Origin of the sequence: Listeria farberi (genome assembly GCF_014229295.1) — a bacterium.
Classification (GTDB): Bacteria; Bacillota; Bacilli; order Lactobacillales; family Listeriaceae; genus Listeria; species Listeria farberi.
In genome coordinates, this window is record NZ_JAARZL010000005.1 from 1 (window position 1) to 115,343 (window position 115,343).

A 115,343-nucleotide genomic window follows, 5' to 3' on the forward strand; every position below is an offset into this window, starting at 1 on the left:
CAATATTGTCTGGTAGTTATGGCGAGAAGGTCACACCCGTTCCCATCCCGAACACGGTAGTTAAGCTTCTCTGCGCCAATGGTAGTTGGGGGCTTCCCCCTGCGAGAGTAGGTCGCTGCCGGGCAATGTATTATTCCACAGTAGCTCAGTTGGTAGAGCAATCGGCTGTTAACCGATCGGTCGCAGGTTCGAGTCCTGCCTGTGGAGCCATTTTTTTATTTGAAAGGCTTTTGCTGCCGCTTTAGCTCAGTTGGTAGAGCACTTCCATGGTAAGGAAGGGGTCGTCGGTTCAAATCCGACAAGTGGCTTAAATATAATATCTTCACAAATCGAATGTTTCGCTAGTATGCGAGGCTTTTTTTATTTGTTTTATTACTATTATGTTGAGGGGAATGTGCGTTCTTCTACATAATTAATGAAGGTTTTATTACATATCTTGAATAGAGCGTATAAATATATTATACTAGGGGTATAAATACGAGGCGGATGGGGTGTTTTTTTGAAAGAAAAGAAGCGGCGGATTATTAAGTCAGCTAAAGAGGTATTTCAAAAGCAAGGTTATTTGAAAACGTCTGTACAAGATATGGTGGATGCGGCTGGTATTTCTAAGGGGACTTTCTATAATTATTTTACTTCGAAAGAGGAGCTCGCTATTGTTATTTTTAAGCAGGAATATTCTGTTTTGCATCAGCGTTTGGAGTATACAATGGCACTGGATGGAACGAAGAAGGATAACTTTACGGAATGCTTGAAAATTATTATTCATTTTTATACGGAAAACGGAGAGATATTAAATATTACTTTCTCGCAAACGATGATTGATGATGATTTTAATTCGTTCTTGCAGAATGTGCGGCTTAAGAATATGGAATGGGTTAAAAATCAGCTGTTAGAGGTTTATGGCATGGAAACGGAACCTTATATTAACGATATTACGATGCTCCTAAGTGGGATGGCGGCGATGTATGTTTTTGCGAGTGGGAGTAAGAATGTGGACTCGGGGTTAATTGAACGGGCTATTCCATATGTTGTAAGAAGGCTAGATGCGCTTGTGAAAGATATATTGGAGAGCGGAGAAATTATTTTTACTGAAGCTGATACAGAGAACTTGGTGCCAGATCAAACAATAATCCGTAAGAAGCGCCTTGCTAAATTAAGAGAAGCACTTGAGGAATTGAATGTAGGGATAGAAAAGGAAGATATTGCTGATTCTGATAAATGGCAGTATAAAGAATCGATGAATGCTCTTGTCGGTGAGATTAATAATAACGAAGCACCAAGAGATTTCATGGTTCAAGGAACATTGTTGTATCTTAAGCAACATGTGCCGGCAAGTTTAACCAAAGAAGTGAATAAATTAGAAGCATGTGTGAACGGACTTTTATAAATTTTAGACCGATTAGTCATTTTTATTGACTTGTTGGTCTTTTTTTATTATACTACTGTTATTCATCTGGAAATTTCCACATGGGAAGGGGTATTAATTTTGAATAGTACAGCAGTAGAAAGACCCGTTGATGTTAATGGGAAATCTTATAGTAGAAGTTTATTAGTAGTAACAATGATTATTGGGGCATTTGTAGCAATTTTAAATCAGACGTTATTAGCGACAGCGCTGCCAATGATTATGGATGATTTGCATATTACAGCAGCAACTGGGCAATGGTTAACAACAGCTTTCTTGCTGACCAATGGAATTATGATTCCGATTACAGCACTTTTAATTGAAAAAATTAGTTCGAAAACGTTATTTATTACGGCAATGACTGTATTTACAATTGGTACAATTATTTCATCTGTAGCGGGTTCATTCCCTATATTACTTACTGGTCGTATTGTTCAAGCGGCTGGTGCTGGTATTATGATGCCTCTACTTCAAACGATATTCTTGCTGATTTTCCCTCGTGAAAAACGTGGGGCAGCCATGGGGTTGATGGGACTCGTTATTGCGTTTGCTCCAGCAATTGGGCCAACTTTATCAGGTTGGATCGTGGATTCTTATGATTGGCGCGTATTATTTCTTATTCTAATTCCGATTGCGGTTATTGATATTATTTTAGCTTTCTTCGGAATGAAAAAAGTAGTGAAGTTAACCGATACAAAAATTGATTTTCTTTCTATTGTGATGTCTTCAATTGGTTTTGGGGCGTTGCTTTACGGATTTAGTTCAGCTGGTAATGATGGTTGGGGGGACGCGATTGTTATTACAACATTAATCATTGGTGTTGTCGTTATTGCGTTATTTGTTTGGCGCCAACTAGTAATTGAAAATCCAATGCTTGAGCTTCATGTATTTAAATATCCAGTATTTTCATTATCGGTTATTCTTGGCTCAATAGTAACGATGGCGATGATTGGCGCGGAGATTGTGTTGCCTCTTTATATTCAAACAATTCGTGGTGAGACTGCGCTTCAATCCGGTCTATTATTACTCCCAGGTGCGATTATTATGGGAATAATGAGTCCGATTACCGGGATTATTTTCGATAAAATTGGAGCAAAATGGTTAACGATTACTGGTATTACAATTTTAACTATCGGTACAATTCCATTTATGTTTTTAACGATAGATACGCCGCTTTGGTATATTGTTGTTTTTTATGCAGTTAGGTTCTTCGGGATTTCGATGGCGATGATGCCAGTTTCGACAGCGGGAATGAATGCACTTCCTAACCACTTGATTAACCATGGTTCGGCGGTGAATAATACAATTCGTCAAATTGCTGGTTCAATCGGGACTGCGGTACTCATCACTGTACTAACAAATGTGACGAAAGATAATATGCCTGGTAAAGCGCTTATGGCGACTGATCCAGCTGGTTTTGCTCAAAAAGCACAAGATGCTAGTTTGGACGGAATGCGAGCTGCGTTTATGGTTGCAGCAATTTTCGCGGCTTTAGGGATGATTTTAAGTTTGTTCCTTAAAAACAAAAAACAAGAACCAATCGTCAAAGAATATACGAAATAATATAGAAACAGGGTCAAGAATCCAATTTTGGATAATTGACCCTGTTTTTTATACTTTTTTAAGAGAGACTTTCCAGCTGGTGCCTGTACCTACCGAATATGCATCTACGAAGGACCCTTGATTAATACCGAGTCCAAGATTATCAAGTGAATTGACATAGATGAGTGCTTCACCAATCCGTAAGTCTGCGAATGAGCGGCTGTAGGTAACGAAATTTTTATAAACTACGCGGTCGTGGTGTTTGATTAGAACTTCAATGGAATCCCCGTATTTTGCGCCTAATTGCAGAAAATCAGTCCGGCGAATATTTGTCCAAAGGTTGCCAAATGGGCGGTCGATTATATCAATTGTTCCATAAGCCTGTTCTTCTTCTAAATAAGAGTCACTTAGACTTAACGAAACAATGGATTCAGGTGTGGCTTCAGGACCAATATCTTCAAAACTAATCACGCCAGCAGCAAGTCTCGCAGCAGTATAGGCAAAAATATCGCGACCATGGAATGTATGAGAAGCGCCTGACCGTGGGAGGCGATTTTTCTCTTCATCAATAAGGCGAACTTCTTTAATCGTTCCGTAGTGGGCAATATGCGTTAAAGTTCCATTGTCTGGTGTAATTATATAATGACCGTCTTCTGTTAAAATGGCTACACTCCGCCTTTTTGAACCAACTCCAGGATCAACAATAGATACAAAAATCGTAGCTTCAGGCCAGTAAGGAACAGTTTGTAAAAGACGATAAGAGCCTTCCCAAATATTAAATTGAGGAATTTGATGCGTTAAATCGTATATTTGTAAATCACTACTAACACTATTAATCACACCATACATAGCACTAACTGCACCATCACTAATACCAAAATCAGATTGTAAAACAAGTAGCTGTTTTGTCATTTGAAATCCTCCATTTCGAGCAATTTAGGGCAAAATAAAAACTCGCCCTCGTCCAAAAAACTCTTGGAATAAGGGCGAGAAAAATTTCACGCGGTACCACCTTAATTTATTTTCAGCTTACACTGAAAACCTCAAATAAGCATTTATGTAAAATACTTACGGCGTTTGATAACGGACGCCAAATCCGTTGTGGCTTACTTATTTTCAGCGACAAAGCTCAGAGGCCATTTTCGGACATTGTTTTTTGTTCCTTTTCAGCAGTGGGAACTCTCTTTTTGAAAAAACGGATGTCGTACTTTTCTCGTCATAGCTTTGTTATAAAGAATACAGAAAAGTTGGATAAGTGTCAATGAATATAGCATGATTTGTGAGGGGAATCGCATAGTAGTGCTATTTGAGAACGATTATCAACTGTCTTTTTACTGTGATTTTCAAGTAAGAACTGTTATAATATAAGCGGAAATTGTAAACGCTTTCTCTATTTAGGAGGTAATGTGATGGGCGCAAAAGTATCAGTGCGAATTAATGGTGAGGCGCGGGATGTGGTCGAAGGAACGCGAATACTGGACTATTTAAATGCAGAAGGAATACAGCATCCGCATATTTGTTATAGTGAGCAAATTGGGCCAATTCAATCTTGTGACACGTGTATGTGTGAGGTTGACGGGGAGCTTATGCGGGCGTGCAGCACGAATCTTACAGATGGGATGGAAATTAAAACAAATTCAGAACTAGCTAAAGATGCGCAATTAGAAGCAATGGACCGGATTTTGGAAAATCATTTACTGTATTGTACAGTTTGTGATAATAATAATGGCAACTGCAAAGTACATAATACAACAGAACTGCTTGGTGTGGAAAAACAAGACCGCCCATACCGGGAAAAGGGTTACTTAAATGATTTTTCGCATCCGTTTTATCGGTATGATCCGGATCAATGCATTCTTTGTGGACGTTGTGTGGAGGCTTGTCAACAAGTGCAAGTGAATGAGACGCTTTCGATTGATTGGGAAAGAAGTCAGCCGAGGGTTATTTGGGATGATGATCGTCCAGCGAATTTATCGTCTTGTGTTTCGTGTGGACTTTGTGCGACAGTATGTCCATGTAACGCTTTAATGGAAAAATCAATGCTTGGTCAAGCTGGCTTTATGACGGGACTTGATGAAGACATGCTAGAACCGATGATTGATATGGTGAAAAAAGTCGAGCCGAATTATCAAACCGTTTTTGCAGTGTCGGAAATGGAAGCGGCGATGCGGGAAACGCGGACGAAGAAAACGAAGACAGTTTGTACTTTCTGCGGGGTTGGTTGTGCGTTTGAAGTATGGACGAAAGACCGTAAAATATTGAAAGTCGAGCCAACTGGGGAAGGTCCTGTAAACAAATTTGCTACGTGTGTGAAAGGGAAATTTGGTTGGGATTTTGTTAATAGTGAAAAACGGATTACGACACCACTCATTCGCGAAGGAAATGAATTTGTGCCGGCGAGTTGGGAGGATGCTATTCACCTAGTTGCAACCAAACTACGCGAAATCCAAGCCAAATATGGAAATGATTCACTTGGATTTATTAGCTCCTCTAAAACGACCAACGAAGAAAACTATTTGATGCAAAAACTAGCGCGTCAAGTCTTTGAAACGAATAATATTGATAATTGCTCGCGGTATTGCCAGGCGCCTGCTTCGGATGGACTTACTCGTACAGTTGGGATTGGCGCGGATTCAGGGACTGTAGAAGATATTGAAAGTGCGGGACTCGTGATTATTGTTGGCGCATCTCCAGCAGATGGTCATCCGGTGCTTGCTAGCAGAATCAAACGAGCTCAGAAGACACGTGGCCAAAAGCTGATTGTTTCCGATTTGCGAAAACACGAAATGGCGGAGCGCTCAGATTTATTTATTCATCCAAAACAAGGGACTGACTTTGTTTGGTTGACAGCGGTTGCGAAATATATGATTGATCAGGGATGGCATGATGAAGTCTTTATGAATAACCGTATTAGTAATGTGGCAGATTACTTAACATTTTTAGAACCATTTACACTGGAATACGCCGAAAAAGAAACGGGACTACCGGTGGAGACCCTCAAATTAGTGGCGGAAATGATTCATGAAGCGGACGGGACAGCGGTTTGTTGGGGAATGGGAGTTACGCAAAATATTGCGGGATCACATACATCGTCGGCTATTGCTAACTTGCTTCTTGTAACTGGAAACTTCGGAAGACACGGTGCAGGAGCTTATCCGCTTAGAGGACATAATAATGTGCAAGGCGCTTGTGATATGGGGTCATTACCAAATGTTTTACCAGGAATTCAGCCACTTGGAAACGATGAAGTACGCGCTCGTTTTGAAGAAGCTTATGGGGTATCTATTTCGCCAGAGCCTGGTCTGAAAAATAATGAAATGCTTGATGCGATTGAAGCTGGAACACTTCATTCTATGTATGTGATTGGTGAGGAAATGGCTTGGGTGGACTCTAACTCGAATCATGTGCAAGAAATCCTTTCAAGCCTTGATTTCTTTGTTGTTCAAGATGTGTTTTTATCAAAAACAGCTCAATTTGCTGATGTTGTTTTCCCAGCTGCTCCATCACTTGAAAAAGAAGGGACGTTTACGAATACAGAGCGTCGCGTACAACGGCTTTATGAAGTGTTAGAGCCGCTTGGAGATTCGAAGCCGGACTGGTGGATTATTCAAGAAGTAGCAAGAGCATGTGGTAGAACAGACTGGAATTATAATCATCCGAGCGAAATTATGGATGAAATTGCTAGCTTAGCGCCTTTTTTTGCAGGTGTTCGTTATGATCGAATGCAAGGATTTAATAGTCTTGTGTGGCCAGTTAGTGTGGACGGGAAGGATATGCCACTACTTTATGAAGAACGATTCAATTTCCCTGATGGTAAAGCACAGTTCTCGACATTACCGTATATTGCCCCGATTACTTTCCCGGAAGAATTTAATTTAACGCTTAATAATGGTCGTTTATTGGAACAATTCCATGAGGGTAATTTGACGGATAAATCAAAAGGATTGGATTATAAGTTACCAGAAGTATTCGTGGAGGTTTCTCATGAATTAGCTAAAGAACGCGATATTGAAAGTGGTTCGCTTGTTCGTTTAAGTTCGCCGTATGGGCGTATCAAGCTTCGTGCGGTTGTTACTGAGCGAATGAAAGGCAATGAAGTCTATGTGCCGATGCATTCAGTAAGTAGCGAAACGGCAGTCAATTTGCTGACTTCAAGTGCGGGGGACGTTCGAACGAAAACGCCTGCATATAAACAAACCAAGGTAAATCTAACTGTACTTGAAAAAATTGGGAAAAATCCACTTCCAGATCATAATCCGCGTAACCGTAAAAGATTCCCGCAAAACGGGGCTGAGGTGGAGCGCAAGTGGTCAAGAGAAGATTATCAACCGATTTCTAAAGTGAACTGCGCCTGTGGTGGCAACTGCGGATGCGAGGGGAAAGGGAGGAATCATTGATGGCAGAACCAATTTCAACGATTCGTGATACAAAGAAGACACCTGAAGAATTAGAGAAAGAACGTTTAGCGCAAATGAAAGCTGACATTGCAGAACAAGATTCTGGTTTTATCGAAATAGTAGAAACGGTGAAATTACTACAAGAGTCGGGTGCGCTTGACGCTCTAAATAGCGCGATAAAGGCGCGGGGGGATATTACGAAAACATTTTTAAATGAATGGCGTAAAGAACCAATGACAAATGCGATAAATAATATGATGATTTCAAGTAAACTGCTAACCGATACAAAACCAGAGCAGACCGAGGAAATGATTTCAAATTTGAAGGATGCAGCGAAAAAAGCAGAAGAAAGTGCAAAAAACGATGAAATCATGGGTATGTTAGCGATTATGAAGGTACTGAAAGATCCGGATATTAACCGGGCGCTCCGTTACGGCATGACCTTTTTGAAAGAAGTAGGGAAGACATTAAAATAATTATCTGAAACAGCGAGACTTCCTAGTATCGCTGTTTCGGCTTAGAAAGGAGTGGGTTTTGATGGATATTGTATCGCGTCAAAAAATTCGCCGTTTTGAAGCTGGCACTTTTCAAGAAATCGAATCAAGTGTTGCGACCGAGTATCCGCTAACTATCTACGTTAACGACCAAGAACTCGTGACCATCGTCTGCACGCCAGAGTATTTGGAAGATTTAGTCGTGGGCTTTCTAACATCGGAAGGCATTGTTCGCGGTCCGGGAGACATTGATTCCGTGGATATTATTGAAGCGACTGGTCATGCCAAAGTTAACGCCAACTTTGTTAACAAATTCAATGCCAAGTACCGCGGCAAACGCTACATCACCTCATGTTGCGGCAAGTCACGGGAAAACTTCTACTTCCAATCAGACGCCTCGCTCGTCAACGTGAAGCAAAATTCAAGTCTGAAACTCACAACAGACATGATTTTCCGCTTAATGGAAAAATTTGAGCAAAATTCCGCAACATTTCATCAAACCGGCGGGGTTCATAATGCGGCGCTATGCAGTTCGGCGGAAATTATTTATAGTCGGATGGACATTGGACGTCATAATGCGCTTGATAAAATATATGGTCGTGCTTTAAAAGATGGGACAGCTACAGATGATAAAGCGATTATTTTTAGTGGGCGAATCTCCTCAGAAATCCTCGTTAAGACAGCTAAATTAGGATGCGGAATTATTTTATCTCGCTCTGCACCTACCGAACTGGCGATTAACATGGCGGAAGAATTGCACATTACAACAGTTGGTTTTATCCGAGGAGATAGGTTAAACGTCTATTCTGGATTTGAACGAATCACATAAGTTTGATATGATGCAGTAAAATAGGACGGTAAGGTGAATAGAAAAAATGAAACAAATATTAGTAGTAGACGATGACCGGCACATCCTTAAACTTGTAGGACACTATCTCCGTGCAGAAGGTTTTCATGTTTTAGAAGCAATTGATGGCGTAGAAGGAGAGAAAATAGTCGAAACGGAGCAAGTTCATTTGGCGGTAATTGATGTGATGATGCCAAACATGGATGGCTTTGAACTGTGCAAAAAGATGCGCATAAGCTATCCTGATATTCCCATTATTATGTTGACAGCCAAAGATGCACTTGCGGATAAATCGCGTGGTTTTGAAGTTGGTACGGATGATTATGTCACTAAACCCTTTGAACCAGAAGAGTTAATCTTTCGGATAAGGGCTTTACTCAGACGTTCCAATCAGGCTAGTGAAGCGAAAATTACTATCGGAAATATCACCATCGACCAAAAAAGTTACGGCATAAAAATTGGCAATCAAGAACGAATGATTCCTGTAAAAGAATTTGAACTGTTATATCAATTAGCGAGCTACCCCGGACGGATTTTTACTCGAGAAGAATTAATTGAGCGGATTTGGCAACGAGATTATGACGGTAGTGACCGGACAGTAGATGTACATATTAAACGTTTGCGCGACCATTTTGATGAGGAAAAGGACGGTATTCGGATTGTCACGGTTCGCGGTGTTGGCTATAAATTGGAGGAAACAACATGAAGTCATTATATAGTCGAATAGTTGTGACGATGCTAGTTGTCATTCTTTCCAGTAGCCTGCTCGGTTTTTTCTTTGCGAACATTTATTACCAGATAAAATTAAAGCCTTTTAATGATGAAAAAACAGCTAAGATAGCGCAGGAAGTCCAACAATTTTATCAATCGAATGCGTCGATTTCTCTAAAAGAGTATTTGGAAAATGTAGGTGAACTTGGCTATGAACTGTATCTGACGGATGGCAAAGATCAATCGGTTTATTTCGGTGGTGCGTTTCGAAAAAAAGATTTACCTAACAAAACAGTTCAACAAGTGTTAGCGGGTGAGACGTATCACGGAATTGATACGTTTGATACGGGCATTTTTATTACTGGATTTTTTGATAATGATGTTAGAAATACAATTGGAGTTCCAGTCAAGGTGGACGGGAAACAACTGGCGCTATTTATACGTCAAGATCCGGAACAACAATTCGGTGAACTTAGGATCTTTTTCGCGATGATACTTATTTTCACGTCTATTATTAGTACTTTATTTGTGCTTATTAGTGGCAGATACATAGTAAAACCAGTTGTGAAGCTTACTACTGCTACGAAAAAAATCCGGAGAGGAAATTATGATGTGGCGCTCGAAGTCCGGCGTAAAGACGAGATTGGTCAGCTGGCGGACTCGTTTGCCAAAATGGCGAGCGAACTCGAAAAATCTGAAGCCGCCCGCCAAGAATTTGTCGCAAATGTTTCTCATGAACTGCAATCACCACTTACATCGATGCAAGGTTTTGCAAGACTTTTAGGTTCAGGAACACTAACCGAAAAAGAACAAAAAGAATATTTAACTGTTTTATCAGAGGAGACGACACGCCTTTCTTCTTTAACGAAACAGTTACTTACACTTGCTTCACTTGACCAAGAATCTGAGTTACGGAAAAAAGAACCAGTGCAATTAGCAGAACAGTGGCGCCAACTAATCCAAATGACCGAATGGAGTTGGCGAGAGAAAGAGCTAACAATAAATTTAGAGTTGGCTGATATAAACTATTCTGGTGATGACGAATTGCTTTATCAAGTGTGGTCTAATTTATTCAACAATGCAATTAAATATACACCACAAGGCGGGGATATTCAGGTGCGCCTTTATGAAGAAACGACCAATGTTTTTGTTGAAGTCTGGAATAGTGGCGCCTGCATCAGTAAAGAAGATATGGCGAAGATTTTCGAACGTTTTTATAAAGCAAGTCAAAGCCGTACCCGAGAAGAAGGTTCAAGCGGCTTAGGCTTATCCATTTGCAAAAAAATAATTATGTTACATCACGGTGAAATCACTGTTGAAAGTAATACTGAAAAAGGAACAACATTCAAAGTCAAACTACCAAAAAACTAAATTTGTAAAATCCGATTCACATTCCGTTTACAAAACTTCTTTAAACTAAGTGTAAGATCTTAGAAGGAGTTGAACGGAATGTTTTTGGCATTAAGAGAATTAAAACACGCAAAACTACGCTATATTTTAATTGGATTAATTATGGTGTTAATCGCCTGGCTCGTTTTGTTCGTTACAGGACTAGCGAATGGGCTCGCAAATGATAACGGAGCAGCCATTTCATCAAATAAAGCAACTTATTATGTACTACAAAAAGACTCAGACAATCGCTTAACGAGGTCCAATTTAACTGCAGCTGAAACAGAAAGTGTAGCAAAGCAACTTAAAAAATCTGAAAGCACCAACTTAGGTGTACAAATGGGTACAATCACACCACCAAACAAAGACAAAAAAACAGACATTACTTTTTTCGGAATAGATAAAACAGGCTTTATGAAACCAGCCATTTCAGAAGGTAAAGAGCCGCAACAAACTAAAGAAGTTATAGCAGATATTTCTTTGAAAGAATCCGGCTATAAACTAGGTAGTAAAATCAAAGACAGTGCAACAGGAGAAACGTTCACTATTACTGCCTTTACGAAAAACAATACATTTAGCCATTCCCCGGTTATTTTCGTTGGTTGGGACGCTTGGAAATTAGTTCACCAAACAAATCAAGCCGCAGAAGGAGAATATAATGCTGTAGCACTGGATGTCTCTGAAAATACTGCTAAAAATCTATCAATTGGTTCGATGGAACTTTCCTCTAGTAAAGAAGTGCTTCAAGGCATTCCGGGTTATTCAGAAGAACAAGGTTCGCTACTGATGATGATTGCCTTTTTATTCGTTATTGCTGCATTTGTTCTAGCTGCTTTCTTTTATGTCATTACGATTCAAAAAATCAATCAATTTGGTATATTAAAAGCAGTCGGCGCAAGAACAGCATATTTAGCGCGAAGCATCGTTACCCAAGTTGTTTTCTTATCAGTCGTCAGCTTATTGATTGGAAATGGGCTAACATTTGGACTCGCGGCAATTTTACCAGCTAGCATGCCGTTTACACTTAGTCCAATACTTGCAATCGGTTGTTCCGCATTATTCCTAGTTGTAGCAGTCATCGGATCAATGTTATCACTCTACCGTGTAGCCAAAGTAGACGCGTTAGAAGCAATTGGGAGGGCAAACTAATGACTTTAATGATGAAAAATATTTCTAAAAATTATCAAGATGGCGAGCAAGTCATCGAAGTATTAAAAAATGTTTCTTTAGAAGTAGCGCAAGGAGAATTCGTTGCAATCGTCGGCCCATCTGGTGCGGGGAAAAGTACATTTTTATCCATTGCAGGAGCTTTATTATCACCGACAGAAGGCGAAATTGCTATTGGCGGAAGAACATTAAATGACCTTACAAGCAAAGAATTAACAAAAGTGCGGCTCGAGAAAGTTGGTTTTATCTTCCAAGGAGCAAACTTAATTCCGTATTTAAGTGTGCGGGATCAATTACTCGTAATTGCAGAACTATCCGGTGAAAAAGGTCGAGCTGCAAAAGAAAAAGCAGATAAACTTCTTCAAGAATTAGGCTTAACCGCGCGCGAAAATAATTATCCAGAAAGCTTATCCGGCGGTGAAAAACAACGCGTTGCTATTGCTAGAGCGCTAATGAACGATCCCGATATTATTTTAGCAGACGAACCAACCGCAAGCTTAGATGCAAATCGTGGCCATAAAGTAGTCCAAATGATTGCAGATGAAGTAAAGCGAAAAAACAAAGCAGCAATCATGGTGACGCACGATGAGCGGGTGTTAGACTTAGTTGACCGTGTAATTCGGATTGAAGATGGATATTTGAAGAATTAAAAAAGTTTTGGCTCTGTCCGGCGCCTCTAAAGTTAGACCGAAGAATCTAACTTTAGAGGCGTATTTTAATTGGCTAAAATTTAAGAGAAAACTATAAAAAAAGTATTATCCGGAGCATTCCCCTAAAGGAACACAATCAGATAATACTTTGCCTTAAACTTGAAATGCGCTTGATTCACAATGAAGCTTTACCGTTCTAATTGGCGGAGTAAATCTACTTCAATTGGTGCTGCTAAAAAAGCAGGAATATTTTTCTTGAAAAGTTTATAATGCGCAGTCTCATTATGAAACTGAATTGCGGCTTCATCAGCCCACTTTTCTAAAAGGTAAAAAGTGTTTTCCTGCTTTACGGAGCGAACTAATTCGTAGCCGTGGTTTCCAGCTTCCAAAAGCGAACCTTGGATGACTAAATTCACTTCTGTCAAAAAAGCATCTACTAAATCTGGTTTTACTTGGATTTTTGCTTGAATGTGCAACATTTGTGGCCCTCCTATTTGTAATCTAGCTCAATTACTGTTTCGTCTGTAGAGAATTTTTCTAAAAACCAATATGTTTTTTCGATGCTCTTAGATGTTTCGTGTAATGTTTGGTGAACCGCGTCTTCTCCAACTTGAATATCTTCTATATAAGCTTTGGCATTTCCTGGCATAAAGAGTCTGGTTGCGAGCGAACTAATCGTTGGGACAATCCCGTCTGTTGGGTTATCTTCGCTTAATTCACCTGCAATTGCAAGCACTTCTAAATCAGGACTGACCTCTGTTTGATTTTTAATAAAATAATCCATTTGAGGAGTACTATTTGGCAACTTTTTAAAGGATAAATCCATTCCATTATCGTCTGGGTCTAAATCATTAAATGGGGAACCAATTGCTACTAACTTACGCAAAGTGGGTACAGTTTTATCTTTCGAGTAATCTTCTGCGTAATAAGTTAGTGCCAAACCTCCATTGGAATGCCCTACGCCGTCCATTTGTGTAAAGCCATATCGTGATTTTAAATCTTCCATCGCGATTTTTAACCATTTGGACCAATCGTCGGGGGTTGCTTGATTTTGATCGAAGCCGAATTTTATAATGGGACGTTTGGCATCTTTTGTAAGCTTACCTTCGAACTTGATTTTTCCTTCTGAATTAACAGTCATAGTCAATGTTTCATTAGAACTTTTATATTCGTTCATTAGTTGGTCTGCCATTTTATCAAGAGAACTCGCATTACCACCGCTCCCGTGAATTAAAATAATTGGTATTTGATCTTTCAAATCTACTTTAGGAGGTTCGTAATTATTAGGCTCTTCACTATTTTGGCATGCAGCAAGAATTAGCGTACCAAAAAGTAAAATCATGATTGTAATAAAATATTTCTTCACTAAGTATCTTCCTCCATTCCAAATTATTATACCAAAAATCGACGTGACAATCATGTGAAACTCGTCTATAATCGAAATACATACTAACGGAATTATAGAAAGGTGCGAAAACTAGTGACAAATGTAGCGATTGATACAGTTATTACAGACATGGACGGAACATTACTTGTAAAAAAAGGAGATCAAATTCATCCCCTAAATAAAGAAGTTTTAATAAACTGGCAAGCAGACGGAAAAAACCTTTTCCTAGCAACAGGTCGACTAGACTTAGCTATTTTGCCATTTATCCATGAACTCAATATTAAAACACCAGTTATTTCTTGTAATGGTGGCTTAGTACGTGACTTTACTACTGGAGAAATTTTATATAAAAGTAATATTGAGTTAGACTTGGTACATACAGTACTAGAAACGCTTGAACCATTAGGCGTTAACTACCATATTTATACAACAGAACGAATTATTGGACCAACAAATACTGGCAAAATCGCTTTTTTTAATGAGCTAAATAAAACTTTACCAGAAAATGAGCAAGTTCCAATTACTTTAACAACAGATCCTTTCAGCGTGCTCCGTGAAGGTGAATTCCCACTAAAAGTGCTCGTAATTGAGTCTGACTTAGAAAAACGAGCAGAAATCAAAGCAGCTCTGCAAGGTTTACCGCTATCTGTCCTAGCTTCTGCGTCTAATTTAATTGATATTATGAATGAAGGTATTGATAAAGCAAAAGGCCTTACATACCTAGCAGATAATGGTTACATTAATTTAAATTCAACTATTGCTTTTGGTGATAATGAAAATGATGTTGGGATGATTGAACTTGCAGAAATTGGCGTAGCTATGGAAAACGGTATTCCACTTGCTTTAGAAAAAGCTGATAAAATTGCAAAACATCACAATATTGGCGGATTAGGCCTATTTATACAAGAAGAGATTTTATAAAATATGTGTGAAACTTCTACTTAAATCACGAGTAGAAGTTTTTTTCTTTAAAGAAAGCTTGCACTAAAAATGTATATATGCTAACATGTGCATATAAAGAAAATAGGTCTTTACAGAGGGGAAGTAATCATATGGCACATAATCACGATCATGCACATGGTCACAACCACAACCATACGCATAATGCCAATAAAAAATCATTATTTATTAGTTTTATCCTAATCGCTACTTTTATGATAGTTGAAGTTATTGGTGGAATTATGACCAATAGTTTAGCACTGCTTTCTGATGCTGGACATATGCTTTCTGACGCTGTGGCATTAGGTTTAAGTTTGGCTGCATTTAAGTTCGGCGAAAAAGCTGCAAGTTCTGATAAAACGTATGGCTATAAACGCTTTGAAATTTTAGCAGCATTTTTAAATGGGTTAACGCTCATTGGGATTTCAGTTTTTATTTTCTATGAAGCAATTGGTCGTTTCTTTGATCCACCACAAGTAATTGGAGCAGGGATGATGACTATTTCTGTTATTGGGTTACTTGTTAATATTTTAGTAGCTTGGATTTTAATGAGAGGTGATACAAGTGGAAATTTGAACATGCGCAGTGCTTTCTTGCATGTGCTAGGTGATTTGCTTGGATCTGTTGGTGCTATTACTGCGGCTCTGCTCATTATTTTCTTCGGCTGGAATATCGCCGATCCAATCGCCAGTGTTATTGTGGCAGCGCTAATTTTAATTAGTGGCTGGCGCGTATTAAAGGATGCGATTCATATTTTGATGGAAGGAAAACCAGCTAACGTAGATACAGAAGCAATCAAAACTTTCTTCCAAGAACAAGATGGCGTGACTGAAGTGCATGATTTACATGTATGGGCGATTACTTCTGATTTTAATGCTCTTACAGCTCATTTAACCGTAAGCGAAAACGCTGACCGGGACAAAATTTTGGCAGATATTGAGCAGTATTTACAAGAAAATTTCTCTTTAGAACATAGTACAATTCAACTTGAAGGAAATCACGCTCACCATCATCACTGCAATTAATGCCGCTTCATGATATAGTTAACGTATCAATTAGAGGAGTTGGTTTAGATGGAAGAACAAGTTGATTTAGGTCATTTTTTGAAAAAAACTTTTATCGCTGTAGTTGCCGTAACATTAGTATTTATCGGGGTTCTAGCAATGTTCACAATCATCGGTGTTATTATCGCTATTCCGCTACTAAAAAAAGCTGGCAAAATGCTTCTTGCTAAAACTGAAGATAGCAACCATACTCATTCACACGGCGGCAAATTAAAAATAAAATGCCCAGCGTGTAATGCAAAAATGAAATTCAAAGATAGCGAAATACTCGACGAAAAATAACTTTTAAAGCCTTCTCAGTGAAAATGAGAAGGCTTTTTTATCTAAATGTGCATTATTTTAAGAAATTCGGGAAAAGGAAACGAGAGGTGTTGTCAAATGAAAGTGGTAGGATTAACAAAGGCATCAACTGATTTCGTGGATATGGAAATCAAACAACCAGTGCCAGAAAATCATGATTTATTAGTAAAAATTAAAGCGATTTCCATCAATCCAGTAGACACTAAACAACGCGAAGCAACCAAACTAACAGGAGATGAAGTTAGGATTTTAGGTTGGGATGCAGTTGGTGAAGTAGTGGAGATTGGTTCAGAAGTGACTTTATTTAAAACGGGACAAGAAGTATATTTTGCTGGCGATGTTACAAGACCTGGTGCATATGCCGAATTCACGTTAATTGATGAACGACTAGTCGGTTTGAAACCCAAACATTTAAGTTTAGAAGAAGCCGCTGCAATGCCACTGACAACTATTACTGCATGGGAAGCTCTTTTTGACCGTTTGGGAATTGTTGAGGCCGATAAAGGAAAATCCATTTTAATCATTAATGGAGCTGGTGGAGTGGGTTCGATTGCGACTCAACTAGCTGCAAACATTGGACTTAATGTCATCGCTACAGCATCACGTGAAGAAACAATAGAATGGACGAAGAAACACGGTGCAAATCACATCATTAATCACCGAGAAAATTTAACAAAACAATTGAAAGAACTTGGTTTTGAACAAGGTGTCGACTTTATTTTGTGTTTGCATAATACAAATGCTCACTGGGATGATATGCAAGAAGCAATTCGACCACAAGGCAAAATTTGTTCAATCGTGGAACTTGCAAAACCAGTGAAGATGTCTCTTTTAAAAGACAAGAGTGCTACTTTCAGCTATGAATTTATGTTTACTCGTTCGAAATACAATACAGAAGATAAAATCAAACAGCATGAAATCCTTACAGAAGCAGCGAACATGCTAGATAAAGGAGACTTAACATCAACATTAAATAAAGTGTTATCTCCTCTAAATGCAAAAACGGTAGAAGAAGCTCACAAAATTATCTCATCCGGAAAAATGATTGGAAAATTAGTAGTGAAAGGATTTGAGTGATTATGAGTGAAAAACAAGTTGCGCTATATATCGCAGTGAGTTTGGACGGCTACATTGCGGATGAAACTGGCAGCGTAGAATGGCTAGAATCTGTTGATAGCGAAGGTGATGCGGGTTATGAGGCCTTCTTTGATAACGTGGATACGGTCGTAATGGGACGGACTACGTATCAACAAATTTTCTCGCTCACTGATACATTCCCATACAGCAAAAAAGATGTCTATGTTTTTTCCAACACGAAAGCTGGGACAAAAGATGAATACGCTGACTTTGTTGCCGGCACAGTAGACACTTGGTTAAATAACATTGACGGTGAAAAAATTTGGCTTGTAGGTGGTGCGAAATTAGTAAAGCAATTTTTAAAAGAGAGAGCAATTGATCGGTTTGTCATAACGATTGCACCTATTATTCTAGGAAAAGGAATTCCGCTTTTTGAAGAGGACCAGGAACATGCGCTAGAACTAGAAGAAGTAACGCGTTTCGGCCAGTTCGCGCAACTAACGTATAAAAACTTGGAGGAAAATTAAATGAAAATTGCAGCTTTTGATATTGATGCGCAAAAAGGATTCACGCCGCTTTGTCCCGATGAATTACCAGTTTCGGGCGGTGACGAAATTGTGCCGGAACTTAATTTTATGGCAAGTCTTGCTTCTATTCGAATTGGTAGTAAAGACGCGCATCCGCAAAATGCCGTATGGGTAGTTGATTCCAAAGACGAAATGTTGGCTGAACTCGAATATCCAAATGCGGACCGAACTTGGGTTAGACACTGTGAACCAGGTACAAAAGGTTTTGAATTATTAGATGGTTTGCCAGTTGTTACTGATTATGATTACTTTATTTGGAAAGGCATGGAGCCAGACATTCATCCGTACGGCGCTTGTTATCACGATATTGTTGAACAGCTTTCAACAGGTGTACTAGAATATTTACGGGAACAACAGGTCGATTTAGTTCTTGTTGGAGGTTTAGCTTTTGATTTTTGTGTGAAAACTACGGTTATACAGTTAAGTAGGGCAGGCTTTTCTGTATTAGTTTATTTACCAGCGACACGTGCATTATCTGAACAAGGTTTTGATGAAACAAAAGAGCAATTAGCAAATACCGAGAAAGTGCAGCTTATCGAAACAAGGGAGGAACTTGTCGCCTACTGCCAGTGATTATATTGGAAGAGGTGAGGGGAATGAGGAAAGTTGGTATATTTCCTAGTATGATAATTCTTTTCACAGTAGGAATTTCTGCTGTGTTATATCCGCTATTACCTTCTGAAGTGGCGGTACATTTCGGCACGGACTTCTCCCCAGATATGTTTATGCAAAAGTGGCTCGGTTTAATTCTGATTCCTTTTTTAATGATTATGTTCACAGGAACAGAATATTATGGGAAAGAAAAAGTGAACCAAGAGAGTTTGCTTGAATTTGAATATTGTTTTAGACTGTTGTTAGTACTCCTAACGATTATTCAAATGAGTATTATTGTATACGCACTAGGTTACGATATCCCAACTGGTAGATTTTCTTTAGTCACAGTAGGAGCATTCATGTTTGTTGTTGCAGCTTACATTCAATACTCAAAAAAACTCTTTAAATTTTTAACGATGATTGGTTTTAAAAAGATTGATGCATGGTCAAGAAATCTACTTAGAAAAATCACAACTGTTACACTTAATATAGCTGGTACAATCTGTTTTATCCTTGCTTTGTTTATGCGTAATGATCCCAGTTACTTAATGTTAGCAATGTTGATGGCGATGTGTATTATTGTAGTTGGTTCAGGAGTTTACCTTAATAAGAAATAAAAATATAACAGTTTTTATTTACAAGTGATACAGTTCCGGTTTATAATGGTGGCGGAAGTTCTGCGCGAATTTGGCAGGAAGTCCGTCATTTTTTTTGCGTAATCAAAAAGCGCTTACAAAAGAGGAGGAGAAATATTGCATAAAACAGCCAGAAAAATAGTAGTGGCACTCAGCTTGTTATGTTTACTAGTACTTACAGCATGTCAGTCTGGCGAAAAAGGGGAAAGTGAAAAAGTAACATCAGAAAAGAAAGCAAAAGTTGTTAACATCATGGAAACGAGTGGAATTCCAAATGCAAGTCCGACACTCGCAGACAATAGTGTAAGTTTTCGAGTAATCAATCAAATTTTTGAAGGATTATATCGATTAGATAAAAATGGGAAACCGGCGCTAGCGCTAGCTGCCAGTGAACCAGAAGAAAAAGATGGCGGGAAAACACTTGTTTTTAAAATTCGCGAAGATGCCAATTGGTCAAACGGCGACCCAGTGACGGCTCAAGATTTTGAATACGCTTGGAAAAAAGTGGTAGACCCAAAAACTGCCGCTGCATACGGACCACAAATGGAAGAAATCGTCAAAAATGCCACCCAAATTTTGAAAGGTGAAATGTCACCAAATGAACTTGGAATCAAAGCGTTAGATGACAAAACATTACAAATCGAACTAGAAAATCCAGTGCCGATTTTCAAAGAGCTCCTAACGACCGGTACGTTCTTCCCACAAAATCAAGCATTTGTAGAAAAACAAGGTGACCGTTACGGAACAAAAAGCGACACGTTGATTTCCAACGGCCCGTACAAATTAGAAAATTGGAATGGCACAAATATGACATGGGATTATGTTAAAAATCCGACTTACTGGGATAAAAAGAACGTCCCAACTGAAAAAATCCATGTAACAGTCGTAAAAGATACTAATGCCGCTTTAAATTTATACAATACAAACAAATTGGACCGAGTGGAACTTGACGGCGAATTTGTTAAACAATATAAAGATGATAAAAATTTCCATAAAGAAGCAACTGGACGCTCTGTCTATATGAAGATGAATCAAGGTAAAGATGGCGTGAAAACGGATTTAGCCAACTTGAATTTACGTCGTGCTTTAGCAATGTCTATTGATAAAACGGGCATGGTTAACACACTTCTTGCTAATGGTTCCAAAGCATTAAATGGAGATGTTCCTGCTGACATTATGTTTGACCCAGAAACAAAAGAAGATTTCCGTAAACAAAACGGGGATTTACTCAAATTTGATCAACAAGAAGCAATAAGCGCTTGGAAACAAGGCTTAAAAGAAATTGGGGAATCAGAATTAACACTGACTTTAACAAGTGGCGATACATCTCTACAACGCAAACAAACAGAATTTATCCAAAATCAATTGGAAGAAAACCTTCCTGGACTAACTATCAAACTAAAAAATGTTACGAACCAAGCTAGTTTCCAAGCGGACGTTACACAAGACTTTGAACTACTACTAGGGGGTTGGGGAGGCGATTATCAAGACCCACTAACATATCTCAACCTATTCCTCACAAACAGCCCAGGGAACCATACAGGCTTCTCAGACGCGAAATACGATGAACTAGTCCTTGGCGCGAAAGGTAAACTCTCAGCAGACCCGGAAAAAAGATGGCAAGCCTTACTAGAAGCTGAACAAATCTTGCTGAAAGATAACGCCGTACTCATTCCGCTATATCAAGGCGGCCGAGCATACTTGCAAAAAAGCAATCTGAAAAACTATACAACTTATCCAATTGGGTCAGAAAACTATAAATGGATTGAAAAAAATTAATTTAAAATGAGTCTAGTTAACTATACTAGACTCGTTTTTTTATACCCGAATGAAAATAAGACTTAGGATGTACCAATTTTCAGCCTAGAGCCGTTCGTTCCTTTTTTAGATGTCCTCTATAATTAACCTATCAACAAAAAAGGACGGTAAAAACAATGAAAAAGGGACTTTTCGGTTTACTGGCTGCAATTTTTGTATTAACAATGGTTGTAATTGAATTTTCAGCACCAGTTGGATCAGCAGCAAATACATATTACGTTACAATCAAAAACGATGGAAAAGAAGTTACCAAGTCAAAGTTCAAAGGGTATTCTTTCCGCGAATCGTGTCTAGATAATCAAGGAAACAGTCACCAAGTTAACTTCATGTCAACTACACAACTTAAAAAGAACAAACAGTATAAAATCGTCGTTCAAGACAACGAACTACTCGTTCAAGCCAAAGAAATAAACAGTGTTCCACTTGCAAGTAGCAAATAAAATTAGAAAAGAGGAAAAAATCATGAACAGTTTTTGGAAAATATTTTTTACAGTTATTTTAGGATTTATTGCACTTAATATCGTACTGGATATTGTTGGAATTACACTTCACTTCTTATTCCCAGTCCTTGTACTAGGTGGAATTGGATATTTACTTTATCGCATGTGGGGGAATTCTCCGAAACATACAAGTCAACGCGACAAGAAAGACCGTTACGATTGGTAAAATTTTGCTAACTAAGCTCCCTAGGCTTTTAGATATACAGAACCTAATTTCTTTTACAGAAGTTAGGTTTTTTTGTATGGTAAGTTTGTTATAATAAGGTAAAGGAAATGAGGCGATGAAAATGAAAAAAGATATAATTACCAAATCTATTGTTATATCAATCATTACAGTCTTAGTTTTCAACATTAAACGTAAAAAAGTAAAATAAGCATCAAAAATCTAAAAATAACGATTAAATGGCTATTTTAAGCCGTTTGTAACTAAAGTGGCAACATATATGCTATAATAGCAAAAAGAAAATCACGGAGGACATAGAGATGGACATTGAAAACACATTATTAAAGCAAGAATCATGGCGTTTCATTGATAATACAACAATCAACCCAGCTTTTGATGCTATTCAATCATTTGCCACAGATGATACGTTATGTCGTTCAGTTGGAGCGAGAATGGTGCCGCCCACTGTTCGAGGTTGGGTTCATGAAAAAACAGTTTCCCTTGGAATACAAGATTCTAAGTTACCAGATATAGATAAGGGGATTGCTTTTTTACAGGAACAAGGTTATAGAGTAGTAGTTCGAAACTCCGGTGGTTTAGCAGTTGTACTTGATGCAGGTGTGCTTAATCTCTCCATGGTACTTCCAGACGCTGAACGTGGAATTGCGATTGAACGGGGTTATGAAACTATGTTTACCTTGATTAAGGATATGTTTGTAGATTGTAATGAAGTAATTGAAGCGAAGGAAATCGTGAATTCTTATTGTCCTGGAAGCTATGATCTTAGCATACAAGGACAGAAATTTGCTGGGATTTCACAACGTAGAATGGCGAAAGGTGTCGCTGTTCAAATTTATTTAGCTGTTGATGGCAATCAAGACGCTCGCTCAGAACTAATTCGCAATTTTTATGCAATCAGTGGGAAAGACAAGCAAACCAAATATAGTTTTCCAGATGTGGATCCAGAAGTTATGGGTACGCTAGCTGATTTAATGAAAGAAAATATTACTGTTAATGGATGTTTAGTTCGATTATTTAATAGTTTGCGTCATTATGCAGGTGAACTTGAATCAGGCACTCTGACTTCAGAAGAACTCGATTTATTTCCAGCCTACTATGAACGTTTAATTGCCCGAAATGATAAAGTGCTTTCTTAAATTACATAAAAGGAGAGGGTAGCGTGAGTTATTTAACGGAAAAGTTAATTGAAGAAAAAGTGTTCAAAGATCCAGTTCATGGTTATGTCCATGTTTCTGATAAGTTAATTTGGGATTTAATTGCAACCAAAGAATTTCAGCGATTGCGACGAATACACCAATTAGGCACGACTTCGCTTACGTTCCATGGAGCCGAACATAGTCGTTTCAATCATTCTTTAGGTGTGTATGAGATTGTTCGCCAAATTATTGATGTGACTTTTGCAAAAGAACCACAATTAGATCCTCTAGAACGAATGGTGGCTTTATGTGCCGCGCTTTTACACGATTTAGGTCATGGCCCATTTTCCCATGCATTTGAGAAGGTTTTTGGCACGGATCATGAGGAGTATACGCAAGCAATTATTATTGGCAATACAGAAGTTAGCGAAGTGCTTTCACGAGTTAGCGATGATTTTCCGCTCAAGGTGGCCTCGATTATTAAGAAAAACTACCCTAATCAAACGCTAGTTAAGTTGATTTCGAGCCAAATTGACGCTGACCGAATGGACTACTTATTACGTGATGCGTATTATACAGGGGTTAGTTATGGGAAGTTTGATTTAGAACGGATATTACGAGTGCTTCGACCTAGCCCTGATGGTAATGGGGTTATTGTGAAGTACTCCGGAATGCATGCTGTGGAAGATTATATTATGAGCCGTTACCAAATGTATCAGCAAGTGTATTTTCATCCAGTGAGCCGGAGTGGGGAAGTATTGTTATGGAAAATCCTCGAACGAGCGAAGAAGTTGTATTGCGCGGGTTATGATTTTCAAGTCTCTCCAATACAGGTGTTACCGTTTTTTGTAAATGAAGTGAATTTGAAAGACTATATTGTGCTTGATGATATTGTTTTAATGTATTATTTCTCGATTTGGCAAGAGGAAACGGATCCGATTTTGAGTGATTTATGTAGCCGCTTTTTAAATAGAAGATTGCTCAGGTATCTTAATTATAATCCGAAAGAAGATGCTGAACTATACACTGAATTAAAAGGATTGTTAGAAAAAGCTGATATCGATCCTTCGTACTATTTAGTAGTTGATTCTTCTAGTGACCTGCCGTATGATTATTATCTTCCAGGCGTTGGTAGCGGAAAAGAACCTATAAAACTGCTTATGGGCAATGGCGAACTGCGTGAACTGTCGACTGAATCACCAGTTGTTGAAGCAATCGGGCGGGAACGTCGAACAGATATCAAACTATATTATCCACTTGACTTCATTGAGAGCGGCCGAGTTGAGCAGGAGATAGCTGAAAGAATGATTTCATTAATTCATGCGCATTCATTAAAAGAAAAATAAAAGAAGCAAGGCGGTTAAACCTTGCTTCAAATAATGCTTAAATATCAGATTTTCTTACGCCGCCAACACCGTAATCAGTTTTTTTCATTTCTTCTAAAATTACGTGAATATTTTCTTTTGGCGCCTTTAGGTTTTTAGAAACTACGTCAGTTACTTCGCTGACTAAAGCTTTCTTTTGGTCATCACTGCGACCTTCTAAGAATTGAATGGTAACAAATGGCATTTTCTCACCTCGATAAAAGTTTTTTTCATTATAGCACATAAAAATTACTCTATAAAAGATAAAGGAGGCGCTTATGCCTAGTTTTCTCGCTTATCCCCTTGAAATGATACCTTATGTTGTAATTACACTTTTAATTGCCTTTACGATTCACGAATGGGCGCATGCATTAGTAGCGCTAGCGTTTGGTGATGATACCGCAAAAAATCAAGGTCGTTTATCCTTAAATCCACTTGTACATATTGATTTGTTTGGCTTATTAATGATTTTAATTGCTGGGTTTGGTTGGGCTAAACCGACCCCGGTCAACCGTTTTAAATTAAAGAAAAGACGTCTTGGCAGTATTCTTGTCACCCTCGCCGGCCCGGTAAGCAACTTACTATTAGCAATTTTGGGCGTTGGTTTGTACGCACTTTTTCTAAACTATGCATTTTTTACCTATGGTTCAGTGACAGAAACATTTTTAATGATTTTTGTGCAATTAAACCTTGTTTTATTTGTATTTAATTTAATTCCAATTCCGCCATTAGATGGGTACCAAATATTAGTAGAATTCTTACCGATGTCAGCTAGAGCTAAACTCGAGCCAGTGGAACGCTATGCAATGCTTATTTTCTTAGTTATAGCTTTAACACCAATTTCCAATTTTACCATTCAACCAATTTTCGACACAGTTATTCCGTTTGTTTTTGATATAATATTGATGATTTTCGGACTATCATCATTTTAACTTGTTGCTTTTCATGCTGTTTTTCACTATAATATAATGCGTCTATTCTTCTGGCCGGAAAGGGGTAAATAAGCGATATGACAGCCAATCAAATGGAGCGAAAAAATGTAACTATTCATATCACCAATGTCATCCGTCAGATGGATGCAGAAGAGAAATCCGATATGTCTGTTTCGGGTGTTTTCTACCGCGATAAAGGCAATCGTTATCTGCATTATGAGGAAAAACAATTAGCTGGAACGATTCGCACGGTTCTTAAAATTGCTGATAACGAGCTGCTTTTAATGAGAAGTGGTGCTGTAAATATGAGAATGCACTTTTTCCGAGATAATAGGAGAAGTACTGCTTCTGTTGATTCAGGGGCGGGTAAATTACAATTAGAATCAGAATTAGTATCAATGGAAGAACTATATGAAAATAAGCCAGATGTGCTTAGTGAAGTTGCATTTCAATATGATTTACTTAGCCACGGCGAATACATCGGCTCATATACTGTTTTAATGAAAATAGAGGAGGACGCAGAATGAATGTCATGCAAGAGAACCAAATCAAACTAATTGAACATATCAAACAAGCAGTTGTTCAAGCGGTTGGTTTAGAAGAAACAGAAGTACCAGAAATTTTACTCGAAGTACCAAAAGACAAGAAGCATGGAGATTATTCGACTAATATTGCGATGCAGCTTGCTAGAGTTGCTAAGAAAGCACCTCGTCAAATTGCCGAAAGTATCGTTCCTGAACTTAAAAAAGATACCAAACTAATTAAAGAAGTAGAAATTGCTGGACCTGGTTTTATTAATTTTTATTTAGATAATGCTTATTTAACCGATTTAGTGCCAGTTATTCTAACGGAAGATAAAAAGTACGGAGAATCAGACTTTGGTAAAGGTGAAAAATTCCAAATTGAGTTCGTGTCGGCTAATCCAACTGGTGACTTGCATCTTGGACATGCTCGTGGCGCTGCAATTGGGGATTCTCTTGCAAACATTATGAAAACAGCGGGATTTGATGTTTCCAGAGAATATTATATTAATGATGCGGGAAATCAAATTAATAATTTAGTCCTTTCAGCAGAAGCGCGTTATTTTGAAGCATTAGGCTTAGAAGCTGAATTTCCAGAAGATGGTTACCGTGGTTCAGATATTATCTTACTTGGGAAAGATTTAGCTGCTAAATATGGCGATAAATATGTGAACGTAAGTGAAGAAGAGCGCCGTTCTGTTTTTCGCGTGGATGCACTTGCATTTGAAACAGGGAAATTACGGACGGATTTAGAGGAATTTCGTGTTTCTTTTGATGAGTGGTTTTCAGAAACATCCTTATATGAAGAAAATAAAGTATTGCCAGCATTAGAACGTTTGCGCGAAAATGGTTATATTTATGAACTAGACGGAGCTACTTGGTTAAGAACAACGGATTTTGAAGATGACAAAGACCGCGTATTGATTAAGTCAGACGGTAGTTATACGTATTTCTTACCAGATATCGCTTACCATCTAAACAAATTAGAGCGTGGTTTTGATGTATTAATTGATATATGGGGAGCGGATCATCATGGCTATATTCCTCGGATGCGTGCTGCGATTGAAGCGCTTGGTTACTCACCGAATCAACTAGAAGTAGAAATCATTCAACTAGTTCATTTATTCGAAGACGGCGTGCAAGTGAAAATGAGTAAACGTACTGGTAAATCTGTTACAATGCGCGACTTAATTGAAGAAGTTGGCCTAGATGCGACAAGATATTTCTTTGCAATGCGTAGTTCTGATACACATATGAACTTTGATATGAGCTTGGCAAAATCTACATCTAATGATAACCCAGTTTATTATGTGCAATATGCGCATGCCAGAATTTCAAGTATTTTACGTTCTGGTAAAGAGCAAGGCTTAGAAGCTACAAAAGAGGCTAACATGAGTCTTTTACAAACTGAAGCAGAATATGATTTGTTAAAAGTGTTAGGTGAATTTGCAGATGTTGTTACTGAAGCGGCAGTGAAAAGAGCTCCACACCGCATCGTTCGTTATTTAAATGATTTAGCGACTGCATTCCACCGTTTTTACAATAGTAATAAAGTACTTGATATGGACAACCTAGAAGTTACGAAAGCAAGATTAGCACTGATTAAAACAGCACAAATTACCCTTAGAAATGGTTTGACACTTCTCGGTGTATCTGCACCAGAAAAAATGTGATATCCTATAAATATAGGTTACTCGTTGACGTCATAACCAAAATGTACTAAAGTTAATAGAAACATAGGTAACTGAAAAAACGGGGAGAGCATATGATGAAGCGATTAATAATATTGGCGCTGCTTTTCGTGTTTCTGTGCGTCGCAATCTATATTCTCTACGACTTTCAACTTGGATCAATCCCAATTCTTTTAATGGCCATCCTATTCTTTTACATCGGATATAAAATAGTCAAGAAGAATTGATGTAATTAGGAAAATTTAGGTTGTACTTGCCAGGAATAACATGTAAAATAGTGAAGTTGGGCTGAACGAAAAAATAACAGCTAAATAAATTGGAATTACGATAGAAAGGGCGTGCCAGTTTTGGATTTAAAGAACTTAACGCAAGAAGAACGTAGTGAATTATCTTTAATTGATGTTGCACATTTTATTTTGGAACAGCGGAAAGAAACGATTCTTTTCCCTGAATTAGTGAAAGAGATTCAAGCGTTCCTAGGTTTGAAAGATGCAGAAATAAGGGAGCGTCTTGTTCAATTTTATACAGATATGAATATTGATGGTAACTTCATTTCGCTTGGAAACAATACGTGGGGACTTCGTGCATGGTATCCAATGGATGCAATTGATGAAGAAGTACAAACGCAAACAACTCCGAAGAAAAAACGTAAATCAGATGATGACGATGAAGATGAAGAAATCCTGGACGATGACGTGGACTACGATGATGAAGAAATCGTGGAAGAGCTTGGTGAAGAAGAAATCTCTCTTGCGGATGTCTTGCTTGATGAAGACGAAGATGACGATGATCATTTGCCAGACGGTATCGAAGGTGATTTAGCAACCGTAGAAGATGATTACACTGATGGGGATTACACAGAAGACCCAGAAGATAAATAATAACTGAATTTTAATCAGATAGATACACCCATTTTAGCGGGAAAGTATCTGTCTGATTTTTTTAGCCTACTTAATGGATTGATGGCGGTTTCATAAAATAAAGACTTGACTTCTATCGTTATCATTAGTAGTATTTTATTTGGGCTCCCTTTTATAGGGACGGATATTTATGAGAATCAGCGCTCCCTTACTTTTATGAAGTAGGCGGAGTGTTTTTTATTTTGGTTTACAAAATACTTGAAATTGTGATTAGTACGCGAGATAGATAATCACAATATTGTTTTATCTGGCAATTTCCCACCCCAGCAGGAAAATCGTCAGACCCTGCAAGTTTTTCATTTCAGGAAGGAGTAGATTTTTTTAACATGACAAAGTATATTTTCGTTACAGGTGGCGTAGTTTCGTCAATTGGAAAAGGAATCACAGCAGCATCACTCGGACGTTTGCTGAAAAATCGTGGACTTAGTGTTACCATTCAAAAATTTGATCCATACATCAACGTGGATCCTGGAACAATGAGCCCATACCAACACGGGGAAGTTTATGTGACAGATGATGGCGCAGAAACGGACTTAGACCTTGGCCATTACGAACGTTTTATCGATATCAACCTAAATAAATACAGCAATGTAACAACTGGTAAAGTTTACTCAGAAGTTATTAAAAAAGAACGCCGCGGGGATTACTTAGGTGGAACAGTGCAAGTTATTCCACACATTACAAACGAATTAAAAGATCGCGTTTTCCGTGCAGCACGTATGACCAATTCAGACATTATCATCACTGAAATTGGTGGAACAGTTGGGGATATCGAATCTTTACCTTTCTTAGAAGCAATTCGTCAAATTAAAGGGGATGTTGGTGCGGAAAACGTACTTTATATTCACACAACTTTAATTCCTTACATCAAAGCAGCTGGCGAAATGAAGACTAAACCAACGCAACATAGTGTTAAAGAACTCCGCAGCCTAGGAATTCAACCAAACATTATCGTTGTTCGCACAGAGCAACCTGTTTCACAAGAAATGAAAGACAAGATTGCGCTATTCTGTGATATTAAAGCTTCAGAAGTGATTGAATCTCGTGATGAAGAAACACTTTATAATGTACCACTTTCTTTACAAAAACAAAAAATGGATGATATTGTTCTAGAACACTTGCAATTAGAAGCGCCACAAGCGGAAATGACTGATTGGAAAAACTTAGTACACCGCGTGAAAAATCTATCCAAAAAAGTTCGTATCGGCCTAGTTGGTAAATATGTTTCCTTGCAAGATGCGTATCTTTCTGTAGCAGAAGCACTTCGTCATGCAGGATATGACCATGATGCAGAAATCGAAATCGACTGGATTGATTCCGAAAAAGTAACAAAAGAAAATGTTGCTGAAATCATGAAAGACGTTGATGGTATCTTAGTTCCTGGTGGTTTCGGTGATCGTGCCATTGAAGGTAAAATTGCTGCTATCGAGTATGCACGCGTAAATAAAGTACCTTATTTCGGTATTTGTTTAGGTATGCAACTAGCAACAGTCGAATTTGCTCGTAACGTACTTGGTCTTGAAGGAGCACACTCAGCAGAAATCGAACCAGAAACAAAACATAACATCATTGATTTATTACCAGAACAAAAAAATATCGAAAACATGGGTGGAACACTTCGTCTAGGACTTTATCCAGCACGTATTAAGCAAGGCACTAAAGCTGAAGCTGCTTATGGTACGACCCTTGTAGAAGAGCGTCACCGTCATCGTTATGAGTTTAATAACGAATATAGAGAACAAATGGAAGAAGCTGGCATGATTGTTTCTGCAACAAGCCCGGACGGACGCTTAGTTGAAGTAGTTGAGTTAGCTAATCATCCTTGGTTTGTCGCGTGTCAATATCATCCAGAATTCATTTCTCGTCCAAACCGCCCACAAAGCTTATTTAAAGATTTTGTTGGTGCAGCACTTAACAATAAATAATATATTTTTAATTAGACGGCTTATTTCTGGATGTGACAGAAATAAGCCGTTTTTTATTTTGAGTCAAACAAGTTGACAGTACCCAGTTAAAATAGGAAACTAAAAACATCTAAAGGAAAGAGGGAGCGGCAATTTGCAGAAGAAAGCGATGATTATATATAATCCAGCAGCTGGGAAAAATAAGTTTCGGAAATTACTTCCAGATGCAGAAAGAATTTTAACAGAAGCTGATTTAGAGGTAATGCTAGTTCCGTCAACACCAGAGCCAAAAAGTACAATGAAAATCGCTCGACAAGCGGCTGAATCAGGATATGATATGGTGATTGCTGCGGGAGGCGACGGAACGGTCAATGAAGTTGTTAATGGTTTAATGCAAGTTGAAAAAAGACCAAAACTAGGAATCTTACCAGTAGGAACAACGAATGATTATGCAAGAGCACTGAACATGGCTAAAGATCCATTAGAAGCGCTTCGCATTATTGCCAAACAAGAAACCATTCACGTAGATATTGGAAAAGCTAATGAAACCGAATTTTTTATTAATAACGCAGCAGGAGGCAAAATCACTGAAATAACTTATGCAGTAAAAGAATCCATGAAATCCAAGTGGGGCAGACTTGCTTATCTTTTCAGCGGACTCACTGTTCTTCCAAAATTATCTCCAGTAAATGTAGAAATTTCTTATAATGATAAAATCTTTAAAGGGGATATTTTATTATTTTTTGTCAATAAATCCAATTCTGTTGGAGGAATGGAGACGTTATGCCCGCCAGCTCAATTAAATAGTGGAGCGTTCGAACTTCTAATTTTAAAAAAGGTATCGCCGAAAAAGTTATTCCAACTTTTTGCTTCAATAAAAAAAGGTAAACATCTAAGTAGTCCCTATGTAATTCATGCGCGTGCTGATAAAGTCGAAGTGAAAAGTGACGCTGATTTAAATGTGAGTTATGATGGTGTGTATGGAGGGAAAGCACCATATACATTAGAGGTAATTCCAGACGCGTTAGAAGTATTTGCTGACGAAAAAAGAATTTCAGCCCGTCTTAGAGGCTAAAGCGTTTTCACTAGAAAATTTTCTAGTTTTTATGGTAAATTGATCACAAATCTGTTATCATAAGTTTGTTAGGGGAAAATAGCTGCCACTATTTTTCACGGCGGAAATTCAAATCTTAGGGGAAATCAAAAATGGTTTTCCTAAATTCCTGAGGGAGGAAATTGTATTATGCCTATCGTTAACATGACAGACATGCTGAAAAAAGCATTAGCTGGAAAATATGCTGTTGGTCAATTCAACATCAACAACCTTGAATGGACTCAAGCTATTTTGAAAGCTGCAGAAGCAGAAAAATCACCAGTTATTTTAGGAGTTTCTGAAGGAGCTGCTAAATACATGGGAGGATTCAAAACAGTTGTAAAAATGACTGAAGGACTTGTAGAAGACCTGAAAATCACTGTACCTGTTGCGATTCACCTTGATCATGGTTCAAGCTTTGATTCTTGTAAAGCGGCTATCGATGCAGGATTCTCTTCTGTAATGATCGACGGCTCTCACCACCCAATTGATGAAAATATTGCAATGACTAAACAAGTTGTTGATTATGCGCATGCTAAAGGCGTATCTGTAGAAGCTGAAATTGGAACTGTTGGTGGAGATGAAGACGGCGTTACTGGTGGAATCAACTATGCTGATCCACAAGAATGTTTACGTGTTGTTAAAGAAGCTAACATTGATGCACTTGCTGCAGCATTAGGTTCTGTTCACGGTCCTTACCACGGCGAACCAGTTCTTGGTTTTGACGAAATGAAAGAAATCTCCGAACTTACAGGTGCTCCACTTGTACTTCACGGCGGTTCTGGAATTCCTGAACACCAAATTAAAAAAGCAATTGAACTAGGTCACAGCAAAATCAACGTTAACACTGAATGCCAAATCGTTTGGACAGCAGCTGTTCGCGAAAAATTAGCTACTGATGACAAAGTTTATGATCCACGTAAAGTAATCGGCCCTGGTGTGGACGCGATTATCAAGACTGTAACAGAAAAAATTCAAGAGTTTGGTTCTAACGGTAAAGCGTAAGACGAACTTTATGATGATATAAAAAATAACTGGTTAGAATCACTTGTTGATTTGGCCAGTTATTTTTTATGTAAATTTTAAGTACTATAGAAGGAAATTAATTATCGTTATTATGATGAATATGGTATGATAACTATAGCTTTTGGTCAAAAGGCTCCAATTTTTGTAATTTCCCGATTAAAAATCATGCTTTAGGCGCATGTTTTATCTAGATAAGTGAGTCATAATGTAGTTGATTATATAATACGTATGACTTGAGTTATGTTATAATAATATACTAAATGATGAATGAACCAACGAGGAAGAGAGTAGGCGATAGTAATGAATATAGGGATTTTTACGGATACCTACAGTCCGCAAATTAGCGGTGTAGCTACATCGATAATGATTATGGAAAACGAACTAAGAAAACAAGGGCACACTGTATATATTTTTACAACGACGGATCCTAACGCTGATAGAGAAAGCGAAGAAGGACGTGTGTTTCGTTTACCTAGTATACCGTTTGTCTTTTTTCCAGAACGTCGCGTAGCAATTGCAGGAATGAATAAGTTTATTAAGCTAGTAGGTCGCTTGAATTTAGACATTATCCACACACATACAGAGTTTTCATTAGGTCTTTTGGGTAAGCGAATTGCTAAAAAATATAATATTCCATCTATCCATACCTATCACACAATGTATGTTGATTACTTGCATTATATTGCAAAAGGTAAAATTTTAACACCTTCAATGGTTGGTAAAATGACAAAGTCTTTTTGTGATAGTTATGATGCCGTAATTACTCCGACTGCAAAAGTAAGGCATCATTTAGAAGAACAAGGTATTCATAAATTGATGTATACTGTTCCGACTGGTACAGACATTTCGTCATTTGCTCCAGTTGAAAAACAAAGAATTTTGGATTTGAAAAAATCTCTTGGAATTCAAGAAGTAGATTCTGTTATTCTTTCACTTGGAAGAATTGCACATGAAAAGAATATTGATGCGATTATTAATGCGATGCCAGAAGTCCTTGAAACAAAATCAAATGCTAAACTAGTGATTGTTGGTGACGGACCAGTACGCAAAGACTTAGAAAAATTAGTAGAAAGCAAACAATTAGAAAATCATGTTATTTTCACAGGCGCAGTTGACTGGGAAAATATTAGTTTATATTATCAATTAGGTGATTTATTTGTTAGTGCTTCGACAACAGAAACGCAAGGATTAACTTATGCAGAAGCAATGGCGGCCTCATTGCCAGTTGTAGCTAAACGGGATGAAAGTATTGAAGACTTTTTAACAGATAAAGAAACAGCCTTTTTATTCGATGAGGATGACGAACTAGCAAGCTTATTAATTAAAATATTTTCTGATAAAGAAGTTGCGACTTTAGTAGCTAAAAATGGAAGAGTAAAAGTAGAATCAATTTCGGCGGAACAGTTTGGCATCAATATTGAGTCTACATATAATGAGGTTCGCGAGATATACCGTGTAAAGCGACAAAACGGCACAATTAAAGTAAAGCCAACATTAATAAAAAGTAAAATTGCTTCTCAAGTATTTTCACTTTCTTCCTCTACGCACGTTCAAAGGAAAGAGAGGTCATCGCGGCGTGATTAAGTTAACAATGCTATCATCAGCAGAAAAAGTAAAAGGGCAAGGCGTAGCATCAGCATACCGCGAACTTGTGAATTTACTAGAAGAAAGATATGCAGATGAGATTGATATGAAGATTAATAGTTTTAAGAAATCGGATATCACGCATTACCATACCGTTGATTTCCGTTTTTTTCTTTCGACCTTTTTTAAGAAAAAACGAGGAGTCCGAGTTGGTTATGTGCATTTTTTACCAGAAACGATGGAAGGCAGTCTCAAATTGCCTTGGATTGCTCGCGTCGTTTTCTATAAATATTTGATTGGTTTTTATAAACGAATGGATGAGATTGTTGTTGTGAATCCATCATTTATCCCCAAACTTACGGCATATGATATTCCAAAAGAAAAAATTCATTATATCCCGAATTTCGTTTCCAAAAAGAGTTTTTTCCCTATTTCAAAAGCAGATAAGGAAGTTGCTCGGGCGAAATATGGAATTCCAGAAGACAAGTTTACGGTAATTGGAATTGGTCAAGTGCAACATCGTAAAGGTGTACTTGATTTTATCGAGGTTGCTAAACAACTGCCTGATGTGCAATTTGTTTGGGCGGGGGGATTTTCTTTTGGAAAGATTACTTCGGGGTATGAAGAACTTAAGAAAATTTATGATAACCCTCCAGCAAATGTGAAATTTATTGGTATTGTGGATCGTTCTGAAATGAATGCTTGTATTAATATGGCGGATTTGTTCTTTATGCCATCCTATAATGAGTTATTTCCTATGGCGATTTTAGAAGCTATGAGTGCGGATGTTCCTATATTGCTTCGTAATTTAGAATTATATGAAGAAATTTTAACTGGCTATTATGTGAAAGAAGTTGATAATCCTGGTTTTGTACGAGCAATAGAACGCTTGGAACATGATGGTGATTATTATAATGAAATGTTGCAAGCTGCTAAAGAGGGTGCAACCTATTATTCAGAAGATCGTTTAGCGAAAATATGGTTGGCCTTTTATCAAGGATTATTAACGAAGGAGTGAGTACATGAGTGGAAGCGCAAAGAAGAATCTTTTTAATATAGCTATTGTACTGGCGATTAGTATTGGCTTCATTATTTGGCAATTTCAAGGCGTAGATATTTCCACTTTCTTTGCTTCGATGTTAAAAGTCAATCCGTGGTGGCTTTTGGCAGCATTTCTGGCTATGTTTATTTATTGGTTTTTAGAAGCAGTAGTTTTACAAACCGCTTCCAAACCTGCAAATAAAGAACAGCGCTTTTTTTCTTCTTTTCGAATTACAATGATTGGTCAATTTTTTAATACAATTACTCCAATGGCAACAGGTGGGCAACCAGCACAGCTTGTAATGCTAACAAAACAAGGAATGGATGCAGGTCGAGGAAGTTCGGTTTTACTCGTGAAATTTATTATTTATCAAGCGATGGTTGTACTTAATTTTTTAGTTATTTTGATTTTTGGTATCCATTACTTGATGACAGGGGTAACACAACTTAAATTTCTTGTTTTACTTGGTTTTGGTGTTCATGTTGTAGTTATTGCAGCTTTGATTTTAGTCGGCAGAAGTCAAAAATTTACTACAAAATTAGTGCATGGACTCTTACTTCCGACTAGATTATTTATGAAAAAAGAAAGAGTTGCGAATTTAAAAAACACATTAGATGAAAAAATTATTACTTTCCATGAAGAAAGCAGCAGGATTGGGAAAGATTGGAAATTAATTGTGCGCTGTTGTTTTTACACGACACTACAATTATGGATTTATTTCTCTATACCTTTCTTTATTTTAGAGGCAATCGACGTGAATGGGATTGGACTTTATATGGCGATTACTTATCATGCTTTTATTATTATGTTTGCTACTGTTATGCCAACTCCTGGAGGCGCAGGTGGTGCGGAATATACATTTACATTGTTGTTTGGTATGTTACTTGGTCCGGCAAAATTATTGATGGCGCTAGTTTTATGGCGAATTATCACCTATTATAGTTGTATTATTTTTGGCGCGGGAGCCTTGCTAATTAAAGACACCGCCTCTAAAAAGATTAAACCGCATATAGAAGCGCTAGCAAAAGCACCAGTAAAAAATGTTTCGCAATAATGAAAAGCTTGGAACGAATTGTTCCCGGCTTTTTTTGATGAAAGAATCTTGCAAAGTAAAACAATTTAATGGATAATGAGTAAGTATTACATGCTTCAGGAAAGAAGGGTACATTTGTGACGAATAAATTGATTATACAAGGTGGCAAAAAATTAGCCGGAACTTTGCAAGTAGATGGTGCAAAAAATAGCGCAGTTGCCTTGATTCCAGCTGCGATTTTAGCGGAATCTGAAGTAGTTTTAGAAGGTTTACCAGATATTTCGGATGTTCATACACTTTATGATATTTTAGAAGAACTTGGCGGTAGTGTCCGTTATGATAATAAAACAGCAGTTATTGATCCAGCAAATATGATTTCTATGCCACTTCCAACAGGAAATGTGAAGAAACTACGCGCATCTTATTACTTAATGGGTGCTATGCTAGGGCGATTTAAAAAAGCAGTTATTGGGCTTCCGGGTGGTTGTTATTTAGGTCCGCGTCCAATTGATCAGCACATTAAAGGGTTTGAAGCACTAGGCGCAAAAGTAACGAACGAACAAGGTGCAATTTATTTGCGCGCTGACGAACTAAAAGGTGCGCGGATTTATTTAGATGTTGTAAGTGTTGGAGCGACAATTAACATCATGCTAGCAGCCGTTCGTGCAAAAGGTAAAACAATTATCGAAAATGCAGCAAAAGAACCAGAAATTATTGATGTTGCAACCCTTCTTTCAAATATGGGAGCAATTATTAAAGGTGCTGGGACAGACACTATTCGAATCACTGGTGTCGATCACCTTCATGGCTGTCACCATACAATTATACCTGACCGAATTGAAGCGGGAACTTTTATGGTGCTTGCTGCAGCGTCTGGAAAAGGTGTGCGAATTGAAAATGTCATCCCCACCCATTTAGAAGGAATCATCGCCAAAATGACAGAAATGGGAGTTCCGATGGAGATTGAAGAAGATGCAATTTTTGTTGGCGAAGTAGAAAAAATCAAAAAAGTAGATATTAAAACATATGCGTATCCAGGGTTTCCTACCGACTTACAACAACCATTAACAGCTCTTTTAACCCGTGCGGAAGGTAGTAGTGTTGTTACTGACACGATTTATCCGAGCCGATTTAAGCATATAGCTGAAATAGAGCGAATGGGCGGGAAATTCAAGTTAGAAGGTAGATCTGCTGTTATAAGTGGACCTGTAAAACTTCAAGGTTCTAAAGTTACAGCAACTGATTTACGAGCTGGAGCTGCTCTAGTTATTGCAGGGCTTCTAGCAGAAGGAAAAACAGAAATTCACGGTGTTGAACATATCGAACGTGGTTATAGTAAAATTATCGAAAAGCTTTCTGCAATTGGCGCCGATATTACTCGTATTAGTGCAGTAGAAACTAAATTATAAAAAGAGGCTGAGCGGAATCAGTTCGTTTCAGCCTGCCTCGATTTCACCTCTTTTCCCATTTATTCCTAAAAACCTATAAAAAATTATTAACTCAAAAAGGTGGTACACATATGGCAAAATTGTCCATTGCATACTTAGAAAGTTTAACAATAAAAGATATTTACGCTTTGGCAAAAGAACATAAAATCGCTTATTATAGCAAACTAACGAAAAGAGAACTTATTTTTGCTTTGCTAAAATCAAATGCAGAAAAAGAAGGTTTCTTTTTTATGGAAGGCGTTTTAGAAATTATTCCAAATGAAGGTTTTGGTTTTTTACGTCCAATTAATTATTCTTCTAGTTCGGAAGATATTTATATTTCGGCCTCTCAAATTAGACGTTTTGAGTTAAGGACAGGGGATAAAGTATCAGGGAAAGTGCGTCCTCCGAAAGAAAATGAACGTTACTTTGGCTTACTACACGTGGAAGCGGTCAATGGGGAAAATCCGGAAGTAGCCAAAGAAAGAGTACATTTTCCTGGTCTAACACCACTTTATCCAGATCGTCAAATTCATTTGGAAACTGGAAAAATGCCAATTTCGACGCGCACAATTGATTTAATTTCGCCAATCGGTTTTGGGCAACGTGGGCTGATTGTAGCGCCGCCAAAAGCAGGTAAAACAGTGTTACTCAAAGAAATTGCAAATGCGATTACGACTAATCATCCAGAGTCTGAATTAATTGTCTTATTAATTGATGAACGCCCAGAAGAAGTAACAGATATTGAACGTTCGGTAAAAGCAGATGTTGTCAGTTCCACTTTTGACGCAGTACCGGAAAATCATATTAAAGTAGCTGAACTAGTTCTTGAGCGAGCTATGCGTCTAGTAGAACAAAAACGGGATGTAGTTATTTTGATGGATAGTATCACACGTTTAGCTAGAGCTTATAATTTGGTTATTCCTCCAAGTGGTCGTACACTTTCTGGTGGTATTGATCCAGCTGCTTTTCATCGTCCTAAACGTTTCTTTGGCGCAGCACGCAATATTGAAGAAGGCGGAAGTTTGACCATCCTTGCAACAGCACTAGTTGATACCGGTTCACGAATGGACGATGTTATTTACGAGGAATTCAAAGGTACTGGTAACATGGAGTTACATCTTGATCGCCAGCTTGCTGAGCGCCGCGTATTTCCAGCAATTGACATGCGCCGTTCTGGTACAAGAAAAGAAGAACTGCTATTGTCTAAAGAACGCCTAGAACAACTTTGGAAAATTCGTAAGGCTATGCCAAAACAAAGCGACGGACTAGATATTTCAGAACGCTTTGTGCGCTATTTGAAGAAAACAGAGAATAATGAAGCTTTTTATGAGCTTTTACAAGAGGAAATGTTTAAAAAATAAACCAAATATCTTACTGAGAAAGAAGTTATTTTATGAGTAAAATAAGACAATTGTTAAATAAAATTCCATGGTATACGGACCAGATACATAGTATTTTGATGTATTTAATTATGGGCGGTTTTGCAACAGTTATTAATATCGTGACATTTTGGTTATGTACGTATATCTTGAACTGGGATTATCGTATTGCAAACACAATCGCTTTTATCGCATCTGTACTTTTTGCCTACTTTTCTAATAAAAAATTTGTTTTTGAAAGTTATACGCCAACTTGGAAAGATCGTCTTCGTGAAGCGAGTTCGTTTTTTGGTTTTCGTTGTTTAACTTATATAATAGATATTTTAGTCATGATTCTGTTAATCAGTTATTTATCTGTAGACGAATTATGGGCGAAAATTTGGACCAATATTATTGTGCTTGTACTGAACTACGTGTTTAGCAAATGGATAATCTTTAAAGTGCAAAAATAATCTTGCTTGTTTGCTTCAACATTGTTATAATATTTATACTGTGTGTAAAAGCACTTAATTACTCTGTTTCAGATGATTCAGGGCGAAGGAGTTGAAAAGAAATGAAAACTGGAATTCATCCTGAGTACCGTCCAGTGGTATTTGTTGATACTAGTACTGATTTCAAATTTTTGTCAGGTTCTACTAAGAGCTCAAGCGAAACAATTAAATGGGAAGATGGCAACGAGTATCCATTACTTCGTGTCGAAATCTCTTCTGATTCGCACCCGTTCTATACTGGTAAACAAAAACATGCGACTGCAGACGGCCGTGTGGACCGCTTCAACAAAAAATACGGTCTCAAATAAGACTGTATGTAACGAACGAAATAATTTGCACACTCGGCTTTTGCCGGGTGTGTTTTTTTTATAGAACTATTTCCTGAAACTACTAAAAATAAAAACTTTCCTTTCAAGGGTTTACTTTTCCCTGTGAAGTTGCGTATAATATCACTAATTACTTTTTTTATGAGTAGGTATTAAAAAAGTTAAATTTTCTGTTTTGTTAAACAATAATAAGGAGGTTTTCAAGTGGAAGCAAAGTTACAAGTAGGTGTGTTAGGATTTGGAACGGTAGGTAGCGGTGTTATTCATATTTTAGAAGAGCATCAAGAAAAAATTAGTCAAGTAACTGGCTACCGTATTTCGGTAAAAAAAGTGCTAGTTCGTGACTTAGAAAAAAATCGCCGTTATGAAACAAAAGGTTTTGAACTAACCACCAATCCGTCTGATGTACTGGATGATCCAGAAATTGCTGTTGTTGTCGAGGTTATGGGCAGCATCACAACTGCGCGGGAATACATTTTGCAGGCCTTGAAAGCTGGAAAGCATGTAGTAACTGCGAATAAGGATTTGATTGCGTTACATGGCGACGAATTAGTGGCAGTTGCACAAGCGAATAATTGTGATTTGTTTTATGAAGCAAGTGTTGCAGGTGGGATTCCGATTTTACGTACAATCGTCAACAGCCTAGCAGCAGATAAAATTCAAAAAGTAATGGGAATCGTCAACGGGACGACCAATTTTATGCTTACAAAAATGACGACAGAGAAAAAGTCATATGAAGAAGTTTTAGCAGAAGCTCAAGCATTGGGTTTTGCCGAGTCCGATCCGACAAACGATGTGGACGGCATTGATGCAGCGAGAAAAATGGTTATTATGACAAGACTCGCATTTGGTATGAATGTGAATTTAGATAATGTAGAAACAAATGGTATTCGCGGGATTTCGCCTGAAGATATCGAAGTAGCCTATCAATTAGGTTATAAAATTAAGCTAGTAGGTACTGCCGAAGAAACAAATGGCACTGTTAATGTTAATGTTGGACCAGTGTTATTACCAAAAGCACATCCGCTTGCTGGCGTTAACTATGAGAATAATGCCGTATTTGTAACTGGGGCAGCAGTCGGAGAAACAATGTTTTACGGACCTGGTGCTGGCGAACTGCCAACAGCGACAAGTGTGGTTAGTGATCTAATTACTGTTGCCAAAAATAGCCGCCTCGGTACTAACGGCAATGCTTTTAACAGTTACAAACACGAAACAAAACATACACCGAAAGAACAAGTTTTCTCCAAATACTATCTTCGTCTAACAATGGACGATAAAACAGGAACCTTCCTTAAGCTGACACAGATTTTTGCAGAAGCTGGTGTTGGTTTTGATAAAATTTTACAACAACCGTATGATGATTTTACGGCGACAGTTGTTATCGTGACACACTCAACAAGCCAAGCGCAATTAGAACAAGCAATATCTAGGGTCAAAAATGAGCCAGAAATGCAAATGCTCGCAAAATATTCCGTTGTGGAGGGTTAAATATGTATAAAGGTTTACTAGAAAAATATAAAGAATATCTGCCAGTAACTGATAAAACGCCAATGATTTCACTTGCGGAAGGAAATACACCACTTATTCCTTTACCAAATTTGTCCAAAGAACTAGGTGTTACTTTATACGGAAAATATGAAGGTTTAAATCCAACAGGTTCTTTTAAAGATCGTGGGATGGTTATGGCTGTTGCTAAAGCGAAAGAAGAAGGTGCCGAGGCAGTTATTTGTGCATCAACAGGGAATACTTCCGCAGCCGCAGCCGCATACGCAACACGCGCGGGATTAAAAGCCTATATTGTTATTCCAGAAGGAAAAGTTGCTTTAGGAAAATTAGCGCAAGCAGTTATGTACGGCGCAGACATTATCTCGATTCAAGGTAATTTTGATGAAGCGTTAAAATCTGTTCGTGAACTAGCTGAAACTGAAGCAGTGACATTAGTAAACTCCGTAAATCCATATCGTATAGAAGGGCAAAAAACAGCAGCCTTTGAAATTTGTGAACAATTAGGTTCAGCGCCAGATGTTCTTGCAATTCCAGTCGGTAATGCGGGAAATATTTCTGCATATTGGAAAGGTTTTAAAGAGTGGAACGAGGCTAAGGCTTCTGGACTTCCGCGGATGCATGGCTTTGAAGCAGAAGGTGCTGCGGCGATAGTTCAAGGAAAACCAATTGATAACCCGGAAACGATTGCCACAGCTATTCGTATTGGAAACCCAGCTAGTTGGGGACTTGCAGAAGCAGCTCGCGATGAATCTGGTGGTTATATTCATTCTGTAACAGATGACGAAATCGTTAATGCTTATAAAAAAATCGCAGCACAAGATGGTGTTTTCATCGAGCCAGGTTCTGCTGCATCATTAGCTGGTGTCATCCAACATGTAGCAAATGGAACAATTAAAAAAGGTGAAACTGTTGTTTGTGTCTTTACTGGAAACGGATTAAAAGATCCGGATACTGCGATGAGTGTGCATGAAATTCCGATTTCCCATGTGGATGATATCGAAGCAATGCGTATACATTTACGTTCAGGAGTGAAAGCTTAATGCGTATCCGTGTCCCGGCAACAACGGCCAATCTCGGTCCCGGTTTTGATTCGTGTGGCTTAGCGTTAACGTTGTATTTAACACTTGATATTGGAGCGAAGGCTGATGCTTGGTATATCGAACATAATATTGGCGGTGGAATTCCGCACGATGAAACGAATGTGATTATCGAAACTGCCTTAAACCTAGCGCCTAATTTAATACCGCACCATTTAGTGATGACCTGCGATATACCGCCAGCCCGTGGACTCGGTAGTAGTTCTGCAGCGGTTGTTGCGGGGATTGAATTAGCCAATACACTTGCTGAACTTAACCTTTCAAAAGAGGAAAAAGTTCGTATAGCTGCTGAAATAGAAGGCCATCCAGATAATGTTGCGCCTGCTGTTCTAGGAAACTGGGTCGTAGGAGCAAAATTAGATGGAGAAGATTTCTATGTGCGCCACCTTTTTCCGGATTGTGCTTTAATTGCTTTTATTCCAAAGGCAGAACTTCTCACTTCGGAAAGTCGCGGTGTTTTGCCTGATACGCTTCCATTCAAAGAAGCTGTCCAAGCGAGCAGTATCGCCAATGTAATGATTGCAGCAATTTTGCGCAATGATATGACACTGGCTGGAGAAATGATGGAACGCGATTTATGGCATGAAAAATATCGCAGTCAATTAGTGCCACATTTAACACAAATTCGCGATGTTGCTAAAAGTGAAGGAGCCTATGCTGCTTGTTTGAGCGGTGCGGGCCCAACTGTCTTAGTGTTCGCTCCTCGAAACCTCGCTAACACACTGCAAACATCTTTACAAACACTGGAAATCGATGCGGACGTTCTTCTTCTTGATGTCGAAGGAAGCGGCGCGGAAGTTTTTCGTTAAAAAAAGCTATGCCCATATGCGGCATAGCTTTTTTTAACTATATGTCCCAATTTGTCCTGCTCTATGATAAAATAGGAAAAGAGTTTATAAAGTTAAAGGGAGCGGTCTTAATGGCACAATTATTTTTCCGTTATGGTTCCATGAATAGTGGGAAAACCATTGAAATTCTTAAAGTCGCACATAATTATGAAGAACAAAATAAAACAGTGGCGATTTTTACTTCAGGTATTGATGATAGAGACCAAGTTGGCTTCATTTCAAGTCGAATTGGACTGAAACGAGAAGCAACTCCTATTTTTAGTGACACAAATATTTTTGAAATCGTAGCGAATATTAACCCGAAACCAAATTGTGTTCTTTTAGATGAATCACAGTTTCTAGAAAAAGAACATGTATTTCAGTTAGCAAAGATTGTGGATGATTTGAATATCCCGGTCATTGCTTATGGTTTAAAAAATGATTTTCGAAATGAGTTATTCGAAGGCTCTAAGTACTTACTGCTATACGCAGACAAACTAGAAGAAATGAAAACAATTTGCTGGTTTTGTGCCAAAAAGGCGACGATGGTTCTACGCGTGGATGATAAAGGAAAACCAGTTTATACAGGTGAACAAATTATGATTGGTGGAAATGACCACTATTACCCGGTGTGTCGCAAATGTCATGCCAATCCTCCAATAAAATAAATTAAAGAGGTGTTGAAATTCAATGTACGATCGATTACAAGCGGTGGAAGACCGTTACGATGAACTAAATGAACTACTAAGCGACCCTGATGTAGTGTCTGATCCAAAGCGACTGCGAGACCTTTCTAAAGAACAGTCAGGAATTACAGCGACAGTCGAAACATACCGTGAATACAAAAACGTGAATGAACAAATTGACGAAACAAGGGAACTTCTAGGAGAAAAACTAGATGATGAAATGCGCGAAATGGCCAAAGAAGAATTCGCGGAACTTCAAAAAGAAAAAACAGAACTGGAAGAACGCTTAAAACTATTACTCGTTCCAAAAGATCCTAATGATGACAAAAACGTTATTTTAGAAATTCGCGGGGCAGCAGGTGGTGACGAAGCTGCTTTATTTGCAGGTGACTTATTCCGTATGTACAGTAAATATGCGGAATCACGTGGTTGGAAAGTAGAAATAATGGATGCGAACCCAACTGGTATTGGCGGCTACAAAGAAATTATTGCGATGGTGAACGGAAATGACGCCTTTTCTAGAATGAAATATGAAAATGGCGCGCACCGGGTTCAACGTGTACCAGAAACAGAATCAGGCGGCCGAATTCATACGTCGACCGCGACGGTAGCTATTTTGCCAGAAGCGGAAGAAGTGGAGATTGAACTGCACGATAAAGATATCCGTACAGATACATTTGCATCTACTGGTGCAGGCGGACAAAGTGTCAATACAACAATGTCAGCTGTACGTTTAACGCATATTCCAACTGGGATTGTTGTTTCGATGCAAGATGAACGTTCTCAGTTGAAAAATAAAGACAAAGCGATGAAAGTATTGCGCGCGCGTGTATATGATAAATTTGAGCGTGAGGCTCGCGAAGAATATGATGCCAATCGTAAATCAGCTGTAGGAACGGGTGACCGCTCCGAACGTATCCGGACATACAACTATCCGCAAAATCGCGTAACCGACCACCGTATCGGCTTAACCATTCAAAAATTAGATCAAATCATGGAAGGTAAACTTGATGAAATCATTGACGCACTCATCCTAGAAGATCAAACAAGTAAATTGGAGCATTTAAATGATGCAAATTAGTCAATTGTTAAATAATGCCGAGGCCATCCTTCTTGAAAAAGGTTTGGATCAAAATGCAGCAGAAATTTTACTAGAAACCAGAATGGGGCTTTCGCGTTCTGAACTTTGGATGGAAATAAGTCGTGAGCTTGAACCGAATCATGAAAAGCAATTTGAGGAAGACTTTGCAAGATACTTAGCTGGTGAGCCGGTGCAGTATATTTTAAAAACAGCACCTTTTTATGGCTATGATTTTTTAGTGACAGAAGATGTCCTTATTCCGCGTCCCGAAACAGAAGAGTTAGTTGCTTGTGCAGAAGCTTTTTTGAAAAAACATCCAGTTAAAAACGTGCTAGATGTGTGCACCGGAAGTGGGATTATCGCGATTGCGCTCAAAAAAGCATTTCCTGAGATTTCGGTGACGGCTTCTGATATTTCCGCTCCAGCACTTGCCGTGGCCAAAAAGAATGCATTGTTATTAAATGCGGATGTGCGTTTTGTAGAAACAGATTTACTTGATTCATTTAAAGAAAACGAAGAACGATTCGATATGATTGTTGCCAATCCTCCATATATTTCTGAAACAGAAAAAGCAGAAATGTCGGATTATGTACTTAAAAACGAACCTTCATTAGCGTTGTTTGCTGAAAATGATGGACTTGCTATTTATGAACGATTTGTGGATAACTTAAAATATGTCCTAAATTCCTCTTTTTGGGTAGGTGTAGAGATAGGTTATACACAAGGTGAACGGGTAAAACAATTATTTGGAAAAAGTTATCCACAATCCGATATTATTATCCACAAAGATATCAATTCAAAAGATCGCTATGTAACATGTTCAAATATATTGGTATAAAGGCGTTTCTGTAAAAGAAGCGTCTTTTTTATTTCAAAGTTATCCACAAAATTGTGGATAAAATGTTGTGCAAAAAAATTTTTTAATCAAATTTTAATAAAAAGAATGGCTTTTTTACTTAGCTTTACGAATTATCCACATTTCACAAGAAGTTATCCCCATTGACAAAGTTATTATCCACAGTTTGGGGATAACTTTTGTTAAAAAAGAGCGATTTCCAGATTTTAAAAAACAATACTGTAAAAATAAGACAGAAACCGTTAAAATATAATAGAAGTTATGTAAAGGGGACCGGAATTCATGCAAACCATTCATTGGAACATAAACAAGCAACAATCAAACCAAGCTATCTTTCAGGAAGCAGCCAAATTACTCCAAAGTGGTGAATGCGTGGCTTTTCCAACTGAAACAGTGTACGGTCTTGGCGCAGACGCGACCAACCAAGCAGCCATTCAAAAAATATACAGAGCGAAAGGCCGTCCATCAGATAACCCACTAATTGTCCACATCGCACGTCGCGAACAAATGGATCAATTTATTGCAAGTTATCCTCCGAAAGCCATCCAACTCATGGAAAAATTTTGGCCGGGTCCGCTAACGGTTATTCTTCCATTGAAAAAAGATAGTTTGGCAGCTAATGTTTCTGCTGGTTTATCCACAGTCGGTGTACGTATGCCGGAACATCCTGTTAGTCTAGCGTTGATAGATGCAGCGAATATTCCAGTTGCGGCTCCAAGCGCGAATCGTTCAGGAAAACCAAGTCCGACGACGGCGAGTCATGTAATAGAAGATTTAGATGGAAAAATTGCCGGAATTATTGACGGCGGCGCAACGGGTGTAGGTCTAGAATCCACCGTTATTGATTGTTCATTAGACATTCCAATTATTCTGCGCCCAGGCGGTGTTACAAAAGAACAAATCGAACAAATAATTGGTCCTGTAGATATATCAACAAATACCACGAAAGAAACGGAAAAACCAAAAGCACCTGGCATGAAATACACGCACTATGCCCCGAAAGCGCCAGTTTATCTAGTAGAAGGGTCTAGTCAGTTTTGGCAAAATGAAATAAATAAAGCAGAAGCTGCTCAAAAAAAACTTGGTATTTTGGCAACGAAAGAACTGATAAATCAACTAAATACGAATGCAATCATCGAAACAACAGGAAGTATAAAAGCATTGGACGAAATAGCTACCAATCTTTACAAAGGTTTACGGGCTTTCGACCATGCTGATGTAGATGTGATTTTTGCGGAAGTATATCCAGAAACGGAACTTGGAGCAGCGATTATGAACCGATTAGAAAAAGCTGCTGGTAATAGGAGGATTCGTGAATGAAGGTATTATTTGTTTGTACAGGAAATACGTGCCGAAGCCCTTTAGCTGAAAAAATCTTGCAGAACTTGCGCCCGGATTTAGATGTTCGTTCGGCTGGGACGCGCGCCTTGGACGGGGATGCTATGTCTGAAAATTCGCGTCAGATTCTCGCGCAAATGAATTTACCAGCAACACACCAAGCTAAAAAAGTCATACAAGCAGATATGGATTGGGCAGACCAAATCTACGTGATGACTAAAAATCATCAAGCTGAACTAAAAACACTTTTTCCGAAAGCAAGCGATAAAATTCAACTAATTTCCGAAGATGAAATAGATATTCCAGACCCTTACGGTGGAACAATTGAGCAATACGAAATTACCTATTACGAACTAAAAAGTGCAATTTCCGAACGTTTTCTATAAGTGAAGCGCTTCACTATCGGGAATTGCGTTTTTTTATTCCAAAATGCTTGCTTTTCTACCTGATTTAAGTAATTATTAAAGATAATACATAACAGTTCACTTGAAAAATTTATCAGAAAAGGATGGGGTCCACAGATGGTCTATTTACAAAAGCAAGATAAAGAAGTTTTTGATGCAATTAAGTTAGAGCTTGGTAGACAACGCGCGAATATCGAATTAATCGCATCTGAGAATTTTGTTAGTGAGCAAGTAATGGAAGCAATGGGTTCTGTATTAACGAATAAATATGCAGAAGGTTACCCAGGCAAACGCTACTATGGCGGATGTGAATTCGTGGATATCGTGGAAGATTTAGCACGTGACCGTGCGAAAAAATTATTTGGTGCTGAATATGCGAATGTTCAACCACACTCAGGCGCTCAAGCTAATATGGCGGTTTATCATACCGTGCTTGAACCAGGCGATACTGTGCTTGGTATGAACCTTTCACATGGTGGTCATTTAACACATGGTAGTCCAGTTAATTTTAGCGGTGTTTTATACAATTTTGTTGAATACGGCGTTCGTGAAGATACGAAAGAGATTGATTATGATATCGTCCGTGAAGCTGCTTTAAAACATAAACCAAAAATGATTGTAGCAGGTGCAAGTGCTTATCCTCGTAAAATTGATTTTGCTAAATTCCGTGAAATTGCTGATGAAGTTGGCGCATACTTAATGGTAGATATGGCACATATTGCTGGACTTGTTGCTGCTGGGTTACACCAAAATCCGGTTCCTTATGCCGATTTTACAACAACAACTACCCATAAAACGCTTCGTGGACCTCGCGGCGGAATGATTTTAGCAAAAGCTGAATGGGAACAAAAATTAAATAAATCTATTTTCCCAGGAATTCAAGGTGGACCACTAATGCACGTAATCGCAGCGAAAGCAGTGGCATTTGGGGAAGCATTACAACCTGAATTTACTGCGTACTGTGAACAAATCATTCGTAACTCTAAAAAATTAGCAGAAACACTTCAAGCTAATGATGTTGCGGTTTTAACAGGTGGCTCGGATAATCATTTGCTATTAATTGATTTAAAACCACTTGGCTTAACAGGAAAAGCTGCTGAAAAAGTATTAGATGAGGTTGGTATTACCGTTAATAAAAATACCATTCCATTTGAAACAGAAAGCCCATTTGTAACAAGCGGTATCCGTGTAGGAGTTGCTGCAGTGACAACTCGTGGATTCGATGAAGTGGCAATTGAAAAAGTAGGCGTACTTATTGCAGAAGTACTGCATAACTTAGAAAATGAAGAAGTTCTCGCAGATGTGAAAGCTCGTGTAGCTACTTTAACAAATGAATATCCGCTTTATCCAAGTTTATAAAATAAGCGAACCGGTTTTTTCTTAATTTTAGAGAAATCCGGTTTTTTTCATGTATAGCAAATTAATCCTTGCACTTGTGTCTTGTTCTGATACAATAAGAGAAGGAAATTTTCAATATCAAAGGAGCGAACTAATCGATGGCAAACGTACACGTAATTAATCACCCTTTAGTACAACACAAATTAACAATTATTCGAGATAAAAATACGGGAACAAAAGCATTCCGCGAACTTGTAGATGAAGTCGCTACATTAATGGCGTACGAAATTACACGTGATATGGAACTTGAAGACATCCAAGTTGAAACACCACTACAAACAACAACTGCAAAAACACTTACCGGTAAAAAATTAGGTGTAGTGCCAATTTTAAGAGCTGGTCTTGGTATGCAAGATGGCATTTTAAAACTTATCCCAGCTGCTAAAGTAGGTCATGTAGGTCTTTACCGTGACCATGATACACTTGAGCCGGTAGAATATTTTGTAAAATTACCTTCTGATGTAGAAGAACGTCTCTTCATCGTTGTAGACCCAATGCTTGCAACTGGTGGATCAGCAATTATGGCTATCGATTGCTTGAAAAAACGCGGCGCTCGTAATATGAAATTCATGTGTCTAGTAGCAGCTCCTGAAGGCGTTAAAGCACTTCAAGATGCGCACCCTGATGTAGAAATCTATGTGGCTGGCTTAGATGAAAAGCTAGACGAAAATGGTTATATCCGTCCAGGCTTAGGAGATGCTGGCGATAGATTATTTGGAACTAAATAATTAATAATCTCCTCGGTTTAGTGAGATAAGGAATGATAAACAGTGCTGCTTTTTCGCAGGCTGGGAAATTTTTTGTCGAACTATTTCTGAGGAGTTTTTTTATAAGGAGGCTCAAAATTGGCTAAAATCAAAGTAATGAGTATCTTTGGGACAAGACCAGAGGCGATAAAAATGGCACCGCTTGTTTTGGCATTAAAAGAAGAATCAGAAACGTTTGAGTCAAGGGTAGTTATTACCGCTCAACACCGCGAAATGTTAGATCAAGTCTTAGCGATTTTTGATATAAAACCAGATATTGATTTAGATATTATGAAAAAGGGCCAAACTTTAGCCGATATAACTTCTCGTGTAATGAATGGAATTAATGACGTTATTGCTACAGAAAATCCTGATATCGTTTTAGTTCATGGTGACACAACTACGAGCTTTGCTGCTGGGCTGGCTACTTTTTATCAACAAAAAATGCTAGGACATGTCGAAGCTGGACTTAGAACTTGGAACAAATACTCACCGTTTCCAGAAGAAATGAATCGCCAATTAACGGGTGTTATGGCCGATATGCACTTTTCCCCAACCAAACAAGCAAAAGAAAATCTGCTTGCTGAAGGGAAAAACCCGGCTACTATTTTTGTGACTGGAAATACTGCTATTGATGCACTTAAAACAACTGTTCAAAAAGATTATCATCACCCAATCTTAGAAAATCTTGGCGACAATCGTTTAATACTTATGACAGCTCACCGTAGGGAAAATTTAGGCGAACCGATGCAAGGGATGTTCGAAGCAGTTCGAGAAATTGTGGAAAGTCGCGAGGACGTTGAACTCGTTTACCCGATGCATTTGAATCCAGCCGTTAGAGAAAAAGCGACGAAAATTTTAGGTGGACATGAACGCATTCATTTAATCGAGCCACTCGATGCAATTGATTTTCATAATTTCTTGCGCAAGTCTTATCTTGTTTTTACCGATTCAGGCGGTGTACAAGAAGAAGCTCCAGGCATGGGTGTACCAGTTTTAGTTTTGCGTGATACAACAGAGCGTCCAGAAGGAATCGAAGCAGGAACGTTAAAACTCATCGGAACAAATAAAGCGGATCTAATTAAAGAAGCGCTAAATTTGCTTGATAATAAAGAAAATCATGATAAAATGGCGAAAGCGGCCAATCCATATGGTGATGGTTTTGCTGCTAATAGAATTTTGGCGGCAATTAAAAGTCAATTTAATGGAACGAAGAGGCCAGAAGATTTTATTGTGTAAAACTCAGTGGAAAACTAGGTGTTAAAAGGCTAGTTTTCCTCTTTATTTGGAATGAAAGCGCCTTATTGTTACAGATATGTTACACGCCTAATTTTCACTAGTTCTTTTATGTTACATGTGATAAGATGGTCAATGTTATTAATATAAGAGCCCAAAAAATAGCTTGTTTTTAGCATAGGGATAGAAGACTGCGCTCAGTATTCACTACAATCCCGCCGACGCTAGGTTTCGCGTTGACTGAATTGGAATTTATACGGGCACTCTATATCAAAATGCAACTCATGATAAGTGAGTCCGGCTGTTTTTTCCGTTCTTTTTCTTGGGAAAAGAACTTTCGGTCGCGAATTTTGCGAATAATCGTATCGAATTCTTTTACCAATAGTGGTAGAAGTTTTTTTATTTGTGCGGAAGAAAGTGGTTTTGGCCTTTTTGTGAAATAACACACGAATGGTCAACTAGTTTTTCCAATGATTACGGAGGTGTTGGTTGCTGTTAAATGGACAAAAATAATTCTGGCGGAGCAATCTAAGAAACGACTAGATTTTGAAATCAAAAAAATCTCAGAAATAATAGGCTATTCTTTTATGGATGGGTCCGATTGTGGTACTATTAGTAATAGATGTACTCACAATTTGTGAAAGTGTATTGACTTTTCTCTTTTGGCTGTTGTATGCTAAGAACTGACACGCTGATAAGGCTTTCATGTGTGTTTGGGATTGGGATGAATTGGGGAAAATGTGCTTGTTTTCACAAACCAAACTTACTCCCTGAGATTTCAAAATGGTCATCTGGAAAGAAAAATCTTTTGAAAAAGAAAGGATTGCGCCCCGTATGTTAGAATCGCTAATTGGCATGTATCATCGTCATCAAAAGTATATGGTTCTTTTTATTGCTGTTTGTCTTTGTGGATGGTTTTTAACCCCATACATACATATTTTCTTGGGACTTAAGTTGGGTTTAATCGTCGGCTGGTTTAACTACTGGCTATTAATGAGGCGTACACAATCAATGACTAGAGCTTTGGCTGAAAATCGTTCTTTTTATGGTATGGGAATGCCATTTAGAATGGGGAGCGTGTTATTTGCTACTATTATAGCGACGCAACTGCCGGAATATTTTCATGTTTATAGCATGGTAATCGGACTTGGGCTTGCATATGCAATTATTTTTCTGGATTTTTTTGTGTATTCCATGTACCGCAGAAAAAAGTTTTTAAAAAGAGAGGGGTGAACCTAATTGGAAGAGGAATTTCCAACGATAAGCCTATTAGGGATCGACTTTAATCTATCTAATATTTTGATGATTACTGTGACTTGTGTCATCGTTCTTCTAATAGCCATTATCTGTACCAGAAATCTGCAACGCCGACCTACCGGAAAGCAGAACTTCATTGAATGGGTTATGGATTTTGTCAGAGGTATTATTAATAGTAATATGGATTGGAAAACCGGTGGGAGATTCCATGTGCTTGGTATTACGCTACTAATGTTTATTTTCGTAGCTAATATGCTAGGACTGCCATTTCAAATCGCGATTAACGATGAAGTATGGTGGCGTTCACCTACAGCGGATCCAATTGTCACATTAACACTTGCGATAATGGTTCTTGGCTTAACGCATTACTATGGTATTAAAATGCGTGGTTTCAAGCACTATTTTGTTGGTACTTACTTTAGTCCAATGAAATTTTTATTCCCACTTAAATTAGTAGAAGAATTTGCTAATACTTTAACGCTTGGTTTACGTCTTTACGGTAATATTTTTGCCGGTGAAGTGTTGTTAACCATCATTGCAACACAACTTGCTCATATGAACATATTTGTAGGTGTGCTAGCAATAATTCCTGCGTTACTATGGCAAGGATTCTCAATTTTCATTGGGGCAATTCAAGCGTACATTTTCACTATGCTGACCATGGTTTACATGTCGCATAAGGTAAGTGACGAACATTAAACTAACTTTCAAATAAGTCATTTAAAAAAGTAATAAAAAATAATATTTAGAAAAATTAGGAGGATAATTATATGTCTTTAGGTGTTATTGCAGCTGCTATCGCTGTTGGATTAGGTGCATTAGGTGCGGGTATTGGTAACGGTCTTATCGTATCAAAAACTGTCGAGGGTGTTGCGCGTCAACCAGAAGCGCGTTCTATGCTACAAACAATCATGTTCATTGGTATCGGTCTTGTTGAGGCCCTTCCTATCATCGCTGTAGTTATTGCGTTCATGGTTCTTAATAAATAATTTGAAGGAAATGGAGGGAATAAAACCTCATCTCTTTCATTTTGAACGAATAATTCAAGCGAATGTATAGAAAGGAGTGAAACTGGCGTGTTACAACCACATTTAGTAATTGGTTCCGCATTTACGTTTGGTGATGCATTCTTCACACTTTTTGCTTTCGCGATTTTGCTAGTTTTAATCCGAATTTATGCTTGGAAACCTCTTATGGGAGTTATGAAAGAGCGTGAAGAGCATATTGGTTCTGAAATTGATGCGGCTGAAGAAAGCCGTGCTCAAGCAGAACAATTACTTGCTGAACAAAAAAGTGTTTTACAACAAGCACGTGTTGAATCTCAAACAATGATTGAGAATGCAAAACAGCTTGGTGAAAAAGAACGCGAAGAAATTGTCAAAACTGCTAGACGTGAATCAGAACGTATAAAAGAAGAAGCGAAATCCGATATTGCGCGTGAAAAAGAAGATGCTATTTCTGCTCTTCGCGAACAAGTTGGTTCCTTATCTGTTCTTATTGCATCGAAAGTCATCGAAAAAAATCTGGATGAAAAAGAGCAATCTAACCTTATCCAAGATTATATCGAAAGGCTAGGGGATGACAAATGAGTAAAGATTTGGAAGTTGCAGGTCGCTATGCCAATGCGCTTTTTCAAGTAGCTCAAGATAAAGATTTAGTCGACGTTTTTTCAGAAGAACTAACTGAATTAAAAGCCGCATTAAATGCTAATAAAGATTTTGTAAAACTACTTGAAAATCCTACTTTCACGACCGAGCAAAAGAAAAATCTTGCCAGCGCTGTTTTTGAAAAAATCAATCCGACATTAAGAGATTTTATTTATCTTTTAATCGACCGTAGCAGAGAAGATTATCTTTCTGTTATTGCGGACGTTTACCAAAAACGCGTAAACGACTTGCGCGGAGTTGCGGATGCAGATGTTTATTCTGTTGTTCCACTTTCCGAACAAGAACTTACGGCGCTCTCGAGAGTATTTGCTGCGAAAATGAACAAAACAAAATTAAACATTCAAAATCACATTGATAAATCCCTTCTTGGTGGAGTCAAAGTGGTTATTGGAACCCGTATATATGATGACAGTCTAAAAACGAAATTAAAGGACATGGAACGGCAAATTAAAGCCTAGTTTCCGTTTAACGAGGGGTGAAATCAATGAGCATTAAGGCTGAAGAGATCAGCTCAATCATAAAACAGCAGATTGAAAATTATCAATCTGAACTAAAAGTGAGTGATGTTGGTACGGTTACCTACATTGGTGACGGTATTGCGCGTGCTCATGGACTCGATAATGCAATGGCTGGTGAATTGTTAGAGTTCTCAAATGGTGTAATGGGTATGGCCCAAAACTTAGAAACAAATGATGTTGGTATCATTATTCTAGGCCCTTACACTGAAATCCGTGAAGGCGACGAAGTTCGCCGTACCGGTAAAATCATGGAAGTTCCTGTTGGCGAAGCACTTATTGGGCGTGTAGTTAACTCATTAGGTCAACCAGTTGATGGTTTAGGCCCAATTGAAACAACTGGAACTCGTCCGATTGAAGCAGTAGCACCTGGTGTTATGCAACGTCAATCGGTAAACGAACCATTACAAACAGGTATTAAAGCAATTGATGCACTTGTTCCTATTGGTCGTGGTCAACGTGAGTTAATCATTGGGGACCGCCAAACTGGTAAAACATCTGTAGCAATTGATACTATTCTAAACCAAGCTGACCAAGATATGATTTGTATTTATGTCGCTATCGGTCAAAAAGAATCTACAGTACGTAATGCCGTAGAAACATTACGTCATCACGGTGCATTAGATTACACAATCGTCGTAACTGCTGCTGCATCACAACCGGCGCCACTTCTTTACTTGGCTCCTTACGCTGGTGTTGCAATGGCCGAAGAATTTATGTATAACGGTAAACACGTTTTAGTTGTATATGATGATTTATCCAAACAAGCAGCTGCTTACCGTGAGCTGTCCCTATTACTTCGTCGTCCTCCAGGTCGTGAAGCATATCCAGGGGATGTTTTCTACTTGCACTCCCGTTTACTTGAACGTGCTGCAAAATTAAATGATAGCCTAGGTGGCGGATCCATAACGGCTCTCCCATTCGTAGAAACACAAGCCGGAGATATCTCTGCTTATATTCCTACAAACGTTATCTCGATTACAGACGGACAAATCTTCTTGCAATCTGATTTATTCTTCTCCGGAGTACGTCCAGCGATCAATGCCGGCCTTTCCGTATCCCGTGTAGGTGGATCAGCGCAAATTAAAGCAATGAAAACTGTTGCCGGAACACTTCGTCTAGATCTTGCCGCTTACCGTGAGCTAGAATCCTTCTCACAATTCGGTTCAGACTTAGATGCAGCTACTCGTGCGAAACTAGAACGTGGTAAACGTACAGTAGAAGTTCTAAAACAAGATTTGCACAAACCTTTGAAAGTTGAAAAACAAGTATTGATTCTTTATGCACTAGTTCATAAATATCTGGATGATGTACCAGTTCATGATGTACTGCGTTTTGAGTCCGAAATGAATACATGGTTTGATCATAATCACCCAGAGCTTTTGGAAGAAATTCGTACAACGAAAAAACTTCCTGATGAAGCGAAACTTGAAGCAGCATTAAAAGAATTTAAAAATACATTTGTTCCTTCTGAAGAAAAATAATTTAGACTCGGAATAAATTCAAAGGTGGTGAAAATCTTTGGCATCTTTAATCGATATTAAACAACGAATAACTTCTACACGTAAAACAAGTCAAATTACAAAAGCAATGCAAATGGTTTCAGCAGCAAAACTAGGTCGTGCAGAATCTAATGCTCGTTCATATGAGCCTTACGTTTCTAAAATTAAAGACGTAGTAACACATGTTGCTAGCACTGGTAACAGTAGCGATCATCCAATGCTTGTATCTAGACCTGTCCACCGTACTGGTTATATCGTACTTACTTCTGATACTGGACTTGCAGGTTCTTACAATAGTTCTGTAATCAAAGAAGTATTTCAAGAAATTAATAAAAAGCATACGTCAAGTGATGAATATGCAATAATCACTGTAGGTAGATCTGCTCGTGACTTTTTCAAAGCGCGCCAAATGAACGTGGTTTTAGAAGTACAAGGCATTACAGATCACCCGATATTTGCGGAAATTAAAGATATTGCTAGTAACACAGTTCAAATGTTTGAAGATGGTGTTTATGACGAGGTTTTCATTTATTATAATCACCATATTAATTCTATTTCTAGTGAACTGAGAAAAGAGCAACTATTGCCACTGACAGAATTTCACGAAAAAGGTAACGAAACAGATGTAGATTTAACTACATATGAATTCGAGCCTTCCGAACAAGAAATCCTGGAAGTATTATTACCGCAATATGTGGAAAGCCTAATTTTCGGAGCACTTCTGGATGCCAAAGCCGCTGAACATGCTGCTCGTATGACTGCCATGAGAAGCGCGACAGACAATGCATCCGATTTAATCAGTGACTTATCACTACAATATAACCGTGCTCGCCAAGCTGCGATCACGCAAGAAATTACCGAAATCGTCGGAGGAGCAGCCGCGCTCGAATAGAAGTCGGCGTTTCTTGTAACGTCCCTATAAATGGGAAGGTAAGTGAGGAGGAATAATTGCATGTCTAAAGGACAAGTAATCCAAGTTATGGGTCCAGTTGTAGACGTTAAATTTGAAGGTGGAAACTTACCTGAAATCTACAATGCCCTAGTTATTGAATATAAATCTGATGCAGAAGAAGCACCAACTAGCCAACTTACTTTAGAAGTAGCCATCCAATTAGGTGATGACGTTGTTCGTACAATCGCAATGGCATCAACAGATGGTGTTCAAAGAGGTATGGAAGTTATTGATACTGGGAGCCCAATTACAGTTCCAGTTGGTACAGTAACTCTTGGTCGTGTATTTAATGTATTAGGAAACACCATCGATTTGGACGAACCACTTCCAAGCGATATTAAACGTAATAAAATTCACCGTGAAGCTCCAACTTTTGATCAATTAGCAACAACAACAGAAATTCTCGAAACAGGAATTAAAGTAGTTGACTTGTTAGCGCCATACTTAAAAGGTGGTAAAATCGGATTGTTCGGTGGTGCAGGTGTTGGTAAAACTGTTCTAATTCAAGAGCTTATCCATAATATCGCACAAGAACATGGTGGTATTTCTGTGTTCGCGGGCGTTGGAGAACGTACTCGTGAAGGGAACGATCTTTACTTTGAAATGAAAGATTCAGGCGTTATTGAAAAAACAGCGATGGTATTCGGTCAAATGAACGAGCCACCAGGTGCACGTATGCGTGTTGCCTTAACTGGTCTAACAATTGCTGAATATTTCCGTGATGAAGAACATCAAGACGTACTTTTATTCATTGATAACATTTTCCGTTTCACACAAGCTGGTTCAGAGGTTTCGGCTTTACTAGGTCGTATGCCATCTGCGGTAGGTTACCAACCAACTCTAGCTACTGAAATGGGTCAATTACAAGAACGTATTACATCTACTAACGTTGGATCTGTTACTTCTATCCAAGCGATTTATGTACCAGCCGATGACTATACTGACCCGGCTCCGGCTACAACTTTCGCCCATCTAGATGCAACAACTAACTTGGAACGTAAATTAACAGAACAAGGTATTTATCCAGCGGTAGATCCACTTGCTTCTACATCGCGTGCCCTTTCTCCTGATATTGTTGGGGAAGAACACTATGCAGTAGCAACAGAAGTACAACGTTTATTACAAAGATATAAAGAATTACAAGATATCATCGCAATCTTAGGTATGGATGAGTTATCTGATGAAGATAAACAATCTGTTTCCCGCGCGCGTCGTGTACAATTCTTCTTATCACAAAATTTCCACGTTGCAGAACAATTTACAGGCCAAAAAGGTTCTTATGTCCCTGTTAAAGAAACAGTTAAAGGATTCAAAGACTTATTAGCTGGAAAATACGACCATATTCCTGAAGATGCATTCCGTTCTGTTGGACGCATTGAGGAAGTTCTTGAAAAAGCAAAAGACATGGGCGTTGAAGTCTGATAAAAACAGGAGGAAATACGTATGGGTTCATTAAATGTTAGTATTGTTACTCCAGACGGCCCTGTTTATGAAGGCGTTGCTCAAATGGTTATTGCTAGAACAAAAGCAGGTGAACTCGGTATTTTACCTGGCCATGTTCCACTAGTTGCTCCACTTAAAATCGACATTGTTCGTCTAAAAGTAGAGTCTGGTGAGGAATGGGTCGCTGTAAATGGTGGCTTTATGGAAGTAAACGGCGAAGAAGTTAATATTCTCGCGGATACTGCTGAGCGCGAACAAGATATTGATATTAATCGCGCTGAAAAAGCAAAACAACGCGCAGAAGAAGAACTTAGTCGTGCGAAAGAACAAAAAGTGGATGAAGTAATGGCTCGATTAGCACTACAAAGAGCTATCAACCGAATTCATGCAAAAGAACACAATTAATAATCATAAAACTTCCTGGTCAAATTGCCGGGAAGTTTTTTTATATACTCATAAGTGTATTAACTGTTTTTTCCTAGCGGTATTTGTTAAAATGAGTAGTAGCGAAATTTGAGGAGCGAACGCATGTATAATATTATTATGGAATCACCATATGTCATCATCATTTCACATTTACTATTTATAGTTATTACTTTTTGGTCATTGCAAGCAATTAATTATGAGAAATTTATCAAGAAAAATCATGTTACACAAGCTAGATTGTTATTCGTGATTATTTCGATTGTATTAGGTTATACATTAAGCAATTTCTTCTTAGATTATCTAGCAGCTTCCAAACAATTAATTAATTTTTTTGGTTAGAAAAACTACTATAAGTAGTAAAAAATTAACAGAAGCTTATAACAACTTTAATAATGCATTAAAATCAGTTGATATTTTAGGGTGATAAGTGGTAGAATTACTAAGATATGTTTTAAAATTAAATTTTGATTAATAAAATTCGATAAATGATTTAGTTATTAGTAACGCGGAGGGGTTCTTTTTGGAAAAAATTATTGTACGCGGTGGAAAACAGTTAAATGGTTCTGTAAAAATGGAAGGCGCCAAAAATGCTGTACTACCGGTAATAGCTGCTACATTACTTGCGAGTAAAGGTACTAGCGTATTAAAAAATGTCCCAAATTTGTCTGATGTATTCACAATTAATGAAGTACTTAAATATTTAAATGCGGATGTTTCTTTTGTAGATGATGAAGTAACAGTTGATGCAACAGGAGAAATCACTTCTGATGCACCTTTTGAGTATGTTCGAAAAATGCGTGCTTCTATTGTTGTAATGGGACCACTATTAGCTCGTACTGGTTCAGCTCGTGTAGCTTTACCAGGAGGATGTGCAATTGGTTCAAGACCAGTTGATTTACATTTAAAAGGCTTTGAAGCAATGGGTGCAATTGTTAAAATCGAAAATGGTTATATTGAAGCTACTGCTGAAAAATTAGTAGGTGCTAAAGTATACTTAGATTTCCCAAGTGTTGGAGCAACACAGAATATTATGATGGCTGCTACTTTAGCTGAAGGAACAACAGTGATAGAGAATGTCGCTCGCGAGCCTGAGATTGTAGATTTGGCGAATTTCCTTAACCAAATGGGTGCCAGAGTTATTGGAGCAGGAACTGAAGTAATAAGAATTGAAGGAGTTAAGGAATTAACTGCCACTGAGCATTCTATTATTCCTGATCGTATTGAAGCAGGTACCTTTATGATAGCTGCAGCAATTACAGGCGGAAATGTTTTAATTGAAGATGCAGTACCTGAACACATTAGTTCATTAATTGCTAAATTAGAAGAAATGGGCGTTCAAATTATTGAAGAAGAAAATGGCATTCGTGTCATTGGACCAGATAAATTGAAAGCTGTGGATGTTAAAACCATGCCACACCCAGGTTTCCCAACTGATATGCAATCACAAATGATGGTTATTCAAATGTTAAGCGAAGGCACAAGTATTATGACAGAAACTGTTTTTGAAAATCGCTTCATGCATGTTGAAGAAATGCGCCGAATGAATGCAGATATGAAAATTGAAGGACATTCTGTTATTATTTCTGGTCCGGCAAAACTACAAGGAGCTGAAGTTGCAGCGACTGATTTACGTGCAGCAGCAGCGCTTATTCTTGCAGGTCTTGTTGCGGATGGTTATACACAAGTAACAGAACTTAAATACTTAGATCGTGGCTATAATAATTTCCACGGAAAACTCCAATCGCTTGGTGCAGATGTAGAACGTGTAGATGATTCTAAAATTGATGTAACGAATTTAGCATCCTTATTCTAATATTAAATTTGTAAAAACCGTATCTTTTGGTACGGTTTTTTTATTGTAGTTAAAAAAAACAGCTTGTCATGAAATATACATTTCAGCTTACCTCAAATTATGCTATAATTCAGAATGAGATGTAAAATTAAGTGTACACCACGAAAGGAGTTAAAATGTAAATGGCAAAAGATGTTGGTATCGATTTAGGTACAGCTAATGTATTAATTCATGTTAAAGGAAGAGGAATCGTTGTTAATGAGCCTTCAGTTGTCGCTATAAACAATAAAACTGGACAAGTGCTAGCAGTTGGAACAGAAGCTAGAGATATGGTTGGTAGAACTCCAGGGAATATTACCGCAATCAAACCTATGAAAGATGGTGTTATTGCTGATTTTGATATTGTCCAAGAAATGCTGCGTTTCTTTATACAGAAGTTGAACCTGAAAACCTTTTTTTCGCGTCCACGCATTTTAATTTGTTGCCCGACGAATATTACTTCTGTTGAGCAAAAAGCAATTAGAGAAGTTGCTGAAAAAAGTGGTGGAAAACAAGTATTTTTGGAAGAAGAACCTAAAGTTGCAGCTATCGGTGCTGGTATGGAAATCTTTGAACCTTCTGGTAATATGATTATTGATATCGGTGGTGGAACAGCAGATGTAGCAGTATTATCTATGGGTGATATTGTAACAAGCCAGTCCGTAAAAGTGGCAGGTAATAAATGGGACGCTGATATCTTAAATTATGTTAAAAGAAAGTACAACTTACTTATTGGTGAAAGAACTGCTGAAAATATTAAAGTAAGCATTGGAACTGCATGCCGGGGTACTAAAGAAGAAGTAATGGAGATTCGCGGTAGAGACTTAGTAAGTGGCTTACCTAAGACGATTTCAATTACTAGCTCTGAAGTAGAAGAAGCTATTCATGATTCATTAAACTTAATGGTTTTAGCAGCTAAACAAGTTTTAGAGCAAACTCCTCCAGAGCTTTCAGCAGATATTATTGATAGAGGAATTATTATGACTGGTGGCGGCTCACTATTACATGGCTTAGATGAACTAATGTCGGAACAATTAAAAGTTCCAGTTCTAATTACTGAAAATCCTTTAGATGTTGTAGCACTTGGTACCGGTATTTTGCTTGAATCATTAACAAATAAAAAACGTGGTCGTATCTAAATTTGAATATGGGGGATTTATATGTTAGATATTAAAAAAATCAAAGAAATTTTACCTCATCGTTATCCGTTTTTATTAGTAGATAGAGTTATCTCAGTTGAAGAAGGAAAAAAAGTAACAGCTATAAAGAATGTAACTGTTAATGAAGAATTCTTTAATGGTCATTTTCCAGAGTATCCGGTAATGCCAGGTGTTCTAATTGTAGAAGCACTTGCTCAGACAAGTGGAATCGCAATGATGCAAAGTGAAGCTAATAAAGGCAAGATTGGTTTATTTGCAGGGATTGATGGATGCCGTTTTAAACGTCAAGTTGTGCCAGGTGACCAACTCTTACTCGAAGCAGAAATCACTCGAATGAGGGGCGCTATTGCTAAGGCTAAAGTAAAGGCCACAGTAGAAGGCGATTTGGTTTGTGAGGCAGAGATTATGTTTGCCTTGTCAGATTTACCACAATAAAAATAGAGAGCACTGAAGTCCAAATTGGATTTTGGTGCTTTTTAATATTCTTAAGATAGCATATGCTAAAAAAAGTTTCAATTTGCTAAATTAGTGTTTTGTACTAATTAGTTCATTATAAAACTATGATTTTCCTATAGAAGAAACTAGCTTTTTTGTTGCCTTAAACCTGGAGAAAATAAAGTTTTATCCATTTTACAAAGAAATTTTTATCAAATATAATCGCATTACACCAAAAGAAAGAGGCGATTATATGATTAATCAAGTAACTTTAGTAGGACGTTTAACAAAGAATCCAGAACTAAAATGGACTACAGAAGACAAGGCGGTTTTGAATATGACTATAGCTTTAAACCGCTTTGGAAAAAATAAAAGAGTCGATAATGATGCGGATTTTATTCAATGTGTTATTTGGGGCAAACGGGCAGAAGCAACTGCTGAATTTTGTAGCAAAGGACAATTAGTAGGCGTAATAGGAGAACTACAATCTAGACAATATTTGAATAAGGAAGAACAAAAAGTCTATATTACGGAGGTATTAGTTCATCAAATTAGGTATTTATCAAGTAGAAATAAAGAGGAGAACGTGGTTAATATCTCTCAAGAAGATGATGAATGATGTAATACTTTGTTATAAAACATTAAGTTTAACTAATAATTTATAAAAACTTAGACGAAATAACGAATAATAGAACTAATTTTGGGCGTTATTTGTAATGGAAAATTTTTCCAGTTCTACTTTTTTAATATAAATAATTGAGCGTACAAACTATCTTATAACAGTATTAAAGAGAAGCGAACTATAGTAATGAGCTAAGGTAAAAGAAAGTTAGACTCAATTGAAGCATAAACAGTAAAAATCAGACAATAAAGGTAATTTACAAATATTGCAGAATTTTAGAAGCTATTCGGGTGCCTGTCATACATCCTTAATTTTTTAGTAACCAAGCCCAAAGTTTCATATGGTACGATTATCCTCGAAAGTAATCAAGGAGGGAAATAATTACATGAAGAAAACAGTAGTAGCCATTGCGGCTGGTTTAATTATTGCAGGATCTGGTTCAACTCAAGCTTTTGCGGCTGAGTATAAAGTACAAGACGGTGACTCGCTTTGGAAAATTTCAAATGAAAATAATATCTCTATAAAACAATTGAAAGAAGACAATAACTTAAGCTCGAACTTAATTTTTCCAAACCAAACATTGCAAGTAAATAGTGGTGAGAAAAAAGCAGTTACGAGTAACGGTTCGGAGTATACTGTTGTAGCTGGAGACACATTAGGACATATTGCAGCAGATAACGGTGTGACAGTCAACCAATTAAAAGAATGGAATAATCTTTCATCGGATTTAATCATAGTTGGTCAAAAATTGTCTGTAGGTGAAAATGCTCAAGCTAGTGAAAGTACTACTTCTGAAAATAAAAATTCAGAAAGTAACGCTACAGAACAACCAGCTGAACAACCAAAAGAAGAAAATGCAACACAAACTACTCAAAAATCAACAGCATCTAATGAATCGTCAAACAGTTCATCATCAGCCCAAGGGAATGTTTCTAAAGTGCTAACAGTTACAGCTACTGCATATAGTAAAGCTGAACCTGGAATGGGTCATATGACAGCTACAGGAATTGACTTAAATGATAATTCACGTGTTATTGCAGTAGATCCATCTGTTATTCCTCTAGGTTCAAAAGTATATGTTGAAGGATACGGAGAAGCGATTGCAGCTGATACTGGTGGTGCAATTAAAGGTAATAAAATTGATGTACATTTAAACTCAGTACAAGAAGCTAATAACTGGGGCGTAAAACAAGTTAAAGTACAAATTTTAAATTAATTTACTCCATATAGAAAAGCTGTAAATGGCATTATGCTATTTACAGCTTTTTTTGATTAAAAATAGGAAGAGACTCTATTTTATGATAAACTTATACATAATAAAGTTTTTTAGGAGATTCATATGAAAAAGCAGGAAATTTCAATTTTAAATATACCTTTTTACAATACAACTCAAGCTGATTTTGTAGAGGAATTGCATACTATTGCTAAAAATGAAGAACGATGTTTTGTAGTAACAGCAAATCCCGAAATCGTAATGCACGCTCGGACTGATAAGGAATTTGAGGGGATTTTGCGTCAAGCTGACTACATTGTTCCGGATGGTATTGGTATTATCATGGCTTCTGAAAAACTTGAAACTCCTCTAAAAGAACGAGTTACTGGTTATGATACAATGATTGGTTTATTAGAAAAGCCTCTACGTTGTTATTTTTTAGGGGCGAAACCAGAAGTTAGCCAAGGGATAGAGAGTAAAGTCAATGAAAAATATCCAGAAGCGATTGTTTGTGGTGTTCATCATGGTTATTTTGATGCGCTTGAGAGCGAAGAAATTGCTAAAGAAATAATCTCTTCTAAACCAGATGTTATTTTTGTTGCGTTAGGTTCACCTGCTCAAGAAAAATGGATTTTATCTCAAATGGCTAATTTTTCTAAGGGCATTTTTATCGGTGTTGGCGGAAGTTTTGATGTATTAACTGATAATGTAAAACGAGCGCCTAAAATTTGGATAAAGCTAAGACTTGAATGGGTTTATAGATTGCTAGCGAATCCTTCTAGATGGAGACGTTTTTTTGCGATACCTCAATTTATGTTTGTTATCCACAAAGAGCGCAAGCGTTTGAAAAAGGGTGAGTAGAATGTATTTTCAAAAGGCGAGATTAATTCATGCTGAACTACCGCTTTTGGCGCCATTTAGAACGAGTTATGGGGAGCTGAAAAGCAAAGATTTTTATATAATTGAATTAATAACTGAAGAAGGGATCTGTGGTTACGGGGAGTTAGAAGCTTTTCCGTTACCAGATTATACTGAAGAGACTCTCAGCACAGCTATTGTAATTATTAGGAAGCACTTACTTCCTCTATTAGCTCAAAGAAAAATTGATAAACCGGAAGACGTACAGAAGATATTTAGTTGGATTCAAGGTAATGAGATGGCAAAAGCGGCTGTAGAGTTGGCTATTTGGGATGCTTTTGCTAAAATGAAAAAGCGTTCATTATCTAAAATGATTGGTGCTACTAAAGAATCTATCAAGGTAGGGGTTAGTATTGGTTTGCAACCGAACGTAGAAAGTTTACTTCAATTAGTGAATAAATATGTTGATCAGGGATATGAACGAGTGAAGCTAAAAATTGCACCAAACAAAGATATTCAATTTGTCGAAGCGATTCGAGAACGTTTTCCAAAACTAAGCTTGATGGCAGATGCGAATTCAGCGTATAATAGAGAAGATTTCTTGTTATTAAAAGAATTAGATCAATATGATTTAGAAATGATTGAGCAGCCATTCGGAACTACAGATTTTGTCAATCATGCTTGGTTGCAAAAACAATTGAAAACACGTATTTGTTTAGATGAGAATATTAGATCTGTAAAAGATGTAGAGCAAGCACATATCCTTGGTAGTTGTCAGGCAATTAATCTGAAGCTAGCACGTGTTGGTGGTATGTCTTCTGCACTTAAAATAGCAGAGTATTGCGCATTAAATGATTTGCTTGTTTGGTGTGGAGGAATGCTTGAAGCAGGAGTAGGTAGAGCCCATAACATTGCACTAGCAGCGAGAGAAGAGTTTGGTTTTCCAGGGGATATATCCGCCTCTAATCGTTTTTTTGAGGAGGATATTATAAAACCGACTTTTGAATTAAATCAAGGTAGGCTTAGAGTTCCATCTAATGATGGTATTGGTGTGGCGTTGAATTCAGAGGTATTGCAAAAATATACTAAATCAACAGAAGAAATTTTGCTAAATAAAGGATGGAGCTGAAAAAATATTGCTAATATGGAGTATATTGATTAGCTTTGCAGTGGGTATCATTATGGTCCCATTAATTAGAAAGTTTGCATTTAGAATTAACGCGGTTGATACGCCGCGTGAAAGACATAAACATACAAAAACAACAGCCACGTTAGGTGGATTAGCTATTTTTATAAGTTTTTCAGTCGGGATGTTGTTAGTGCCAATTGATAAATCTGGATTTGTCCCAATTTATTTTGGCGCTCTAATCATTATTGTAACTGGATTTATTGATGATTTATTTGATTTATCTCCTAAATGGAAAATGGCAGGGCAGATTTTAGCTGCTATTTGTGTCACTGTTTGGGGTGAAATAACAATTAATTTTATTAATATTCCTTTTTACGGGGAATTGGACTTTGGATATTTTGCAATACCATTATCTATAGTTTGGATTGTAGCTATTGTAAATGCACTTAATTTAATAGATGGCTTAGATGGACTTGCTGGTGGGATTTCTATTATTGCTTTAATGACAATTGCTGGCATGGCTCTCTTACTTAAAGATGCATTCGTTGCCCCAGTTGCACTTATTCTAGCCGCTTCAGTTGCTGCTTTTTTAATATACAATTTTCCGCCTGCAAGTATTTTTATGGGAGACACAGGGGCACTATTTTTAGGGTATATGATAGCTGTTTTGTCGCTTATGGGATTTAAAAACGTCACTTTTATTTCTTTATTAGTGCCTCTCATTATTCTAGGAGTTCCTTTATCAGATACATTTTTTGCTATTGTACGGCGACTGAAAGAGCGGATGCCTATATCGTCTGCGGATCGTTCTCACATACATCATAGGTTAATGGCGCTTGGTTTTACCGAAAAACAAACAGTATTATTAATTTACTGCATGGCATTACTGTTCTCTATGACTGGTTTTGTATTTTCTTTTTCTACAACTTGGGGAGCGTTACTATTACTATTATTGCTGATTTTTTGTATTGAAATCATTGTTGAATTTATCGGCTTAATTGGTGAAGATTATCGACCAATTTTAAATTTGCTTCAAAAAATACATCGGAAACGCAAGTAAAAAAACCAACAACTAATTAATTAGTTGTTGGTTTTTGGTTAGTTTGATGCAGTTGAACTCTCATCTGAATAAGGCGCAGCGCCGGGATATGGTTGCTTAATTCCTAGTTCACTGGCAAATTCATTCGAGATACTTTGAACGGAAGCTTCATTGAGTTGATAATAATAAATACCGTCCATTGGGTTGCTATCACCTTGAAGGTTAAGCGATTTAATATCAATTTTGTTAGACATGCCGAATTTTGCGATTGAAAGCATTTGATTGAAAGTTAAGTTGGTTTTCATGTTATCGCCAACTACTTCAATAATATCAGAATACTTGCTGACTGAAGAAATAGAAGTTGCTTCACTAACAATAGATTTAATGATTAGCTGTTGTCTTTTCCCGCGTTCAATATCACTATCAATATGTCTGGTACGTGCAAGTGCTAAAGCTTGTTCAGCATTCAAATGTTGCTGGCCTTTTTTAAGCGTAATAGCGTCTGCGTTATCTTTTGAATCTTGTTCTGTAAAGCTTACTGGAACATCTACATCAATACCATCTAAAGCCTCAACTATTTTGAGGAAAGCATCAAAGTCAAAACGAACATAGTAATCGATTGGGATTTTGAATTCTTCTTCTACTGTTTTCATGGTAAGTTCTGGACCACCATATGCATGAGCTGCATTAATTTTCGTGTATTTATCAATTTCTTTTGCAGAATCTTCAATATGCACATAAGAATCACGAGGGATACTTGTCATTTCTACCCGTGCATCCTTTACATTAAATGTAGCTAGGATAAGGGAGTCACTACGAGGATTTCCATTAGATGCTCTTGTAGTGCTTGTATCAACGCCAATAATCAAAATAGAAAAACTGTCTTTTATAGGCTCAACATCATTTGTTCGAAGTGTGGAAGCTTTTCCGTTCCTTACGTTATCAAAAGAGTTGTCTGCTGCGAGTTTTGTCTTGCTAAAAAGATAAGTGCCATATCCGACACCTGCAAGTACTAAACACATCACAGGAATTAGAATCCAGAATAGAATTTTTCTTCTACGCTTGTACTTCTTGCTGCTTCTTCGGCTATCATCAGTGCCTTTACTCATATATTAATTCTCCTTATAGTCACTTTTCTAAGTTTTATTGTATCATTTGTTGAACTAAAGAATGTTACGCGTTATTTACGCTTTCTTTAATTTTCAACTTTGATGTTATTATACAGAATTTCATTGAAAAAAAATACAAAAAAGTTAATATCTTTCAAAAATGTAATATTTGCCTATTCCATTAGCAATTGATAATTACTAATTTCACAAATTTTCCCGGAGTGCAAATCTAGTTCTTGTCCCGATGAAATGAGCTCAAAACCGAGCTTAGAAAGTAGTTTTATGGAGGCTATATTTTCAGGAAGAACTTTTGCTGTAATTGTTTTATATGGTAAGTGAGCTTTTGTTGTATTTAAAAATTTCGTTAAAATTTCGTACATAAGTCCTTGGCGCCAATACCTTTTGGCTAATTCATAACCAATTTCAATTGTTTGGTTATTGTTGTTAATATCGTTTATACCTAAGGAACCAATTGCTTGTAAAGAATTATCCAAGGTGAAAATAGTATATCTACATGCATTTGGTTCATTTTCAATGGCTTGAATCATTTCTTTTGCTTGAAGAATAGTAGAAAATTTTTCGATATTCATAAACTGAGCAACATCATTATCAGACCAAATATCAAATAAGGTCGTTGCATCTGCAAAAGAAGTTTTTCTCATAATAGTTCGTTCCGTAGAAATAGTGGAAGGTAAATGCAAAGATATGTTTGTGGACATCCTAAGTAACATCCTTTTCTCTATATTTTTGTGGGCCCTCTTTATACTTAAGCTGGCCATTTGAAACCTCTATAATCCAAGTGGAAAAATTTGGAAGATCGTCATTATCAACGAATACTTGAAGAACGACTTTTTCAGTGAATTCTTTATGAACAATTTGATAATTTTTTTGTTCAAGCGCGTTCTCTATTTTACCTAAAAGCGGATAAGCAAAAGTGCATTCAATAATAGTAGCTAATTTGCATTCGACTATACCGATACTATCGATAGCCTCACTTACAGAACTGCCATATGCACGAACAAGACCTCCTGCTCCAAGCTTAGTTCCTCCAAAGTAGCGAGTAACAACAACCACCACATTTTTTAAAGCTTTCTTTTTTAAAACTTCTAGCATTGGGATTCCTGCTGTTCCGCTAGGTTCTCCATCATCATGTGCTTTTTGAAATTGGTCATTTTCTCCTATAATATAGGCGGAGCAATTATGAGTAGCGTCACGGTGCTCTTTTTTGATTGTTTGTATGAATACCTGTGCTTCGGATTCTGTTTTTATCCGCTTAACATGACAAATAAAGCGAGATTTTTCAATTATTATTTCATGTTTTCCATCGCTACGAATGGTTAAATAATGATCCAACATAAGGAACCTCCATAAGTTGATACATTCAGTCTGCTTTTATTTTATCCGAAAGCAAAGCGATTGTATAGATATTTTTCTAAGTGCAGCGGGTGAAGTGGTGGCAAATTCGTGTTATAATAAAAACTACTATTACTTTAGACTGGTTTTTAATTGCATTTTATAGGCATATAGAAGTAATTTTCTAGAACCTTACTGTATAATTAAGTAACAGTTTGTAATGGAAATAGGTCGATTTGAGTTAAATAGTACTTAAAAGAGAAAAGTTTAATTGCCAATTTTATGGCAGGGATTATAAGGTTAAGCGTTTTGCTACTAAAAAGGATGATGTTTTCGATTGCAAAGTGGCTTGGTGAAATTAGATAAGTGAAGGAGGAGTAGTCATTATGGCACTCAAAATCATGGTTGTAGATGATCATCAGTTGTTTCGCGAAGGTATCAAGCGAATTTTAGAATTGGAAGATTCTTTTGAGGTCGTAGCGGAAGCTGAAAACGGTAAAAATATCGTAGCAAAAGTTCGTGAATATAAACCAGATATCGTTTTAATGGATATTAACATGCCAACTGTTAATGGACTAGATGCAACAGAAATGTTAGTACGTCAATTTCCTAGTATCAAAGTAATCGTATTGACTATTCATGATACAGATGAATATGTAACAGAGGCGCTTAGAGCAGGAGCAGTAGGTTATTTGCTAAAAGAAATGGACGCGCATGAACTTGTCGAAGCTGTTAAAATAGTAGACAATGGGGGCGCGTATATTCATCCGCGTGTAGCGATTAAATTAATTCGTGAGTATCGACATTTAGCAAGCACAAACACTTCTCAAGGGGTTTATGGTTATCAGCAACCCGAAGTGAAAATGCCTTTGCATATCTTAACACACAGAGAATGTGAGGTATTACAGCTTCTTACCGATGGAAAAAGTAACCGCGGAATTGGGGAAACGCTTTTCATTAGTGAGAAAACAGTAAAAAATCATGTAAGTAGTATTCTACAAAAAATGAAAGTGAATGATAGGACTCAAGCGGTGGTAACGGCAATTAAGCACGGCTGGGTTTATATTCGCTAAAGAAATTTCAGGGGGACTATATGAACGAAAAAATAGCAGTGGTTACTGACAGCACAACTTATTTGCCAGATGAAGTGAAAAAGCAGCTAGGAATTAATGTCATACCACTTTCCGTAATAATTGATGGAAAATCTTATCGTGAAGGAGAAGAACTTTCTACGGCTGACTTTTACAAAAAAATAAAAGAAGCTGAAAATTTTCCGACTTCTTCGCAACCTGCCCCTGGCGAATTTATTAAACTGTTTGAGAAATTAAAAGAAGAAGGTTTTGACACGGTAATTAGTATTCATCTATCCAGTGGTATTAGTGGAACTTTACAAAACGCAGCTTCCGCAGGTGAATTAATCGATGGCTTGAATGTAGTTGCTTATGACTCAGAACTTTCATGTATGGCACAAGGGATGTTTTCCATTAAAGCAGCTGAAATGGCTTTAGCAAATGAACCTTTAGATCGAATTATTTCCGAATTAGATAAGATTAAAAAGGCGCAAGATGCATATTTTATGGTAGATGATTTAAATAATCTGCAACGCGGCGGTCGCTTAAATGGAGCTCAAGCACTTGTAGGTAGTTTGCTTCAAATTAAACCAATCCTTCATTTTAGTGATAAGCAAATTGTTCTTTTTGAAAAAGTTAGAACGCAAAAAAAAGCGTTAAAACGGATTGAAGATATTCTTGAAGTAGCTATCAAAAATAAAAATGCAGAAAAAGCCTATGTTATTCATGGAAATAATCCGGAAAAAGGAGAAACATGGCGTAAACATTTAGAAGCCAAGTTTCCAGAAGTGCAATTTGAATTGAGCTATTTTGGCCCAGTTATTGGTACTCATTTAGGTGAAGGCGCACTAGGGCTAACCTGGTCAATAAAATAGAAAAATCTCTAGCTTTTTAGCTAGAGATTTTTTTGTTTAGGGTAAATTTACTTTTTCGCTAATCTTACCTATTAAAAAAGATTGTTTTACCTTTAACAAAAATAGTATTTTATGGTTAAACTGATGCTGGAAAATAAGAAATTCACTTCTGCAAAGAAATCCAAAAAAGTGTATAACTGAGGAGAGGTGTAGAGCGATGGAAATTTTTCCTGGAAGGTTATATCTAAAGCGTGAACTTGAAACAATTGAAGGTTTAATGGAAATCCTTGCTATTTCAGCTAATCGCTGTTTTCGTTGTGGAAATACAAATCCATTTTTATTTAGCGAAATGTCATGTGCTTTTTGCGGGAGAGAGGATTGTATGTATTGTAGAAACTGTATTGTTATGGGACGGGTAAATAGCTGTCAGAATTTGTATTATCAAAAAGCAGAGATTCTACCGAAAACAAACAAATCTTTTTTGAGTTGGAACGGAATTTTATCTTTAGGGCAAAAAAAAGCTTCAAGTGCAGTTGTTTCAAGTATAAATAAGAGAGTTGATATGCTTTTATGGGCAGTTGCCGGATCAGGCAAAACAGAAATGATGTTTGAAGGAATGGATTTAGCATTAAAGCAAGGTTTTAGAATTTGTGTAGCTTCTCCTAGGGTTGATGTGTGTTTAGAATTATATCCGCGTTTGCAAAACGTTTTTCAAGAGATAGATATAGTTTGTTTGTACGGAGATTCCAAAGACAGTTATCAAGGAGAACAATTTGTAGTTGCAACAACACACCAATTAATTCGGTTTTATGAAACATTTCAAGTTATTTTTATCGATGAAGTAGATGCCTTTCCGTATGCAAAAGATCCTTTTTTAGAATACGCTGTTCGAAAGGCTAGAACAAAAGTAGGCTCGACCATCATAATTACAGCAACTCCAGAGAAGAAATGGCAACAAGAATGCGCGGCCGGTAGACGTAATTATATAAAAATTCCCGCACGCTATCATAGGAAACAATTACCTGTTCCTAGAACTTGCTGGATTGGCCCATGGAATAAAAAATTAGCTCAAGGAAAAATAACCCATAAATTAATTAATTGGATAAAAAAAGCAGAACTTAAAAATCAACCAGCATTAATTTTCTTTCCAGAAATTGAAGCGATGAATCAATTTGCTGAAGCACTTGTAAATTATAATGTTTCCCGGCCGGTAACCGTTCATTCAGCGGATCAGTTACGTAAAGAAAAAGTAGAGTGGTTGCGTAAAGGTAGAATTAAGCTGTTGCTTACAACAACTATATTAGAAAGAGGTGTTACTTTTAAAGATGTTCAAGTAGCTGTATTTGGTAGTGAGGGGAGAATTTTTACTGAAGCAGCATTAGTCCAAATAGCTGGGCGTGCCGGAAGGAAATTAACTCACCCAACTGGAGATGTTTGTTTTTTTCATTATGGACAGACTATAGAAATGAAGCGAGCTATTCGGCATATTAAAAAAATGAATCAGTTGGGTTTTCAAGAAGGCATGTTAGATGGATAATTGTTTACTTTGCTTACTTCCGATTAAACAAACAGCGAGTTGGGAAAGTGGATGGCTTTTTAGTAAGGAAATTTTATGTTGTGCTCATTGTATAATGGGCTTTGAAAAATTAGCTGGACCGCTTTGTACCATATGTAGTAGAGAATCATCTGATAAAGTTTGTAAAGATTGCCAAGGTAGAGAATTATTTCTAGATAGTAATAAATCTTTATACCGTTATAATGATTTTGCTAAAGAATATATGAAACGGTTTAAGTTCCAAGGAGATTATATTATAGGAGCAATTTTTCAAAAGGAACTCAAAAAATATTTCGCCAAGAATAAAGCAACTATTGTCCCAATTCCAGTAAGTGAAGCCCGTAAATTAGAACGAGGATTTAACCAAACAACAGCAATATTGGAACAATCGGACATTCAATATGAAGGGCTTTTAGCGAAAAAACACTCTGAAAAACAATCTAAGAAAACAAGGCAAGAAAGATTAGAAGCAGCGCAAGTATTTTATCTAACTAAAGAGATTGGGAGTGATGAGAAGGAAATAATTTTATTTGATGATATTTACACTACAGGTAGTACTCTTAACTTAGCAGCGCAAGTATTAAAAGAAGCAGGCATGAAAAAGGTATCTTCTTTAACCATCTTTAGATAGTTGAGATTTATCGGCAAAAAAGGTTTGCGGGAGCCTGTTTAGTGGAATAAAATAGTAAATAAAGATAAGTAGATAAATGCTTCTTTACTCTTTGTGCAAATGTTTGCAAAACCTATCGTTTTCACGTAGACTAAGGGTAAGAAGAATACTCTTCTTTATCGTTATTTTTGTTTTATTTCAAAGGAGGAATTGCTATGCTTAAGTACAACATTCGTGGTGAAAATATTGAAGTAACGGAACCGATTCGAGATTACGTTGAAAAGAAAATCGATAAACTAGAACGATATTTTACAGAAACTCCAGATGCTAACGTTCATGTTAATTTAAAAGTATATTCCGATAAAAATGCGAAGGTTGAAGTGACCATTCCTCTCCCAAATCTTGTGTTACGTGCAGAAGAAACTAGTGGAGATTTATATGCTAGCATTGATTTGATTGTGGATAAATTAGAGCGCCAAATTCGTAAACATAAAACAAAAGTGAACCGTAAATTCCGTGATAAAGGTGCAGAAAGAGATTATTTTGCTTATTCGGATGTTAATGGTAGCACACCGCCAGAAGAAAACGAAGGTGATCTTGAAATTGTAAGAACAAAACAATTTTCATTAAAACCTATGGATAGTGAAGAAGCGGTTTTACAAATGAACTTGCTAGGACATAGCTTCTATGTATATACTGATGCTGAAACTAATGGAACAAATATTGTTTATTCACGTAAAGATGGTAAATATGGATTAATTGAAACTAATTAATTATAAAAGATAATTTAGTATGGGGGCCAAAATTTTGGCCTCCATTTTTATTAAGAATGAAGAATATATGACGATTTTGTATTTTTATTTGTTAAAAAGAGATAACCAGTTGTATATTTTATCTAATAAGTGATAGAATTAGTGTGTATATTTTAAGAGAAGATAATTCCTGAAAGTTATCATAGATGAAACTGCGAGACGACAGCGAAAACAGTAGAGGAGAATTTAAATGGCTGGACTATTGAAAAAGATTTTTGAATCAGGAAAAAAAGATGTTAAATATTTGGAGAGAAAAGCAGATGAAATTATTGCTTTAGCAGATGAAACTGCGGCGCTTTCAGATGAAGCCTTACGCGAGAAAACAATAGAGTTTAAAGAACGCGTTCAAAAAGGTGAAACGCTAGATGACTTATTGGTAGAAGCTTTTGCTGTAGCTAGAGAAGGTGCTAAACGTGCTCTAGGCCTATATCCATTTAAAGTTCAATTAATGGGGGGGATTGTTCTCCACGAGGGTAATATTGCAGAAATGAAAACTGGTGAAGGTAAAACATTAACAGCGACATTACCAGTTTATTTAAATGCGCTTTCTGGTGAAGGTGTGCATGTTGTCACAGTCAATGAATACTTGGCGCATCGTGATGCAGAAGAAATGGGAGTTTTATACAATTTCCTTGGACTTTCTGTAGGGTTAAACTTAAATGCTTTATCAAGCACAGAAAAGCGAGAAGCTTATGCATGTGATATTACTTATAGCACAAATAATGAATTAGGATTTGACTATTTACGGGATAACATGGTCGTTTACAAAGAAGAAATGGTACAACGTCCACTAGCTTTTGCCGTTATTGATGAAGTCGATTCCATTTTGGTCGACGAAGCTAGAACACCATTAATTATTTCTGGTGAAGCAGAAAAATCGACTATTCTATATGTGCGTGCAAATACTTTTGTACGTACTCTTACAGAAGAGGAAGATTATACAGTTGATATTAAAACAAAATCTGTTCAATTAACCGAAGATGGTATGACAAAAGGAGAAAACTACTTTGATGTAGATAACCTTTTTGACTTAGAAAATACAGTTATATTGCATCACATCGCCCAAGCGCTTAAAGCTAATTATACAATGAGCCTAGATGTAGATTATGTAGTTCAAGATGATGAAGTCCTCATTGTTGACCAATTTACTGGTCGTATTATGAAAGGACGTCGTTTCAGTGAAGGTTTGCACCAAGCACTGGAAGCAAAAGAAGGCGTTACTATTCAAAATGAATCCAAAACAATGGCGACAATTACATTCCAAAACTATTTCCGTATGTATAAAAAACTTGCTGGTATGACTGGTACTGCAAAAACGGAAGAAGAAGAATTCCGCGATATTTATAATATGCGCGTTATTGAAATACCAACTAACAAAGTAATTATTCGTGATGACCGTCCGGATTTGATTTTTACAACGATTGAAGCGAAATTTAATGCAGTAGTAGAAGATATTGCTGAGCGTCATGCAAAAGGACAACCTGTATTAGTCGGTACTGTTGCGATTGAAACCTCCGAACTTATTTCTAGCAAATTAAAACGTAAAGGAATTAAGCATGATGTACTAAACGCGAAGCAACATGAACGCGAAGCTGATATCATTAAACATGCCGGAGAACGTGGTGCGGTAGTAATCGCAACCAATATGGCTGGTCGTGGTACGGATATCAAGCTTGGTGAAGGTACAATTGAAGCTGGTGGTTTAGCAGTTATCGGTACAGAGCGTCATGAATCACGCCGTATTGATAACCAGTTGCGTGGTCGTTCAGGTCGTCAAGGAGATCCAGGTGTAACACAATTCTATCTTTCTATGGAAGATGAACTGATGCGTCGATTTGGTTCTGATAATATGAAGAGTATGATGGAACGTTTTGGTATGGCAGAAGATGCAATCCAAAGTAAAATGGTGAGTCGTGCAGTTGAATCAGCCCAAAGACGAGTAGAAGGAAATAACTTTGATTCCCGGAAACAAGTTTTACAATATGATGATGTGCTTCGCCAACAACGGGAAGTTATTTATAATCAGCGTTATGAAGTAATTAATGCGGAAAATAGTCTTCGCGAAATCATTGAACAAATGATTCAGCGTACAGTGAATTTTATTGTTTCTAGCAACGCTTCAAGCCATGAGCCAGAAGAAGCATGGAATTTACAAGGTATTATTGATTATGTTGATGCTAACTTACTTCCAGAAGGTACAATTACATTAGAAGATTTACAAAACAGAACTAGTGAAGATATTCAAAACCTTATTTTGGATAAAATCAAAGCAGCGTATGATGAAAAAGAGACACTGCTTCCTCGTGAAGAATTTAATGAGTTTGAAAAAGTAGTATTGCTTCGTGTTGTTGATACGAAATGGGTAGATCATATTGATGCTATGGATCACTTACGCGATGGGATTCATTTACGTGCTTATGGTCAAATTGATCCGCTTCGTGAGTATCAATCAGAAGGTTTTGAAATGTTTGAAGCAATGGTATCATCCATTGATGAAGATGTGGCTCGTTATATCATGAAAGCAGAAATTCGCCAAAATCTTGAGCGCGAACAAGTAGCTAAAGGAGAAGCAGTAAATCCTGCTGAAGGGAAACCAGAAGCAAAACGCCAACCTGTTCGTAAAGATCAACATATTGGGCGAAATGATCCTTGCCCTTGTGGTAGCGGCAAAAAATATAAAAATTGTCATGGTAAAGAAGCATAGATTGAAACAACTAAAAAAGCGCCTGAAAGACGGCGCTTTTTGCTATGAAAGTTTGTAAGTAAATTCAAAAAAGGTGGAATTAAGAATGGAATTAGCAGAAATTCGTAATGAACTAGAAAAAACAGCTCAGCAAATCAAAGATTTTAGGGGGTCTCTTTGACTTAGACAGCATGGAAGTTCGAATTGCTGAGTTAGAAGACCAGATGTTGGATCCGAATTTTTGGAACGACCAACAAGCGGCACAAAAAGTAATCAATGAGTCAAACGGATATAAAGAAACGTATCAAGCTTTTCATGCGCTTGAAGAAGAACAAGAAAGTATGGAAATCAGTTTAGAACTATTAAAAGAAGAGGCAGATGAAGATTTACAAGCAGAATTAGAAAAAGATATTAAAGCATATATGAATACTATCAGCGAATTTGAGCTTAAACTAATGTTAAGTGATCCATATGATAAAAATAATGCTATTTTAGAACTTCATCCTGGTGCCGGTGGTACAGAATCACAAGACTGGGGCTCCATGTTACTACGAATGTATCAACGCTGGTCTGAGAAAAAAGGTTTTAAAGTAGAAATGCTCGATTATCAAGCGGGTGATGAAGCTGGTATTAAGAGCGTTACATTACTCATCAAAGGACACAATGCATACGGTTATTTGAAAGCAGAAAAAGGCGTGCACCGTTTAGTTCGTATTTCACCATTCGATTCATCAGGTAGACGTCATACATCTTTTGTTTCAGTGGATGTTATGCCAGAATTAGATGACGATATTGAAATTGAAGTACGTACAGAAGATTTGAAAATTGATACGTATCGTGCAACTGGTGCTGGTGGACAGCATATTAATACAACCGATTCAGCAGTTCGGATGACACATATTCCATCTGGGATTGTAGTTACTTGTCAGTCTGAACGTTCGCAGCTTAAAAACCGTGAACAAGCAATGAAAATGTTGAAAACAAAACTATATCAAAAAGAACAAGAAGAAAAAGAACGCGAGCTAGCAGAAATTCGTGGTGAGCAAAAAGAAATTGGTTGGGGAAGCCAAATTCGTTCGTATGTTTTCCACCCTTACTCCATGGTGAAAGACCATCGTACAAATTACGAAACCGGTAATATTCAAGCGGTAATGGATGGAGATTTAGACGACTTTATCAATGCATATTTGCGTTCTAGGATTGGATAAGAACGATGACAAATAAAAGGAAAAAGCAACCTTTATCCCCAATGGTTTCTAAATTAATTGAGTATTTATATGTTATTATTGGTGCTGCTTTAATTGCACTAGCCTTCAATGTTTTACTCTTGCCTAATCATGTTGCTTCTGGCGGTGTGAGTGGGATAAGTACAATTATTAACTATTTAACTGGTTGGAATCCAGCATTTATCCAGTGGGCTTTTAATATCCCTTTATTTCTTGCTGGGTTATTCTTCTTAGGGTATCAATTTGGTTTGAAAACTTTTGTTGGTACAATGCTTTTACCTTTCTTTGTGTATTTAACACAAGGATTAACCCCGTGGACACATGAACCGTTAGTCGCTGCATTATTTGGGGGCGTACTAGTCGGTATGGGACTTGGAATTGTTTTTCGGGGCAAGGCCTCAACTGGTGGAACGGATGTGGCTGCCCAAATCTTGCATAAATATTCTCATTTAACTTTAGGAATATGTGTAGCTTTAATCGATGGCTTTGTAGTTATCTCGGCAATGTTTGTTTTTGACATTGAATCTGGACTTTATGCACTTATAGGTCTTTTTGCCACAAGTAAAACCATTGATTTAGTGCAAGTTGGGCTTAATCAATCCAAAACAGTGTTTATTATTTCCGAGAACCAAGAAGCTATCAGACAAGCAATTCTCTTTAAAATCGATCGTGGCATTACTCGTCTTTCAGCAAAAGGTGGGTATACAGAAGATGACAAGCAAATCTTACTTTGTGTTATTGCCCAAAGTGAGTTTTCTAGATTAAAAGAAGTAATAAAAGAAATTGACCCAGAAGCTTTCGTCGTAGTAATGAGCGCAAGTGAAGTTATGGGGGAAGGTTTTACGTCATAAAAGGCACCATTTTCTCCTCTTTTTAGGGAGGAAATGGTGCTTTTTCAAGTTTTTTACTGCGCTATTTAACAATTTGATGACAGGAACCTGTAGTGTAATTGTAGACTTGAAGCAGTTTTGTTCTAATTGGTCTATTCCGGTAGCGATAACTGTAATGTTTTTTAATCAACCTGTAATGTTATTTTGGGTAAAAACAAGTTACAATGTTAGCAGTAGAAAAGACCAACCCAGGTGCTTTTTTATTTTGTCTAAGAAATTATGAATCACAGATAAAGTTTCACAAAGAAATTAAACTCAAAAAAGGTGTATCCTATTACAATAATCAAGATATTGTCATACCCTGAAATATAATTGTAATGCAATTAACCTATAGATGAAAAACTGTCATGGTATAATTAAGCTTATGTTGTGAGTTTAAATTCGAGCCAACAAACAGTTCATCTCCATGGTTACCATGCATTACCTAAAATGTAACTCAGTAGAAAGGCATAGTAAGGTGATAAAATGATATTAATGGAAGATGTGTATAAGAAATACCCCAATGGCATAACTGCTGCTAATGGACTCAATATTAACATTGGCGAAGGGGAATTTGTTTATGTAGTAGGCCCGAGTGGTGCTGGTAAATCAACCTTTATTAAAATGATTTACAGAGAAGAACGAGCGACGAAAGGCAAAATCATCGTAGACAAATTTGATTTGATTAATATGAAAAATCGAGAAATCCCATATTTACGTCGAAACGTAGGCGTGGTATTCCAAGATTACAAATTACTTCAAAGCAAAACTGTTTATGAAAACATTGCTTATGCGATGGAAGTGGTTGAAACTGAGCCGACTGTAATTAAAGAACGTGTTATGGAAGTGCTAGATTTAGTCAACCTTAAGCATAAAGTAAGGATGTTGCCGGATGAACTTTCCGGTGGTGAGCAACAGCGGATATCCATTGCCCGCTCGATTGCCAATATGCCTAAAGTATTAATAGCAGATGAGCCGACCGGTAACCTAGATCCTGATACTTCATGGGAAATCATGAATATCCTTGAGGAAATAAGCAATCGCGGAACAACCATTGTGATGGCAACCCACAACAAAGAAATTGTAAACACGTTGAAACACCGGGTAGTAGCTATCGAGAATGGAAGAATTGTTCGAGATGAGCAGCAAGGAGAATATGGTTATGAAATTTAGGACTGTAGGAAGACATATAAGAGAAAGTTTTAAGAGCCTTTACCGGAATGGTTGGATGACCTTTGCAGCAGCAAGTGCAGTAACAGTAACACTTATCTTAGTCAGCGTGTTTTTTGCAATATTGATCAATATGAACAAGCTTGCAACAGATGTAGAAAACAATGTACAAATTAACGTACATATTTCTCTAAGCGCAGACAAGAAACAGCAGCAAGAACTTGAGAAAAACATTGAGAAGATTAATGGAGTTGATAGTGTCACTTTTTCTTCCAAGGATGATGAGTTGAAGAAATTAGTAGGCGCGTACGGCAAAAACTTCGAATTGTTTAAACAAGATAATCCACTATATGATGTGTTCGTTGTAGAGGCAAAAGAGCCAACACAAACGAAGGCAATTGCTCAAAAAGTAGAAAAATTACAGTATGTAGATAATGTAGAATATGGTGAGAAAACAGTCGACAAATTATTTGATACTTTAAAATGGGGACGTTATGCTGGTATTGTACTAAGCATCGGGTTGTTATTAACAGCAATGTTCTTAATATCAAATACAATTAAGATTGCGATTTTCTCCCGTCGTAGAGAAATAGAAATTATGAAATTAGTAGGAGCAACCAACTGGTTCATACGCTGGCCTTTCGTTTTAGAAGGAGCGTGGCTTGGATTAATTGGTTCGATTGTCCCGGTTGTGTTAACATTTATAGGCTATGTTAACGTTTATAACTTGGTAAATCCGAAGTTGGTGACAAGTTCACTATCACTTCTGCCTCCGACACCGTTCGCCTATCAAATCAGTGCTTTGATTATTGCAATTGGAGTTCTAATAGGAATTTGGGGTAGTGTTATATCTATCCGTAGATTCTTAAAAGTCTAACTAAGAAATTTACTTAACTTGAAATAAAAATAATTTAAAAGAAAAAGCTTAGGGAGCTTTTTAGGAGGTAAACTTTTTGAAAAAGAATACGTTTATTGCGATTTCACTCGCAGCAGTTATTAGTTTGACGCCAGCTTTCACGACAAATGTTTTTGCGGACGTAAATACAGATATTCAAAATCAAGATAAAAAGATTAATGACATCAAGTCTAAAAAAGCAGACTTACAATCAGGTCTTTCTAGTTTAGTAGCAGATCTTGAAAAAGCTCAAGAAAAAGCTAAGTCTTTACAAGGAGATTTCGATAAAACAGGCAAAGAACTCAAACAACTTAATGAAGATATTAAAGCTATCAATGAACGTATTAAAGAACGCGAATCAGTTTTAAAAGACCGCGCGCGTGCAATGCAAAAAACTTCAAATTCTAATGCATACCTAGAAGTAGTTTTAGATGCTGAAAATCTTTCTGATTTAGTTGGTCGTGTTTCTGCAGTAAACCAATTAGTTGATTCTGACAAATCTATTTTAGAAGATCAACAAAATGATGAAAAAGCCTTAAAAACTAAACAAACTTCTGTTAAGAAAAAACAAGAAGAACAAGCAACAGCAATTCATGAATATGAAGCACAACAAAATAAAATCGAAGCACAAAAAGCTGAAAAAGAAGCAATCGTTGCTCAACTTGCTTCTGATCAAGCAAGTGCTGAAAACGCAAAAGCTGGTCTTGTAAGTGAACGTGATAAAGCAGCTAAAGAAGCTACTGCACGTGCAACAGCTTTACGTGAAGCAACATCTTCTAACGTTGGTCAAGAAGAAAAAGCAACAACTAAAACTGTAGCAACATCAAATGATTCTTCTGGTTCAAGTAGTAATTCTTCATCAAAATCTAACTCAAATGGATCTGCTAGCGAATCTCCAAGTGCTCCAGCTCCGTCTGGCAGCGGATATTCAGCAATGATTTCTGCAGCAAGAGCTCAACTTGGGAAACCTTACAGCCTCGGTGCAACTGGACCAAGCGCATTTGACTGCTCTGGATTCACTTCTTATGCTTTCCGTGCAGCAGGAATTTCTCTTCCAAGAACTTCCGGTGCTCAATATGCAGCAGCTTCAAAAGTTAGTGCTAGTCAAGCAAAACCAGGCGATTTAGTATTTTTCAACTATGGTGGCGGAATTGCTCATGTTGGAATCTATGTTGGTGGCGGACAAATGATTAATGCTCAAAATAACGGTGTTAAATATGACAACATCACTAGCGGTTACTGGGCTAAATATCTTGTAGGATATGGTCGCGTAGCTAGCTTCTAATCATTATTGAAAAGTTAAAAAGCACCTTTGTCGATTTTTAAAACAAAGGTGCTTTTTTATATGGAATAGTAAGGGAATTAACAAGTTCCTAATGAAATAGATAATAGAAAAGGAGCTTAATATGTTAAAAAAATATGGGGTAACATTAGCGTTAAGTGTTGTAATAGTTTGCGCGCCACTTAGTGCAAATGCGGATAGTATTAATGATATGCAAAAGCGTCAGAATGAAATTGAACAAAAAAAATCAGAAATTGACAAAAACCTAGATACAAAAAATTCAGAACTAAACCATTTAGAAAGCGCTGAAAAAGATGCAACAAAAGAGTTAGAATCTCTTTTAAAAAGTATTGATGAAACAAATACAAAACTAAAGGCACAAGAAGAAAAAGTGGAGTCTGAGAATAAAAAGTTAAAGCAATTAAAAAAAGAAATTGAAAAGTTGCGAAATGATATAAAAGATCGTCAAAAAGTACTGGATAGCCGTGCACGAGCAATCCAAACTACAGGCACAGCTACATCATATTTGGACATGGTTTTTGAAGCAGATGATTTTAAAGAATTAGTTGATCGTGTAACCGTTGTGTCAGCTATTGTAAAAGCAGATCAAAACATTATGCAAGATCAAAAAGATGATCAAGATAAATTAAAAGTAACTGAAGCAAGTTCACAAAAAAAACTAGAGAGCCTAAAAGTATTAGCAATGGATTTAGAAGTTTCGCGAAATAATATGGAGAGCCAAAAAGCTGAAAAAAACGATTTAGTTATGGCTCTAGCAAATAAAAAAGACTTAACAAAAAACGAACAAGCATTATTAGCAAATGAACAAGGCTCATTAACAATGGAAGAAAAAAAATTAGCATCTAATATTGCTGGTGAAAAAGCAAAACAAGAAGCAGCAATTAAAGCAGCCGAAGAAAAACGTATTCAAGAAGCAGCAGCAAACGCTAAAAAAGCAAACGAAAGTAAAGCTGTTGTAGCACAATCACCTAGTTCAAATGCGCCAAGTATACAAGAAAAAGTAAGCTCAAGTGGCGGACAATTTATTAAACCAGCAGCAGGTATTTTAACTTCCGGCTTTAGTGATCGTACAAATCCAGTTACAGGTCAACACGAGTCACATAAAGGTCAAGATATCGCAGCAGGTGGAACAGTTACTGTTTCTGCAGCAGCTTCAGGAACAGTTGTCTTTTCAGGATTTGGAGCATCAGGTAGTGGTTTTGGTGGCTATGGTTACGTAGTTAAAATTGATCATGGTAATGGATTCCAAACATTATATGGTCATATGCGTGCGGGTAGCCTAAAAGTAGTAGCTGGACAGCAAGTATCACAAGGACAACCAATTGGAATAATGGGCTCTACGGGTCAATCCACAGGTCAACATTTACACTTTGAAATTCATCAAAATGGCGTCCCGATTGATCCAGCACCTTATCTTTAATAGAAAACCATTGACTTAGCCGTCAATGGTTTTTTTTCTGATTGAAAACGAACTGGAATAGGCTAAATGATGATTTTATGATATGATACTACTATCAGTTTGTGCAAGAAAAGGGGGAACACAATGGGACTGTTGACTTATTTATTAGTTATTTTACTAATTTTAAATGTATTCTTTGCGGCAGTGACGGTCTTCTTAGAAAGACGGGATACATCCGCCACTTGGGCTTGGTTACTAGTCTTAACTTTTGTTCCAATTTTTGGTTTCATTATTTACTTGATTTTTGGGAGAAAACTATCAGGGAAAAAGATTTTCGATTGGAAGGGACAAGAAAAAATTGGAATACAAGAATCAACTGCTAATCAGATAGAGATGATTCGACAAAAAGAATTTCCATTTAGCGATCCGAATGTTAAAAAACATCGGGATTTAATTTACTTACTACTTGTAAATGATGGAGCTATTTTAACACAAGATAATGAAGTAGAGCTTTTTATTGATGGACATGAAAAATTTGATGCGTTAATTGCAGATATTGAGAAAGCAAAGGATCATATTCACTTGATTTATTATATTTTTCATTCAGATGAACTTGGAAATCGCTTGATGCGCGTGCTTGAACGAAAAGCAGCAGAAGGTTTAAATGTGAAAATTATTTATGATGCCATGGGTTCACGAACAACGAAAAAGTCATTTTTCCGGACTTTTGAAAAAAATGGTGGCATCGTTAGACCTTTTTTTCCATCAAAATTACCATTAATTAATTTTCGATTAAATTACCGAAATCACCGTAAATTAGCAATTATTGATGGAGATATTGCGTATATTGGTGGATTTAATATTGGTGATGAGTACCTAGGCCTATCCAAAAAATTTGGATATTGGCGCGATACGCATCTTCGTGTGCATGGAAAAGCTGTTTACGCGATGCAAACTCGTTTTATTATGGACTGGAATTCAGCATCATCTACTCATAAAATTGATTATAAATCGAGATATTTCCCTACTTTTCACGGGAAAGGGCATACAAGCATGCAAATTGTATCAAGTGGACCAGATTCTGAATGGCAACAAATTAAAAATGGTTACATAAAAATGATTAATGCTGCCAAAAAGACGATTTATTTGCAATCACCATATTTTATTCCAGATGCTAGTTTGCTAGAGGCGATTAAAATCGCGGCACTTTCTGGCGTCGATGTGCGAGTAATGATTCCTAATAAACCTGACCACGCCTTTGTTTACCGAGCAACCACAAACTATGCGGGGGAATTAATGGAAACAGGAGCAAAAATATTTATTTACGACAATGGTTTCATTCATGCAAAAACATTAGTGGTTGATGGTGAAATTGCTTCGGTTGGAACAGCTAATATGGATTTTCGTAGTTTTAGACTGAATTTTGAAGTAAATGCTTTTATCTATGAAAAGAAAATGGTCCAAAAATTAGAAGATGCTTTTTTAGAAGATATTTTGAAATCGTATCAACTAACTCCAGAATTATATGCAAAACGATCATTATGGATCAAATTTAAGGAAGCGGTAAGCCGACTTTTATCACCTATACTATAGAAGTAATTTTTTAAGAAAGCTGGTGTAGAAAAATGGAAGTTTTTATTGAGATACTTAAAGGAATAGGAAGACTATTTTTACAACCAGCATTTTATGTAGGGATTATTCTAGTGATAATTGCTGGTTTTAACAGGGTTAAATGGGAGCGAAAGTCATTTAGTATTCGTGTTTATTCACCGATGCTTGAATTGAAAAATTTCTTTGGAATAGGTTTGCTATTTGGCATAGGGATTTCGGTTGTTACGGCAATAATAGGGTTTAGTGTATCGTTAGAATGGGTGGCAATTTTTAATACAGTTGCCTGCTTTTTATTGATTATAGGAATGTTTCGACTTAGCTCCACGGCTTTTACAATTGGGATTACGAGTCTCGCTTTTTATTTCTGTTATTATTTTGATATTAATTTAGCGCCATTTACGAATACAGATTTTAATTATGATGCGATATTTATCGATAATTTTATGATTTCAATGACATTTTTACTCGCATTGTTACTTTTTGTGGAAGCTTTTCTTATCCAATATACAAGTGCGAAAAACCCCTCACCATCACTTAGAAAAAGTAATCGTGGTAAACTAGTTGGCTCTTTTCAATTAAGAAAATTATGGTTTGTCCCACTTGTTGTTTTTATTCCTGGGGATGTATTTACAAAAATATTTGAATGGTGGCCAGTTTTTACCATTGGTGCACATTCCTATTCATTGATTATTTTACCGTTATTTATTGGATTTCAACAGCGGGTACAAAGTCAGCTTCCAGAAGAGGCGAGCCGGAAAATTTCAGTTCAAGTTACAACACTTGCGACTATCATTGCGGTGGCAGGACTACTTGGAATTGTTATGCCAGTTCTTACATTATTTGCCTTTATGTTTGCTGTGATTGGACGCTTTTGGATTTCGTATCGTCATTACCAAGCAGAAAAAATATTGCCGAAAAAATTTGGTCCACAAGCAGATGGACTTGTTGTGCTCGGTGCACGTGAAGCCACTCCTTCTGCCCGTTTAAACTTAAAAGCAGGAGAAAAAATCACAGAAGTTAACAACCAACTAGTTCATACACGCGAAGAATTATACGAGGCACTTAACTTAAACCGGGCTTTTTGTAAGTTGAAAGTAATTGATAATGCTGGTGAACCTCGCTTTGAGCAGACGGCACTTTATGAAAACGAATCATTTGAACTCGGGTTATTGCTAGTCGAGCCAAGGTAATGTTAAGACACCAGTGTTGTTTGAAAGCAGCATTGGTGTTTTAAGTTTTTGTAAAGATAAGATTAATATAAATGCATTTCTACCCGAAAATAGTTAATTCATGCTATATTTTAGATAAAAGGGATACATAAAGAAGGGATGGGAAGTAAGTTGGTAAAAATTCTTGTAGTTGATGATGAAGCTTCTATTGTTACCTTGCTGCAATTTAATATTGAAAAAGCTGGATTTGATGTAGTAACAGCGGAGGATGGTAGAACGGGGTACGAACTTGCTCTATCAGAAAAACCAGATTTAATTGTACTTGATTTAATGCTCCCTGAAATGGATGGAATTGAAGTAACGAAAAAACTCCGCCAAGATAAAGTTGGGGTTCCAATACTAATGTTAACTGCCAAAGATGAAGAGCTAGATAAAATCATTGGTTTAGAGTTAGGTGCAGACGATTATATGACAAAGCCTTTTAGCCCGAGAGAGGTTGTCGCGAGAATAAAAGCGATCTTAAGACGGACAGAAGGTAAGGCAGAACTTCCAGAAGAGCAAAAAGAAGATACAGAGGCGACCATTTTAATTGGTGAGTTGAAAATTTTGCCAGATAGTTATGAAGTATACTTGCAAGATAATCTATTAGATTTAACACCGAAAGAATTCGAGCTATTGTTATTTTTAGCTAATCATCGTGGCAAAGTTTTTTCAAGAGATCAATTGCTTGATACGGTTTGGAACTATGATTATGTTGGTGAAACTCGAATTGTAGACGTTCATGTAAGCCATTTGCGCGATAAAATTGAACTTGATACGAAACAACCGAAATACATTAAAACAATTCGCGGATTTGGTTATAAAATGGAGAATGTAAAATAATGAAAAAATTATGGTTGAAAATTGGTTTATCCTTTTTTATTTTATTCTTTGTTGTGATGGTCATAGTGGGTATTTTCTCTGGAGAATTAATGAAATCCACTTATTTAACGATGAAAGAAAATCAACTAGAAGACGATGCGAAAATTTTACTTCAAACAACTAACATTGAGCATTTGAATTTGGACCAAGATGCTGCGACGATTCAAAAAACGCTGGATCCTTTGGGCGACGAAATTGATGCTCGTATCACGGTGATTGATAATGATGGCAATGTTGTAGCCGATACTAAAAAAGACCCAGAGAACTTAAACAACCATATGAACCGCCCAGAAGTAGCTGATATTCTTGAAAAAGGGAAAAGTGTTGGCATTTCTATTCGAGAGAGTGACTCACTTGGTTACAGTATGCTTTATGTGGCTGTTCCTGTTAAACACCAAGGAGAGACAGACGGTGTTTTAAGAATTTCAATTTCTCTTGAGTCGGTTGATGCGGCTGTTGCTAAACTTTGGGGTAACTTAGCGCTTATTTTTGGCATTGCTTTAGTTATTATTGCTGCAATCAGTGTCTTTATTGCTAGAAAAATTACTAAACCAGTGAATGAGATTATTGAAGTTTCGACTGATTTGGCTAATCATAAATACGATAGTCGCATTCATGGTAAAGTAAGCGGTGAGCTTCAAGACCTTTCTGTTAGCGTTAATATGTTAGCAGAAAGTTTAGAAACTCAGATGTTCGAAATTAAGCAAAATGAACAACGACTTAATGCCATTGTTCAAAACTTAGTGAGCGGTGTAATGCTTATCAATGTTGATAAACAAGTCATCATGACCAATCGGACGATGTATCAAATTTTAGGAGAGACCGAAATTACTGGAAAACCATTTTATGAAGTAATTAAAAGTTTCGCTCTTAGCCAGTTAATAGAAGCAACATTTGAAACAAAGACGATGCAACAAAAAGAAATTATTCTTTATTTCCCACGAGAGATGATTTTAGATGCAAGTGTTTCGCCAATTTTAACAGAAAATGGTGAGATTACCGGGATAATACTACTTTTACATGATATAACTCAAATTCGCCATCTGGAAAATGTTCGTTCTGAATTTGTTACAAATGTGTCGCATGAACTAAAAACCCCAGTAACTGCACTAAAAGGGTTCGCGGAAACACTACTCGACGGCGCAATGTACGATGAAATGCTACTCAAAAAATTCTTAACGATTATTAAAGAAGAAAGTGATAGGCTTCATCGATTGATAATGGATATTCTTGCACTTTCGAGAATTGAACAAAATCCTGTGACAGAAAAAACAGAGCTAGTGGAAGTAGATGAAGTCATCGAACAATCTGTCCGGACCATTTTTGAAATGGCGACCGAAAAAAATATTCAAGTATCTGTTCCAGAAAAAAATCTACCACCTATCATGATTGAAACAGATCGCGATAAATTGCAACAGATTTTAATTAACTTACTTTCTAACGCAATCAATTACACGCCAGTAGATGGAAAAGTAAAAGTTAAATTAATCGAGCAAGAAGCAGAAGTTATCATAGAAGTAACTGACAACGGAATCGGAATCCCAGCTAAAGACATTGACCGCGTGTTTGAACGATTCTACCGAGTGGATAAAGCGCGTAGCAGACACTCTGGCGGGACTGGACTTGGACTTTCTATCGTCAAACATTTAGTTGAAAACTGCGGCGGGCGAATCGAAGTGGAAAGCCAAGAAGAAGTTGGCTCGACCTTCCGCGTCACTTTACCAAAAAAAGCCTAATAAAATATCCTGTTTGAAAGAATGTAATCTTTCGGACAGGATATTTTTATTTTATTTACGAAAGGAATAAATTTGGTGTCATAATTTACCAGTTTGCCTTTTTTTTGAAAGATATTCATAAAAAAGTTTACATTTTCGACAAAAAAAGCGGTAATTTACAATTACTTAACATTAGCTACACACCACCTTAAATCTCAAACGTTATAGTAATACTTGTAAGGAATAACAATTAAAAAACAAGGTGGGAATAAGATAATGAAAAAGAAGTATTTGGGAATAGTAGCAATGTTAGCAGCAGTAATGCTTGTCTTCGCAGCATGTGGAAGTGACAGCAGTTCAAAAGATAAAGCAAACGGATCAACAAAAGGGGATAAAGAAGTTTCTGGCTCATTAACAGCAGTCGGCTCTACGGCACTTCAACCACTCGTTGAAGCAGCTTCCAAAGAATTTACAAACACTAACCCTAAAGCTCAAATCAATGTGCAAGGTGGCGGTTCTGGAACTGGTTTAACACAAGTACAACAAGGTGCTGTTGAAATTGGTAACTCAGACGTATTCGCTGAAGAAAAAGACGGCGTAGATGCTTCGAAACTTGTTGACCATCGTGTAGCAGTTGTCGGAATGGCTCCTGTAGTAAACAAAGATGTAGGCGTTAAAAACATTACTAAACAACAATTAATCGACATTTTCACTGGTAAAACAACTAACTGGAAAGACGTTGGTGGTAAAGACGAAAAAATTACAATCATTAACCGTGCAGAAGGAAGCGGAACACGTGCTACTTTCGAAAAATGGGGACTTGATGGTAAAACACCTGTTAAAGCACAAGAACAAGATTCATCCGGTACAGTTCGTAAAATCGTAAGTGAAACTCCAGGAGCAATCAGCTACCTAGCATTCTCTTACATTGACGCTTCTGTGGTTGGTCTTTCGCTAGACGGCGTTGAACCAACAGAAGAAAAAGTTGCAACTAACGACTGGAAAATCTGGTCTTATGAACATATGTATACAAATGGCGAACCAAAAGGTCTAACAAAAACTTTCTTAAAATATATGACTTCTGATGAAGTACAAAACAATATCGTACCACAACTTGGTTACCAATCAATCAAGTCCATGAAAGTGGAACGTGATGCATCTGGTAAACTAACTGACGTAAAATAAAAGAATGAAATGGGCGTCTATCCTAGTAATATCAGGATAGACGTATACCCATGTTAGGAGTAAACATGGGAGGAGAAAGGAGCTTACGTGACTTGGAAGCGATAAAAGAAAAGAAGCTTACACAAACTTCTAAAAAGGCGCATCTAGAAACTAGAGGCAAAATTATTACATTCATCTGTATTTCTATCATGGTTATTGCCGCAGCGTCTATTTTGTTTTTTGTTATATCGAAAGGTTTAGCAACATTTACTGTCAATAAAGTGTCTTTTGTTGATTTTATAACTGGAACAGACTGGAATCCTTCGCAAAAAGATGCGAATGGCAATCCTCTAGTTGGTGCTTTGCCAATGATTATTGGTTCTTTTGCAGTAACGCTTTTTGCCGCTTGTATTGCAGGACCACTTGCTATTGGTGCAGCTATCTTTATGGTAGAAATTTCACCAAAGTTTGGAAAGAAAATTTTACAACCAGTTATGGAACTTTTAGTTGGTATTCCATCTGTTGTTTATGGATTCATTGGACTAAGTGTTGTCGTTCCATTTATTCGTGACCATATTTCGGGAAGTGGATTTGGTATTGCAGCCGCGACAGTTGTTTTGACAGTTATGATTTTGCCAACTGTTACTTCACTAAGTGTTGATGCAATTAAATCTGTTCCACGTCACTACCGAGAAGCCTCGTTAGCGCTTGGAGCAACACGTTTCCAGACGATTTGGAAAGTAGTACTTCGTAGTTCGCGTTCTGGGATTTTGACAGCGATAGTATTCGGAATGGCACGTGCATTCGGTGAAGCTCTTGCTGTACAAATGGTTATCGGGAACTCTGCCGTTATTCCAACATCCTTATTTGAACCAGCTTCGACATTAACTAGTATTTTAACAATGGGTATGGGAAATACGGTTATGGGTACGCTTGATAATAATATCCTTTGGTCACTTGCAATGGTGCTACTCGCAATGTCACTATTTTTCATCATTGTGATTCGCTTCATCGGACGTAGGAGGAAAGTCAAATGAATGTAAAAACAAAAGATAAAATCGCGACAGGCGTATTCTATGCTATTGCTGTATTAATTGTCATTATCTTAGCTGGTTTATTAGGCTATATTTTAGTAAAAGGTGTTCCGCAACTTAGCTGGAAGTTTTTGACGACCCCACCACAGTCGTTCCAAGCTGGCGGCGGAATCGGTCCGGAAATCTGGAATTCATTTTATATGCTCGTTATTACGATGATTATTTCTGTTCCTATCTCGCTCGGAGCGGGAATTTATATGGCAGAATATGCGCGTAAAAATTGGTTTACAGATTTAATTCGCACAACAATCGAAGTGCTTTCCTCACTTCCATCGATTGTTGTAGGACTATTTGGTTTCCTTGTTTTTGTTATTCAAATGGGGTGGAGCTTCTCGGTAATTTCTGGGGCGCTTACACTAACGATTTTCAATTTACCACTATTAATTCGTGTTGTGGAAGAGGCACTAAATGCTATTCCAAACACGCAGCGTGAAGCAGGGCTTGCTCTTGGTTTATCCAGATGGGAAACAATTACGAGAGTGCTTGTTCCAGCTGCACTACCAGCCATTATTACCGGCGTTATTTTAGCAGCAGGACGGGTATTTGGCGAAGCAGCTGCACTAATCTTTACAGCAGGTCAAAGTACACCAATTCTTGACTTCACAGACTGGAATCCAGTCAACCCAGCGTCACCACTAAACATTTTCCGACCAGCTGAAACGCTAGCTGTTCATATTTGGAAAATTAATGGTGAAGGAATTATGCCGGATGCGCAAGCTGTTTCTGACGGAGCGTCTGCCGTATTAATTCTTTCTGTATTACTTTTCAATATCCTAGCTCGTTTGCTTGGAAAAGTTGTTTATAAACGAATGACCTCGTCGTAAAAAGTCAGGAAAGGAGATTTTAAATGATGTTAACGAAGAAACCGGAAATTAATACAATTTTACAAGCAACGCCAGATCCTCATTCACTTCCTGCTGCAATGGCGACCGAGGATTTGCACGTATACTATGGAGATAATCACGCAATTAAAGGTGTCGATTTGACGTTCCCGGAAAATAAAGTGACAGCTTTGATTGGACCATCTGGGTGCGGAAAATCCACTTATTTAAGAGCATTAAACCGGATGAACGATGAAATTGATGGTTGCCGTATGGAAGGACAAATTTTATACGATGGGATTAATATTAATCGTAAAGAAGTTGATTTATACAATGTTCGTAAAGAAATAGGCATGGTATTCCAAAAACCAAATCCATTCACGAAATCCATCTATGAAAATGTTGCTTTTGGACTTAAACGTCACGGGATGAAGAATAAAAAAGAAATTATGGAGCGCGTGGAGAAAAGCTTGCGCCGTGCCGCTCTTTGGGACGAAGTAAAAGACGATTTAGGAAAAAGTGCGCTATCACTTTCTGGAGGACAGCAACAACGACTTTGCATCGCTAGAGCTGTTGCAATGCAGCCTAAAGTATTACTACTTGATGAACCTGCTTCAGCGCTAGACCCAATTTCCACAAGTAAAATTGAAGATTTAATTAATGAGTTGAAAAATAAATATACTATTATTATCGTGACGCATAATATGCAACAAGCGGCTCGCGTTTCTGACTATACTTCTTTCTTTTATCTAGGAGAAGTCGTGGAGTTCTCAGGAACATCCGAACTTTTCACGAATCCACAACAAAAACAAACCGAAGATTATATTTCTGGTAACTTTGGCTAGAAAGGAGCTTTTTTATGACAACCGAAACTGCTGAAAAAGTAGAGTATATCATTGAAACAAAAGATGTAGATTTATTTTATGGTTCCAAGCAAGCACTGCAAAAAATTGCTTTAAATATTAAGAAGAATAAAGTGACTGCCCTAATTGGTCCGTCGGGGTGTGGGAAATCTACTTTCCTGCGAACGCTTAACCGAATGAATGATTTAATTCCCAATGTGAAAACGACCGGAGAAATCCATATTGGCGGCGAAAATGTGCAAGATCCTAAAATTGACATGGTTAACTTACGAAAAAAAGTGGGTATGGTTTTCCAACAGGCTAATCCGTTTCCATTTTCCATTTATGATAACGTAGCTTATGGTCCACGGATGCACGGTGTAAAAGATAAAAAAGTACTTGATGAAATAGTAGAAAGAAGTTTGCGTCAGGCGGCTCTTTGGGAAGAAGTGCATGATAGGCTGGATCGTTCAGCAATTGGGATGTCAGGAGGGCAACAGCAGCGGCTTTGTATCGCACGAGTTTTAGCTGTTAAACCTGATGTCATCTTGATGGATGAGCCAACTTCTGCACTAGATCCGATTTCGACAGCGAAAGTAGAAGATTTGATTTTAGAATTAAAGAAAGACTATACGATTGTTATTGTCACGCATAATATGCAACAAGCATCCCGAATCTCTGATGAAACGGCCTTTTTCCTTAATGGCCGTATCGTGGAATTCGCGGATACGACGAGTATTTTTACTAACCCAGCAGAAAAGGAAACAGAAGACTATATTTCAGGAAGATTTGGATAAAGGAGTGTTAATATGGTAGTCAGAAAAATTTTCACGGAACAGTTAAACGACTTGCACCAACATCTAATGGAAATGGGAATGCTTGCGAATGAAGCAATTTTTAAAGCGGTCAAGTCGCTTGTACATCGCGATACGGAACTTGCTAAACAAGTAGTCGCAGAAGATAAAGCAATTAATAACATGGAGCTTTCACTAGAACAACGCTCTTTTGAGTTAATCGCTTTGCAACAACCAGTCGGCATGGATTTACGAAAGATTGTTACCGTGCTCAAAACAAGTTCGGATTTAGAACGTATTGGTGATCATGCAGTAAGTATTGCCAAAACTGCTATTTTAATTGGTGAAAGTAAAGTTTTAAAGCCGATTCCGGAAATTCCAGAAATGGGCGAAATTGTAAAATTAATGCTACAAGATGTGTTAAAAGCATATCTTTCGGAAGACGAAGAAGCTGCTCGCGAAATAGCGGCGCGCGATAATGAAGTAGATAAACTGCATAAAATCGTTTATCAAAAATGCATTCATTTTATGCAAGAAGAACCAGAGCATATTGAAGATGTATCACAATTACTTTTAGTTTCTCAATACATTGAACGTATTGGTGATTATGTAACAAATGTTTGCGAGTGGATAGTTTACTTGAAGAGCGGGGAAATTGAAGATTTAAATAGATAAAAAAAGTCCGATTTTCCTTTCCACAGGTTAATCGGACTTTTTGGTGTGTTAGGCGGTTTAAATAACTTCTCAATATTTAAAACCTTATTTATTCTTCAATTCTCCTTTCTTTATAATAAAGAAATTGTATCATCTGAAGGAGAAAAATTACTTTTTTGCTCATATTTAATCATTTTTGAATGAAGAGGTAGTTAAACTTGCGGAATCATTCCTATTTAAGTATCATATGAATATATGACCATATATGAAAATGAGGTGATTCTGATGGAAAACGCAAAACAAACTTTAGATGATGAGACGCTTTTTAGTGTAACGCAAATTTTCAAGGCGCTTTCTGATCCGACACGTGTTCAAATTTTAAATCTGCTTCAAGAGCGAGAATACTCTGTGAATGAAATTGCGCGAACGCTAACTTTTAATCAAACAACGGTTTCACACCAGCTTCGTTTTTTAAAAAATTTAAGGCTTGTGAAATCAAGACGTGAAGGGACTACAATTTATTATATGCAAGATGATAATCACGTATTAGAATTACTGACTCAAGCAATTCGCCACGTGCACCATCACTAATGACAAACGCTCAGAAGCCCTTTTTAGGAATGATGGGTGTTTTTTATGCCAAATAAAGAGAGATTATGATAAAGTAGTTAACAAATAAAAATTTGGAGGAAACATTTTGAGCAAATTATCGCCAGTACAAAAATTTATCGTCATTGCGGGAATAGTTGTCATGGTTATTATTTCCATTTTAGCAGTTATTTGGAATAGTAATCTTGCGGCAGTTATTGGTTTGTCGGTTGCGCAATTTATTATTATTCAGTTGGTGTGTTATGTAGGAATATATTCGCATATGAAAGTAGGAACAGCACGAGGAACAAAACTTTTTAGTTGGGGAATATTAACGACACTTCTGTTTTCAGTCATTATTTTTATTTTTGCGACAGATAATTTTAGAACTTATTCCGCAGCAATGATTGCTCTAATTGGTTACTGTGCAGCATTAATGATGCGAGAAATAGAAAACACTAATCCCGCCAATAAAAAACAAAAAAGAGAAGAATAAAACGAAGAATGGAGTGATAATATGGGAATTCATCAATATTTCCAAAGTTTATCGGATTTAGAGAACATTTATCGTTGTCCGGGAAAATTTAAATATCAAGAGCATTCGGTTGCAGAACACTCTTACAAGGTTACTTCTATCGCACAATTTTTTGGAGCTGTAGAAGAAGATGCAGGTAATGAAGTGAATTGGCGTGCTTTATATGAAAAAGCGTTAAATCATGATTATTCAGAGCTTTTTATTGGCGATATTAAAACACCCGTAAAATACGCAACGACAGAACTAAGAGAAATGCTCTCTGAAGTGGAAGAAAGTATGACTAAAAATTTTATTAGCCGTGAAATACCAGCAACTTTCCAGCCTATTTATCGACACTTGTTAAAAGAAGGGAAAGACAGTACGTTAGAAGGGAAAATTCTCGCTATATCTGATAAAGTAGACTTGTTATATGAGTCCTTTGGCGAGATTCAAAAAGGTAATCCAGAAAACATTTTTGTTGAAATTTATAGTGAAGCACTCGCGACTATTTATGAATACCGAGAAATGGCTAGTGTAAAATACTTTTTAAAAGAAATTTTACCAGATATGCTTGCTGAAAAAGGTATTGAAAAGACAGAATTACCACAACTTACTACAGAAATAACGACAAAAGCATTACGTGACGAGTAAAAAATTAGGGAGGGGAGTAAGATGGATCAAATTATATCGGCACTTATTTTCCCTTGTCTGCTCGTTATTCTCTTTGCACGCATCACGTATAACCGTTATGTAGCCTTAGTGCTTATGGTAGTTTTGATAGCCGCTTCTGCCAAATTAGGTTACACAAGTTCGTTTTGGTTAATTACGATAGACGCCTTTTCGATGACAATTGGTTTTGTCGTAGCCACATACATGTTACGACGTTTAAAGAAAAGCGGCAGTGACTTTTAAAAAGCAAATAGATAGGTAGAATACTCTAAAAGTGATAAAATAAAGAAAAGCGTAATCCACAGGTTGCGTTTTTTATTTTCAAACGAATGCGAAAATATGTTCGGTTTTTGCTAGGCTAATTAAAATATTTATGATAAAATAGAAACATTAACGGATCTGAAAAAATCCGCTTTTTGCTTTGCTGGATATTTTACAGTTAAAGCTTTTAGATGCCAGAATCGGACCGATAAAGAATGGGGGAATCCGAGTTGAAGGATAAATTTGAGTTAGTTTCTAAGTATAGCCCACAAGGAGACCAACCTAGAGCAATAGAACAATTAGTTGCGGGATTAAAAAAAGGCTTGAAACACCAAACCTTACTTGGGGCAACCGGTACAGGGAAAACTTTTACCGTATCTAATGTAATTCAAGAAGTAAATAAGCCAACGCTTGTTATGGCACATAATAAGACGCTAGCGGGACAATTATATAGTGAATTCAAAGAGTTTTTCCCGAATAATGCGGTGGAATACTTTGTTAGTTACTATGATTATTACCAGCCAGAAGCTTATGTACCACAGAGTGATACGTACATTGAAAAAGATGCTAGTATCAATGACGAAATAGATAAGCTTCGTCACTCCGCTACAGCTGCTCTTTTTGAACGCAGAGATGTAATTATTATTGCAAGTGTATCTTGTATTTATGGGTTAGGTTCACCGGTCGAATACGGAGAAATGTTAGTTTCGCTTCGAGTTGGTATGGAGATCAGCCGAGACCAATTGTTACGCAAGCTGGTTGATATTCAATATGACCGAAATGATATTGATTTCCAGCGCGGTCGTTTTCGTGTCCGCGGAGATGTGGTCGAAATTTTCCCAGCATCTAGGGATGAACACTGTATGCGGATTGAATTTTTTGGGGATGAAATTGAGCGCATTAGAGAAGTAGACGCACTTACTGGTGAAATCATTGGAGACAGAGAGCATGTTTCTATTTTCCCGGCATCTCACTTTGTTACTAGACCAGATATTATGAAAAAAGCTATTGTTAATATAAAAGCAGAACTTGAAGATCGCCTTAAAGTCTTAAGAGCAGAGAACAAATTACTGGAAGCACAACGCCTTGAACAGAGAACCAATTATGATTTAGAAATGATGGAAGAAATGGGTTATTGTTCAGGCATTGAAAACTATTCAAGACATTTATCACTGCGTCCAGCGGGAGTAACTCCATATACATTGCTAGATTATTTCCCAGATGATTTCCAAATGGTTATTGATGAATCGCATGTAACGATGCCTCAAATCCGCGGCATGTTCAACGGGGACCAAGCTAGAAAGCAAATGCTAGTTGATCATGGTTTTAGATTGCCAAGCGCACTTGATAACCGTCCACTTCGATTAGAAGAATTCGAAAAGCATATTAATCAGATTATGTTTATCTCTGCAACCCCGGGCCCATATGAATTAGAAAAAAATCCAGATGTGATTGAACAAATCATTCGACCTACTGGACTACTAGATCCAATCGTCGAAATACGCCCTATCCAAGGTCAAATAGACGACTTAATGGATGAAATTAATGATCGAGTTGAGAAAAACGAACGTGTTCTAATCACCACGTTAACGAAAAAAATGTCTGAGGATTTGACGAATTATCTAAAAGAAGCCGGAGTAAAGGTTCAATATTTACATTCTGAGGTAAAAACTTTAGAGCGAATTGAAATTATTCGTGACCTTCGATTAGGGGTATACGATGTTATTGTTGGGATTAACTTACTTCGTGAAGGAATCGATTTGCCAGAAGTTTCCTTAGTGGCAATTTTAGACGCAGACAAAGAAGGCTTCTTACGTTCAGAACGGTCTTTAATCCAAACAATGGGGCGTGCTGCTCGTAATGAAAACGGTCGTGTAATTATGTACGCCGACAAAATGACGGACTCCATGCGCAATTCGATTAGTGAAACAGAACGTCGTCGTAAAATTCAAATTGAATATAATGAAAAACATGGCATCACACCAAAAACAATTAGAAAAGAAATCCGTGGCATTATCGCAGCAACCTCTGCCGCAGATGAACGAGAAGCAGTAAAACAACACGACTTAAGTAAAATGTCTAAGAAAGAACGAGATATTTTCATTGAAGGTATGGAACACGAGATGAAAGAAGCAGCTAAAGCACTTGATTTCGAGCGTGCAGCTGAACTTCGTGATGCTTTACTGGAAATAAAAGCGGAAGGATGAAGCGGAATTGGATAAGGAAAAAATAGTCATTCAAGGTGCAAGAGCCCATAATTTAAAAAATATTGATGTAGAGATTCCAAGAGATAAATTAGTGGTGATGACCGGGCTTTCTGGTTCAGGAAAATCTTCGCTAGCTTTTGATACAATTTATGCAGAAGGACAAAGACGTTATGTAGAGTCTTTGTCTGCTTATGCTCGCCAATTTTTAGGTCAAATGGATAAACCCGATGTAGATTTAATTGAAGGGTTAAGTCCAGCAATTTCCATTGACCAAAAAACTACAAGCCGTAACCCGCGATCTACAGTTGGAACGGTAACTGAAATACATGATTATTTGCGTCTGCTTTATGCACGTGTGGGGCACCCGGTGTGTCCTAATCACGGCATTGAAATCACTTCTCAAACAATCGAACAAATGGTAGACCGTGTCTTTGAATACCCCGAAAAAACACGCATTCAAATTATGGCTCCTATCGTTTCTGGTAAAAAAGGAACGCATAAGAAAACGATTGAAGAAATTAAAAAAGAAGGCTACGTACGTATTCGTGTTGATGGAGAAATATACGATATTAATGATGAAATTGAAATCGAAAAAAACAAAAAACATTCCATCGAAATTATCATCGATCGTATTGTCATTAAAGAAGGAATAAATACGCGACTATATGATTCTATTGAAGCTGCTCTTCGCTTGGCTGATGGTTATGCAGTGGTGGACATTATGGGGGATAAAGAATTACTATTTAGCGAACATTATGCATGTCCTTATTGTGGTTTTTCGGTTGGTGAATTAGAACCAAGAATGTTTTCATTTAATAGCCCATTTGGCGCTTGTCCTACTTGTGATGGTCTTGGAACTAAATTAGAAGTAGATGTGGATACCGTTATCCCAGACAGAAGTTTAACTTTAAATGAAGGTGCAATTATTCCGTGGAGACCCATCAGTTCACAATACTATCCACAAATGCTAGCCTCTGCATGTAAAGAGTTTGGAATTGATATGGACACGCCAATAGAAAAACTATCTAAAGAAGCATTAGATATTGTCTTAAATGGTTCAAAAGACAAAGAATTTTACTTTGAATACAAAAATGATTTTGGTATGACACGAGAAACTTGGATTCCGTTTGAAGGGATTCTACCAAACATTGAACGACGCTACCGAGAAACTAATTCAGACTTTACTCGCGATCAAATGGCGCAATACATGACAGATTTACCTTGCCCATCTTGTAAAGGGTACCGCCTTAAAGAAGAAACACTTTCTGTCAAAGTGAACAATCACCATATTGGACAAATTAGCGAGTTCTCCATCAATGAAGCCCTTGCATTCTTTGATAATCTAGAGCTGTCTGAAAAAGAAACGCAAATAGCGGCGCCAATTTTCAAAGAAGTGCGAGCTAGATTAGGCTTCTTAAAAAATGTAGGACTCGATTATTTAACAATGAGTCGTGCTGCTGGAACTTTATCGGGAGGAGAGGCGCAGCGAATTCGACTAGCAACCCAAATTGGTTCACGATTGACTGGCGTGCTTTACATTCTTGATGAGCCTTCCATTGGACTTCATCAGCGCGATAATGATCGATTAATCAATACACTTCAAAGTATGCGAGATATTGGAAATACGCTTATTGTAGTAGAACATGATGAAGATACCATGATGGCGGCAGATTATCTTATTGATATTGGTCCAGGTGCTGGAGAACATGGCGGACGAATTGTCGCGGCTGGAACTCCAGAAGAAGTGGCGAAGAATAAAAACTCTATCACTGGAGATTATCTTTCTGGTAAAAAATTCATTCCTGTTCCTGCCAAAAGAAGAAAAGGAAATGGACTTGAATTAGAAATCATCGGAGCTAAAGCAAATAACTTAAAAAATGTAAATGCCAAAATACCACTAGCTACATTTTCCTGTGTAACGGGGGTCTCTGGTTCAGGAAAAAGTTCACTAGTAAATGAAGTATTAAGAAAAGCACTCGCAAGAAAACTAAACAGAAACCACGCTAAGCCAGGTGAACATAAAGAAATAAAAGGAATCGAAAACCTTGAAAAAATCATCAATATTGATCAATCGCCAATTGGTAGAACCCCGAGATCTAACCCAGCAACTTATACTGGTGCATTTGATGATATCCGTGATCTTTTCGCCAGTACTAATGAAGCCAAGGTTCGTGGTTACAAAAAAGGTCGATTTAGCTTCAACGTAAAAGGCGGCCGTTGTGAGGCATGTAAAGGCGATGGCATCATCAAAATCGAAATGCACTTCTTGCCGGATGTATACGTACCTTGCGAGGTTTGTCATGGTAAACGCTATAACGGGGAAACTTTGGATATTCGCTATAAAGGGAAAAATATTGCAGAAGTGCTAGAAATGACTGTAGAAGAAGGATTAGAATATTTCACTAACCAGCCTAGAATTGCTCGTAAATTACAAACCATTGTGGATGTAGGACTTGGATATATTCGCCTTGGTCAGCCTGCAACAACCCTTTCTGGTGGTGAGGCGCAACGTGTAAAATTAGCTTCTGAACTTCATAAACGCAGCAACGGTAAATCATTCTATATCCTGGATGAACCAACTACTGGGCTCCATGCAGATGACATCGGTCGTTTACTAAAAGTATTACAAAGACTGGTAGAAGAAAACGGCGATACCGTTCTTGTTATTGAACATAATTTAGATGTTATTAAACAAGCTGACTACTTGATTGACTTAGGTCCAGAAGGTGGCGATGGCGGTGGTCAGATTATCGCAACTGGCACACCAGAAAAAATCGCCCGTTCTAAAAAATCCTACACAGGCAAATATTTAAAACCAATTTTAGAACGCGACAAAGAGCGCACAGAAGAACGTATTGCAACCGCTAAGAAAAAATAAATCTCAATCCCGCTTATTAAAGTATAAGCGGGATTTTTTTCTTTCCTAAGACCCAACCACCCAAAGTCTAAACAAATAATCATCCTCTGGTTGTATGACAGAAATTATTTTTTCCTTCATAATAGAGTCATAGATAAAACAGATAGATTACTTGCACATGAAGCAAGCCTAAAATAGTTAAACTGAAAAATTAGGAGGAAATGAAAATGGAAAATGAACGTAAACGTATTCTCGAATTAGTGAAACAAGGTATCATTTCTACAGAAGAAGCCCTTACTTTACTTGAAAATATCTCTAAAAAAGAAGGCAAATCCGCAGCAAAAGAAAATATCCGTCGTTCTACAGCACCTAGAGAAGAACGTGTTGAAGAACCGGAAGAAGAACCAACTTATGATTATAGCAAAGGTTGGAACAATGAAGGAAATCCTTACACTGCTCCGAAAAGTCGTAAGAGACGTCCTGAACCAACTCCAGAAAACCATGAGCGTCAAGAAGAAGGTAATGAAAACTCTTCTAAAGACCGTGAAGATTCCATGCGCAATATGGTCAATGACTTATCACAAGCTGGTGAAAAAATCGGTTCTTTCCTAAATAGCGCGTTTAAACAAGTAAAAGATATGCCATTTCCGTTTCTTACATCTACTAAAATCGAACGTGATTTCATTTATCACGACACAACGCTTTCCATTTTAGAATTTGAAATTGCTAATGGTAATGTTGAATTTAAACCATCCGACTCAAATGATATTAAAGTTCACGCGATGATTAAACTTTTCAAAGAGTATCCAGAAGATGAAGCACTTAAAATCTTTTTTGATAAAACGACTTTACGTGTGGATGAAGAAACATTGCGTTTTGAATCTACATCGAAACAAATCGTTACGAACTTAACTGTGTACTTGCCTCGTCGTGAGTATGATTATGTTTCTGTAAAAATGCTTAATGGTAATTTCCATATGGATGAATTATCAGGCCGCGATTTATTTGTAAAAACAACAAACGGTCATGTTAGCATTGGCACACTAAATGCTACTTTAGCTGAAATTGAATCGATTAATGGGAATGTTCGTATCCAAAATGGTGAAACCCGTGATGTAGCACTTAAAACATTTAACGGTAATGTAGCAGTAAAAGGTAATTATTATTCAACAAACTTGCAAACTAAAAATGGTAATGTGAATTATCAGCTCACTGGTAATGAAGCTACTTTCTTAAAAGCTAAAACAGGAGCAGGTAATATCGAGGTAGTCGTACCAACAACTATTGGCGTAGACGGTCGTTTCCATACAAACCTTGGAAAACTACATTTAGACTTAAAAGATGCAGAAGTACTTCAATCAAAAACGGAATCAGTAAGTAAATCAATCGTCTTTACTAAACTACCAACAGCAGCTGATTCTTCACTGAAAATCGAAGCAGAAGCAACTACAGGTTCTGTTAAAATTCGTGATGCAAAATAATTAATTGAAATCTAGCGCGAAGAAAGCGCGCTAGATTTTTACATAGAAATAAGAAAGGAAGAACTAACATGGATAAAAAATTAAGAAGATCAAGAGTGGATCGGAAAGTCGGTGGTGTTTTTGGCGGACTAGCCGAATTTCTAGGGATAGATGCCACACTTCTACGCCTTATCTATATTATCATCACGATTATTACGATGAAAACCGGTATTGCGATTATTGCTTACATCGTTGCCTTGTTTGTGATTCCTTCTTCTGATACAAGTAATGAGGAAGTGCTTGAACGGCATCGCCGCCGCGTTGAAGAAAAAAGAAGACGCCACGCCGACCGTAATGAAGCGAGACAGGAAGTGCGAGAAGCGATGAGAAATAGCCGTCATCACAACAGACAAAAACCAGTTAGACCAGAACCAATCCATCACGGAGCAAGAAGAAAAGAAGCTCGTCCTCGTCCAGTGCGAGAATTCAATTTTGACGATGCAACTTTCCGCTCTTTTACAATTAGAGTAGCTACCGGAGATGTTATTATCCGTTCTTGGGACAAAGATCAAATGAAAATTCGTGCTGTACTGGCTGTACACGAAAAAGCACGCTCCATTCGTCAATTAAGTGAAGAAAAACTATGGGATTACTTCTTTAGCCAAACAATGCTAGACATTTCACCTGATAGTTTCACTTTTGAATCAAAAAATGAATTATTAAAAACAGATTTAGTTGTTACTATTCCAAAACGTTTATATGAACAAGTAAAAATTCAATTACTTAATGGTAATTTGAAATATGATGATACAGCTGCAGAAGATGCTATTATCAAAACACGTCATGGTGATATTAGGTCTTCAGGAGCTAGTGGTAAATTCCTTAGCACAGAATCCAAAGACGGCGAAATTTTCTTCAAACGCAGCTCCGTTGAGAATGTAGATATGTCTACTGCTAAAGGAGATATTGCTCTTCAAGGTAATTTCCTTACAACAATTGCTAAGGCGGCTCAAGGTGACGTTGAGTATATACTTGAAAATGATACGTCCTCGGCCGCAGATCTAGAGGCTCCAAATGGTGATATCCGAATTCAAATACCGCCAACATGGAATGTCGATGGAACACTCGGAACGAAAAAAGAAAAAATTTACTTCGACTTAAAAAATGCGAAAATTTGGGATGATGCAGAAAGAACTTTTGTCTTCACTCAAAATGCAGAAGAAATAAGCATGGCAACACTTCAAGCGAAAGTGGGAAATGGAATTATCAAGGTTTCTGAACTTGAATCTAAAAACGTTTAATAAAATGAAAGGAAGGGAAAACAATGAAAAAGTTATATAAATCTTCATCACAAAAAATGATTGCTGGTGTTTGTGGTGGGCTTGCAGAATATTTTGGCATTGAAGTAACCATCATTCGTTTACTTTGGGCTGGAGCAGTTCTATTCTTTGGTACTGGGATTTTACTGTATATTCTAGCGGCGATTATTATGCCAAAAGCAACACCTGAATCAGAATGGGAGTGAACTAAAATATGCGTTGGATTATAGGCGTAATCATTAACTCGGTACTTTTTGTAGCATTATCTGGATTCTTTACAAGTTTTCACGTAGATGGATTCACAACTGCGCTACTAGCGAGTTTTGTATTAGCAATTCTTAATATGCTAATTAGACCTATTTTACTCCTTTTAACTTTACCGATTAATATATTCACACTAGGGCTCTTCACCTTTGTTGTTAACGCAATTATGCTTGAAATGACTACCTTCTTTATTGGAGATTCTTTCCAAATTGACGGTTTTGGAACAGCATTAATTATTGCAGCAATTATGGCATTTGCGAATATGATTATTAATTCTGTTTTATGGGGTAATAAAGAAAATTAAACATTCCAGTTACATTTTAAGGCTAAAAAAGCTTTTAAATGTAGCTGGTTTTGCTGTGTAGAGCCGTTTGGTAAGAAAGAGGTAGCTTGATTCTCTCTAAAGTGCTAAAATGATAAGGAGCTTTCTAAACAATATTTTGTAGCGAACAGTTATGGACTTTATAATTCATTTGGAGGTACTTGCATGACAAAATCGGTTACGGTAAAGGATTTAAAGGAACGACTTAATTTAGAGCTAATTTGTTCAGAAACGGGACTTGAAAGACCAATTTTAACCAGTGATTTATCTCGGCCAGGTTTGGAACTTACTGGATTTTTCTCATATTATCCAGAAGATCGTGTGCAGCTTTTTGGAATGACAGAAATTTCCTTTTCAGAGGGTATGGAGCCGGAAGAACGACTTAAAAGATATAAGCAAATGTGTACGAAAAGGACTCCTGCTTTTGTGATTTCACGAAATTTAGAAGTGCCGAAAGAATTAGTAGCAGCGGCGAAAGAAGCAGATATTCCAGTTCTTCGTTCGCGTTTAAAGACTACCCGTTTATCCGTTTATATTACAAACTATTTAGAAAGTAGACTGGCACCTGTTATCTCAATGCATGGTGTTTTAGTAGATATCTATGGGCTTGGTGTTTTAATTACAGGTAGTAGTGGCGTTGGTAAAAGTGAAACGGCACTTGAACTTGTAAAACGTGGACATAGACTTGTAGCAGATGATAATGTAGAAATTCGTCAAGAAGATGAAATGACACTAATAGGTTCATCACCTGCAATTATTGAACATTTACTAGAAATTCGAGGCCTCGGAATTATTAATGTAATGACTTTGTTTGGGGCAGGAGCAGTTCGCTCAAGTAAAAAAATTACTATTGTTGTGCACCTTGAAAACTGGGACCCAGATAAGCATTATGATCGTGTTGGGTTGGACCAAGAAAAGACTAAAATCTTTGATATGGACATTCCAAAAATTACTGTTCCGGTTCGGCCAGGGCGAAATTTATCTGTTATTATAGAAGTAGCAGCGATGAATTTCCGCTTGAAAAATATGGGCTACAATGCGGCAGAACAATTTACACAAGATCTAAATAATTTAATAGGTCATAATAGCAGTATGAATGATTAAATAAATAGAGAAAAGTTCTCCTCAGCCTAAACAAACAGTACGATAATCTTGTTTGGTTGCGGAGTTTTCTTTTTTGAAAGTAGGGAAATTATGGGTAATGGTGTTCAGCCACTTGATCCAGTGGCGATTCAAATTGGTAGTATTTCTGTAAAATGGTACGGAGTTATTATCGCTTCTGCTGTTGTAATTGCATTGATTCTTGCTCTTAGTGAAGCAAGTAAACGCAAAATGGATAAAGAAATTATTGTAGATTTACTAATATGGGCGATTCCAATTTCGATTATTAGTGCTCGCATTTATTATGTTGTTTTTGAATGGGACTTTTATAAGAATAATTTAGGAGAAATTGTGAAGATTTGGCATGGTGGTATCGCGATTTATGGCGCATTGATTGGCGCCGTGCTAACTGCAATCATTTTCTCGCGGATTAAAAAAATTTCGTTTTGGAAACTTGCGGACGTTGTTGCTCCAAGTTTGATTATTGCTCAGGCGATTGGACGTTGGGGTAATTTTATGAACCAAGAAGCTCACGGAGCGGAAACGACTCGAGCATTTCTTGAGGGTTTACATTTACCAGACTTTATTATCAACCAGATGTACATAGATGGCGCTTATTACCAGCCAACTTTTTTATATGAAAGTTTATGGAATGTTCTTGGTTTTATTGTGTTACTAATTATTCGTCGGACTAAAATACGTAGCGGGGAACTTTTTCTTAGTTATGTAATTTGGTATTCGTTTGGAAGATTCTTTATCGAAGGAATGCGAACAGATAGTTTAATGTGGGGTGACTTTAGAGTTTCGCAGGTTTTATCTTTACTGCTAATTGTGTTATCCATTGGTTTAATTATTTATCGTCGCGTGAAAATGAATCCGCCGTATTATATGGAAGATAAATTGGGAAAAGTAGCTAAAAAGAAATAAAAAGTTGAAGATTTTCGAGTTTGTATAAGAAAGGAAGAAATTATGACTGGGAAAATTACTACATTGTTATTTGACTTAGATGGCACACTGATAAATACGAATGAGTTGATTATTAAAACTTTCCAAGCAACACTACAAGAGTTCTTACCTGACCGAGTTTTTACAAGAGAAGACATTTTACCGTTTATTGGTCCTTCATTAATGGAAACTTTTCGAGAAATAAACCCAGCACATGCAGAAGAAATGCGTGTGTTTTACCGGGAATATAACTTGAAACATCACGATGATTTAATTTTAGAGTATGATGGGGTATATGAAGCGATTCGTGCTTTGTATGAAGAAGATTATAAACTAGGAATTGTATCCACGAAAATGTACGATACGATTATGCGAGGTCTCAAAGTGACTGGTTTGGATAAGTTTTTCCAAGTAGTGATTGGGTTAGATCAAGTATCTAATGCGAAACCCGATCCAGAAGGTATAGAGATGGCTCTTTCTTTACTAAATGCAACGAAAGAAGAAGCGATTATGGTTGGTGATAATTACCATGATATTGAAGCAGGGAAAAATGCGGAAACGCTGACTGCTGGTGTAGCATGGGCGATTAAAGGGCCAGAACATTTGGCGCAGTTCCAACCAGACTTTATGTTAGAAAAAATGAGCGATCTTCTTACCATCGTTAGGGACGAGGAATAAATTTTGAGACGGCTGAATAGGTTTAAGGCGCCGGATGAGGAAGTCAACACGCTTTTCCAGGTTTATAAAACCATTTCTTTTTGGAAAGTCGTTAAGAATACTGTGGTAGTTGAATTTGGACGTTTTTTTCCTTGGATGAGTGGTAAACGTAATATTTACCGTACTTGTCTTGGAATGAAAATTGGTAAGAAAACTGCTATTGCCTATAAAGTTATGCCGGATTTATTTTTTCCTGAGAAGATTACGATTGGAGAAAATTCTATTATTGGCTATCATACGACAATTTTAACACATGAATATTTGTTGTCTGAGTATCGTGTTGGGGAAGTAGTTATTGGTAAGGATGTGATGGTTGGGGCAAATGTAACCATTCTCCCTGGAATAGAAATAGGAGATGGGGCGATTATTGCTGCTGGGGCAGTCGTTTCAAAGGATATTCCACCAGAAAGTTTTGCGTATGGGAATCCTTTAGTAATCAAAGAAAAAGCTACTTTTGAGTGAAATTGAAGTGGCTTTTTTTCTTGCCCAAAGAAATTAATTCTATGTTATACTCAGAAGAATAAGGATATTGTTGGAGGTGGGGAAATGGAAAAAGACAAAAAAACAACCGCAAAAATTTATCCATTTTATCCAAATGGTCAATTTTATTTTGAGCGTGGAGTAGAGGCGTTTCGCGACCAAAGAATTAAGGAAGCGATTCGTTATCTAGTACGAGCCGCAGAACTTGAACCTGGAGAGCCAGTAATACTTTGTCAATTAGCAATATGCTATACGGAAATCGGTCAATTTCATAAATCAAATCAATTACTAAGAGATATATTAGAAAAACGACTGGATAATATGGAATACTGTTATTATTTTATTGCTAATAATTTTGCTTATATGAAAGATTATCGTAGGGCGCTTCAATATGCAAATCGCTATTTAGAAACAGCACCTGAAGGAGATTATGCTGAAGAAGCTAAAGATTTAATTGAAGTACTACTCGAAGAAACACCATTTGGTGAGACAATTGAAAATGGTTTTTCTAAATTAGAACAGGAATTTTATTCATATAAGAAAGAAATTAATCGTTATTTAGCGGAAGAAGATAGTGCTTCTGCATGTGACATTTTGAAAAAAGTTATTGATGAGAAACCAAACTTTTGGCCTGCTTACAATCAGCTAGCCGCACTTTATTTTGAACAATTAAAAGAAGTGGAAGGTGTTAAGGTATTAAGCGACTTAATTGCAAGAAACCCAGGGAACTTATTGGGCTTATGCGACTTATTTATTTACCATTTTTATAAAGGGAATCGGGAAGAAGCCGACTCGCTTTACTCGGAATTACGGGATGTTTTACCAGTTCTCTCGCATCATAAAGAAAAAATTGGCTTAATTCATGCAATGATGGGGGATTACGAGGAGGCAGACGATTTATTTGAACAAGTGGCGGACTTGGAAGTTACGGAGCGCAGTAAATACTATTATTATCGAGCAAAAGCTGCTTATTATTTAGAAGATATTGAAGAGGCGAAAATGTTTTGGCATTCTTTTTTAGAGTGTGATTTATATGAAGATACTAGATTTCCTTGGGAGCAAGAAGCGGATTTAACTAGTGATACTCGTTTAGTTTTAGAAATGCTTCAAGCCGAAAAGGATATCACACATCTCCTTGGCGTCTACGCAATGTCTGTCTCAGGTAACCGACCGGAATTCGTCCTATTTCATCCGCTTCTTGACATGAGCAGTTGGTCATATATGGAGCATTTAATGTTTACCGATTTTGATTATTTTCCAGATGGAAACGTAGAGCAGAATTGCTATTTAATTATGAAAGCAATGAATATGTTACGGGAAAAAGGGTTTTTACTAAATAAAGAAAACTATTCTTTATATGAAACGATTTTTTCATTAGTATTGATGGAAAATAGAAAAGAGTTAATTCTTGGTCGTTATACAATCGAAACGGTTGCTAGCGCGATTGCAAAGATTTTCTTACCTGAAATAAAACTCGATTCAATAGATGAATTTGAATGCAGCAAGTGTGCAAGGGATATTGAGCAAGTTCTGAGCAGATAAATAGACCTTTTTGCTATTCCGTATTAGGATTAATTTAGGCTAACTATTGTATACACATAAACGAGGAGGGCAAAAAGAATGGCTAGTGAAGAAAAAATTTATGATGTGATTATTATAGGAGCGGGACCTGCTGGAATGACAGCAGCTTTATATACTTCCCGTGCAGATTTAGATACATTAATGATTGAACGTGGCGTACCAGGCGGACAAATGGTAAATACGGCAGAAGTAGAAAATTATCCTGGCTTTGACAGTATTTTAGGACCGGATTTATCCGACAAGATGCTTAGCGGTGCGAAACAATTTGGAGCTGAATATGCTTATGGCGATATTAAAGAAGTTGTTGACGGAAAAGAATATAAAACTGTAACGGCTGGGTCGAAAACATATAAAGCTCGGGCGATTATTATTGCAACTGGAGCTGAACATCGTAAACTTGGCGCAGCTGGTGAAGAAGAGCTTAGCGGACGCGGTGTTTCTTACTGTGCAGTTTGTGATGGAGCGTTCTTCAAAAATCGCGAATTAATCGTGGTGGGCGGCGGAGACTCTGCTGTTGAAGAAGGGACTTACTTGACTCGTTATGCGGATAAAGTAACCATTGTACACCGTCGTGATAAATTGCGTGCACAACAAATTTTACAAGATCGTGCTTTTAAAGATGAAAAAGTTAATTTCATTTGGAATAGTACAGTAGAAGAAATTGTTGGCGACGGCAAAAAAGTAACAGGTGCAAAACTTGTTTCTACTGTGGATGGTTCAGAATCGATTATGCCAGTGGATGGTGTTTTCATCTATGTTGGACTTGTTCCACTTACGAAAGCATTTTTAAATTTAGGTATTACAGACGATGAAGGCTACATTGTAACAGATGAGGAAATGCGTACAAATCTTCCTGGTATTTTTGCAGCGGGGGATGTTCGTGCGAAAAGCTTACGCCAAATTGTAACAGCTACAGGCGACGGCGGACTTGCTGGACAAAATGCGCAAAAATATGTGGAAGAATTAAAAGAAGCTTTGGAAGCAGAAGCAGCTAAATAATAAAAAACAAAAATGGATCTAAAGATTATTTATCTTAGGTCCATTTTTTTGCGTGACTACATAGTCCTGAGTAGTGTAAAATGAAATACAAAGACCAGTTAGGAGAGATAAATGATGAGCGTTGTCGTACTTGGCGGAGCGGGTTATATTGGCTCTCACGCAGTAGATGAATTGATTAATCGTGGCTATGAGGTAGTTGTGGTAGATAATCTAGGAACAGGCCATCAAGAATCTATTCACAAAAAAGCAAAATTTTATGAAGGTGATATCCGGGATAAAGTTTTTTTAAGCACTGTTTTTGAAAAAGAATCTATTGATAGTGTGGTTCATTTCGCCGCGAGCTCGCTTGTTGGTGAGTCAATGGAAGTTCCTTTAGAATATTTGAATAATAATGTTTACGGTACGCAAATCGTTTTAGAGGTGATGGAGCAATTTGCTGTGAAGCATATTGTCTTTTCTTCAAGCGCGGCTACATACGGCGAACCAGAACGTGTGCCAATTACGGAAGATATGCCAACAAACCCAGAAAGTACTTACGGCGATACAAAGCTAATGATGGAAAAAATGATGAAATGGTGCGATAAAGCGTACGGCATGAAATTTGTTGCATTACGTTATTTTAATGTAGCTGGTGCAAAAGCGGATGGCTCAATCGGGGAAGACCACAAACCAGAATCGCATCTAGTTCCAATTATTTTACAAGTTGCTCTTGGTCAACGAGAAAAACTAGCAATTTATGGGGATGATTATAATACACCTGATGGTACATGTATTCGTGATTACGTTCAAGTAGAGGATTTGATAGACGCGCATATTAAAGCGCTAGAATACCTAAAAAATGGGGGAGAAAGTAATATTTTCAACCTTGGTAGCAGTAATGGTTTTTCTGTGAAAGAAATGCTTGAAGCGGCTCGAAGTGTAACAGGAAAAGAAATTCCAGCTGAAGTGGTACCACGTCGTGCAGGAGATCCGGGGACTTTAATAGCTTCTAGCGATAAAGCGCATGAAATCCTTGGCTGGCAACCGACTTATACAGATGTGAAAGATATTATTGCGACTGCTTGGAAATGGCACGTGTCACATCCCAATGGCTATTAATAACTACGAAAGAATGTGGTTTATATCAAAGTAATAAAAGAACATTTCGGGTTGTTTGAAGAAAATGATGTGTGGCAGTGGACGCTGATAAATGATCACGGGATGAAAATGTGCGTTTTAAATTATGGTGCGATTGTTACTTCTATTGAAACGAAAGATAAATTTGGTGAATTTGCTAATATTAGTCTAGGCTTTTCGAATTTAGAGGATTATTTAGCCTATTCGCCATACTTTGGCGCAACACTTGGCCCAGTGGCTGGGCGTATTACCAAAGGACAATTTTCTTTGGATGGTAAGAAAATTCAATTAACGCAAAATGAAGGCGCTAACCATCGTCATGGAGGTAAACTTAATTTTAGTAAGAAGCTTTGGGATGTTTCAGTGGAAAAAGGTCTTGATCAAATTGTGATGACTTTTGAATACTGCTGGGTGAACGGGGAAAATGGCTATCCAGGAAATATCGACGCGAAAATGACTTATACGTTAAATAATAAAAATGAATGGCTGATTGATTACGAAGCGAAAAGCGATCAATCGACCATCTATAATCCGAGCAATCATATTTATTTTAATCTGAGTGGAGAAGTCGGTTCGACGATTTTACGGCATCAGCTTTGGATTAATAGTGACAGATTCCTGCCTATAGATGAGGAGTCCCTCCCAATTGGGGAAAAGCGCTCAGTGGAAAATATTATCTTTGATTTGCGTGCAGGTCGTGAAGTAGCGGAGATTACACAAAGTCAGGATCAGCAAGTAAAATTAGTTGGAGCGGGGCTGGATCATGCGTTTATTTTAAAACATGAAAATGGTCGTCCAGATGCAGTTTTGTTTGATCCAAAGTCAGGGCGGCGCTTGGAAATGGAAACCGAATCTGATGCGGTATTAGTATATACAGCAAATAGTTTAGACGGCTCTTTTGAGATGGATGGGCGAGCTGTACCAAAATATGCTGGCATAACAATGGAAACACAAGGTTTAGTGGATGCGATTAACCATGATGGATTTGGTGATATTGTACTTCGGCCAGAAAAGCCTTTTACATCTAGGACAGCTTTTCGTTTCACAGTGGAGAGCTGATAAATTTTAATTAAAGAGTTCTAAATGAAGGAGTGTAGAGAATGAATTGGCAAGAGGAATATCAAAAATGGGTTGCGAATGATAAATTAGATAGCACAATACGAACACAATTAACGGATATGGAAGCAAATGAAAAAGAACTTGAAGATAGTTTTTATCGTAATATGGAATTTGGAACGGCTGGAATGCGTGGTGTACTAGGTGCTGGAACCAACCGGATGAATATCTATACTATTCGTAAGGCGTCTTTAGGATTGGCGCAGTTTGTGGCGGAGAACGGTGAAGAGGCTAAGAAACGTGGGATAGTAATTGCGTATGATCCTCGACATATGTCACGCGAATTTGCTTTTGAATCGGCAGCGGTACTTGGACATCATGGTGTGAAAAGCTACGTTTTTGATGCACTTCGACCAACACCAGAACTTTCTTTTGCAGTACGTCATTTAAATGCATTTGGGGGGATTGTTATTACAGCAAGCCATAATCCGCCTGAATATAATGGCTACAAGATTTACGGAGAAGACGGCGGACAAATGCCTCCAACAGGTGCAAGTGCGGTAATTGATTACATAAATGCGGTAGAAGATATTTTTTCTGTAGAAGTGGCAAAGCAAGCTGACTTAATTGAAAATGGTTTACTTGAGGTGATTAGTGAAAAGGTAGACCGTCCATATTTAGAAAAATTAAAAGAGGTTATTGTAAATAAAGAGCTTGTTCAAGAACGTGGTGAGGATTTGAAAATTGTTTTCACCCCGCTTCATGGTACTGGTGGAATTCTCGGTGTTCCTGCGCTTGAGAGTGTTGGTTTTACGGATATTATTAAGGTAGAAGAGCAATTTGTAAATGATCCTGATTTTGGAACAGTAAAATCACCTAATCCTGAAAACAAAGAAGCATTTTCGCTCGCAATTGAATATGGCAAAAAACATGATGGTGATATATTAGTAGGAACTGATCCGGATGCTGACCGTTTGGGAGTTGCAGTACGGAATAATGACGGGGAATACGAAGTTTTATCTGGAAACCAAATTGGCGCGATTATTTTACATTATTTGTTAAAGCAAAAGAAAGCGCAAAATGAACTACCAGAAAATGCGGCTGTTTTAAAATCAATTGTAACAAGTAATCTTGGAACAGAAATCGCGAAAGACTTCGGCGTACAAATGATTGAAGTTTTAACAGGATTTAAATTTATCGCAGAACAAATCAAGCATTTTGAGGAAACTGGTAAGCATACTTTTGAATTTGGTTATGAAGAAAGTAATGGTTATATGGTTAAGCCATTTACGCGTGATAAAGATGCGATTCAGGCAGTTCTCGCGATTTCTGAGGTGGCCCTTGTGAGCAAAACGGAAGGGCGGACTTTGCTAGAAGAGTTAGAACAAATTTATGCTGAATTTGGTTATTATAAAGAAGATTTAGTTTCGCTTACTTTAAGTGGAAAAGATGGATCAGAGCGCATCAAAGAAATTACAAGTGGCTTTAGAGAGCAACTTCCTACTAGTATGGGCGGCTTCCGAATTGAGCGCGCGGAAGATTATTTAAGAAGTGAAACTACTTGGATTGAAACAGGTAAAACTGGAGAAATTCATTTACCAACAGCAGATGTAATTAAATGTTATTTTGAAGATGGTTCGTGGTTCTGCTTACGTCCATCAGGGACAGAACCAAAAATTAAATTCTACTTTAGTATTCGTGGTGAAAGTAAAGAAGAAAGTACAACAAAATTAGAAAAAGTAAAAGCTGATTTAATGCAACATATCGAGGCTTAAAAAAGAAAAATCCCGGAAACTCTATTTAGAGACTTTTCCGGGATTTTCTAGTGGGAAGTGTGCTAAAATAAAAGATAGATATTATTTGTGCGAAAGGATGAGGCAGAAATGGCTTCTAAACAATTAAAGTTAGTAATTATTACTGGGATGTCTGGGGCAGGAAAAACAGTTGCAATGCAGTCTTTAGAAGATCTCGGTTATTTTTGTGTAGATAATTTACCGCCAAGTTTACTTCCGAAATTTTGGGAGTTAATGAAAGAAAGCGATAAAATGGATAAAATCGCGCTCGTAATGGATCTTCGCGGTCGTGAGTTTTTTGATTCCATTGAACCAGCGCTAGATGAATTAGATAATACCAATTTTATAACAACGAAAATTCTCTTTTTAGAGGCTGATGATAAGGTGCTTGTTTCGCGTTATAAAGAAACACGCCGCCACCATCCACTGGAGCCTAATGGTTCTGTGCTTGATGGAATTAATGCTGAGCGTGAACTGCTTAGTGATTTAAAAGGGCGCTCACAGTTAGTCATTAATACTTCTAATATGGCGCCGCGTGAACTTAGAGAACGAATTAACAATGAATTTCAAACAGAAGACAAGGATGTTTTCAATGTCCAATTAATGTCTTTTGGG

Annotated in this window: 114 protein-coding genes, 2 tRNA genes, 1 rRNA gene and 1 other annotated feature (1 of these 118 running past the window's edge); of the genes, 110 read left to right on the plus strand and 7 right to left on the minus strand. The window is 37.3% G+C overall.

Features of this window, described 5'->3' with window-relative positions; translation table 11 throughout:
* Positions 1 to 8: 8 nt before the first annotated feature.
* The 5 genes from rrf to mdrT all read left to right on the plus strand — a co-directional run bounded on the left by rrf (position 9) and on the right by mdrT (position 2,968).
* Positions 9 to 124: ribosomal RNA gene (rrf, locus tag HCB38_RS12110) — 5S ribosomal RNA — on the plus strand.
* A gap of 10 nt (positions 125 to 134) precedes the next feature.
* A tRNA-Asn gene (locus tag HCB38_RS12115) sits at positions 135 to 210 on the plus strand.
* Between the two features lie 25 nt (positions 211 to 235).
* Positions 236 to 308 (plus strand) — tRNA-Thr (locus tag HCB38_RS12120).
* A 191-nt stretch (positions 309 to 499) separates the two neighbouring features.
* Positions 500 to 1,387 (plus strand): bile-regulated transcriptional regulator BrtA, encoded by an 888-nt coding sequence (gene brtA, locus HCB38_RS12125; protein WP_185638665.1) that lies wholly within the window; start codon positions 500 to 502, stop codon positions 1,385 to 1,387.
* Between the two features lie 99 nt (positions 1,388 to 1,486).
* Complete coding sequence (mdrT, locus tag HCB38_RS12130) at positions 1,487 to 2,968, plus strand: cholic acid efflux MFS transporter MdrT (protein ID WP_185638667.1); 1,482 nt, start codon at positions 1,487 to 1,489, stop codon at positions 2,966 to 2,968.
* Between the two features lie 48 nt (positions 2,969 to 3,016).
* Here the strand turns inward: mdrT and HCB38_RS12135 are convergent, their stop codons facing one another.
* Entirely contained in the window at positions 3,017 to 3,859 is an 843-nt protein-coding gene (locus HCB38_RS12135; protein WP_185319966.1) for an SAM hydrolase/SAM-dependent halogenase family protein, read from the minus strand.
* Positions 3,860 to 3,926: 67 nt separating this feature from the next.
* Positions 3,927 to 4,176, minus strand: a binding site (T-box leader).
* Positions 4,177 to 4,356: 180 nt separating this feature from the next.
* Here HCB38_RS12135 and fdhF point away from each other — a divergent pair.
* The 7 genes from fdhF (at position 4,357) to HCB38_RS12170 (ending at position 12,602) form a co-directional block, all read left to right on the plus strand.
* Entirely contained in the window at positions 4,357 to 7,344 is a 2,988-nt protein-coding gene (gene fdhF, locus HCB38_RS12140; protein ID WP_185619330.1) for a formate dehydrogenase subunit alpha, read from the plus strand.
* Complete coding sequence (locus HCB38_RS12145) at positions 7,344 to 7,820, plus strand: helical membrane plugin domain-containing protein (RefSeq protein ID WP_185319964.1); 477 nt, start codon at positions 7,344 to 7,346, stop codon at positions 7,818 to 7,820. The genes fdhF and HCB38_RS12145 overlap by 1 nt, the downstream gene beginning before the upstream one ends.
* A gap of 61 nt (positions 7,821 to 7,881) precedes the next feature.
* Positions 7,882 to 8,667 (plus strand): formate dehydrogenase accessory sulfurtransferase FdhD, encoded by a 786-nt coding sequence (gene fdhD, locus HCB38_RS12150; protein ID WP_185319963.1) that lies wholly within the window; start codon positions 7,882 to 7,884, stop codon positions 8,665 to 8,667.
* 46 nt (positions 8,668 to 8,713) lie between these two features.
* Positions 8,714 to 9,391, plus strand: coding sequence for a response regulator transcription factor (locus HCB38_RS12155; protein WP_185638670.1), 678 nt, complete (start codon positions 8,714 to 8,716; stop codon positions 9,389 to 9,391).
* Positions 9,388 to 10,767, plus strand: coding sequence for a sensor histidine kinase (locus HCB38_RS12160; RefSeq protein WP_185319961.1), 1,380 nt, complete (start codon positions 9,388 to 9,390; stop codon positions 10,765 to 10,767). The genes HCB38_RS12155 and HCB38_RS12160 overlap by 4 nt, the downstream gene beginning before the upstream one ends.
* Positions 10,768 to 10,845: 78 nt before the next feature.
* Positions 10,846 to 11,934 carry an ABC transporter permease gene (locus tag HCB38_RS12165; protein ID WP_185319960.1) on the plus strand — a complete coding sequence of 363 codons (1,089 nt, stop codon included), beginning with the start codon at positions 10,846 to 10,848 and terminating at the stop codon, positions 11,932 to 11,934.
* Positions 11,934 to 12,602 carry an ABC transporter ATP-binding protein gene (locus HCB38_RS12170; RefSeq protein WP_185319959.1) on the plus strand — a complete coding sequence of 223 codons (669 nt, stop codon included), beginning with the start codon at positions 11,934 to 11,936 and terminating at the stop codon, positions 12,600 to 12,602. Before HCB38_RS12165 ends, HCB38_RS12170 begins: the two co-directional genes overlap by 1 nt.
* Before the next feature lie 188 nt (positions 12,603 to 12,790).
* Here the strand turns inward: HCB38_RS12170 and HCB38_RS12175 are convergent, their stop codons facing one another.
* On the minus strand, positions 12,791 to 13,081 hold the full coding sequence (locus tag HCB38_RS12175; RefSeq protein ID WP_185319958.1) for a putative quinol monooxygenase: 291 nt from the start codon (positions 13,079 to 13,081) through the stop codon (positions 12,791 to 12,793).
* Positions 13,082 to 13,092: 11 nt separating this feature from the next.
* Positions 13,093 to 13,968 carry an alpha/beta hydrolase gene (locus HCB38_RS12180; protein WP_185319957.1) on the minus strand — a complete coding sequence of 292 codons (876 nt, stop codon included), beginning with the start codon at positions 13,966 to 13,968 and terminating at the stop codon, positions 13,093 to 13,095.
* A 114-nt stretch (positions 13,969 to 14,082) separates the two neighbouring features.
* Between HCB38_RS12180 and HCB38_RS12185 the strand changes: the two genes are divergently transcribed.
* The 12 genes from HCB38_RS12185 to HCB38_RS12240 all read left to right on the plus strand — a co-directional run bounded on the left by HCB38_RS12185 (position 14,083) and on the right by HCB38_RS12240 (position 24,169).
* Positions 14,083 to 14,910, plus strand: coding sequence for a Cof-type HAD-IIB family hydrolase (locus HCB38_RS12185; protein ID WP_185638672.1), 828 nt, complete (start codon positions 14,083 to 14,085; stop codon positions 14,908 to 14,910).
* Between the two features lie 131 nt (positions 14,911 to 15,041).
* Positions 15,042 to 15,953, plus strand: a complete 912-nt coding sequence (locus tag HCB38_RS12190) for a cation diffusion facilitator family transporter (protein WP_185319955.1) — start codon at positions 15,042 to 15,044, stop codon at positions 15,951 to 15,953.
* 48 nt (positions 15,954 to 16,001) lie between these two features.
* Positions 16,002 to 16,274 carry a hypothetical protein gene (locus HCB38_RS12195; RefSeq protein ID WP_185319954.1) on the plus strand — a complete coding sequence of 91 codons (273 nt, stop codon included), beginning with the start codon at positions 16,002 to 16,004 and terminating at the stop codon, positions 16,272 to 16,274.
* 96 nt (positions 16,275 to 16,370) lie between these two features.
* Positions 16,371 to 17,369 carry a zinc-binding alcohol dehydrogenase family protein gene (locus tag HCB38_RS12200; RefSeq protein ID WP_185638674.1) on the plus strand — a complete coding sequence of 333 codons (999 nt, stop codon included), beginning with the start codon at positions 16,371 to 16,373 and terminating at the stop codon, positions 17,367 to 17,369.
* A gap of 2 nt (positions 17,370 to 17,371) precedes the next feature.
* Complete coding sequence (locus HCB38_RS12205) at positions 17,372 to 17,896, plus strand: dihydrofolate reductase family protein (protein WP_185319952.1); 525 nt, start codon at positions 17,372 to 17,374, stop codon at positions 17,894 to 17,896.
* The gene (locus HCB38_RS12210) at positions 17,897 to 18,529 is read left to right on the plus strand and encodes a nicotinamidase (RefSeq protein ID WP_185638675.1); all 633 of its coding nucleotides are present in this window, start codon (positions 17,897 to 17,899) and stop codon (positions 18,527 to 18,529) included.
* Positions 18,530 to 18,552: 23 nt separating this feature from the next.
* Positions 18,553 to 19,167 (plus strand): DUF1648 domain-containing protein, encoded by a 615-nt coding sequence (locus tag HCB38_RS12215; protein ID WP_185319950.1) that lies wholly within the window; start codon positions 18,553 to 18,555, stop codon positions 19,165 to 19,167.
* 135 nt (positions 19,168 to 19,302) lie between these two features.
* Entirely contained in the window at positions 19,303 to 20,964 is a 1,662-nt protein-coding gene (locus HCB38_RS12220; protein WP_185319949.1) for a peptide ABC transporter substrate-binding protein, read from the plus strand.
* Between the two features lie 155 nt (positions 20,965 to 21,119).
* Entirely contained in the window at positions 21,120 to 21,443 is a 324-nt protein-coding gene (locus tag HCB38_RS12225; RefSeq protein ID WP_185619345.1) for a YxeA family protein, read from the plus strand.
* Positions 21,444 to 21,465: 22 nt separating this feature from the next.
* Positions 21,466 to 21,669 carry a hypothetical protein gene (locus tag HCB38_RS12230; protein WP_185319947.1) on the plus strand — a complete coding sequence of 68 codons (204 nt, stop codon included), beginning with the start codon at positions 21,466 to 21,468 and terminating at the stop codon, positions 21,667 to 21,669.
* Positions 21,670 to 21,986: 317 nt separating this feature from the next.
* Positions 21,987 to 22,823 (plus strand): lipoyl-[GcvH]:protein N-lipoyltransferase, encoded by an 837-nt coding sequence (gene lipL, locus HCB38_RS12235; RefSeq protein WP_185319946.1) that lies wholly within the window; start codon positions 21,987 to 21,989, stop codon positions 22,821 to 22,823.
* A 23-nt stretch (positions 22,824 to 22,846) separates the two neighbouring features.
* Entirely contained in the window at positions 22,847 to 24,169 is a 1,323-nt protein-coding gene (locus tag HCB38_RS12240) for an HD domain-containing protein (protein WP_185638677.1), read from the plus strand.
* Between the two features lie 37 nt (positions 24,170 to 24,206).
* Here the strand turns inward: HCB38_RS12240 and thmT are convergent, their stop codons facing one another.
* Complete coding sequence (gene thmT, locus HCB38_RS12245) at positions 24,207 to 24,392, minus strand: 2-hydroxymuconate tautomerase (RefSeq protein ID WP_010991343.1); 186 nt, start codon at positions 24,390 to 24,392, stop codon at positions 24,207 to 24,209.
* Positions 24,393 to 24,465: 73 nt separating this feature from the next.
* Here thmT and HCB38_RS12250 point away from each other — a divergent pair, with 73 nt between their 5' ends.
* From HCB38_RS12250 to HCB38_RS12465, 44 genes are all read left to right on the plus strand, one after another.
* Positions 24,466 to 25,119, plus strand: a complete 654-nt coding sequence (locus tag HCB38_RS12250) for a site-2 protease family protein (RefSeq protein WP_185319943.1) — start codon at positions 24,466 to 24,468, stop codon at positions 25,117 to 25,119.
* A gap of 77 nt (positions 25,120 to 25,196) precedes the next feature.
* Entirely contained in the window at positions 25,197 to 25,646 is a 450-nt protein-coding gene (locus tag HCB38_RS12255) for a YwiB family protein (RefSeq protein WP_185619349.1), read from the plus strand.
* Positions 25,643 to 27,313: an arginine--tRNA ligase gene (gene argS / locus HCB38_RS12260; RefSeq protein WP_185638679.1), complete on the plus strand. Its 1,671-nt coding sequence runs from the start codon at positions 25,643 to 25,645 to the stop codon at positions 27,311 to 27,313. The genes HCB38_RS12255 and argS overlap by 4 nt, the downstream gene beginning before the upstream one ends.
* Before the next feature lie 365 nt (positions 27,314 to 27,678).
* Positions 27,679 to 28,212: a DNA-directed RNA polymerase subunit delta gene (gene rpoE, locus HCB38_RS12265; protein ID WP_185319941.1), complete on the plus strand. Its 534-nt coding sequence runs from the start codon at positions 27,679 to 27,681 to the stop codon at positions 28,210 to 28,212.
* A 365-nt stretch (positions 28,213 to 28,577) separates the two neighbouring features.
* Positions 28,578 to 30,176, plus strand: a complete 1,599-nt coding sequence (gene pyrG / locus HCB38_RS12270) for a CTP synthase (RefSeq protein ID WP_185319940.1) — start codon at positions 28,578 to 28,580, stop codon at positions 30,174 to 30,176.
* A 133-nt stretch (positions 30,177 to 30,309) separates the two neighbouring features.
* Positions 30,310 to 31,230, plus strand: a complete 921-nt coding sequence (locus HCB38_RS12275) for a diacylglycerol kinase family lipid kinase (RefSeq protein WP_185319939.1) — start codon at positions 30,310 to 30,312, stop codon at positions 31,228 to 31,230.
* Positions 31,231 to 31,398: 168 nt separating this feature from the next.
* Positions 31,399 to 32,253 carry a class II fructose-1,6-bisphosphate aldolase gene (gene fba, locus HCB38_RS12280; protein ID WP_003768394.1) on the plus strand — a complete coding sequence of 285 codons (855 nt, stop codon included), beginning with the start codon at positions 31,399 to 31,401 and terminating at the stop codon, positions 32,251 to 32,253.
* A gap of 321 nt (positions 32,254 to 32,574) precedes the next feature.
* Positions 32,575 to 33,858 (plus strand): glycosyltransferase family 4 protein, encoded by a 1,284-nt coding sequence (locus HCB38_RS12285; RefSeq protein ID WP_185319938.1) that lies wholly within the window; start codon positions 32,575 to 32,577, stop codon positions 33,856 to 33,858.
* Positions 33,851 to 34,876, plus strand: coding sequence for a glycosyltransferase family 4 protein (locus HCB38_RS12290; protein WP_185638681.1), 1,026 nt, complete (start codon positions 33,851 to 33,853; stop codon positions 34,874 to 34,876). The genes HCB38_RS12285 and HCB38_RS12290 overlap by 8 nt, the downstream gene beginning before the upstream one ends.
* A gap of 4 nt (positions 34,877 to 34,880) precedes the next feature.
* Entirely contained in the window at positions 34,881 to 35,954 is a 1,074-nt protein-coding gene (locus HCB38_RS12295; protein WP_185319936.1) for a lysylphosphatidylglycerol synthase transmembrane domain-containing protein, read from the plus strand.
* 116 nt (positions 35,955 to 36,070) lie between these two features.
* Positions 36,071 to 37,342, plus strand: coding sequence for a UDP-N-acetylglucosamine 1-carboxyvinyltransferase (murA, locus tag HCB38_RS12300; RefSeq protein ID WP_185319935.1), 1,272 nt, complete (start codon positions 36,071 to 36,073; stop codon positions 37,340 to 37,342).
* 110 nt (positions 37,343 to 37,452) lie between these two features.
* Entirely contained in the window at positions 37,453 to 38,724 is a 1,272-nt protein-coding gene (gene rho / locus HCB38_RS12305) for a transcription termination factor Rho (RefSeq protein ID WP_185319934.1), read from the plus strand.
* A 32-nt stretch (positions 38,725 to 38,756) separates the two neighbouring features.
* Positions 38,757 to 39,194: a cell wall teichoic acid glycosylation protein GtcA gene (gene gtcA / locus HCB38_RS12310; protein ID WP_003772268.1), complete on the plus strand. Its 438-nt coding sequence runs from the start codon at positions 38,757 to 38,759 to the stop codon at positions 39,192 to 39,194.
* Between the two features lie 101 nt (positions 39,195 to 39,295).
* A complete protein-coding gene (locus HCB38_RS12315) occupies positions 39,296 to 39,541 on the plus strand; it encodes a type B 50S ribosomal protein L31 (RefSeq protein ID WP_003726356.1) in 246 nt (81 codons plus the stop codon).
* Between the two features lie 222 nt (positions 39,542 to 39,763).
* Positions 39,764 to 41,050 carry a homoserine dehydrogenase gene (locus HCB38_RS12320; protein WP_185319933.1) on the plus strand — a complete coding sequence of 429 codons (1,287 nt, stop codon included), beginning with the start codon at positions 39,764 to 39,766 and terminating at the stop codon, positions 41,048 to 41,050.
* Between the two features lie 2 nt (positions 41,051 to 41,052).
* The gene (gene thrC, locus HCB38_RS12325; RefSeq protein ID WP_185319932.1) at positions 41,053 to 42,108 is read left to right on the plus strand and encodes a threonine synthase; all 1,056 of its coding nucleotides are present in this window, start codon (positions 41,053 to 41,055) and stop codon (positions 42,106 to 42,108) included.
* On the plus strand, positions 42,108 to 42,974 hold the full coding sequence (gene thrB / locus HCB38_RS12330) for a homoserine kinase (RefSeq protein WP_185319931.1): 867 nt from the start codon (positions 42,108 to 42,110) through the stop codon (positions 42,972 to 42,974). Before thrC ends, thrB begins: the two co-directional genes overlap by 1 nt.
* Positions 42,975 to 43,084: 110 nt before the next feature.
* Positions 43,085 to 43,660 carry a thymidine kinase gene (locus HCB38_RS12335; protein ID WP_185319930.1) on the plus strand — a complete coding sequence of 192 codons (576 nt, stop codon included), beginning with the start codon at positions 43,085 to 43,087 and terminating at the stop codon, positions 43,658 to 43,660.
* 22 nt (positions 43,661 to 43,682) lie between these two features.
* The gene (gene prfA / locus HCB38_RS12340) at positions 43,683 to 44,759 is read left to right on the plus strand and encodes a peptide chain release factor 1 (RefSeq protein WP_185608110.1); all 1,077 of its coding nucleotides are present in this window, start codon (positions 43,683 to 43,685) and stop codon (positions 44,757 to 44,759) included.
* Positions 44,746 to 45,597 carry a peptide chain release factor N(5)-glutamine methyltransferase gene (gene prmC / locus HCB38_RS12345; protein ID WP_185638683.1) on the plus strand — a complete coding sequence of 284 codons (852 nt, stop codon included), beginning with the start codon at positions 44,746 to 44,748 and terminating at the stop codon, positions 45,595 to 45,597. Before prfA ends, prmC begins: the two co-directional genes overlap by 14 nt.
* Before the next feature lie 300 nt (positions 45,598 to 45,897).
* Positions 45,898 to 46,935 (plus strand): L-threonylcarbamoyladenylate synthase, encoded by a 1,038-nt coding sequence (locus tag HCB38_RS12350; protein ID WP_185638685.1) that lies wholly within the window; start codon positions 45,898 to 45,900, stop codon positions 46,933 to 46,935.
* Positions 46,932 to 47,339 (plus strand): low molecular weight protein arginine phosphatase, encoded by a 408-nt coding sequence (locus HCB38_RS12355; RefSeq protein WP_185608113.1) that lies wholly within the window; start codon positions 46,932 to 46,934, stop codon positions 47,337 to 47,339. Before HCB38_RS12350 ends, HCB38_RS12355 begins: the two co-directional genes overlap by 4 nt.
* Before the next feature lie 135 nt (positions 47,340 to 47,474).
* Positions 47,475 to 48,716 (plus strand): serine hydroxymethyltransferase, encoded by a 1,242-nt coding sequence (glyA, locus tag HCB38_RS12360; RefSeq protein ID WP_185619362.1) that lies wholly within the window; start codon positions 47,475 to 47,477, stop codon positions 48,714 to 48,716.
* Positions 48,717 to 48,853: 137 nt separating this feature from the next.
* A complete protein-coding gene (upp, locus tag HCB38_RS12365; protein ID WP_185319924.1) occupies positions 48,854 to 49,483 on the plus strand; it encodes a uracil phosphoribosyltransferase in 630 nt (209 codons plus the stop codon).
* Between the two features lie 117 nt (positions 49,484 to 49,600).
* Positions 49,601 to 50,740, plus strand: coding sequence for a non-hydrolyzing UDP-N-acetylglucosamine 2-epimerase (wecB, locus tag HCB38_RS12370; protein WP_185319923.1), 1,140 nt, complete (start codon positions 49,601 to 49,603; stop codon positions 50,738 to 50,740).
* Positions 50,741 to 51,207: 467 nt separating this feature from the next.
* Positions 51,208 to 51,378: a hypothetical protein gene (locus HCB38_RS12375; RefSeq protein WP_185319922.1), complete on the plus strand. Its 171-nt coding sequence runs from the start codon at positions 51,208 to 51,210 to the stop codon at positions 51,376 to 51,378.
* Positions 51,379 to 51,571: 193 nt separating this feature from the next.
* Positions 51,572 to 51,970 (plus strand): ATP synthase subunit I, encoded by a 399-nt coding sequence (locus HCB38_RS12380; protein ID WP_003729250.1) that lies wholly within the window; start codon positions 51,572 to 51,574, stop codon positions 51,968 to 51,970.
* 6 nt (positions 51,971 to 51,976) lie between these two features.
* Complete coding sequence (gene atpB, locus HCB38_RS12385; RefSeq protein ID WP_003723468.1) at positions 51,977 to 52,693, plus strand: F0F1 ATP synthase subunit A; 717 nt, start codon at positions 51,977 to 51,979, stop codon at positions 52,691 to 52,693.
* A 71-nt stretch (positions 52,694 to 52,764) separates the two neighbouring features.
* Complete coding sequence (gene atpE, locus HCB38_RS12390; RefSeq protein WP_003723467.1) at positions 52,765 to 52,983, plus strand: F0F1 ATP synthase subunit C; 219 nt, start codon at positions 52,765 to 52,767, stop codon at positions 52,981 to 52,983.
* 87 nt (positions 52,984 to 53,070) lie between these two features.
* Positions 53,071 to 53,583 (plus strand): F0F1 ATP synthase subunit B, encoded by a 513-nt coding sequence (gene atpF / locus HCB38_RS12395; protein WP_003727890.1) that lies wholly within the window; start codon positions 53,071 to 53,073, stop codon positions 53,581 to 53,583.
* The gene (locus tag HCB38_RS12400; RefSeq protein ID WP_003772291.1) at positions 53,580 to 54,119 is read left to right on the plus strand and encodes a F0F1 ATP synthase subunit delta; all 540 of its coding nucleotides are present in this window, start codon (positions 53,580 to 53,582) and stop codon (positions 54,117 to 54,119) included. Before atpF ends, HCB38_RS12400 begins: the two co-directional genes overlap by 4 nt.
* 26 nt (positions 54,120 to 54,145) lie before the next feature.
* Positions 54,146 to 55,660: a F0F1 ATP synthase subunit alpha gene (gene atpA / locus HCB38_RS12405; RefSeq protein WP_003727892.1), complete on the plus strand. Its 1,515-nt coding sequence runs from the start codon at positions 54,146 to 54,148 to the stop codon at positions 55,658 to 55,660.
* Positions 55,661 to 55,697: 37 nt separating this feature from the next.
* Entirely contained in the window at positions 55,698 to 56,570 is an 873-nt protein-coding gene (locus HCB38_RS12410) for a F0F1 ATP synthase subunit gamma (protein ID WP_003729248.1), read from the plus strand.
* Positions 56,571 to 56,630: 60 nt separating this feature from the next.
* Positions 56,631 to 58,052 carry a F0F1 ATP synthase subunit beta gene (gene atpD, locus HCB38_RS12415; protein WP_011703209.1) on the plus strand — a complete coding sequence of 474 codons (1,422 nt, stop codon included), beginning with the start codon at positions 56,631 to 56,633 and terminating at the stop codon, positions 58,050 to 58,052.
* A 21-nt stretch (positions 58,053 to 58,073) separates the two neighbouring features.
* Positions 58,074 to 58,478 carry a F0F1 ATP synthase subunit epsilon gene (locus tag HCB38_RS12420; protein ID WP_185319920.1) on the plus strand — a complete coding sequence of 135 codons (405 nt, stop codon included), beginning with the start codon at positions 58,074 to 58,076 and terminating at the stop codon, positions 58,476 to 58,478.
* Positions 58,479 to 58,601: 123 nt separating this feature from the next.
* The gene (locus tag HCB38_RS12425; RefSeq protein WP_010991327.1) at positions 58,602 to 58,838 is read left to right on the plus strand and encodes a DUF1146 family protein; all 237 of its coding nucleotides are present in this window, start codon (positions 58,602 to 58,604) and stop codon (positions 58,836 to 58,838) included.
* Positions 58,839 to 59,019: 181 nt separating this feature from the next.
* Entirely contained in the window at positions 59,020 to 60,312 is a 1,293-nt protein-coding gene (gene murA / locus HCB38_RS12430; RefSeq protein ID WP_185319919.1) for a UDP-N-acetylglucosamine 1-carboxyvinyltransferase, read from the plus strand.
* Between the two features lie 161 nt (positions 60,313 to 60,473).
* Positions 60,474 to 61,469 (plus strand): rod shape-determining protein MreB, encoded by a 996-nt coding sequence (gene mreB, locus HCB38_RS12435; RefSeq protein ID WP_185319918.1) that lies wholly within the window; start codon positions 60,474 to 60,476, stop codon positions 61,467 to 61,469.
* A 21-nt stretch (positions 61,470 to 61,490) separates the two neighbouring features.
* Positions 61,491 to 61,925, plus strand: a complete 435-nt coding sequence (fabZ, locus tag HCB38_RS12440) for a 3-hydroxyacyl-ACP dehydratase FabZ (RefSeq protein WP_185319917.1) — start codon at positions 61,491 to 61,493, stop codon at positions 61,923 to 61,925.
* A gap of 253 nt (positions 61,926 to 62,178) precedes the next feature.
* Positions 62,179 to 62,544 (plus strand): single-stranded DNA-binding protein, encoded by a 366-nt coding sequence (locus HCB38_RS12445; RefSeq protein ID WP_185619364.1) that lies wholly within the window; start codon positions 62,179 to 62,181, stop codon positions 62,542 to 62,544.
* Positions 62,545 to 62,932: 388 nt separating this feature from the next.
* A complete protein-coding gene (locus HCB38_RS12450) occupies positions 62,933 to 63,763 on the plus strand; it encodes a LysM peptidoglycan-binding and 3D domain-containing protein (RefSeq protein WP_185638687.1) in 831 nt (276 codons plus the stop codon).
* 123 nt (positions 63,764 to 63,886) lie between these two features.
* On the plus strand, positions 63,887 to 64,621 hold the full coding sequence (locus tag HCB38_RS12455) for a WecB/TagA/CpsF family glycosyltransferase (RefSeq protein WP_185638689.1): 735 nt from the start codon (positions 63,887 to 63,889) through the stop codon (positions 64,619 to 64,621).
* A gap of 1 nt (position 64,622) precedes the next feature.
* On the plus strand, positions 64,623 to 65,747 hold the full coding sequence (gene menC / locus HCB38_RS12460; protein ID WP_185638691.1) for an o-succinylbenzoate synthase: 1,125 nt from the start codon (positions 64,623 to 64,625) through the stop codon (positions 65,745 to 65,747).
* Positions 65,748 to 65,754: 7 nt separating this feature from the next.
* Positions 65,755 to 66,807 carry a glycosyltransferase family 4 protein gene (locus HCB38_RS12465; protein WP_185319912.1) on the plus strand — a complete coding sequence of 351 codons (1,053 nt, stop codon included), beginning with the start codon at positions 65,755 to 65,757 and terminating at the stop codon, positions 66,805 to 66,807.
* Positions 66,808 to 66,845: 38 nt separating this feature from the next.
* Here the strand turns inward: HCB38_RS12465 and HCB38_RS12470 are convergent, their stop codons facing one another.
* The 3 genes from HCB38_RS12470 to HCB38_RS12480 all read right to left on the minus strand — a co-directional run bounded on the left by HCB38_RS12470 (position 66,846) and on the right by HCB38_RS12480 (position 69,251).
* A complete protein-coding gene (locus HCB38_RS12470) occupies positions 66,846 to 67,895 on the minus strand; it encodes an LCP family protein (RefSeq protein ID WP_185319911.1) in 1,050 nt (349 codons plus the stop codon).
* Positions 67,896 to 68,068: 173 nt separating this feature from the next.
* Complete coding sequence (locus tag HCB38_RS12475) at positions 68,069 to 68,614, minus strand: GNAT family N-acetyltransferase (protein ID WP_185319910.1); 546 nt, start codon at positions 68,612 to 68,614, stop codon at positions 68,069 to 68,071.
* Position 68,615: 1 nt separating this feature from the next.
* Positions 68,616 to 69,251 (minus strand): YigZ family protein, encoded by a 636-nt coding sequence (locus HCB38_RS12480; protein ID WP_185638693.1) that lies wholly within the window; start codon positions 69,249 to 69,251, stop codon positions 68,616 to 68,618.
* Positions 69,252 to 69,634: 383 nt separating this feature from the next.
* Here HCB38_RS12480 and degU point away from each other — a divergent pair, with 383 nt between their 5' ends.
* The 42 genes from degU to rapZ all read left to right on the plus strand — a co-directional run.
* A complete protein-coding gene (gene degU / locus HCB38_RS12485) occupies positions 69,635 to 70,321 on the plus strand; it encodes a two-component system response regulator DegU (protein ID WP_003749520.1) in 687 nt (228 codons plus the stop codon).
* Between the two features lie 20 nt (positions 70,322 to 70,341).
* Positions 70,342 to 71,193, plus strand: a complete 852-nt coding sequence (locus HCB38_RS12490; protein WP_185319908.1) for a fatty acid kinase binding subunit FakB — start codon at positions 70,342 to 70,344, stop codon at positions 71,191 to 71,193.
* Between the two features lie 196 nt (positions 71,194 to 71,389).
* Entirely contained in the window at positions 71,390 to 72,709 is a 1,320-nt protein-coding gene (locus HCB38_RS12495) for an ATP-dependent helicase ComFA (RefSeq protein WP_185638695.1), read from the plus strand.
* On the plus strand, positions 72,702 to 73,358 hold the full coding sequence (locus HCB38_RS12500) for a ComF family protein (protein WP_185638697.1): 657 nt from the start codon (positions 72,702 to 72,704) through the stop codon (positions 73,356 to 73,358). The genes HCB38_RS12495 and HCB38_RS12500 overlap by 8 nt, the downstream gene beginning before the upstream one ends.
* Before the next feature lie 194 nt (positions 73,359 to 73,552).
* Positions 73,553 to 74,110: a ribosome hibernation-promoting factor, HPF/YfiA family gene (gene hpf / locus HCB38_RS12505; RefSeq protein WP_185319905.1), complete on the plus strand. Its 558-nt coding sequence runs from the start codon at positions 73,553 to 73,555 to the stop codon at positions 74,108 to 74,110.
* A 229-nt stretch (positions 74,111 to 74,339) separates the two neighbouring features.
* Entirely contained in the window at positions 74,340 to 76,853 is a 2,514-nt protein-coding gene (gene secA / locus HCB38_RS12510) for a preprotein translocase subunit SecA (protein WP_185319904.1), read from the plus strand.
* Between the two features lie 85 nt (positions 76,854 to 76,938).
* Positions 76,939 to 78,040 (plus strand): peptide chain release factor 2 gene (gene prfB, locus HCB38_RS12515; RefSeq protein ID WP_185619380.1). Its coding sequence is split into 2 segments (ribosomal slippage): positions 76,939 to 77,010 and positions 77,012 to 78,040, totalling 1,101 coding nucleotides; the frame shifts between segments, so codons are not numbered across the junction.
* A gap of 5 nt (positions 78,041 to 78,045) precedes the next feature.
* Entirely contained in the window at positions 78,046 to 78,909 is an 864-nt protein-coding gene (locus HCB38_RS12520) for a YitT family protein (protein ID WP_070752443.1), read from the plus strand.
* Positions 78,910 to 79,413: 504 nt separating this feature from the next.
* Entirely contained in the window at positions 79,414 to 80,100 is a 687-nt protein-coding gene (ftsE, locus tag HCB38_RS12525) for a cell division ATP-binding protein FtsE (protein ID WP_003772335.1), read from the plus strand.
* Entirely contained in the window at positions 80,090 to 80,974 is an 885-nt protein-coding gene (gene ftsX / locus HCB38_RS12530; RefSeq protein ID WP_185319902.1) for a permease-like cell division protein FtsX, read from the plus strand. The genes ftsE and ftsX overlap by 11 nt, the downstream gene beginning before the upstream one ends.
* Before the next feature lie 76 nt (positions 80,975 to 81,050).
* Complete coding sequence (locus tag HCB38_RS12535; protein ID WP_185608123.1) at positions 81,051 to 82,277, plus strand: NlpC/P60 family protein; 1,227 nt, start codon at positions 81,051 to 81,053, stop codon at positions 82,275 to 82,277.
* A gap of 121 nt (positions 82,278 to 82,398) precedes the next feature.
* Positions 82,399 to 83,715 (plus strand): murein hydrolase activator EnvC family protein, encoded by a 1,317-nt coding sequence (locus HCB38_RS12540; protein WP_185619383.1) that lies wholly within the window; start codon positions 82,399 to 82,401, stop codon positions 83,713 to 83,715.
* Positions 83,716 to 83,838: 123 nt separating this feature from the next.
* Positions 83,839 to 85,287, plus strand: coding sequence for a cardiolipin synthase (gene cls, locus HCB38_RS12545; RefSeq protein WP_185319899.1), 1,449 nt, complete (start codon positions 83,839 to 83,841; stop codon positions 85,285 to 85,287).
* Positions 85,288 to 85,319: 32 nt separating this feature from the next.
* Positions 85,320 to 86,495: a PDZ domain-containing protein gene (locus HCB38_RS12550; RefSeq protein WP_185319898.1), complete on the plus strand. Its 1,176-nt coding sequence runs from the start codon at positions 85,320 to 85,322 to the stop codon at positions 86,493 to 86,495.
* Between the two features lie 150 nt (positions 86,496 to 86,645).
* Complete coding sequence (locus tag HCB38_RS12555; RefSeq protein WP_185319897.1) at positions 86,646 to 87,356, plus strand: response regulator transcription factor; 711 nt, start codon at positions 86,646 to 86,648, stop codon at positions 87,354 to 87,356.
* Positions 87,356 to 89,131, plus strand: coding sequence for a two-component system histidine kinase PnpS (gene pnpS, locus HCB38_RS12560; RefSeq protein ID WP_185638699.1), 1,776 nt, complete (start codon positions 87,356 to 87,358; stop codon positions 89,129 to 89,131). The genes HCB38_RS12555 and pnpS overlap by 1 nt, the downstream gene beginning before the upstream one ends.
* A gap of 255 nt (positions 89,132 to 89,386) precedes the next feature.
* Positions 89,387 to 90,295: a phosphate ABC transporter substrate-binding protein gene (locus tag HCB38_RS12565; RefSeq protein ID WP_003763937.1), complete on the plus strand. Its 909-nt coding sequence runs from the start codon at positions 89,387 to 89,389 to the stop codon at positions 90,293 to 90,295.
* Between the two features lie 92 nt (positions 90,296 to 90,387).
* Positions 90,388 to 91,311: a phosphate ABC transporter permease subunit PstC gene (gene pstC, locus HCB38_RS12570; RefSeq protein ID WP_003741167.1), complete on the plus strand. Its 924-nt coding sequence runs from the start codon at positions 90,388 to 90,390 to the stop codon at positions 91,309 to 91,311.
* Positions 91,308 to 92,192, plus strand: coding sequence for a phosphate ABC transporter permease PstA (gene pstA / locus HCB38_RS12575; RefSeq protein ID WP_185319895.1), 885 nt, complete (start codon positions 91,308 to 91,310; stop codon positions 92,190 to 92,192). The genes pstC and pstA overlap by 4 nt, the downstream gene beginning before the upstream one ends.
* A gap of 26 nt (positions 92,193 to 92,218) precedes the next feature.
* Entirely contained in the window at positions 92,219 to 93,034 is an 816-nt protein-coding gene (gene pstB, locus HCB38_RS12580; protein WP_003725427.1) for a phosphate ABC transporter ATP-binding protein PstB, read from the plus strand.
* A gap of 14 nt (positions 93,035 to 93,048) precedes the next feature.
* Positions 93,049 to 93,828 carry a phosphate ABC transporter ATP-binding protein PstB gene (gene pstB, locus HCB38_RS12585; protein WP_185319894.1) on the plus strand — a complete coding sequence of 260 codons (780 nt, stop codon included), beginning with the start codon at positions 93,049 to 93,051 and terminating at the stop codon, positions 93,826 to 93,828.
* A gap of 12 nt (positions 93,829 to 93,840) precedes the next feature.
* Positions 93,841 to 94,500, plus strand: coding sequence for a phosphate signaling complex protein PhoU (phoU, locus tag HCB38_RS12590; protein WP_185319893.1), 660 nt, complete (start codon positions 93,841 to 93,843; stop codon positions 94,498 to 94,500).
* Between the two features lie 264 nt (positions 94,501 to 94,764).
* Entirely contained in the window at positions 94,765 to 95,070 is a 306-nt protein-coding gene (locus HCB38_RS12595) for an ArsR/SmtB family transcription factor (protein WP_185319892.1), read from the plus strand.
* 106 nt (positions 95,071 to 95,176) lie between these two features.
* Positions 95,177 to 95,563: a hypothetical protein gene (locus HCB38_RS12600; protein ID WP_070752445.1), complete on the plus strand. Its 387-nt coding sequence runs from the start codon at positions 95,177 to 95,179 to the stop codon at positions 95,561 to 95,563.
* Between the two features lie 21 nt (positions 95,564 to 95,584).
* Positions 95,585 to 96,232 (plus strand): HD domain-containing protein, encoded by a 648-nt coding sequence (locus HCB38_RS12605; RefSeq protein WP_003768317.1) that lies wholly within the window; start codon positions 95,585 to 95,587, stop codon positions 96,230 to 96,232.
* A 21-nt stretch (positions 96,233 to 96,253) separates the two neighbouring features.
* Positions 96,254 to 96,493: a CsbA family protein gene (locus tag HCB38_RS12610; RefSeq protein ID WP_003763924.1), complete on the plus strand. Its 240-nt coding sequence runs from the start codon at positions 96,254 to 96,256 to the stop codon at positions 96,491 to 96,493.
* A gap of 248 nt (positions 96,494 to 96,741) precedes the next feature.
* Positions 96,742 to 98,718, plus strand: coding sequence for an excinuclease ABC subunit UvrB (uvrB, locus tag HCB38_RS12615; RefSeq protein WP_033533639.1), 1,977 nt, complete (start codon positions 96,742 to 96,744; stop codon positions 98,716 to 98,718).
* Between the two features lie 7 nt (positions 98,719 to 98,725).
* Entirely contained in the window at positions 98,726 to 101,596 is a 2,871-nt protein-coding gene (uvrA, locus tag HCB38_RS12620) for an excinuclease ABC subunit UvrA (RefSeq protein ID WP_185319891.1), read from the plus strand.
* 206 nt (positions 101,597 to 101,802) lie between these two features.
* Positions 101,803 to 103,056 carry a DUF4097 family beta strand repeat-containing protein gene (locus HCB38_RS12625; RefSeq protein ID WP_185319890.1) on the plus strand — a complete coding sequence of 418 codons (1,254 nt, stop codon included), beginning with the start codon at positions 101,803 to 101,805 and terminating at the stop codon, positions 103,054 to 103,056.
* 68 nt (positions 103,057 to 103,124) lie between these two features.
* Complete coding sequence (locus HCB38_RS12630; RefSeq protein ID WP_185319889.1) at positions 103,125 to 104,336, plus strand: DUF4097 family beta strand repeat-containing protein; 1,212 nt, start codon at positions 103,125 to 103,127, stop codon at positions 104,334 to 104,336.
* A 23-nt stretch (positions 104,337 to 104,359) separates the two neighbouring features.
* Positions 104,360 to 104,560, plus strand: coding sequence for a PspC domain-containing protein (locus HCB38_RS12635; protein ID WP_003768305.1), 201 nt, complete (start codon positions 104,360 to 104,362; stop codon positions 104,558 to 104,560).
* A gap of 8 nt (positions 104,561 to 104,568) precedes the next feature.
* Entirely contained in the window at positions 104,569 to 104,922 is a 354-nt protein-coding gene (locus HCB38_RS12640) for a phage holin family protein (RefSeq protein ID WP_185319888.1), read from the plus strand.
* A gap of 183 nt (positions 104,923 to 105,105) precedes the next feature.
* Complete coding sequence (gene hprK / locus HCB38_RS12645) at positions 105,106 to 106,044, plus strand: HPr(Ser) kinase/phosphatase (protein ID WP_003763911.1); 939 nt, start codon at positions 105,106 to 105,108, stop codon at positions 106,042 to 106,044.
* Positions 106,045 to 106,134: 90 nt separating this feature from the next.
* Positions 106,135 to 106,968 carry a prolipoprotein diacylglyceryl transferase gene (lgt, locus tag HCB38_RS12650; RefSeq protein ID WP_185319887.1) on the plus strand — a complete coding sequence of 278 codons (834 nt, stop codon included), beginning with the start codon at positions 106,135 to 106,137 and terminating at the stop codon, positions 106,966 to 106,968.
* Between the two features lie 42 nt (positions 106,969 to 107,010).
* On the plus strand, positions 107,011 to 107,664 hold the full coding sequence (gene ppaX, locus HCB38_RS12655; protein WP_185319886.1) for a pyrophosphatase PpaX: 654 nt from the start codon (positions 107,011 to 107,013) through the stop codon (positions 107,662 to 107,664).
* Positions 107,665 to 107,667: 3 nt separating this feature from the next.
* Complete coding sequence (locus HCB38_RS12660) at positions 107,668 to 108,165, plus strand: acyltransferase (RefSeq protein WP_185319885.1); 498 nt, start codon at positions 107,668 to 107,670, stop codon at positions 108,163 to 108,165.
* A gap of 84 nt (positions 108,166 to 108,249) precedes the next feature.
* Positions 108,250 to 109,725, plus strand: coding sequence for a tetratricopeptide repeat protein (locus tag HCB38_RS12665; RefSeq protein ID WP_185608125.1), 1,476 nt, complete (start codon positions 108,250 to 108,252; stop codon positions 109,723 to 109,725).
* Between the two features lie 78 nt (positions 109,726 to 109,803).
* Positions 109,804 to 110,763 carry a thioredoxin-disulfide reductase gene (gene trxB, locus HCB38_RS12670; protein WP_185608126.1) on the plus strand — a complete coding sequence of 320 codons (960 nt, stop codon included), beginning with the start codon at positions 109,804 to 109,806 and terminating at the stop codon, positions 110,761 to 110,763.
* 114 nt (positions 110,764 to 110,877) lie between these two features.
* On the plus strand, positions 110,878 to 111,861 hold the full coding sequence (galE, locus tag HCB38_RS12675) for a UDP-glucose 4-epimerase GalE (RefSeq protein ID WP_185638701.1): 984 nt from the start codon (positions 110,878 to 110,880) through the stop codon (positions 111,859 to 111,861).
* Between the two features lie 15 nt (positions 111,862 to 111,876).
* Positions 111,877 to 112,938, plus strand: coding sequence for an aldose epimerase family protein (locus tag HCB38_RS12680; RefSeq protein ID WP_185319881.1), 1,062 nt, complete (start codon positions 111,877 to 111,879; stop codon positions 112,936 to 112,938).
* Positions 112,939 to 112,979: 41 nt separating this feature from the next.
* Positions 112,980 to 114,710: a phospho-sugar mutase gene (locus HCB38_RS12685; RefSeq protein ID WP_185619398.1), complete on the plus strand. Its 1,731-nt coding sequence runs from the start codon at positions 112,980 to 112,982 to the stop codon at positions 114,708 to 114,710.
* Positions 114,711 to 114,818: 108 nt separating this feature from the next.
* Positions 114,819 to 115,343, plus strand: partial view of an RNase adapter RapZ gene (gene rapZ, locus HCB38_RS12690; RefSeq protein WP_185319879.1) — the 5' portion only. Its footprint extends 351 nt past the window's final position; only the first 525 of its 876 coding nucleotides appear in the window; the start codon lies at positions 114,819 to 114,821; its stop codon lies beyond the right edge, outside the window.

Bases quoted from the DNA above. Each gene is read 5' to 3' on its own strand.
- HCB38_RS12135 (WP_185319966.1), bottom strand. From the start codon at position 3,859: ATGACAAAACAGCTACTTGTTTTACAATCTGATTTTGGTATTAGTGAT.
- fdhF (WP_185619330.1), top strand. From the start codon at position 4,357: ATGGGCGCAAAAGTATCAGTGCGAATTAATGGTGAGGCGCGGGATGTG.
- HCB38_RS12145 (WP_185319964.1), top strand. From the start codon at position 7,344: ATGGCAGAACCAATTTCAACGATTCGTGATACAAAGAAGACACCTGAA.
- fdhD (WP_185319963.1), top strand. From the start codon at position 7,882: ATGGATATTGTATCGCGTCAAAAAATTCGCCGTTTTGAAGCTGGCACT.
- HCB38_RS12155 (WP_185638670.1), top strand. From the start codon at position 8,714: ATGAAACAAATATTAGTAGTAGACGATGACCGGCACATCCTTAAACTT.
- HCB38_RS12160 (WP_185319961.1), top strand. From the start codon at position 9,388: ATGAAGTCATTATATAGTCGAATAGTTGTGACGATGCTAGTTGTCATT.
- HCB38_RS12165 (WP_185319960.1), top strand. From the start codon at position 10,846: ATGTTTTTGGCATTAAGAGAATTAAAACACGCAAAACTACGCTATATT.
- HCB38_RS12170 (WP_185319959.1), top strand. From the start codon at position 11,934: ATGACTTTAATGATGAAAAATATTTCTAAAAATTATCAAGATGGCGAG.
- HCB38_RS12175 (WP_185319958.1), bottom strand. From the start codon at position 13,081: ATGTTGCACATTCAAGCAAAAATCCAAGTAAAACCAGATTTAGTAGAT.
- HCB38_RS12190 (WP_185319955.1), top strand. From the start codon at position 15,042: ATGGCACATAATCACGATCATGCACATGGTCACAACCACAACCATACG.
- HCB38_RS12195 (WP_185319954.1), top strand. From the start codon at position 16,002: ATGGAAGAACAAGTTGATTTAGGTCATTTTTTGAAAAAAACTTTTATC.
- HCB38_RS12200 (WP_185638674.1), top strand. From the start codon at position 16,371: ATGAAAGTGGTAGGATTAACAAAGGCATCAACTGATTTCGTGGATATG.
- HCB38_RS12205 (WP_185319952.1), top strand. From the start codon at position 17,372: ATGAGTGAAAAACAAGTTGCGCTATATATCGCAGTGAGTTTGGACGGC.
- HCB38_RS12210 (WP_185638675.1), top strand. From the start codon at position 17,897: ATGAAAATTGCAGCTTTTGATATTGATGCGCAAAAAGGATTCACGCCG.
- HCB38_RS12215 (WP_185319950.1), top strand. From the start codon at position 18,553: ATGAGGAAAGTTGGTATATTTCCTAGTATGATAATTCTTTTCACAGTA.
- HCB38_RS12225 (WP_185619345.1), top strand. From the start codon at position 21,120: ATGAAAAAGGGACTTTTCGGTTTACTGGCTGCAATTTTTGTATTAACA.
- HCB38_RS12230 (WP_185319947.1), top strand. From the start codon at position 21,466: ATGAACAGTTTTTGGAAAATATTTTTTACAGTTATTTTAGGATTTATT.
- lipL (WP_185319946.1), top strand. From the start codon at position 21,987: ATGGACATTGAAAACACATTATTAAAGCAAGAATCATGGCGTTTCATT.
- thmT (WP_010991343.1), bottom strand. From the start codon at position 24,392: ATGCCATTTGTTACCATTCAATTCTTAGAAGGTCGCAGTGATGACCAA.
- HCB38_RS12250 (WP_185319943.1), top strand. From the start codon at position 24,466: ATGCCTAGTTTTCTCGCTTATCCCCTTGAAATGATACCTTATGTTGTA.
- HCB38_RS12255 (WP_185619349.1), top strand. From the start codon at position 25,197: ATGACAGCCAATCAAATGGAGCGAAAAAATGTAACTATTCATATCACC.
- argS (WP_185638679.1), top strand. From the start codon at position 25,643: ATGAATGTCATGCAAGAGAACCAAATCAAACTAATTGAACATATCAAA.
- pyrG (WP_185319940.1), top strand. From the start codon at position 28,578: ATGACAAAGTATATTTTCGTTACAGGTGGCGTAGTTTCGTCAATTGGA.
- fba (WP_003768394.1), top strand. From the start codon at position 31,399: ATGCCTATCGTTAACATGACAGACATGCTGAAAAAAGCATTAGCTGGA.
- HCB38_RS12285 (WP_185319938.1), top strand. From the start codon at position 32,575: ATGAATATAGGGATTTTTACGGATACCTACAGTCCGCAAATTAGCGGT.
- HCB38_RS12295 (WP_185319936.1), top strand. From the start codon at position 34,881: ATGAGTGGAAGCGCAAAGAAGAATCTTTTTAATATAGCTATTGTACTG.
- rho (WP_185319934.1), top strand. From the start codon at position 37,453: ATGGCAAAATTGTCCATTGCATACTTAGAAAGTTTAACAATAAAAGAT.
- gtcA (WP_003772268.1), top strand. From the start codon at position 38,757: ATGAGTAAAATAAGACAATTGTTAAATAAAATTCCATGGTATACGGAC.
- HCB38_RS12315 (WP_003726356.1), top strand. From the start codon at position 39,296: ATGAAAACTGGAATTCATCCTGAGTACCGTCCAGTGGTATTTGTTGAT.
- thrC (WP_185319932.1), top strand. From the start codon at position 41,053: ATGTATAAAGGTTTACTAGAAAAATATAAAGAATATCTGCCAGTAACT.
- thrB (WP_185319931.1), top strand. From the start codon at position 42,108: ATGCGTATCCGTGTCCCGGCAACAACGGCCAATCTCGGTCCCGGTTTT.
- HCB38_RS12335 (WP_185319930.1), top strand. From the start codon at position 43,085: ATGGCACAATTATTTTTCCGTTATGGTTCCATGAATAGTGGGAAAACC.
- prfA (WP_185608110.1), top strand. From the start codon at position 43,683: ATGTACGATCGATTACAAGCGGTGGAAGACCGTTACGATGAACTAAAT.
- prmC (WP_185638683.1), top strand. From the start codon at position 44,746: ATGATGCAAATTAGTCAATTGTTAAATAATGCCGAGGCCATCCTTCTT.
- HCB38_RS12350 (WP_185638685.1), top strand. From the start codon at position 45,898: ATGCAAACCATTCATTGGAACATAAACAAGCAACAATCAAACCAAGCT.
- HCB38_RS12355 (WP_185608113.1), top strand. From the start codon at position 46,932: ATGAAGGTATTATTTGTTTGTACAGGAAATACGTGCCGAAGCCCTTTA.
- glyA (WP_185619362.1), top strand. From the start codon at position 47,475: ATGGTCTATTTACAAAAGCAAGATAAAGAAGTTTTTGATGCAATTAAG.
- upp (WP_185319924.1), top strand. From the start codon at position 48,854: ATGGCAAACGTACACGTAATTAATCACCCTTTAGTACAACACAAATTA.
- HCB38_RS12375 (WP_185319922.1), top strand. From the start codon at position 51,208: ATGATTACGGAGGTGTTGGTTGCTGTTAAATGGACAAAAATAATTCTG.
- HCB38_RS12380 (WP_003729250.1), top strand. From the start codon at position 51,572: ATGTTAGAATCGCTAATTGGCATGTATCATCGTCATCAAAAGTATATG.
- atpE (WP_003723467.1), top strand. From the start codon at position 52,765: ATGTCTTTAGGTGTTATTGCAGCTGCTATCGCTGTTGGATTAGGTGCA.
- HCB38_RS12400 (WP_003772291.1), top strand. From the start codon at position 53,580: ATGAGTAAAGATTTGGAAGTTGCAGGTCGCTATGCCAATGCGCTTTTT.
- atpA (WP_003727892.1), top strand. From the start codon at position 54,146: ATGAGCATTAAGGCTGAAGAGATCAGCTCAATCATAAAACAGCAGATT.
- atpD (WP_011703209.1), top strand. From the start codon at position 56,631: ATGTCTAAAGGACAAGTAATCCAAGTTATGGGTCCAGTTGTAGACGTT.
- HCB38_RS12420 (WP_185319920.1), top strand. From the start codon at position 58,074: ATGGGTTCATTAAATGTTAGTATTGTTACTCCAGACGGCCCTGTTTAT.
- HCB38_RS12425 (WP_010991327.1), top strand. From the start codon at position 58,602: ATGTATAATATTATTATGGAATCACCATATGTCATCATCATTTCACAT.
- mreB (WP_185319918.1), top strand. From the start codon at position 60,474: ATGGCAAAAGATGTTGGTATCGATTTAGGTACAGCTAATGTATTAATT.
- fabZ (WP_185319917.1), top strand. From the start codon at position 61,491: ATGTTAGATATTAAAAAAATCAAAGAAATTTTACCTCATCGTTATCCG.
- HCB38_RS12445 (WP_185619364.1), top strand. From the start codon at position 62,179: ATGATTAATCAAGTAACTTTAGTAGGACGTTTAACAAAGAATCCAGAA.
- HCB38_RS12450 (WP_185638687.1), top strand. From the start codon at position 62,933: ATGAAGAAAACAGTAGTAGCCATTGCGGCTGGTTTAATTATTGCAGGA.
- HCB38_RS12455 (WP_185638689.1), top strand. From the start codon at position 63,887: ATGAAAAAGCAGGAAATTTCAATTTTAAATATACCTTTTTACAATACA.
- menC (WP_185638691.1), top strand. From the start codon at position 64,623: ATGTATTTTCAAAAGGCGAGATTAATTCATGCTGAACTACCGCTTTTG.
- HCB38_RS12470 (WP_185319911.1), bottom strand. From the start codon at position 67,895: ATGAGTAAAGGCACTGATGATAGCCGAAGAAGCAGCAAGAAGTACAAG.
- HCB38_RS12475 (WP_185319910.1), bottom strand. From the start codon at position 68,614: ATGTCCACAAACATATCTTTGCATTTACCTTCCACTATTTCTACGGAA.
- HCB38_RS12480 (WP_185638693.1), bottom strand. From the start codon at position 69,251: ATGTTGGATCATTATTTAACCATTCGTAGCGATGGAAAACATGAAATA.
- degU (WP_003749520.1), top strand. From the start codon at position 69,635: ATGGCACTCAAAATCATGGTTGTAGATGATCATCAGTTGTTTCGCGAA.
- HCB38_RS12490 (WP_185319908.1), top strand. From the start codon at position 70,342: ATGAACGAAAAAATAGCAGTGGTTACTGACAGCACAACTTATTTGCCA.
- HCB38_RS12495 (WP_185638695.1), top strand. From the start codon at position 71,390: ATGGAAATTTTTCCTGGAAGGTTATATCTAAAGCGTGAACTTGAAACA.
- HCB38_RS12500 (WP_185638697.1), top strand. From the start codon at position 72,702: ATGGATAATTGTTTACTTTGCTTACTTCCGATTAAACAAACAGCGAGT.
- hpf (WP_185319905.1), top strand. From the start codon at position 73,553: ATGCTTAAGTACAACATTCGTGGTGAAAATATTGAAGTAACGGAACCG.
- secA (WP_185319904.1), top strand. From the start codon at position 74,340: ATGGCTGGACTATTGAAAAAGATTTTTGAATCAGGAAAAAAAGATGTT.
- HCB38_RS12520 (WP_070752443.1), top strand. From the start codon at position 78,046: ATGACAAATAAAAGGAAAAAGCAACCTTTATCCCCAATGGTTTCTAAA.
- ftsE (WP_003772335.1), top strand. From the start codon at position 79,414: ATGATATTAATGGAAGATGTGTATAAGAAATACCCCAATGGCATAACT.
- ftsX (WP_185319902.1), top strand. From the start codon at position 80,090: ATGAAATTTAGGACTGTAGGAAGACATATAAGAGAAAGTTTTAAGAGC.
- HCB38_RS12540 (WP_185619383.1), top strand. From the start codon at position 82,399: ATGTTAAAAAAATATGGGGTAACATTAGCGTTAAGTGTTGTAATAGTT.
- cls (WP_185319899.1), top strand. From the start codon at position 83,839: ATGGGACTGTTGACTTATTTATTAGTTATTTTACTAATTTTAAATGTA.
- HCB38_RS12550 (WP_185319898.1), top strand. From the start codon at position 85,320: ATGGAAGTTTTTATTGAGATACTTAAAGGAATAGGAAGACTATTTTTA.
- pnpS (WP_185638699.1), top strand. From the start codon at position 87,356: ATGAAAAAATTATGGTTGAAAATTGGTTTATCCTTTTTTATTTTATTC.
- HCB38_RS12565 (WP_003763937.1), top strand. From the start codon at position 89,387: ATGAAAAAGAAGTATTTGGGAATAGTAGCAATGTTAGCAGCAGTAATG.
- pstA (WP_185319895.1), top strand. From the start codon at position 91,308: ATGAATGTAAAAACAAAAGATAAAATCGCGACAGGCGTATTCTATGCT.
- pstB (WP_003725427.1), top strand. From the start codon at position 92,219: ATGTTAACGAAGAAACCGGAAATTAATACAATTTTACAAGCAACGCCA.
- pstB (WP_185319894.1), top strand. From the start codon at position 93,049: ATGACAACCGAAACTGCTGAAAAAGTAGAGTATATCATTGAAACAAAA.
- phoU (WP_185319893.1), top strand. From the start codon at position 93,841: ATGGTAGTCAGAAAAATTTTCACGGAACAGTTAAACGACTTGCACCAA.
- HCB38_RS12595 (WP_185319892.1), top strand. From the start codon at position 94,765: ATGGAAAACGCAAAACAAACTTTAGATGATGAGACGCTTTTTAGTGTA.
- HCB38_RS12605 (WP_003768317.1), top strand. From the start codon at position 95,585: ATGGGAATTCATCAATATTTCCAAAGTTTATCGGATTTAGAGAACATT.
- HCB38_RS12610 (WP_003763924.1), top strand. From the start codon at position 96,254: ATGGATCAAATTATATCGGCACTTATTTTCCCTTGTCTGCTCGTTATT.
- HCB38_RS12625 (WP_185319890.1), top strand. From the start codon at position 101,803: ATGGAAAATGAACGTAAACGTATTCTCGAATTAGTGAAACAAGGTATC.
- HCB38_RS12630 (WP_185319889.1), top strand. From the start codon at position 103,125: ATGGATAAAAAATTAAGAAGATCAAGAGTGGATCGGAAAGTCGGTGGT.
- HCB38_RS12635 (WP_003768305.1), top strand. From the start codon at position 104,360: ATGAAAAAGTTATATAAATCTTCATCACAAAAAATGATTGCTGGTGTT.
- HCB38_RS12640 (WP_185319888.1), top strand. From the start codon at position 104,569: ATGCGTTGGATTATAGGCGTAATCATTAACTCGGTACTTTTTGTAGCA.
- hprK (WP_003763911.1), top strand. From the start codon at position 105,106: ATGACAAAATCGGTTACGGTAAAGGATTTAAAGGAACGACTTAATTTA.
- lgt (WP_185319887.1), top strand. From the start codon at position 106,135: ATGGGTAATGGTGTTCAGCCACTTGATCCAGTGGCGATTCAAATTGGT.
- ppaX (WP_185319886.1), top strand. From the start codon at position 107,011: ATGACTGGGAAAATTACTACATTGTTATTTGACTTAGATGGCACACTG.
- HCB38_RS12665 (WP_185608125.1), top strand. From the start codon at position 108,250: ATGGAAAAAGACAAAAAAACAACCGCAAAAATTTATCCATTTTATCCA.
- trxB (WP_185608126.1), top strand. From the start codon at position 109,804: ATGGCTAGTGAAGAAAAAATTTATGATGTGATTATTATAGGAGCGGGA.
- galE (WP_185638701.1), top strand. From the start codon at position 110,878: ATGAGCGTTGTCGTACTTGGCGGAGCGGGTTATATTGGCTCTCACGCA.
- HCB38_RS12685 (WP_185619398.1), top strand. From the start codon at position 112,980: ATGAATTGGCAAGAGGAATATCAAAAATGGGTTGCGAATGATAAATTA.